We start from the raw sequence: 115343 nt of genomic DNA on the forward strand, positions 1-115343 counted from the left end.
GACCCGATTTCCTCGGTGCTTTCCAGGTTTCCGCTCTCGCGTTTCCCTTTCCGGCGGTTCCGACTTTATCAGAGGTTCTGAGTCGGAATTTCCACCCGGTCCGGGCTCCTGGATCCAGCGCATGAAGCACTGGGGTTCCCGGTTGGGCGGAGCCGTAAACGTACTGGAGCGGGGCTGCTCGATGCAAATCGAGGCGCCCCGCTCCGGGTTCACGCGTACGACGGGTCGTACGAACGCTGTACGCGCGTCAGACCTCCACGACGACCGGCAGGATCATCGGCCGGCGTCGGTACCTGTCCGAGACCCACTTGCCGAGGGTGCGACGGATCAGTTGCTGCAGCTGGTGCGGCTCCACGACGCCGTCCTGGGCCGAGCGTTCCAGGACCTCGGAGATCTTCGGGAGGACGTCCGCGAACGCGGAGTCGTCGATACCGGAGCCGCGGGCCTGGACATGGGGACCGCCGGTGATCTTGCCGGTGGACGAGTCGACGACGACGAAGACCGAGATGATGCCCTCGTCGCCGAGGATCTTGCGGTCCTTGAGAGCCGGCTCGCCGACGTCTCCGACCGAGAGGCCGTCGACGTACACGTAACCCGCCTGGACCTTGCCGGAGATCTTGGCCTTGCCTGCGACCAGGTCGACGACGACGCCGTCCTCGGCGATGACGATGCGGTCGTGCGGTACGCCGGTGAGTGCGCCGAGCTCGGCGTTGGCACGCAGGTGGCGCCATTCGCCGTGGACCGGCATCAGGTTCCTGGGCCGGCAGATGTTGTAGAAGTACAGCAGCTCGCCGGCGGACGCGTGGCCGGAGACGTGCACCTTGGCGTTGCCCTTGTGGACGACGTTGGCGCCCCAGCGGGTCAGGCCGTTGATGACGCGGTAGACCGCGTTCTCGTTGCCCGGGATGAGCGACGAGGCCAGGATGACCGTGTCGCCGTCGACGATGCGGATCTGGTGGTCGCGGTTGGCCATCCGGGACAGGGCGGCCATCGGTTCGCCCTGGGAGCCCGTGCAGACCAGGACCACCTCGTGGTCGGGGAGGTCGTCGAGCGTCTTGACGTCGACCACCAGGCCCGGCGGGACCTTCAGGTAGCCGAGGTCCCTCGCGATGCCCATGTTGCGGACCATGGAGCGGCCGACGAAGGCGACCCGGCGGCCGTACTCGTGGGCCGTGTCCAGAATCTGCTGGATGCGGTGGACATGGCTGGCGAAGCTCGCCACGATGATCCGCTTGCTCGCGCTGGCGAAGACCTGGCGCAGGACGTTGGAGATGTCCCGCTCGGGCGGGACGAAGCCCGGGACCTCGGCGTTCGTCGAGTCGGCGAGGAGCAGGTCGATGCCCTCCTCGCTCAGCCGTGCGAACGCGTGCAGGTCGGTCAGCCGGCCGTCCAGCGGGAGCTGGTCCATCTTGAAGTCGCCGGTGTGGACCACCATGCCGGCCGGGGTGCGGATGGCCACGGCCAGGGCGTCCGGGATGGAGTGGTTGACGGCGACGAACTCGCAGTCGAAGGGTCCGACGCGCTCACGCCGGCCTTCCGCCACTTCCAGGGTGTAGGGGCGGATGCGGTGCTCCTGGAGCTTCGCCTCGATGAGGGCGAGGGTCAGCTTGGAGCCGATCAGCGGGATGTCCGGCTTCTCGCGGAGAAGGAAGGGGACACCGCCGATGTGGTCCTCGTGGCCGTGCGTGAGGACGATGCCGTCGATGTCGTCGAGGCGGTCCCGGACGGACGAGAAGTCCGGCAGGATCAGGTCGATTCCGGGCTGCTCCTCCTCGGGGAAGAGCACTCCGCAGTCGACGATCAGTAGACGACCGCCGTACTCGAAGACGGTCATGTTTCGGCCGATCTCACCGAGCCCGCCCAGCGGGGTGACGCGGAGCGCGCCTTCGGGGAGCTGCGGCGGGGCGCCGAGTTCAGGATGCGGATGACTCAAAAGACTCTCCTCACCACACACGCCACGTACCGATCGGGCACGTGGCGTGCGTGACGTTCGTGCATAAGCAGTTGTCGTTGTCCTTACGGGGTGCGGGCACCGGTGGTCCCGCCTATTCAGTTGTGAAGCGTTGCCGCGCGGACGGCCGCGCGGAAGTCTGTTGTCAGAGTTGTACCCCGCCGGCGGCAAGATCGATCTTGAGCTGGGCAATCTCCTCGGCCGAGCACTCGACCATGGGTGCCCGCAGGGGTCCTGCGGGCAGTCCCTGGAGGGCGAGCGCGGCCTTGGTGGTCATGACGCCCTGGGTGCGGAACATGCCGGTGTAGACGGGGAGCAGCTTCTGGTGGATCTCGGTGGCCTTGACGACGTCACCGGAGGTGTACGCGTCGACGAGGGCCCGCAGGTCGGGGGTGACCAGGTGGCCGACGACCGAGACGAAACCGACCGCGCCCACGGAGAGCAGCGGCAGGTTCAGCATGTCGTCGCCGGAGTACCAGGCGAGGCCGGACTGCGAGATGGCCCAGCTCGCACGGCCGAGGTCGCCCTTGGCGTCCTTGTTGGCGACGATCCTCGGGTGCTCGGCGAGGCGGACGAGCGTCTCGGTGCTGATCGGGACGCCGCTGCGGCCGGGGATGTCGTAGACCATGACGGGCAGCCCGGCGGCGTCGGCGACGGCCGTGAAGTGCCGGTACAGGCCCTCCTGTGGGGGCTTGTTGTAGTACGGCGTGACGATCAGCAGGCCGTGGGCGCCGTCGCGCTCGGCCTGGCGGGCCAGTTCGACGCTGTGGTGGGTGTCGTTGGTGCCGACCCCGGCCACGACGTGGGCGCGGTCGCCGACCGCCTCCAGTACGGCTCGTACCAGGTCCGATTTCTCCGCGTCACTGGTGGTGGGGGACTCGCCGGTGGTCCCGTTGATGATCAGGCCGTCGTTGCCTGCGTCCACCAGGTGGGTGGCGAGCCGCTGTGCGCCGTCGAGGTCGAGTGCGCCGTCCGCCGTGAACGGCGTGACCATCGCGGTGAGGACCCGCCCGAAGGGGGTCTGCGGAGTGGAGATCGGAGCCATGGGTTACACGCTACTCGGTGCTCACGGCGCGGTCTGCCCTTGGGGTGTGCGGAAAGTCCGGACAAATGCGGAGCCCGGCACTGCCTGCTCGGGGGTTCAAGCAGTGCCGGGTCCGTTTGATCAGGCTAGATGAACTTCGCTAAATGCCGCAATACGGACACTTCGCGAGGCTGATCCGCACATCTGTGCCGAGCACGACAAAAAGCTCGACCGGCGGGCCGTGGGCGCCCTGCTACGGCGCGACCCGGCCGTTGGCGTTGAAGGCCGCATGGGTGAGCGGCATGAGCTTGGCCCACTCCGCCTCCATCTTCTCGCCGACCATCTCGATCTCCCGCTGCGGGAAGGACGGCACCTTGGCCAGCTCGTGCTGGGTGCGCAGCCCGAGGAAGTGCATCAGCGAGCGGGCGTTGCAGGTGGCGTACATCGACGAGAAGAGCCCGACGGGCAGCACCGCGCGGGCCACCTCACGGGCGACGCCGGCGGCGAGCATCTCCTGGTAGCGCTCGTACGCCTGGACGTACGACTCCTGCATCGAGCGTTCCACGATCTCCTGCTGTGCCTCGGTGCCCGGCACGAACTCGTACTTCCCCGGACGGCCCTGCTGCACCAGCTTGCGGTCCCCGCCGGGGACGTAGAAGACCGGCTCCAGTTCCCGGTAGCGGCCCGACTCCTCGTTGTACGAGTTGTGGACGACGAAACCGTTCGCGAGGAAGTTGTGCCAGGGGCCTTCCACAGAGAGGTCGTAGGTCATCTCCTCGCCATCGGCCTCGATGGCGAGGATCTGGTCCGGAACCGCCTCGGCGACCTTGCCGCCGCGCCGGGCCAGTGCCTGTTCCCCCGCGCTCTTGACGGCATGGCACGGCTCGCAGGCCGGGGCGAGGTTCTTCTCGTCGAGGGCCTGGAGCAGGTCACCGGCCACCGGGACGACGTGGTCCAGTGCGAGCTGCTCCCGCGGGAAGTCCTGACCGCACAGGTGGCAGGTGTCGGTGTCCTTGATGAGCCGTTCGCGCTGCATCGAGGTCCATACGCCGATACCCCGGCGCAGGCTCGGCGGGACCAGCCCCTGCGACGGGCGCGGCGCCGTGCCGGAGACCAGAACGGCATCCCCGACGGTGAGCTCTCCCGCCTTGCACCATCCCTCGGGCGTGAAGAGGGCGTGGTCAACCGTGCAGCGGAGAGTCTTGCCCGAGGCGGTGGTGATCTTGATGAGCGGCTTCACACCCGACTCGATCACGTCGACGATCCTGGCGCGCTGGGCGAGCAGGGTCTCCTCGTCGTAGCAGCGCACGTGGGTGCGGCGCACGGATTCAAGCTTGCGGATGCGGGTGCTGGGGTGCAGCTCCCGGAACTCCGCGACGGCAGACTCGGCCGCCTCGCGATTCTCGTACAGGCCGAGGTAGTGGTCGGTGTCGCCGCGGCGCACCTGGGCCATCCACTTGCCCGCCCGGCTGTTCCAGGTCACGCCCCCGGCCGAGTGCGGCAGCCGGTCCTCGACGCCCAGGTGCCAGAGCTTGTACAGCTCGGCGATGGTGCGCCGGCGCAGGTGACCGGCCTCGCTCTCCAGAGTGATCTCGGTGTCCCCGGCGATGCACCACCCCACCCGGTGCCGCATGAACTCGCGGAAGACGAAGATCGGTGCGCTGATGAAGAAGGTCATCGAGTTGTGTTCGAAGGGGCTGCCGTGGCGGTCCCGCATCAGGTAGTTGATGAGGCCCTTGGAGCGCTCCGGGTCCTTCTGCAGCTCGGCCAGGGACTGCTCGCCGGCGGTGGAGACCCGTGCGGCCCACAGCACGTCGGAGTCGGCCGCGCTGTGCTTGACCAGGTCGACGGTGACATCGCTGCGGAAGCTGGGCTTGAGGTCGTCGGCGGGGGTGTCGGTCACGGCTCGGAGGGTCCTTCCATCACTTCTCTCGGGCGGCGCCCACTCTACGGCCCGGTACCGACATCGGGGCGTTCGGTGCCGGGGCGCGGCATACACCGGCGAATTTCTGTGAATTCGGTGAAACCGGGCACCTTTCGGGTCACTCGCCCGTCTGTGTAGATGACAGACACCCGTTCGATCCCGAGAGGGGATGCACCGCCCATGTTCGGTCGGCGCGAACCGGTTCCGTTCGCCTTCCTCGCCGAAGCCGACAGGTTCCGGAGCAATGTGGCTCCACCGCCCCGTCAGCGGTCGTCCGCGAGTCAGATAGCCGGGCGGTGGCTGCTCGGGCTCACCATCGTGGCCGGGCTCGTGGGCTCGGTGGTGCTGGGCATGCCGGCGCTCTCCACGCCGTCCGACACACAGAACCAGCAGTCACAGGCCTCCCAGGGGCGCTGAACCCTTCCGGACCCCCGTGAGTGGTGGGCGGGGACACGGGCGGATAGCCTCACCGGGCACAGCCCACGCATGGATTGAGTGAGGACCAGCCGTGCCCCTGCCCTTCCTGACGGCCGACCGCACCTACGACGCGGCACTCGACAGCGCCCTTCCGCACGACGACCGGGAGCACTGGCGGCGCCCCTACCGGCCCGGTCCGTGGCGGGTCGGAGGAGCCGCCCTCTGGCTGCTGCTCGCCTCGTTCGTGCTGTTCGCGGCGGTGGCGCTGGCCGCGACCGGCTCGCTGTCCTCCGCCGGGGCGGTCCTCGGCATCGCGCTGCTGATCATCGCCGCCGCGCTGCGGATACTGCGTGTGGGCGTGTGGGTGAGCGCGCACGGGGTGCGTCAGGTGGGTCTGCTGTACACCCGGACGGTGCCCTGGAAGCGGATCGCCTCGGTACGTACGGCACAGCAGCCGGTGCGCTGGCTGGGTCTGCCGAGGACCGTCCAGGGTCAGGCGCTGACCCTCGTACGCACGGACCGTGCCGCGGCCGACACCGAGCCGCTGCTGACCACGCACGGGATGGACTTCGTGGGCCGGACGTCGGCCTTCGACCGTGCGGCCGACACGGTGGAGGCGTGGGCGGCGGAGTACCGGCGCGGGTAGCTCCGCCGGGAGTGCCGCGATGTGCCGAGTGTCGTCTGCGGCGCCGTCGTGGCTGATCGCGCAGTTCCCCGCGCCCCTACGGGGCGCTGCCGGTGCGTGGTGTTCAGGCTTCCAGCGGCCTGCCCTCGTGCAGGGCGATGGCGCGCTGCATCGCCTTGCGGGCGCGCGGGGTGTCGCGGGCGTCGTGGTAGGCGACGGCGAGGCGGAACCAGCTGCGCCAGTCGTCGGGGGCGGCCTCCGTCTCGGCCTTGCGTCTGGCGAAGACCTCGTCGGCGGAGTCCCGGTCGATCCGGCCGCCGGGTGTGCGCTTCAGCTCGTCCACGGGCAGGCCGCCCTCGGCGTCGAGCTGGGCGGCGAGGGCGTTGGCCCGGCGGACGAACTGGGTGTTCTTCCACAGGAACCACAGGCCGATGACCGGCAGGATCAGCACCGCCACCCCGAAGGTGACGGTGAGGACCGTGCCGGTCTGGATGAGCATCACGCCCCGGCTGCCGACCAGGACGAAGTAGAAGAGCAGGACGGCCGCCGTGACGGCATAGGAGATCTTCGCGCGCATGAGCAGGAACCTTCCGGGGCTCAGCCCAGGTCCAGGAAGTTCTCCAGGCCGAAGGTCAGGCCCGGAGTCGTGACCACGCGGCGGGCGCCGAGCAGGATGCCCGGCATGAAGCTGCTGTGGTGGAGGGAGTCGTGGCGGACGGTGAGGGTCTCGCCCTCGCCTCCCAGCAGCACCTCCTGGTGGGCCAGGAGGCCGCGGAGGCGGACCGCGTGGACGGGGATCCCGTCGACGTTCGCGCCGCGCGCGCCGTCCAGGGCCGTCACCGTGGCGTCCGGCGCCGCGGGGGTGCCGGCCGCGCGACGGGCCTCCGCGATGAGCTGCGCCGTGCGGGTGGCGGTGCCGGAGGGGGCGTCCACCTTGTTCGGGTGGTGGAGCTCGACGACCTCCACCGACTCGAAGTAGGGCGCGGCGATCTGGGCGAACTTCATCGTCAGCACGGCGCCGATGGAGAAGTTCGGGGCGATGAGCACGCCGGTCTCCGGGGACTGGGCGAGCCAGCCCCTGAGCTGCGCGAGACGCTCGTCGGTCCAGCCCGTCGTGCCGACGACGGCGTGGATGCCGCGGCGCACGCAGTAGTCGAGGTTGCCCATGACCGAGGCGGGGGTGGTGAGTTCGACCACGACCTGGGCGCCGGAGGCCTCCAGTGCCTCCAGCTTGTCGCCCCGGCCGAGGGCGGCGACCAGCTCCAGGTCCTCGGCGGCCTCGACCGCCCTGACCGCCTCGGAGCCGATCCGGCCCTTGGCGCCGAGGACCGCCACGCGCAGCTTGCTCATCTTCGTCTTCGTTCCTTACCGGTGGTGTGTCAGGCGACGGCGTCGTGCAGGCGTGCGGCCTGTTTGTCCTTGAGCGGGCCGATGACCGACAGCGACGGGCGCTGTCCCAGGATGTCGCGGGCGACCGAGCGGACCTCGTCCGGGGTCACCGCCGCTATCCGGGCCAGCATGTCGTCGACGGACATCTGCTCGCCCCAGCACAGTTCGCTCTTGCCGATACGGTTCATCAGCGCACCGGTGTCCTCCAGGCCGAGGACCGTGGAGCCCTGGAGCTGGCCGATGGCACGCCCGATCTCGTCCTCCGGCAGGCCGTACTCGGCCACCTGGTCGAGTTCGTCCCGGCAGATCTTGAGGACGTCGTGCACCTGCGAGGGGCGGCAGCCGGCGTAGACGCCGAACAGGCCGCAGTCGGCGAAGCCCGAGGTGTACGAGTACACGCTGTAGGCCAGGCCGCGCTTCTCGCGGACCTCCTGGAAGAGCCGGGAGGACATGCCGCCGCCGAGGGCCGTGTTGAGCACGCCGAGCGCCCAGCGGCGGTCGTCGGTGCGGGCGAGGCCGGGCATACCGAGGACGACGTGAGCCTGTTCGGTCTTGCGGCCGAGCAGTTCGACGCGGCCCGCGGTGCGGATCGTCCGGCTGCCGTCGCGCGGGGCGATGGGGGCGGCCGAGGCGTTCCTGAAGGCGCCGGCCTTCTCGAAGGCCGTGCGGACCTGTCGCACGACCTTGTTGTGGTCGATGTTGCCGGCGGCCGCGACCACCAGGTGGGTGGGGTCGTAGTGCTTCTTGTAGAAGCGGCGGATGCGGTCGGCGCTGAGGGCGTTGACCGTGTCGACGGTGCCGAGGACCGGGCGGCCCAGGGCGTTGTCGCCGAACATGGTGTGCGCGAACAGGTCGTGCACGCAGTCGCCCGGGTCGTCCTCGGTCATCGCGATCTCTTCGAGGATCGCGCCGCGCTCGACGTTGACGTCGTCCTCGAGGATCAGGGAGCCCGTCAGCATGTCGCAGACGACGTCGATGGCGAGCGGCAGGTCGGTGTCGAGCACGCGTGCGTAGTAGCACGTGTACTCCTTCGCCGTGAACGCGTTCATCTCGCCGCCGACCGCGTCGATGGCGGAAGAGATGTCCAGGGCGGAGCGGCGCGTGGTGCCCTTGAAGAGCAGGTGCTCCAGATAGTGGGTGGCGCCGTTCAGGGCGGGGGTCTCGTCGCGGGAGCCGACGTGGGCCCAGATGCCGAAGGTCGCGGAGCGGACCGAGGGCAGGGTCTCGGTGACGATGCGCAGGCCGCCCGGGAGGGTGGTCTTGCGGACCGTGCCGATGCCGTTCTCGCCCTTGATCAGGGTTTGGGTACGGGCAACGGCCCGCGCCTCCGAAGAGGTGCGGGCCGTTACCTGGGAGCCGTCGGACGTCACTGCTCGGCGTCGTCCTTCTGGTCGTCGGCGGACTCTTCGCCCTCGATCACGGGGATCAGGGAGAGCTTGCCGCGGGAGTCGATCTCGGCGATCTCGACCTGGACCTTCTGGCCCACGCCGAGGACGTCCTCGACGTTCTCCACGCGCTTGCCGCCGGCCAGCTTGCGGATCTGCGAGATGTGCAGCAGACCGTCCTTGCCGGGCAGCAGGGAGACGAACGCACCGAAGGTGGTCGTCTTCACGACCGTGCCCAGGTAGCGCTCGCCGACCTCGGGCATCGTCGGGTTGGCGATGCCGTTGATGGTCGTACGGGCGGCCTCGGCGGACGGGCCGTCGGCGGCACCGATGTAGATGGTGCCGTCGTCCTCGATGGTGATCTCGGCGCCGGTGTCCTCCTGGATCTGGTTGATCATCTTGCCCTTGGGGCCGATGACCTCGCCGATCTTGTCCACGGGGATCTTGACGGTGATGATCCGCGGGGCGTTGGGGGACATCTCGTCCGGGGTGTCGATCGCTTCCATCATCACGTCGAGGATGTGGAGGCGGGCGTCCCGGGCCTGCTTGAGGGCGGCGGCCAGGACGGAGGCCGGGATGCCGTCGAGCTTGGTGTCGAGCTGGAGCGCGGTCACGAACTCCTTGGTGCCGGCGACCTTGAAGTCCATGTCGCCGAAGGCGTCCTCCGCACCGAGGATGTCGGTGAGGGTGACGTAGTGCGTCTCGCCGTCGATGTCCTGGGAGATCAGGCCCATGGCGATACCGGCGACGGGGGCCTTCAGCGGCACACCGGCGTTCAGCAGCGACATGGTGGAGGCGCAGACCGAGCCCATGGACGTCGAGCCGTTGGAGCTCAGGGCCTCGGAGACCTGGCGGATCGCGTAGGGGAACTCCTCGCGCGTCGGCAGGACCGGCACGAGGGCGCGCTCGGCGAGGGCGCCGTGGCCGATCTCGCGGCGCTTCGGGGAGCCGACGCGGCCGGTCTCGCCGGTGGAGTACGGCGGGAAGTTGTAGTTGTGCATGTAGCGCTTGCGGGTCACCGGGGAGAGGGTGTCCAGCTGCTGCTCCATCCGGAGCATGTTGAGGGTGGTGACGCCCAGGATCTGGGTCTCGCCACGCTCGAACACCGCGGAACCGTGCACGCGCGGGATCGCCTCGACCTCGGCGGCGAGCGTACGGATGTCCGTGACGCCGCGGCCGTCGATGCGCTTCTTCTCCTTGATCACGCGCTCGCGGACCAGCTGCTTGGTGAGCGAGCGGTACGCGGCGGAGATCTCCTTCTCGCGGCCCTCGAACTCCGGGAGCAGCTTCTCGGCGGCCAGACCCTTGACGCGGTCCAGCTCGGCCTCGCGCTCCTGCTTGCCCGCGATGGTCAGCGCGGAGGCGAGCTCCGGGCGGACGGCGGCGGACAGCGCCTCCAGGACGTCGTCCTGGTAGTCGAGGAAGATCGGGAACTCGCCGGTCGGCTTGGCGGCCTTCGCGGCGAGGTCGGCCTGCGCCTTGCAGAGGACCTTGATGAAGGGCTTCGCGGCCTCCAGACCGGCGGCTACGACCTCCTCGGTGGGCGCCTCGGCGCCGCCCTTGACCAGCTGGATGGTCTTCTCGGTGGCCTCGGCCTCAACCATCATGATCGCGACGTCGCCGTCCTCAAGGGCGCGACCGGCGACCACCATGTCGAAGACGGCGTCCTCGAGCTCGGAGTGCGTCGGGAAGGCGACCCACTGGCCGTTGATCAGCGCGACGCGGACGCCGCCGATCGGGCCGGAGAAGGGCAGACCGGCCAGCTGGGTGGACGCGGACGCGGCGTTGATCGCGACGACGTCGTACAGGTGGTCGGGGTTGAGCGCCATGATGGTGGCGACGACCTGGATCTCGTTGCGCAGGCCCTTCTTGAAGGACGGGCGCAGCGGGCGGTCGATCAGACGGCAGGTGAGGATCGCGTCCTCGCTCGGCCGGCCCTCACGGCGGAAGAAGGAACCCGGGATCTTGCCGGCGGCGTACATCCGCTCCTCGACGTCCACCGTGAGGGGGAAGAAGTCGAGCTGGTCCTTGGGGTTCTTGGAGGCGGTGGTGGCCGACAGCACCATGGTGTCGTCGTCCAGGTACGCCACGGCGGAGCCGGCGGCCTGCTTGGCCAGGCGGCCCGTCTCGAAGCGGATGGTGCGGGTACCGAAGGCGCCGTTGTCGATGACGGCCTCGGCGTAGTGGGTCTCGTTCTCCACTAGCGTTTTCTCCTCGTCTTCGTCCCTCTCGCCCGTGTGGCGGGGGGACGGTTGCGGAGAAGCGCGCCCTGCGGTGCGGGCCGGTCTTCGATCGAAGCACCCGGGGCTCGCTTCCCCCCGGGGGCCACTACCGAGGACCGGCGGCGGCTTGGGTGCGCTTCTCCTCGTTCTGTGTCGTACGTCGTTATGTGTCGTGCGTATTGCGTTGTGCTACCACACTACAAAGCGTGAGTGACACTCCGCACGTTTCCGCACGTACGGCAAAGGGAGCGGCCCCGGTGTGCTCCGGGAACCGCTCCCCTTCACGTCGTCTTACTTGGCGCCCGCCGCACCACGGCGGATGCCCAGGCGGTCGACCAGCGCACGGAAGCGCTGGATGTCCTTCTTCGCCAGGTACTGCAGGAGGCGACGGCGCTGACCGACCAGGATCAGCAGACCCCGGCGGGAGTGGTGGTCGTGCTTGTGGACCTTGAGGTGCTCCGTCAGGTCCGAGATCCGGCGCGACAGCATGGCGACCTGGACCTCGGGGGAGCCGGTGTCGCCCTCCTTGGTACCGAACTCGGTGATGATCTGCTTCTTCGTAGCGGCGTCGAGCGACACGCGTACTCCTCGTAGTCTGTGAGTGGCCACCGAGTGCCCCCGGTCTTTGTCTCGGGGGAGCTTCCGTTACTCGGGAGGCGGGGTCCGCTGGGCGCGGCCTCCGGGGTCCGCAGAGGAATCCGGAGGTGCGTACACAAACGGCCGTCGTCCAGGGTACCAGTGCCGACGGGGGGCTCTGTCCCGGGGATCCGGAAGAGAGTACGGGCCCGGTACGACCGCCAGTAGTGTGACGGTCACAGCCCAGGTACGACGGGAAGGGGTCGCTGCGGGATGAGCGAGACGGCTGAGGAGATGAAGGCGCGCAAGGAGCGGGAACGGGACGAGCTCTACGCGCTCGACATCTCGGGCGTCGAGTGGCACTGCGCGCCGGGTACCGAGCAGGACGAGGAGCGGGTCGAGATCGCCTATCTGCCGGACGGCGCGGTGGCCATGCGGTCCTCGCTCGACCACGGCACCGTGCTGCGGTACACGGAGGCGGAGTGGCGGGCGTTCGTGCTGGGCGCGCGGGACGGGGAGTTCGACCTGGAGCCGAACGAGCGCAACGGCGGCCTGGCCGCCCAGTAGGCCCGGCGGACGGCAACCGGAAGGGGCGGCACGCGCGCGTGCCGCCCCTTCCGCGTCCCGTCGCGAGGCCGGCGCGGACCGCGCGCAATGTCCCGTCCTCCCGGGCCGGTTCACCTGGATCTCCTCCGTGCGCACGCGAGGACGGACCGGATGACGAACGCCAACTGGTAGCCGTACTGACGGTTCTTGCCCGTTTTGTTCATCGAGTGTTCGGCAACAGGAAGGTCCTGCACACCACTTCCGGGCAGGGTGTGACCAGGCGGACCTCTGACGAGAGGCGGACGGGCCTGCCGAGGTGCGGCTCGTGGTGATTAGGCTGGGAGGGGGGCGCGACGTCCGGACCGTGAACAGGACGTCGGTTTCCCGCGGGGGAGAGCCGGTGGATCGGACTACCTCACACGAATACGGATGCTGAGAACGACACGACATGGTCGTCGCGCCGGCACGGCATGAGGGTGCTCGACCACACCAGGAGGAACTGTGAGCAGCGATCGGGACGGGATCCGCGGGGGCTGGGCCACACCCGGCGATGACCAGCCCGACGCCGAGTCCCTCAACGAGATGACCGGCGAGTTCACGATCGACTACGCGCCGCCCGCCTGGTACACGCAGAACGCGGCCGACGGTCCGGGCACCGCCGAGGGTCCCGCGGGCACGTCCGGCGCGGAGAGCGGGCCGACGAGCGGGCCGACGGCGGGTGCGGGCGCCCCGGGCGCCGGTACGGGCCCGGCCGCGCCGCCTCGTTCGCCGTTCCCGCCGGGAGCGCCGATCCCCGGGCTGACTCCTCCTCCGCATGCCCAGCAGGGGGGTGCGAGGCCGGGTCCCGGGCTGTCCTTCACGCCGCCGTCTTCGCCTCCGTCCCCGCCCACGTCCGCGTCCGCATCCGCTCCGGGCGCGCCGTTCACACCGCCGCCCGCGTCGACGCCCGGCGCGCCCTTCACACCGCCGCCGGCATCGACGCCCGGGGCGCCCTTCACACCGCCGCCCGCCTCCACGCCCGGAGCGCCGTTCACGCCTCCGGCCGCCTCGGTGCCGGTCGTTCCCACCACGCCGCCGCCCGCGTCGACTCCCGGCGCGCCGTTCACACCGCCGCCCGCCTCCACGCCGGGGGCGCCCTTCACACCGCCGGCCGCTTCGACGCCCGGCGCGCCCTTCACGCCTCCGGCGGCTCCGGTACCGGCCGTTCAGACGTCGGACGCTCCGGTCACGCCGCCGCCTGCTCCGGCTCCGGGGGCGCCCTTCACTCCCCCGGCCGCGTCAACGCCCGGAGCCCCGTTCACTCCCACGCCCGCGTCAACGCCGGGGGCGCCCTTCACCCCTCCGCCTACCTCCACGGCGGGCGCGCAGTTGACGCCGCCGGCGCCTGCCGCCCCGCCCGCGGTTCCGTTCACCCCGGCCGCGCCGCCCGCCGACGGCCCCACGTCCGTGCCGAAGCTGCCGGTCGGTTTCGAACCGCAGTCGGCCACCGCCGAGGAACCGGCGGCGGAGCCCGAGCAGGACAACGGCGACCTGGAGAGCGGTGCGACGATGCGGTTCTCCGCCGTCGCGCTGAAGCGTGAGATCGCCGAGGCCGCGGCGCCCGGTGCCGCCGAGGAGGCGGACGGCGAAGCCGAGGCCGAACGGGAGGCCGAGGTCGTCGCGCTTCCGGTGAGCGCCGAAGGCCAGGAGAGCGAGGAGCCCCGGGAGACCGACGAGACGCCTGAGCCGTCCGTGTCGGCCGACGGGAGCGCCGAGGACGAGGAGAGCGAGGACGGGTACCCGCGCGACGAGTTCGCGGGCGCCGATACCGACCCCGACGCCGCAGCCGAGGCGGACGAAGACGGGTCTCCGGCCCAGGACGCGGTCGCCGTGGCCGCCCACAATGGCCACGATGACCACGACGGCAGCGACGACAGCGACGACAGCGACGGAGACGGGCCTCGCGCCGAGGCCGACGACGCCGTAGCCGCCGAGGACCCCGTCGCAGACCCGGTCGCGGGCACCGTCGCGGACCCCGTCGAGCCTCAGGACGCGCCCCCCGCCGTACCTCAGGCCGCCGTCCCCGCAGATCCGGCGCCGCCCGAGGAGGCACCCCCGGCTCCCGAGGACGCCGTACCCACCACCTGGGCTCCCCCGCAGACCCCGCCGATCCCGCCGACGCCTCCGGCCGTGGTCCCGCCGCTGCCGCCGTCGTACCAGCCCGCGGCCCCCGCGCCCGCCGCCGAGTGGCCGATCCAGCCGGCCGCGCCGGAGCCCGCTCCCGGCCAGCCGCAGCCCCAGCCCGCCGCCGCGCAGGGCACGCCTCCGTTCCAGCCGCAGGCCCCGCAGCCCGCGCCCGCCGCCTGGCACCAGCCCGTGCCCCCGCAGCCCGGCCAGCCGTACGTCCCGCAGCCCCCCGGGCCCGACGCGCAGGGCGGTTACGGCTTCCCGCAGCCCGGCGCCCCCGTCCAGCCGCCGCAGGGACCGGGCGGCTACGGGTTCCCCCAGCCCGGCGCGCAGCTCCCCGTGCCGCCGGTCCAGCCCGGCGGCTACGGCTTCCCGCAGCAGCCCCAGCCGCAACAGCCGCCGCAGACCGCCCCGCAGGACCCGCGTGCCGCACTGGCACCGCAGGCACCACAGGCACCTGAGCCGCAGACCGCACAGCCCCAGCCCCAGCCGCCCCAGCCGCCCGTCGACCCCCGGGCCGGTGCCGCCTGGCCGCAGCCCATCCAGCACGACCAGCGGCAGATGACCAACCCCGGTGCCGCGCCGCTGGGTTACACCGCCGCCGTGGAGCTGTCCTCCGACCGGCTGCTCAACAACAAGAAGCAGAAGGCGAAGAGCGGCCGGCCCGCCGCCGCGTCCTCCCGGTTCAAGATCGGCGGGAAGAAGGAGGAGGCCGAGCGGCAGCGGAAGCTGGAGCTGATCCGCACACCGGTGCTGTCCTGCTACCGGATAGCGGTGATCAGCCTCAAGGGCGGTGTCGGCAAGACCACCACGACCACCGCGCTCGGCTCCACCCTCGCCACCGAGCGGCAGGACAAGATCCTCGCCATCGACGCCAACCCGGACGCCGGCACGCTCGGCCGCCGCGTGCGCCGCGAGACCGGGGCCACCATCCGCGACCTGGTCCAGGCGATCCCGTACCTCAACTCCTACATGGACATCCGGCGGTTCACCTCGCAGGCCCCGTCCGGCCTGGAGATCATCGCCAACGACGTCGACCCGGCCGTCTCGACCGCGTTCAACGACGAGGACTACCGGCGCGCGATCGACGTGCTGGGCAGGCAGTACCCGATCATCCTCACCGACTCCGGCACCGGTCTGCTGTACAGCGCCATGCGCGGGGTGCTCGACCTCGCCGACCAGCTGATCATCATCTCGACGCCGTCGGTGGACGGTGCCAGCAGCGCGAGCACGACGCTGGACTGGCTGTCCGCGCACGGGTACGCCGACCTCGTGTCGCGCTCCATCACCGTGATCTCCGGGGTCCGCGAGACCGGCAAGATGATCAAGGTCGAGGACATCGTGCAGCACTTCGAGACGCGCTGCCGGGGTGTCGTGGTCGTGCCCTTCGACGAGCACCTGTCCGCCGGTGCCGAGGTCGACCTCGACATGATGCGGCCGAAGGTGCGGGAGGCGTACTTCAACCTCGCGGCGATGGTCGCCGAGGACTTCGTACGGCACCAGCAGATGCACGGCCTGTGGACCAGCGACGGCAACCCGCCGCCGGTCGCCGCCCCGCCGATGCCGGGCCAGCCCCTGCCGGGCCAGCAGTACTACGCACCCGGACAGCCGCAGCCGTACGCGCCGGGCCCGCAGCAGCCCTACGTGCCCGGACAGCCGTATCCGCAGCAGCAGCCGTACCCGCCGCAGCAGGAGCCGTACGGTCAGCCCCAGCCCGGCGCCCAGCCCTACCCGCAGCAGCCGGGACAGCCGCAGCCCCCACAGCCGCAGCCGCAGCCGCAGCCGCAGCCGGGATACGGCTACCCGCAGCAGCCCCCGCAGGGACCGCCGCCGCAGCAGTAGCCCGGCCGGAACGCCGAAGGGCGGTCGGTGCCCTGTCGCACCGGCCGCCCTTCCGCGTACAGGTTCCGCCGAGCCCGCCGGCGGATCAGGCGTTCTCGGCCGCCACCAGCTCCCGGCAGCGCTTGACGTCCTCGGCCATCTGCACCAGCAGCGCGTCGAGCGACTCGAACTTGGCCTGGCCGCGGACGTAGGCGAGGAAGTCGACGGCGACGTGCAGGCCGTACAGGTCGAGCCCCAGGCGGTCGATGGCGTACGCCTCGACCGTGCGCTCGGTGCCGTCGAACTGCGGGTTGGTGCCGACGGAGATGGCGGCCGGCATCACCTCGCCCTGGGCGTGCAGGTAGCCGGCGTAGACGCCGTCGGCGGGGATGGCGGTGTGCGGGAGCGTCTCCACGTTGGCGGTGGGGAAGCCCAGCTCGCGGCCGCGCTGGGCGCCGCGCACGACCACGCCCTCCACCCGGTGCGGGCGGCCCAGGATCTCGCGGGCGCCCGCCATGTCGCCCTCGGCGACCAGACGCCGGGTCAGGGTCGAGGAGAACGGCTCGCCGCCGCCCGCCTCGCCGCGCACGAACAGGTCGACGACCTCCACCTCGAAGTCGTACACCTTGCCCTGCTCGATGAGGAACTCGACGTTGCCCGCGGCCTTGTGGCCGAAGCGGAAGTTCGGGCCCTCGACGACGGCCCTGGCGTGCAACTTGTCGACCAGGACCTTCACCACGAAGTCGGCGGCCGACAGCTTCGAGAACTCGGTGGTGAAGGGCAGGATCAGCACCGCGTCCACACCCAGCTCGGCCATCAGCTCGGCGCGGGTGTGGTGCGGGGCGAGCAGCGGCGGGTGGCTGCCGGGGCGGACGACCTCGCTGGGGTGCGGGTCGAAGGTGACGACGACGGCCGGGATGCCCAGCTCACGGGCGCGGTCCACGGCATGCCGGATGATCAGCTGGTGACCGCGGTGCACCCCGTCGTAGGAACCGATGGTGACGACGCTGCGCCCCCAGTCCTCGGGGATGTCCTCCAAGCCACGCCAGCGCTGCACTGTGTCCGCTCCTCGAACCTGTGTCCGTTGTCCCTACTTACGCAGGTCTAAGGGTGCCATGTTCGGCGCAGTCGGCTCACACCGGCACGGTCGCTGTGACCGGGCGCACGTGTGCGCGGTCAGGCGGGGACCCGCACGCCCGCCAGATTCCCGAGCATCCGGCGGGTGCTCGGGCCGACCACCGCGGCCCATTCCTGCGGGGTGTCGCTGAGCCAGCGGGCCATCAGGGCGGCGAATCCGGGCACGTGCCGGCCCAGCTCGACCAGGCCGCGGTCGAACAGGGTCGCCCCCTCCGGGGTGCGGACGAGCAGCAGCCCGGTGCGCCTGACCAGCTCACGCATGCCGTCACCGGAGTCCTGGCGCCGCGCGGCGGCCGCGTGCAGGAGCGCGTCGAGGACGCCGGGGTCGCGTTCACGGTCCAGCAGGAACTCCAGGAGCTCCTGGCGCAGCGGTCGCGAGGCGGGGGTGCCGGCCGCGCCGAGTACGGTCGCGAGGGCCGCCCGGACCGGCTCGGGGCCGTCGGCGAGCAGCTCGGTGACCAGCGGCAGCAGGACGGTACGGGCCGCGGCGCCCTGGTCGAGGCGGCGCTCGACGAATCCGGCCACCTGCCCGGCGAGCTCCGGGCGCAGCTCCGCGGCCTCCAGGACCAGCTCGGTGACCCGCTGGGCGAGCGCGGGGGCGGTGATGTGCGCGAGCGTGCGCAGCACCTGCGCGGCGTCCGGTCCGCGCAGCCGGGCGCGGAAGGCCTCCAGGACCTCGTCGGGGTGGGTGACCAGGGCCGGGACCAGGGCGGCCGGCGTGAGCTGGTGGTCGCCGGTGGTGAAGTGGGTGAGCGCCTGCGGGAGATGACGGGCCCGGGTCATCGGGTCGCGGACCAGCAGCGCGAGGGCGCCGCCGTGCAGGGTGCAGTCGGCGGGGCGGGCCAGCAGGGCGAGCGCGGCGTAACGGAGCAGTTCGCGGTCGGGGGCGCTGCGGACGTGCGGGGCGGTGCGCAGCCCGTGCGCCACAGCGGCCACCCGGCGGGCCGGCCGCTCGTCGTGCGCCCAGCGGTCCACGGCCCGGCACACCGCCGACGGCTCGTCCTCGGCGAGTACGGCGAGCAGTTCGTCGCCGCGCCGGTGCGCCGCGTCCACCAGGACCTCGGTCAGGTCGTCCAGAGCCGGGTGCCGGTGGGTGTGCAGCAGCGCCTGGGCCGCGGTGGCCACGGTGGCGTGCGGCATCGCGGGCAACGGCCGTTCGTCGTCGAACCACCGCGTGAGATACGGCTGTACGGCGGTGGGGTCGGCGGCCAGCAGCCGGGCCACGGCGTCCAGGTAGCGCGGGGCCGTACCCACGGGCTCCGCCGCCGACGGCCGGGCCGACGGCGTGGCCGACAGCGTGGCCGACGGGCGAGTGGGCGGGCGGTTCGGCCGGGCTCCGAAGCTCCCGATGCCCGTGGTCTCCGGCAACGGCTCGTCGGCGAGCACCAGCCTGCGCAGCAGATCGAAGCGGTCGGCGGCCGGGAGGGCGAGCCCGGTCCAGAAGTCCGGCCCGAACTCCCTTGGTGCGGTGTGCTGTTGGCCCACCACCCGGTCGGCGAGCAGCCGCAGCACCCCGGTGTACGGGGTCGCGTCGGGCAGCCGCAGCAGGGTCTGGGCGAGCAGCCGCGCGGCCCACCAGTCGCCGGGGTCCAGGTCGAGGGCGTGCAGCAACTCGTCCAGCCTGGGCGCCAGTCGGGTCGGCCCGTACTCGCGGTCGAGCAGCAGCAGGGCCTGGACGACCGGTCCGGCCCGGTGGCGCGGAACGGGCAGGTGGTGGGCGTCCGGCGAGGTGCGGGGGCGGTGGACGAGGGCGAGCAGGGCCTCGTCCAGGTCCAGGTGCATGCCCTGGATCCAGTCGGCGAGTTCCTCGTGGGCGAAGCGGTAGCCGCCGCCGGCGGGCACCAGCAGGCCCTCGGTGAGCACGGCGGAGGCCCAGCCGGAGCCGCCGCCGAGGTGGGCGGGGACGGGACCCCAGGGGAACACCGCTTCGAACGACTCCCGGTCCAGCTCGCCCTGCCCGGGACCGAGACTGCGCCGGGCGGCCTCGTGCACCTGCCGGGAGACCCGGGCGGCGAGGCGTCGTACGGCCGTACCGCGCAGGCCGTTCTCGGCGGCCAGCCGGACCGCGATGCGCAGGCACATCAGGTCGAGGTGGGCGGCGAAGACGTCGTGCCGGTCGATCGGGTCCCCGTCGGCCGGGGCGTCCGGGAGAGCGGCGCGGATCTCCGCGAGCAGGCGCAGGGTGAGAGGGTGGCGGGCGTCCCGGTCGATGAGGGCGTCGTCCGGGATGCCGTAGCGGGAGCGGGCGCGGCGAGCCTCGTCGGGGGTGAGGTCGGCCAGCCGGACGCACGGGGGGCTGCCGCCGGTGCCGGGTCCGGGTGCGTCGTGCGGGTGTGCGTGGCCGTGGCGGATTCCGTGGCCGTGGCCGTTTCGGTGGCCGATTCCGTGGCCGATTCCGTGGCCGTTTCCGTGCAGGAGGTCGGGCGGGAACTCGGTGCCGGCGTGCTCCCAGTACTCCTCGCGGCAGGACAGGAGCAGGCGGGCGCCGGTGTCGCGCAGCCAGTCCGCGGTGCCCTCGGTCCAGGCGGAGAGCCGGTGGGCGAGGACCGGGGGCATCTCCTCGGGACCGTCCAGCAGGAGGAGGAGTGGACGGCCGGCGCCGGCGGCGAGGCGGGCCAGCCGTTCCACGGTCAGCTCGCCCAGGTCGCCGGGGAGCTGGGAGCGGGAGGCGGCGACGATCCGCACCGCGCGTTCCAGGGAGCGGCGGGCCGCGTCGGCGACGGAGTCGTCGGCGTCCTTGAGGTCGGCGCCACGGAGCCAGAGGGTGGGGGCGGGGTTCGCTTGGCGGGTGCGGCGGGCCGCGAGGGCGGCGAGTTCGGTGGTGCGGCCCGTTCCGGGGGCGCCGACGAGGGCCAGGACCGTGCCGGTGGGATTTCCGGTGCCGGTGCCGGTGCCGGTGCCTTCGGCGAAGGCCGACAGCTGCGCGGAGGTGGCCGAGCGTTCGACCGGTTGCACGAGGTCGGTGAGATCGCCGGGGAGTGCCATGAACGGCAGTGGGGCGGCTGCGGGCGAGTGGGGGCTGGTCGCGCAGTTCCCCGCGCCCCTTCGGGGCGCTCCCGGTGGGCCGTCCTGGTCCACGGATGTGGCCGTCAGTTCCAGTACGCCGGCCAGGTTGAGGTCGATGCCGTAGGCCGGGACCGTGGCCGCGTTGGTGGCGAGGAGCTCGGCCAGGGGGCCGCTGCCGGGGTGGTGGAGAGGGACGGCGAAGCCCACGTCGCGCTGGCCGGAACACAGGGCGGTGCCGAGGACCGCCAGGACCGCGCCGGTCTCCGCGTCGAGGACCGGGCCGCCGGCCGCCCCGCCGCCCCGCCGCAGGGCGTCCCGGCCCGCCGTGCCGATCGCCAGCTCCAGGGCGTCCTCCAGGAGATGGGAGCGGTCGGTGGCGGTGTACGTCACCCGGGTCGCGGCCAGGACCCGGGCCTCGCGCCAGCGGTCGGCGGCGATGCGCACGTAGGCGCCGGCCGGGATGCGTTCCCGTACGGTGATCGGGAGCGGGTCCACGGCGAGGCCCTCGGTGCGGACCAGGGCCAGGCCGAAGGCGGGCAGCGGGACGACGGCTTCCGAGCCGACCACGCAGGTGCGGTCACCGGCCGCGTGCAGCAGGATCCGGGCGAGGCCGTCGACCGCCTCGTGGCTGGTGACGAGCGTCCCGTGGTGATCGGCCAGGAAGCCGGTGCCGCGCGGGCGCCCGGCGAGGTCGCGGACCCGGACCAGCCGTGCGTCGAGCCCCGGCCCCGCCTCCCGCGGCGCCTCCCGCTCCACGTCCCGCGTCCAGTCCGCCGTCCGGCGACCGCTCCCGGTCCACGGGCCACATCCCGCCATGATCGAACCTCCCGCCCGTACACCCGTGCCTCAGGCCCTGCCCTGCGGACCGGGACCCAGCCGCGGGCCCTGCCGGCCACCGCTGACTTCCTGCGACCGGGTCCGCCGGACAGGCCCTTGCCCTCGACCGTAGGGGCGAAATGATCAGCCGGACAGAGCGGGTGTTGAACGCGCCCCCCTCTGCTCCCCCGGTTCACTCCGAGCGCCTGCTCGGTCGGGTGAATAGGCCGGGGCGGGTGGATACACCCTAGGGGTGGGGGAACCGAGGGGGGACCGTGGAGCGGCGGCGGCGCCAGACCCCGTGGTCGCCGCTCCACGGGCAGGGTTCAGACGAAGACGGCGAGGCTCTTCGCCTTGCCCTTCTGCTCCTCGACGAGCGCCAGGAAGCGACCCTCGGGATCGAACACGGCGACGGGACCGGTGCCCGCGTACTCGTCGGGCATCTCCAGGCGCACGCCGTTGACGAGCAGGCGGGCCCGCCTGGCGTCGACGTCCCAGCGGCGGAACGCGGCCCCGGCCGCCTCCGCGACCGGCATCACGGTCAGCTCCTGCTGGAGCTGGTCGAGGGTGCGCGCGGATTCCAGCTTGTACGGCCCGACGCGGGTGCGGCGCAGCGCGGTGAGGTGGCCGCCGACGCCCAGGTCGGCGCCCAGGTCGCGGGCGAGGGCGCGGATGTAGGTGCCGGAGGAGCAGACGACGGAGACGACCAGGTCGAGGACGGAGGTGCCGTCCTCGGCGACGGCGTCCCGGACGTCGTACACGGCGAACGACGAGACGGTCACCGGGCGGGCCGGGATGTCGAAGTCCTCGCCGTCCCGGGCGCGCTTGTAGGAGCGGACACCGTCGATCTTGATGGCGCTGACCTTCGACGGCACCTGCATGATGGCGCCGGTCAGCTTGGCGATGCCGGCGTCGACGGCCTCGCGGGTGACCTTGGAGGCGTCGGTGGACGAGGTGATCTCGCCCTCGGCGTCGTCCGTGACCGTGTTCTGCCCGAGGCGGATCGTCCCCAGGTACTCCTTCTCCGTCAGGGCGAGGTGCCCGAGGAGCTTGGTCGCCCGCTCGATACCGAGGACGAGGACACCCGTGGCCATGGGGTCGAGGGTGCCGGCGTGCCCGACGCGCCGGGTACGGGCGATGCCCCGCATCTTGGCGACGACGTCGTGCGAGGTGAAGCCCGACGGCTTGTCGACGATGACAAGGCCGTCGGGCGGGGTGGGCTTGCTGGTCATTCGGTGGCGTCGTCCGTCTCGTCGGCCTCGTCTTCGGAATCCGGCTTCTTGTACGGGTCTGCCTCACCGGCGTAGGCGGCGCCCGCGGAGGCCTCTCGGACCTTCGCGTCGGACTGGCGCGCCCGGTCGAGGAGGTCCTCGATGTTCCGGGCGGTGTCCGGGAGGGCGTCCGCGACGAAGGTGAGGGTCGGGGTGAACTTCACGCCGGCGGCCCGGCCGACCTCGGACCGGAGAATGCCCTTGGCGCTCTCCAGACCCGCGGCTGCCGCGTTCCGCTCCTCCTCGTCGCCGTACACCGTGTAGAAGACGGTCGCCTCCCTGAGGTCACCCGTGACCCGGGTGTCCGTGATGGTGACGTGGGTGCCGAGCCGCGGGTCCTTGATCCCGCGCTGCAGCTTCTGGGCCACCACCTCTCGGATGAGGTCCGCCAGCCTCTTAGCCCGCGCGTTGTCGGCCACTGGTCCGTCTCCCGTTCTTTCTTCTTGTCGTTCTCAGGTCTCAGGTCTAGTCGTCGTCGCCGTGGAAACGCCGTCGCACGGACAGCAGTTCCACCTCGGGGCGGCCGGCGACCAGCCGTTCGCACCGGTCGAGTACATCGGTCAGGTGCGCGGCGTCTCCGGAGACCACGGCGAGGCCGATACCGGCCCTGCGGTGAAGGTCCAGGTGGTCCACCTCGGCGGCACTCACGGCGTACTTCCGCTGGAGTTCGGCGACGATCGGGCGGACGACGGAGCGCTTCTCCTTGAGCGAGTGGATGTCGCCGAGGAGGAGGTCGAAGGACAGGGTCCCCACGTACATGTATGTATCCGGTTAACCCGCCGGTACGGGATCGATGGCCCTGTCAGGAACGGTACCCCGTCCCTGCCGGGGGCTCGACCGACTTTCCCCGCGCATGGGGGTCCGCCGCCTTCGCCCGCCCGCCCACCCGACTCGGTCGGCTGAGGGATGCCGCCACGGGGCTCCGCCCCGGATCCCGGACCTTCGCCCACCCACCACCCGACTCGGTCGGCCGGGACGGCACCGACCCGGTCGGCCGGGACGGCACCGTCTCGGTCCGCCGAACAGGCTCCGCCCCAGGGGGCACCTTCTCAGCTCGCCGAGTCGGGTGGTGGGTGGGCGAGGCCGGGGTCCGGGGCGGAGCCCCGTGGCGGTCGTGTCCCGACGGGAAAGTACCGGCCGACGGCACCGAAGTCCCGTCGGCCGGCCACCAACCGTAGGCGTTACGCCCGCGGCTTCTCGCGCATCTCGTACGTCGCGATGACGTCGTCGATCTTGATGTCGTTGAAGTTTCCGAGGTTGATACCACCCTCGTAGCCTTCGCGGATCTCGGTGACGTCGTCCTTGAAGCGGCGCAGACCCTCGATGTTGAGGTTCTCCGCGATGACCTTGCCGTCGCGGACGAGGCGGGCCTTCGTGTTGCGCTTGACCTCGCCCGAGCGGATGAGGACACCGGCGATGTTGCCCAGCTTGGACGACTTGAAGACCTCGCGGATCTCCGCCGTACCGAGCTCGACCTCCTCGAACTCCGGCTTCAGCATGCCCTTCAGGGCCGCCTCGATCTCCTCGATCGCCTGGTAGATGACCGAGTAGTACCGGACGTCCACACCCTCGCGCTCGGCCATCTGCGCCGCGCGGCCGGCCGCGCGGACGTTGAAGCCGATCACGATGGCGTCGGAGCCCATCGCCAGGTCGATGTCGGACTCCGTGACCGCACCGACACCGCGGTGCAGGACGCGGATGTCGACCTCTTCGCCGACGTCCAGCTGGAGCAGGGAGGACTCCAGGGCCTCGACGGAACCAGAAGCGTCACCCTTGATGATGAGGTTGAGCTGCTGGATCTCGCCGGCCTTGAGCACCTTGTCCAGGTCCTCGAGGGACACGCGGCGGGTGCGCTTGGCGAACGCGGCGTTGCGCTCACGGGCGGCGCGCTTCTCCGCGATCTGGCGGGCCGTACGGTCCTCCTCGACCACGAGGAAGTTGTCGCCGGCGCCCGGGACGTTGGTCAGACCCAGGACCTGGACCGGCGTGGACGGGCCGGCCTCGGCGACGTTGTTGCCGTTGTCGTCGAGCATGGCGCGCACACGGCCGTAGGCGTCGCCCACCACCATCGTGTCGCCGACCCGCAGGGTGCCTCGCTGGACGAGGACCGTCGCCACGGCACCGCGGCCGCGGTCGAGACGGGACTCGATCGAGATGCCCTGCGCGTCCTGGTGCGGGTTGGCCCGCAGGTCGAGCGAGGCGTCGGCCGTGAGGATCACGGCCTCCAGCAGCGAGTCGATGTGCAGACCCTGCTTGGCGGAGATGTCGACGAACATGGTGTCGCCGCCGTACTCCTCGGCCACCAGGCCGTACTCGGTCAGCTGACCGCGCACCTTGGTCGGGTCGGCGCCCTCGACGTCGATCTTGTTGACCGCGACGACGATCGGGACGTCGGCCGCCTTGGCGTGGTTGAGCGCCTCGACCGTCTGCGGCATGACGCCGTCGTTGGCCGCGACGACCAGGATCGCGATGTCCGTCGACCGGGCACCACGGGCACGCATGGCGGTGAACGCCTCGTGACCCGGGGTGTCGATGAAGGTGATCGCGCGGTCTTCGTCGTTGACCTGGGTCGAGACCTGGTAGGCACCGATGTGCTGGGTGATGCCGCCCGCCTCGCCCGCGATGACGTTCGTCTTGCGGATGGCGTCGAGGAGCCGGGTCTTACCGTGGTCGACGTGACCCATGACGGTGACGACCGGCGGGCGGACCACCAGGTCCTCCTCGTCGCCCTCGTCCTCGCCGAACTCGATGTCGAAGGACTCGAGCAGCTCGCGGTCCTCCTCCTCCGGGCTGACGATCTGAACCTGGTAGTTCATCTCGCCGGCGAGGAGCTGGAGCGTCTCGTCGGAGACGGACTGCGTGGCAGTGACCATCTCGCCGAGGTTCATCATGACCGCGACGAGGGACGCCGGGTTGGCGTTGATCTTCTCCGCGAAGTCGGTGAGCGACGCGCCGCGGGAGAGACGGATGGTCTCGCCGCTGCCGCGCGGCAGCATCACGCCGCCGACGCTCGGGGCCTGCATGGCCTCGTACTCCTGGCGACGCTGCCGCTTCGACTTGCGACCGCGACGCGCCGGACCGCCGGGACGGCCGAAGGCGCCCTGCGTGCCACCACGGCCACCGGGACCGCCGGGACGACCGCCGAAGCCGGGACGACCGCCGCCGCCACCACCGGGACCGCCACCGAAGCCGCCGCCACCGCCGCCGGGGCCACCGCCACCGGGACGACCGGCGAAGCCGCCGCCACCACCGGGACGGGCGCCGCCACCGGCACCGCCGGGACGACCGGCGAAGCCGCCGCCGCCACCGGGACGACCGGCGCCGCCGGGACGACCCGCACCGCCGGGACCGCGACCGCCGCCACCGGGGCCGGGACGCGGGCCGGCAGCGGGACGCTGCGGCATCATGCCGGGGTTCGGGCGCGGACCCGCGGACCCGCCGCCGGGACGCGGACCGCCCTGCGGACGGGGCATGCCGGACGGGCTCGGACGGGCACCGCCGGGAGCCTGCGGACGCGGACCGCCGCCCTGGGCGCCGGGCGCCTGCGGACGGGGACCGCCACCGGGGGCACCGGGGCCGCCCGGACGCGGACCGCCCTGCGGGCGCGGAGCCTGCGGGCGGGCCATGCCGGTGGAGCCACCGGACGTGAAGGGGTTGTTACCCGGACGCGGACCGGCCGGACGGGCACCGCCCGGACGCTGGCCCTGGCCACCGGGGCGCGGGGCACCCTGGCCCGGACGGGCCTGGCCCTGCCCCTGACCGGGGGCGGGACGGCCACCGGGACGCGGAGCGCCCTGGCGGTCGTCCCGACGGGGACCGGCACCCTGCGGACGCGGGCCCTGCGCGGCGGCCGGGCTCGGCGCCGCGGCGGCCGGAGGCGCCGGCGGAGCCGTGAACTCGGGCGCGGCCGGGGCCGGACGCGGGGCGGGACGGGGACCCGGACGCGGGCCGGACGCGGCCGGCGCGGGGGTGACCGGAGCCGGAGCGGCGGGTGCCGCGGCGGCGGGTGCCACCGGAGCCGCGGGCGCGGCCGGGGCGGCAGGCTGCGGGGCAGCCGGACGCGGGGCACCCGGCTTCGGGGCACCCGGACGGGCCGACTGCGCCGGAGAGGGCGCGCCGGGCTTGGGTGCCGCCTTGCGCGGGGCGGGCTTGCCGCTGCCGCCACCCTGGAGGGCGTCGGTCAGCTTGCGTACAACGGGCGCCTCGATCGTCGAGGACGCCGAACGGACGAATTCACCGAGTTCCTGGAGCTTGGCCATGACGACCTTGCTCTCAACCCCGAACTCCTTGGCGAGTTCGTATACCCGGACCTTAGCCACTTCGCTCCTTTTAGGTCCGGGTGCGTCCGGACCGTCGCTACTTCATGGGCGTACTCATCGCGTGCTCATCGAGTGCTCATCGCAATCTCGACCTACTTCCAACTCGCGGGGTACCAGAGCCGCACGGACGCTCCGTACGACGCTTCTTACGGTGTTACTCCTCGACGTGCCGGCGCAACGCCTTTACGTCGAGCGGACCCGGGACGCGGAGCGCCCTCGGAAGTGCCCGGCGGCGTACCGCCTGGTCCAGACAGACCTGGGCGGGGTGTACATATGCACCCCGGCCGGGCAGCGTACCGCGAGGATCGGGGACGCATTCGTCCCCGACCGCCACGATGCGCAGCAGTTCGGTCTTGGCCGCTCGCTGCCTGCACCCCACACAGGTGCGCTCAGGGCATGCGCGGGCTCGCGTCCGGCCAGACACTGCTAAGTCTACCTCCCCGCACCGACCTCACCCCTTCGGGGCAAAGATCGAACGGCTGTTGTCGTAATCCAAGCCACCTGCGGCTTGGAACTATTCCCCCCGTCCGGGTGAACCCCGGACGAGGAGAGGCGTCTCCCGCCGGGTGAGCTACTCGGTCACCTGTTCGGTATCCGGGCGGATGTCGATCCGCCAGCCGGTGAGCCGGGCGGCGAGCCGGGCGTTCTGTCCCTCTTTGCCGATCGCCAGCGACAGCTGGTAGTCCGGCACGGTCACCCGGGCGGACCGGGACGCCAGGTCCACGACCTCGACCTTGGAGACCCGGGCCGGGGACAGCGCGTTCGCCACCATCTCGGCCGGGTCGTCCGACCAGTCGACGATGTCGATCTTCTCGCCGTTCAGCTCGCCCATGACGTTGCGGACCCGGCCGCCCATGGGGCCGATACAGGCGCCCTTGGCGTTCAGGCCCGAACGGGTGGAACGGACCGCGATCTTCGTACGGTGACCGGCCTCGCGGGCGATGGCGGCGATCTCGACGGACCCGTCGGCGATCTCCGGCACCTCCAGCGCGAAGAGCTTCTTCACGAGGTTCGGGTGCGTGCGGGAGAGTGTGACGGAGGGACCGCGGACGCCCTTGGCCACCCGCACGACGTACGACCGCAGCCGCATCCCGTGCGGGTAGGTCTCGCCGGGCACCTGCTCCTGCACCGGCAGGATGGCCTCCAGCTTGCCGATGTCGACGAGCACGTTCTTCGGGTCGCGGCCCTGCTGGACCACTCCGGTGACGATGTCGCCCTCGCGGCCGGCGTACTCGCCGAGCGTGGCGTCGTCCTCGGCGTCGCGCAGCCGCTGCAGGATCACCTGCTTGGCGGTGGTGGCGGCGATCCGCCCGAAGTCCGACGGGGTGTCGTCGAACTCGCGCGCCTCCTGCCCCTCCTCCAGGTCCTCGGGGTCCTCCTTCGCCCACACGGTCACGTGCCCGGTGTTCCGGTCGAGCACCACGCGCGCGTGGCGGCGGCTTCCCTCGGTGCGGTGGTAGGCGATGAGGAGGGCCGACTCGATCGCCTCGACCAGCAGGTCGAAGGAGATCTCCTTCTCCCGAACCAAGCCCCGCAGGGCGCTCATGTCGATGTCCACGGCTACGCCTCCTCCTCTTCCGTCATGTCCTTCTTGTCCTTGCGGTTGAACTCGACCTGCACACGTGCCTTGTCGATCTCGGCGAAGCCCAGTCTGCGGGCGGTCGCCTTGCGTCCCTTGACCCCGGGGACTTCCAGGTCGAGGCCCTCGTCGTCGGCGTCCAGGATCCTGGCGACCAGTTCCCCGCCCTCGGCCAGCTGGAACCGCACCAGGCGGTCCACGGCGCGCAGGTAGTGCCGGTGCTCGGTGAGCGAGCGCTCCGCGCCGGGGGTGCCGACCTCCAGGGTGTACTCCCCCTCGCCCATCGCGTCCGTCTCGTCGAGCTTCGCCGAGAGCTCACGGCTCACATCGGCGACCTGGTCCAGGTCCGCCCCGGTGTCGGAGTCGACGACGACACGCAGCACTCGCTTGCGTCCGACGGAGTCCACGGCGATCTCTTCGAGATCCAGTCCCTGGGAGGTGACGAGCGGTTCCAGGAGCTCTCGCAGCCTCTCGCTCTGGGTGGTGCTCATCCGGGTGACTCCTCGGCCGCGTGTGCTGTTGTGGGATGGGTCGCGCGTCTGGTCAAAGGGTATCGGGTCGCGGGGGGTGTTGCGTGCGGGTGCCTCCGGCGGGGGGGGCCGAACGCCCACGGGGGGGGTGGGGCTGCGGTTCGGGGGCGGGTGCGGGCCGGTGGGGGCTTATCGCGCAGTTCCCCGCGCCCCTTGAGGGGGTTGCGGTCAGGGGCGTCGAGGCGGTGACGTCAGTTGTGGGGGAGCACGGGTAACGTGATCACGGTCGGGTGCATGTCCGGCCGTGTGTTCGTACGAGCCCCCTTGAGGACGTCTGCCGTGCCGTTCCCCTCGCTGTTGCGCAGAAGGAGCCTGTTCGTTTCGGTGGCCTCGGCCGCCGTGCTGGTGGGCTGCTCCGCCGATCCGAAGTCGGCCGGGAGCGGTGGGAGTACGTCGGTGTCCGCGCGGGCACGCGCGCGTGCGGCACGGGACAGCCGGGGGCTGCTGCGGCAGTACGACGCCGTGCTCGCCGCCCATCCGGCGCTCGCCGAGCGGTTGCGGCCGCTGCGGGCGGAGGTGGCGGCGCACGCGGCGGCGTTCGAGGAGGGCGCGACGGCCTCGCCCACGGCGACCGGTTCGCCGTCGGCCACGGCATCCCCGTCGGCCTCGCCGACCGTGCCCGCCGACGAGAAGTCCGCGCTCGCCGCACTGGCCGCCGCCGAACGCGGCCTCGCCGACCAGCGGGCCAGGGCACTGCTGGAGCTGCCGGGCGAACTGGCGCGACTGCTGGCCGGGGTGGCGGCCGCCGGGGCCGGACACGCGTACCTGCTGACGAAGGGCGACCGGTGAGCGACGAGGCGAAGGCGGGCGTGCTCAAGGCGCTCCAGGCGGCGCTGGCGGCCGAGCACGCGGCGGTGTACGGCTACGGCGTCGTCGGCGGCAGGATCGATCGGCAGCGGCTGGCCGAGGCCCGCTCGGCGTACGACGCGCACCGGGCCGGCCGGGACGCGCTGGTCCGTGAGGTACGGGACCTGGGCGGTACGCCCGTCGCCGCGAGCGCGGCGTACGCGCTGCCGTTCGCCGTCACGGACCCGGCGACGGCCGTACGACTCGCCGCCGAGCTGGAGGAGCGGGTCGCCGACGTCTACTCCGACCTGGTCCGGGCGTCCTCGGGCGGGCGGCGCGGCTCGGCGGCCGGGGCGCTGCGGGAGGCCGCGGTGCGGGCGGTGCGCTGGAGCGGGGAGAGCGTAGCCTTCCCTGGGCTCGCCGAGCGGGCGGGTACCGGGGCCGGTACCGGGGCTGCGGCCAGTGAGTCGGCCTCGCCCTCGGCCTCGGCTGCTCTCTAGAGGTGGAAAGGAACGACTCGCGTATGGCTTTCGAACCGCCGCGGCGCCTGGTGAGGGCGCTCGGTGAGACGGCGCCGGACGGTGACGAGTGGCTGGAGAAGCTGCCGGGCACGGTGGAACAGGCCGTCGCGCTACGCGAGTTGACCGTGGAACGGGTACAGGTGCCGGGCGGCCGCAGCAGTGTGGTGCTGCTGGTGCGGCGGGCGGACGACACGCCTGCCGTGCTGAAGCTGGCGCCGCGGCGGGCCCGGCCGGAGAGCGAGGCGGTGGCGCTGGCGCACTGGGGCGGGCTCGGTGCGGTGCAGGTGCTGGAGGCCGACGGGGCCGCCGGGGTGCTGCTGCTGGAGCGGCTGCATCCGGAGGTGTCGGTGCGGTCGCTGCCCGAGGCCAAGGCGCTGCTGGAGGCGGCGGGGACGCTTCGCCGGCTCTGGGTGCGGCCCCCCGAGGAGCACGTCTTCGAGACCGTGGCCGAGCGGACGGAGCGGCAGGCCACGGCGATGGCCTGGGCGGCCGGCGACACCGAGCTGGCGCCGCTGGTGACGGCGGCGGTCGCGGCCCGGGAGGAGTTGCTGGCCGCGCCGCCCGAGCAGCGGCTGCTGCACGGCACGTTCCGGCAGAGCAAGGTGCTGGCCGGGGAGCGGATGCCGTGGCTGGCGGTGGGGCCGGATCCGGTGGTCGGGGAGTGCGCGTTCGATCTGGCGCGGCTGGTGCGGGACCGGGTGGAGGACCTGATCGCGTCGCCCTCCGGGGCGTCCATCACCCGGCGGCGGATCAAGCGGCTCGCGGAGTCCCTGGAGGTCGACCAGGAACGGCTGCGGGGATGGACGCTGTTCCGGGCGGTGGAGTCGGGGGTGCGGGCGCTCCGGGTGGGGCGGCCGGGGGATGCGGAGCTGTTGCTCGAGTTCGCCGGGTGGGTTTGACGTTCCCGGCTGCGGGTGCGTTGTGGCTGGTCGCGCAGTTCCCCGCGCCCCTTTCGGGGCGTTCAGCCTTCCCTCAGTTTCAAGGCCAGGACCGGGCAGTCGGCCGCTGCTCTGCGGGCTCGCTTCCTCGTGCGGGGCGGGACGGGGCGGCCGTCGACCAGGGGGTAGCCCCACTCGTCCAGGGTGATGTGTTCCGGGAGGAGTTCCGCGCACAGGCCGTGGCCCTGGCAGGACGTCCAGTCGATGTCTATGTGCTGGTCCATGTCAGATCTCTTCGGTGGGTACGGGGAGCACCGGGGTGCGGTCGGTCGCGGTGCAGTGGCCGTGGGCGTGGGCGTCGAGCTCGGTCGTGAACGTGGTGAGGGCGCTGCGGACCAGGCGGATCGTGCCGTCGGGGTGGTGGCAGGCGCCGCGGCCCTCGACCAGACCCGCCCAGCGGGAGATGTCCGTGCGGGCGGTGCCCTGGGGGCCCGGCACGGCCAGGGTCTGGAAGGCCGCGGCCATCCGCGGGAGGCCGTTGAGGCAGGGGCCGCACTGGCCTGCCGACTGGAGCGCCAAGTAGCGCAGGACCCGGGCGGTCTCGGTGAGGCCGCAGCGGTCGGCGGGGAGGGCTGCCAGCACGCCCGCGCCCAGGTAGGAGCTGGCGAGGGGGACTTGGGCGGCCTCGGCGGCCGGGATCCAGGTGCCGTGGTAGCCGCCGACCAGGGCCGCGGACGCGCCCTCCAGAGGCAGGAGCCGGCCGACGGGCATGCCGAACGGGGCTTCCACGACCCGGACTTCGCGGCCCGGCACGTGCAGGGTGCACAGGGTGCTGCCGGGTTCGCCAGGGGTGCCTGCCGAACGGAACCAGTCGGCGCCGTAGCGGGCGACCAGGGCCAGATGGGCCAGGGTCTCGACGTTCTGGACCAGGGTGGGGGCGCGGCGCACCCCGCGTTCACGGACCGGCGGGACCGGGTGGGCGGGGCGGGCGGGGCCGCCGGAGAGGTACTGGACGAGGGCCGAGGCCTGGCCGGAGAGGAAGCGGGCGGGCAGGCGTACGACCTGTACCCGTACCGGGTCGCGGCGCTGGGCGAGGGCCGACTCCAGGTAGGAGGCGCCCTCCTCGACCGCGAGGTACGCCTCCGCCGCGCCGACCGCCTCGGCCGCCAACTGGAGCCCGTCCAGGACCAGATGGGGCGAGAGTCGGAGCAGGGTCCGGTCCTTCCGGCTGGCCGGCTCGCTCTCCGCGCCGTTGGCGACGACGATCGGCGCGCGCTCGGTACGGCGGGCCGAGTCGGTGACCGCGACGAACTTCCGGTAGGCCGGGAAGCCCGCGCCGCCGCGTCCGGTGAGGCCGGACTCGGCCAGGGTGCGCAGCAGGGCCGCCGGATCGCCGTACCCGAGCGGGCCGTAGCGCTGTTCGTGCGTGGTGAGGTCGGCCGGGGTGCCGCCCGGGGCCAGCAGGCGCGGGGACATGTAGACGTCGGTGAAGAGCGTGGTCATCAGTGGGCCCCTTCGGTGTGCAGCAGTGCGGCGGGGGTCTGGCGGGCGGCGCGGACGGCCTGCGCGGTGCGCAGGGCGAAGGCGGTGATCACCGTCGCCACGCAGGCCACGGTCAGCCAGGTCATCCAGTCGGTGCCGGCGTCCGTGCCGATGCCGATGCCGTGGACCAGGGCGACGGGCCAGGAGGCGTACGCCAGCCAGTGCACGGCCCGCCAGGTGCGGTGGCCGAGGCGGTCCCGCAGGAGGCTGGTGAGCAGGACCGCGAGCATCAGGTCCAGGGCGACCGTGCCGAGGCCGAGCCAGAGCGGCTGGTAGTCGGAGACGAAGGGGACCAGGGCGTCGAGCGGACCGATGTCCACATAGCCGTCGACGACCGCCGTGGTGATGTGCAGGGCCAGGAAGGCCGTGGCGGAGAGGGACAGGCTGCGGTGCAGGGCGACCGTGCCGAAGCGGGGCAGGCCGGGGAGCCGGGTGCGCAGCCGGACGGCGATGCCGAGGAGGACGACGACCGTGAAGAGGGCCAGGCAGACGGCGCCGGTGGCGCGGTTGGCGTACCAGAGGGTCTCCGAGGTCATGCCGCGGCCTCCAGCGGCACCGCGGGGGCCGGCCAGCCGGGCGTGGTGACGACCGTGCCGCGGTGGGTCACCAGGCGGGCGGGCAGGCCCAGACGGGTCAGCCAGCGTTCCGCGCCCGCACCCTTGACCAGGGCCGCCGTGGTCGCCGCGTTGGCGTCGGCGCAGGTACCGGCGGCGACCGAGACCGTACGCCACGGGGAGCGGACCGGCAGCCCGGTGCGCGGGTCGACGATGTGGTGGAGGTCGTAGCCGCCGCGCCGCCAGCGGCGGGCGCCGGTGCCGGAGGTGGCGAGACCGCCGGAACGCAGGCCGACGGTGTCGTACGACCCCTGCGCGGGCGCCTCGTCCACCGGTCCGGTGATGTCCTGGACGCGGATCTGCCAGCCGCCCGCCGGAGGCGCGCCGGCCACGGCGGTGTCGCCGCCGAGGCTCACCAGCACTCCGCAGCCGGCGGCCCGCGCCAGCATCGTCGCGGCCCGGTCGGCGGCCCAGGCCTTGGCGGTGGCGCCCAGGTCGAGGCGGACGCCCTCGGGAACGGTGACCGTGCCGGTCGCGCGGTCGAGGGTGACCCTGCGCCAGCCGGGGGCGCGGCGCACCCGCAGGGAGACCGGACGGTCGTCCTCGCGGACCAGGGTGAAGTCACGGTCGTAGCCGATCGCCTCCATCGCCGAGCCGACCGTGGGGTCCACCGCGCCGTCCGTCGCCTCGGCGGCGCGCAGGGCGACGCCGAGGGCTTCGGAGAGCAGCGGGCTGACCCGGACCGGGCGGCCGTGGGTGGTGTCGAGGGCGGCCAGTTCGGAGTCGGTGCGGAACCTGCTGCACGCCGCGTCGACCTCGGCGAGCTGCCGGGCGAGGAGCAGGTTGCAGGAGTCCAGCAGGGCCGGATCGGTGACGACCAGGCGGACGGTGGTGCCGAGGGCACGCCACTCGGCGGCGGCCGTCGGGCGCGGGGCGATGGTGGCGGTCATGACGCCCCCGAGGTGGAGTCGGTGGATCCGCTGCCGGAGGTGAGGCCGTCGGAGGACGACTGGAGGTCCGAGGAGGAGGAGCTGGACGAGCTCGACGAGCTGGACGAGCTGGACGTCGATGAACTTCCGCTGTCGGTACCGGACTTGGAGATGGAGCTGGAGTCGGAGCTGGCGCTCGACGTCGTACCGGTGCCGCTCGCCGCCGTCTCGGCGTCCGACTGCATCGTGCCGACCAGGGCGAACACTCCGGCCGCCGCGGCGAGCGTGACCGCCGCCGCCAGGGCCGCCGTACGCCGGGTCCCCCGGCGGACCGCCGCGACCGCGCCCCTCTCCCGCCGGTCCCCCGGCTCCCTGCCTTGCACTCTCTCGGTCATGACCGATCCCCTCCCACGTGACTCTCTGTCACGCATTACGTTCGGGTATCGGCCTGAGAGAAGTCTGTGAGGCTCCCATACGGAACGGAAGAACTGTCTGAGACCTTCCTGAAAAGCCGCGGCGGCCCCCGGTGTGTCACCGGGGGCCGCCGCGGCGGGAGTTGAGACTCAGTTCGCGCTCAGACGGGCGATCGCCTCGTCCACCGTGAGCTCCTCGCGCTCGCCCGACCTGCGGTCCTTGAGCTCCAGGACGCCCTCGGCGGAGCGGCGGCCCGCGACCAGGATCTGCGGTACGCCGATCAGCTCGGCGTCCGTGAACTTCACGCCCGGGGAGACCCCGGCCCGGTCGTCGACCAGGACCCGCAGCCCGGCCGCCCGCAGCTTCTCCGAGACGTCCAGGGCGAGTTCGGTCTGCAGGGCCTTGCCGGCCGCGACCACGTGCACGTCGGCCGGGGCGACCTCGCGCGACCAGACCAGGCCGTGCTCGTCGGCGGTCTGCTCGGCGAGGGCGGCGACGGCTCGGGAGACGCCGATGCCGTAGGAACCCATGGTGACGCGGACCGGCTTGCCGTTCTGGCCGAGGACGTCGAGCTTGAGGGCGTCGGCGTACTTGCGGCCCAGCTGGAAGATGTGGCCGATCTCGATGGCGCGGTCCAGCTTCAGGCCGGTGCCGCACTTCGGGCAGGGGTCGCCCTCCTGCACGACGACGACGTCGACGAACTCGTCCACCTCGAAGTCACGGCCGGACACCACGTTCCTGGCGTGCGTGCCCGCCTTGTTGGCGCCGGTGATCCAGGCGGTGCCGGGGGCCACCCGCGGGTCGGCGATGTACTTCACCTTCTCGCCCAGGCCCTGCGGGCCGACGTAGCCGCGGACCAGGTCGGGACGGCCCGCGAAGTCGGACTCGGTGACCAGCTCGACGGCGGCCGGGGCGAAGTGCGCCTCGACCTTGTCCAGGTCGACCTCGCGGTCACCCGGGACACCGACGGCCACGATCTCGCCGTCGACCTTCACCAGCAGGTTCTTCAGGGTGTCGGAGGCCTGGACACCGAGGTAGGCGGCGAGGGTCTCGATGGTCGGCGTGTCCGGGGTCGGGATCTCCTCCAGCGCGGGCACGCCGGTGGCGTCGACCGGCTTCAGCGTGTAGGTGATCGCCTCGGTGTTGGCCGCGAAGTCGCAGTTCGGGCAGTCGGCGAAGGTGTCCTCGCCGGCCTCGGCCGGGGCCAGGAACTCCTCCGACTTCGAGCCGCCCATGGCACCGGCGGTGGCGGCGCAGATGCGGTAGTCGAGGCCGAGGCGCTCGAAGATCCGCTGGTAGGCCTGGCGGTGCAGGGCGTAGGAGTGGGCGAGGCCGTCGTCGTCCAGGTCGAAGGAGTAGGAGTCCTTCATCAGGAACTCGCGGCCGCGCAGGATGCCGGCGCGCGGACGGGCCTCGTCCCGGTACTTGCTCTGGATCTGGTAGAGGATGACCGGCAGGTCCTTGTACGAGGACGCCTGGTCCTTCACCAGCAGGGTGAAGATCTCCTCGTGGGTGGGGCCGAGCAGGTAGTCGCCGCCCCTGCGGTCCTGGAGGCGGAACAGCTCGGCGCCGTACTCCTCCCAGCGGCCGGTCGCCTCGTACGGCTCCCGGGGCAGAAGGGCCGGGAGCAGCACCTCCTGGGCGCCGATCGCGTCCATCTCCTCGCGGACGATCCGCTCGATGTTGGACAGCACCTTCAGGCCGAGCGGCAGCCAGGACCAGATACCGGCCGCCGTGCGGCGGACGTAACCGGCGCGGACGAGGAGCTTGTGGCTGAGGACCTCGGCGTCCGCCGGGTCGTCACGCAGCGTCTTCGCCATCAACTGGGACATGCGTTGGACCGGTGCGTTCGCCATGGTTCTCGTACTCCTGCCGGAAAAGGTTGATGGCTAGGAGGTTAGCCGGGCTCGCTGTGCCGGTGGAAATCGGTTAACGACGACGGCCTACTTGCGGCGCAGCGGCAGCGGTGCGCCCATCACGGCGTACGGCTTCGGGGCGCTGGGGAAGAGCACCCGGCGGGCCAGGTCGGCGTAGCCGAGGGAGTGGTAGAGGCCGCGGGCCGGGCTGTCGGTGTCGATCGCGGAGAGGATCGAGCGCGGCTCGGCGGCGCCGTCGGTGATGAGCGTGATCAGGCGGCGGCCGATGCCACGGTTCTGGTGGTGCGGGTGCACGTGCAGTTCGGTGATCACGAAGGAGTCGTCGAGCCAGTCGGCGTTGCCCAGGGCGCTGAGGTAGGGCTCCACGACGGTGGACCACCAGTGCGTGCGGGAGTTCGGCATGCCGTAGACGAACCCGACGAGCAGGCCTTCGGACGTGGCGCCGAGCGCCCTGGCACCGGGGTACTGCATGTGGCGGAGGACGATCTGCCGGCGGACCGCCACCTCGTCGGGGCCGAGGCCGAATGCGATGGCCTGGACCGCGAGGGCCTCGTCTACGTGGGAAGGGAGGTCCAGGGGGCCGATCACGAGGTCCATGTGGGGAGGGTACAGCGGGCGGAGCGTCGTCGTCCGGGTGCAGGTGGGTTGCGGATGCCCGCGTGGTTCCCCGCGCCCCTGCCGGGGCGCCGCCCTGGCGCCTGTCGGCGGAAACCGTCGGCAGGAACCTCAGAACAGCACGCTCATGAAGGCGCCGACCTCCTGGAAGCCCACTCGCAGGTACGCCCGTCGCGCCGCCGTGTTGAAGTCGTTGACGTACAGGCTCACCACGGGGGCCACGTCGGCGAGCGCGTAGCGCAGGACCGCCGCCATTCCGGGGGCCGCCAGGCCCATGCCCCGGTACTCGGGGGCGACCCACACGCCCTGGATCTGGCAGGCCGAGGTCGTGGCCGCGCCGATCTCGGCCTTGAAGACGACCTTGCCGTCGTCGTCGAGCCGCGCGAACGAGCGGCCGGAGCCGACGAGTTCGGCGACCCTCGCCTGGTAGAGGAGGCCGCCGTCGCCGGCCAGCGGGGAGACGCCCACCTCCTCGGTGAACATCGCCACGCAGGCCGGCATGATCGCCTCCATCTCGTCCTTGCGGATGCGACGGACGTACGGATCCGGGGCGATGCCGGCGGGCATCCGGTCGGCCACCATCAGCGGCTGGTGGCCGCGCACCTCGCGGGCCGGGCCCCAGTGCGGTTCCAGGAGGCGCCACAGCTGGGCGGTGGCCTCGGCGGGGCCGACGATCGAGGAGCAGCGGCGGCCGGCCCGGCGGGCCCGGTCGGCGAAGGCGCGGACCGCGCGCGGGGTGGCGCAGATCGGGACGAGGTTGGCGCCGGCGTAGCAGAGGGACGTGAGCATGCCGTCCTCGTACCAGCCCCACATCTCGCCGCCGAGGCGCCAGGGGTCGAGGCCGGCGATCTGGACGCGGGAGGTCACGAAGGCGTTCGTGACCGGCTCGCGGTCGAGTACGGCGAGCGCGGCGTCCAGGTCACTCGGTTCGAGCACCCGTGAGGTGGTCTGCGTCAACACGTGCGGGGCCTCACGCTGGGGGTTGCTGATCTCCGCACTGTACCTGCGGAAGCCTGGCCGTGCCGCCCCGTGTGCGGTGAAGTGGCCGCGAGCTGGGGCTGCCGTCCCTGGGGGCTGCGCCCCCGGACCCCCGCTTCGGCCTCCGGCCTCGTCCTCAAAGGCCGGACGGGCTGAACTACTCAGCCCCTCCGGCCTTTGAGGAGCGGGGTCCAGGGGCGGAGCCCCTGGCGGGGTCGAAGGGGCGGCGCCCCTTCAGGACGGGACGGGTAGGGGCGGCGGGGGCGAGAAAACCTGCCCCCGAGCCGGTCTCAGCCCGCCACCGACACCGACGGCTCCCCCGACTCCATGCCCGCCGCCTCCATCTGCTCGGCCAGCTTCATGGCCTCCTCGATGAGGGTCTCGACGATCTTGGACTCGGGGACCGTCTTGATGACCTCGCCCTTGACGAAGATCTGGCCCTTGCCGTTGCCGGAGGCGACGCCGAGGTCGGCCTCGCGGGCCTCGCCGGGGCCGTTGACCACGCAGCCCATGACGGCGACGCGGAGGGGGACCTCCATCCCGGTGAGACCGGCGGTGACCTCTTCGGCGAGCTTGTAGACGTCGACCTGGGCACGGCCGCACGACGGGCAGGAGACGATCTCCAGGCCGCGCTGCTTGAGGTTCAGGGACTCCAGGATCTGGTTGCCGACCTTGACCTCCTCGACCGGAGGGGCCGACAGGGAGACGCGGATCGTGTCGCCGATGCCCTGGGAGAGGAGCGCGCCGAAGGCGACGGCCGACTTGATCGTGCCCTGGAACGCCGGGCCCGCCTCGGTGACGCCGAGGTGGAGCGGGTACTCGCACTGGGCGGCCAGCTGCCGGTACGCCTCGATCATCACGACCGGGTCGTTGTGCTTGACGGAGATCTTGATCTCGCGGAAGTCGTGCTCCTCGAAGAGGGACGCCTCCCACAGGGCCGACTCGACCAGGGCCTCGGGGGTCGCCTTGCCGTACTTCTGGAGCAGCCGGCGGTCCAGGGAACCGGCGTTGACGCCGATGCGGATCGGGGTGCCGTGGTCCTTGGCGGCCCGCGCGATCTCCTTGACCTTGTCGTCGAACTGCTTGATGTTGCCCGGGTTGACGCGGACGGCGGCGCAGCCGGCCTCGATCGCGGCGAAGACGTACTTCGGCTGGAAGTGGATGTCCGCGATGACCGGGATCTGCGACTTCTTCGCGATGACGGCGAGCGCGTCGGCGTCGTCCTGGGTGGGGCAGGCCACCCGCACGATCTGGCAGCCGGACGCGGTCAGCTCGGCGATCTGCTGGAGGGTGGCGCCGATGTCGGACGTACGGGTGGTGGTCATCGACTGGACCGAGACCGGGGCGTCTCCGCCGACCGCGACGGAGCCGACCTGGATCTGCCGGCTCTTCCGGCGCTCGGCGAGCTTGGTCGGAACGGACGGCATGCCGAGAGAAATCGCAGTCATCTGCTGTGCAACCCCAAGTCGTGGATCTAGGTCCAGGTCCCGTCCGAAGCGGGTTCCAGGCTTCGAGATTACGGCACCGGCACAGGACCGAGCACATCCCCCATCCGTAAACCCACTCGATGGAAGCGGCCCCGAACAGAGTGTTCCGAGCCGCGTCGAACATCTTGTGGCTACGAGGTTTTCCCGGAATGAACCACGTCAGGCGCGCCTTGGACGCTCGGGAGGACTTGGCCATCGAGGCTCGTGCGGATGGTCAGTGCGGGGCCCGCCTCGTAGCTCAGGACCGGCGTGCCCTTCCCCTCCTCGTCGAGGAGCTTGACGATGTCCGGCCACACACCATCGGCCAACCATGTCCGTTGCCTGCAACGCACCTTCTCGGGGTTGCCGAATCGCTCTGGAAGGTCACGCCCCTCTCTGTGCCGAAAATCCGGGTCCACGATGTCGACACGCACCTTGAGCGACTCCAGCAGGCCACGCTGCTCGGAGGACGAAAGGGACCGGATGTCCGGAGCGGCCGCTCCCAGTACTGACGTAAGCCGGGCGGCCCAGTCGACTCGGTCCTCCAGCTCCGCCAGCCAGTCCCGCGCATGGGCCAGGATCCGTTCGAAGGCCTCTTGCTCCGCTTCGAGCTGCCGCATCGCTGCAGCGATGGCACGGCTGTGCTGTTCCTGGCGCCCTGATCCGTCGATTTCTTCCGCGCACTGCGCAATAAGCAGTTCCAGCGACCTCACTCGCACAGGGTGTCGGATCAACTGCGTTTGCGCCTGGGAGGAGGCTGGCGGCATCGGCCGACTGTGCCGCGGCATCGAAGCCGGCAAGACGTTCACCTGCCGCGCCACCTGCTCCTCTGCGTGATCGGCTCGCAGGAAGGGGCAGCCGCAGCGCGAAGCCGCGTTCCACCCCGAACAGCGATACGTCCGGACCCCGTCTTCGCTCCGGAAGCAACCGACGTAAGGCCGTCCGCATGACCCATGGATTCGCCCGGTGAGCGGGATCAACACACTCTCACCATGCAAAGGTCGCCCGTCGTTGCCGAGGCGGGTGCAGTGGCCGCCCCACTGCTGATCAGGGCGCCGAAAGACGGCCTCCCCGACAAACGCCGCGCTCTGCAAGCGTCGGTGAAGGTTCACCCTTGTCCAGCGCTTGCCGCTTCGGGTGGGAATCGCGCGTCCGTTCAGTTCCTCGGCGATGTCCATCAGCGTGCGGCCACCCTCGATCACAAGATCGACCAGGAGCAGCACCACAGCCGCTTCGGCCGGGTCGACTTCGAGAGTCGACCCGAAAGCGCCCTTCCCGCTGATTCTGTAGCCGTAGGGGGCCGGGCCACCCGGCCAGCCGCCATCAAGCGCCTTGAGTTGCCGACCCGCCTGGGTGCGGGCGACGATCCGGCGGTAGTCCGCCTCTACTGCCTGCGCCAGCCGGTCGATGGTGAGCCATCTTTCGAGGCCGGCGTCTTCGATCTGCCAGATGCGGCGCCAGACGGCGGACTCCGTTCGGCCCAGACGGTCGAGACGATGCACGAGAACGAGGTCCACGCGGCCTTCGCCGATTTCCACGAGCAGTTCGTCGAGCCGAGGCCGAGAGTCCGTGCTCCGCCGTCGAGACCCGCATGTACGCGGCGACAGCGAGGGGCACGGCGTCTCCGGCCTTGTCTTCTGCGCACAGTCCCTTCGAGACTGGCCAGACCCCAGGGTGTTGGCGCACTGCCGGGGTCACCCATGAACAACAAGAACGTACGAAGTTCGCACATGCATCGTGAGCGCAATCCGCACCCTTCACCCGTACGGGCCACACGAGCGAGGGGCGCGGCATCACTGCACTATGACAAGAAATGACCATTTCTCAGCTGATCTTGACCGGGTTGACTACATCAGCGACTAGGACCAAGAGGGTAAAGCAGACGAAGATCCCCGCCACCACATAAGCCACCGGCATCAGCTTCGCCACGTCGAAGGGGCCGGGGTCCGGGCGGCGGAGCAGCTTGGCGAGGCTTCGGCGCAGCGACTCCCACAGGGCGCCCGCGATGTGGCCGCCGTCCAGCGGCAGCAGCGGGAGCATGTTGAAGAGGAACAGGGAGAGGTTGAAGCCGGCCACCAGCATCAGGGCCATGGCCAGCTGCTCGGTGGGCGGGATGTCCAGGGTGAAGATCTCGCCGCCGACCCGTGCCGCGCCGACCACGCCCATCGGGGAGTCCGGCTGGCGGGGGGCGCCGTCGAAGGCCGAGTCCCACAGGGCCGGGATCTTGCCGGGCAGGCCCGCGATGGAGTCGACGGCCTCGCCGAGGCGGTCGCCCATCCAGGTCACCGAGTCGCCGAAGTCCTGGCGGACGATGCCGGTGGCGGCGCTGAAGCCGAGGAAGCCCGCGGTGACGTACTGGCCCGTGACGATCTGGCCGCTGGAGTCCTTCTTGGCGACCTGGTTGGTGGCGATCTTCGCGTGCAGGGTGACGTCCTGCCCCTTGCGGTCGACGACGATCGCGACCTCCTTGCCGGGGGCGGACCGGATCAGGTCGGAGAGCTGGTTCCAGCTCGACGTCTGCACGCCGTTGAAGGAGAGGATCTTGTCGCCCGCCTTGAGGCCCGCCGCGGCGGCGGGCGAGGAGGCGTCGGTCTTCTTGCAGGTGTCGCGGTTCTCGCTCTGCGCGATCACGCACTGGGAGACCGAGCTGACCGTGGTGGTCTGCTGGCTGATGCCGAAGCCCATCAGGACCGTGAGGAACAGGGCCACCGCGAGGATCAGGTTCATGAAGGGGCCCGCGAACATCACGATCACGCGCTTCCAGGGGGCGCGCGTGTAGAAGAGGCGGGACTCGTCGCCGGGCTGGAGCTCCTCGAAGGCGGCCGAGCGGGCGTCCTCGATCATGCTGCGCCAGGGCGAGGTGGAGCGGGCGGTGACCCGGCCGTCGGCGCCCGGCGGGAACATGCCGATCATGCGGATGTAGCCGCCCAGCGGGACGGCCTTGATGCCGTACTCCGTGTCGCCCTTGTGCCGCGACCAGATGGTCGGGCCGAAGCCGACCATGTACTGCGGGACGCGGATGCCGAAGAGCTTGGCGGTGGAAAGATGCCCCAGCTCGTGCCAGGCGATCGAGACCAGCAGGCCGATCACGAAGACGACTATGCCGAGGATCATCATCAGGGCTGTCATGCACGCGCCTCCGCGGTCGCCTTCTGCGCTGTCAGTTCCCGGGCCCGGATCCGTGCCCAGGTCTCCGCTTCGAGTACGTCCGGCACGGTCAGTGAAGTTCCCGTACGAGGGGTGCCGTGTTCCTCGACCACTCGTGTCACGGTCTCCATGATGCCGTTGAAGGGCAGCAGACCGGCACGGAAGGCTTCGACGCACTCCTCGTTGGCCGCATTGAACACCGCCGGCGCCGTGCCCGCGAGCTCACCGACGTGCCTGGCCAGGTTCACCGACGGGAAGGCCTCGTTGTCCACCGGGAAGAACTCCCAGGTGGAGGCCTTGCTCCAGTCGAAGGCGGGCGCCGCGTCCGGAACCCGTTCGGGCCAGCCGAGACCGATGGCGATCGGCCCCCGCATGTCGGGGGGCGTCGCCTGCGCGATCGTGGATCCGTCCGTGAACTCGACCATCGAGTGGACATACGACTGCGGGTGCACGACCACCTCAATGCGGTCGAAGGGAATGTCGTAGAGGAGGTGCGCCTCGATGACTTCCAGCCCCTTGTTGACCAGGGTCGCGGAGTTGATCGTGATGACCGGCCCCATCGCCCAGGTGGGGTGGGCGAGCGCGTCCTCGACGGTGACGTGCGCCAGGTCGGCCTTCGTACGGCCGCGGAAGGGGCCGCCGGAGGCGGTCACGACCAGTTTCCGGACGTCGGCCCTCGTCCCCGCCGCCAGCGACTGGAAGAGCGCCGCGTGCTCGGAGTCGACCGGGATGATCTGGCCGGGCTTGGCCAGCGCCTTGACCAGCGGGCCGCCGACGATCAGCGACTCCTTGTTGGCGAGGGCGAGGGTGTGCCCCGCCTCCAGGGCGGCGAGGGTCGGCGCGAGGCCGATGGAGCCGGTGATGCCGTTGAGGACGGTGTGGCACTCCGCGGAGTCGGCGGCGGCGACCTGTGTGGCCGCGTCGGGGCCGGCGAGGATCTCCGGGAGCGGCTCACCGGGGCCGTAGTGCGCGATGAGCGCCTCGCGCAGCGCCGGTACGACGTCCTCGCGGGCGACCGCCACGGTGCGCACCCGCAGTCGGTGCGCCTGCTCGGCGAGGAGGGCGACCCGGCCGCCGTGGGCGGAGAGGGCGGTGACCCGGAAGCGGTCGGGGTTGCGCAGCACGAGGTCGATGGCCTGGGTGCCGATCGATCCGGTGGAGCCGAGGATCACCACGTCCTTCGGGCCGTCGCCCACGAGCGGGTCGTACACGAGGTGCGGGTCGGCGAGGGGTGCCGGACTGGCGGGACTGTCGGTCATCCCCCCATTGTTGCGGCAACCGGCGGCGCCGAGGACAGCGCGTCCCTCCCGCGGGTGCCTTATCAGCCCTTGGCGCCCTATGGAGCGGAATTCCCTTTGTGAGGTTCAGGTGAAGATCGTGTGATAACACTTCTGTCGGGCCGGCGGGGATGACCGGCCCGACCGGAAGACATCCTGGGGGGATCTCTCCATGCGTACTCCGCGCATACGCGCCGCCGTGCCCGCGCTCGCGGGCGCCGTTCTGCTCACCGGCACCCTGCTCAGCACCCCGGCCCAGGCGGCCGGCGGCGTGACCGTCTACCACGTCTGGTTCGACAGTCCGGGCAGCGACAACCGCTCCAACGCCAGTCTCAACGCCGAGTGGGTGCAGATCAAGAACACCGGCGGCTCGGCCGTCTCGCTCAAGGGGTGGGTCCTCAAGGACGTCTCCAACCACCGCTACGTCTTCAAGAGCGTCAAGATCGGCGCCCACAAGACGATGAAGGTGCACACCGGAAGCGGCACGGACACCGCGTCGAACAAGTACCAGAACCGCCGCGCGTACGTGTGGAACAACACCAGCGACACGGCGACGCTGACCAAGGCGAGCGGCGCCAAGGTCGACTCCTGCTCCTGGACGACGCGGGACCCGAGCGACAAGTACTGCTGAGTCGCCGCTTCAGCAGTACCTGCCCGAGCGGCCTCACCCAGGAGGCGTCACTTGAAGGGGCGCCGGACGTTGTCCCGCTGCGACGGTCCGGGGGTCGCGTCGGCGATCCACGGGCCCTCGCCCGAGGGGTCGACGATCCCCTGCTCCAGCCATGCGAAGGAACCGCCGAGCACGCCCTTGACGACCTTGCGGTCCAGGTCGTCGGTGTTCGACCAGAGGCGGTTGAACAGCTCGTCGACGCGGATGCGGGCCTGCCGGCAGAACGCGTCGGCGAGCAGGTAGGCCTCGCGTCCGTGGTCGCCCTGGCGGCGCAGCAGTTCGGCGCGCACGCAGGCCGCGCTCATCGCGAACAGCTCGGCGCCGATGTCCACGACCCGGCCCAGGAAGCCCTGCTTGGTCTCCATCCGGCCCTGCCAGCGGGACATGGCGTAGAAGGTGGACCGGGCCAGCTTGCGGGAGTGCCGCTCGACGTAGCGCAGGTGCGGGGCGAGATCCACGCCGTGCCTGAAGTCGCCGTACGACGTGGGGAGCTGGCCCGGTCCCGCGACCAGCTTCGGCAGCCACTTGGCGTAGAAGACGCCCGCGTTGGCGCCCGCCCGCGCCTTGTCCTGGAGGGACTTGTCGGGGTCGATGAGGTCGCCGGCGACCGAGAGGTGGGCGTCGACGGCCTCGCGGGCGATCAGCAGGTGCATGATCTCCGTGGAGCCCTCGAAGATGCGGTTGATGCGCAGGTCGCGCAGGAGCTGCTCGGCGGGGACGGCGCGTTCGCCGCGGGCGGCCAGCGACTCGGCCGTCTCGAAGCCGCGGCCGCCGCGGATCTGGACCAGCTCGTCCGCCATCAGGCAGGCCATCTCGGAGCCGTAGAGCTTGGCGAGGGCGGCCTCGATACGGATGTCGTTGCGGTTCTCGTCGGCCATCTGGGAGGACAGGTCGACGACCGCCTCCAGGGCGAAGGTGGTCGCCGCGATGAAACTGATCTTGGAGCCGACCGCCTCGTGCAGCGCGACCGGCTTGCCCCACTGCTCGCGGACCGACGACCACTCGCGGGCGATCTTCAGGCACCACTTGCCGGCGCCCACGCACATCGCAGGCAGGGAGAGGCGGCCGGTGTTGAGGGTGGTGAGGGCGATCTTGAGGCCCGCGCCCTCGGCGCCGATGCGGTTGGCGGCCGGGACCCGGACCTGGTGGAAGCGGGTGACGCCGTTCTCGATGCCGCGCAGGCCCATGAAGGCGTTGCGGTTCTCGACGGTGATGCCCGGCGAGTCCGCCTCGACGACGAAGGCGGTGATACCGCCCTTGTTGCCCTCGGTCTTCGGGACGCGGGCCATGACGACCAGGAGGTCGGCGACCACGCCGTTGGTGGTCCAGAGCTTCACCCCGTCGAGGACGTAGTCGTCCCCGTCCGGTACGGCGGTGGTGGCGAGGCGTGCCGGGTCCGAGCCGACGTCGGGCTCGGTGAGCAGGAACGCCGAGATGTCGGTGCGGGCGCAGCGGGGCAGGAAGGCGTCCTTCTGCTGCTGGGTGCCGAAGATCTTCAGCGGCTGCGGCACGCCGATCGACTGGTGGGCGGAGAGCAGTGCGCCGACCGCCGGGTTGGCGGAGCCGACCAGGGACAGGGCCCGGTTGTAGTAGACCTGGGTGAGGCCGAGGCCGCCGTACTTGGTGTCGATCTTCATGCCGAGGGCGCCGAGCTCCTTGAGGCCGGCGATCACCTCGTCCGGGATGCGCGCCTCGCGCTCGATGAGCGCCGAGTCGATCTTCGTCTCGCAGAACTCGTGGAGCCGGCCGAGGAACTCCTCGCCGCGCCGCACGTCCTCGTCCGCGGGGAGCGGATGGGGGTGGATGAGGTCGAGCCGGAAGCGCCCGAGGAACAGCTCCTTGGCGAAGCTCGGCTTGCGCCAGTCCTGTTCCCGGGCGGCCTCCGCCACCTGGCGGGCCTCCCGCTCGGTGACGGTGGGTTTCTTGGCGGTGGGGGCGGACATTGAGGCTCACCTCGCCACAAAAGGGGTTTTTGGGACCGTTCGTTACCGACCAGTGCTACTGGATCGTTGGTACCTGAAACGGGCCGCCCCCACCAGTCCTCGCGGTCCGATCGGCTGACGGGCCGGCCGGCGCGACACCCTTCTCAGCCGATCGTGACGCGCTTCTCAGCCGATGTCGACCGAGTACGACCTGGTGTCCAGCCGTCCCGAGCCCTTGAAGACCTCGGTGCCGGCCTCGATGCCGGAGAGGTACTTGTCGTTGCTCAGCAGCTTGCGGCGGACCAGGGCCTGGGTGAAGTCGTCGATGTTCAGCGTGGCGCCGGTGGTGTTGGCGCGGCGCACGAAGGAGTAGACGTTCCAGCCGATGTCTCCCCGGTAGATGTCCCACATCGCGCCGCCGAGGCTGACACTGCCGTACTTGGTGCCCAGCGGGCCGGCGCCGCCCTGGCGGTCGAGCCAGATCATGATCTCGTCGGTGGGCTGGTCCTGCCAGTCCGCGGTGCTCTTGGCGTGCAGCCAGAGGTCGTAGGCCACGTCCAGGGTCCCGGGGTCGGTGCTGAGCGAGAAGTTCCACCTGGTGGTGACCTTCCTGCGGTCGCCGACCCGGATCGGCAGGCCGGTGGCCGCCTTGTCGGCCTTCCAGCCCCAGTGCCAGCCGAGGACCGTGGCGGCGTACGACTTGACGTCCGCGTCCGTGCCCTTGCTGTTGTTCGCCCAGGTGTACGACGTCCCCCAGGAGATCGTCGAGCCCGTCGCGGAGTCGCCCCAGACGCACTGGGTGCCGGTGCCCTTGTCCTGACCCCAGAGGTTGTTGTTCAGGTAATACTTGCCGAGCGTGACGGTGTCGAAGGCGGCGCACTTCCTGCTCGGCTCGCCGGCCTGCGCCACGGTGACACCCGCGGCGACGGCGAGCGCGGCCGAGGCGGCCAGCAGCGTCTTCGCCGTCCTGGACAGGCGCGGTCTGCGGTGTTGCATCGAGGGGTCCTTCCGGGGGACGGTTCGTGGTACGACCCGTCGGACGGCCGTACGACCTCTTGGTGGCCGCCGCCCCCTGGAAAGGTTGCCGAGGCCGCCTCGGCAATTCGCTGTCGAAGCGCTTCGACAGACTATGGACACCCACCCCCACTGAAGCTACTGTCGAACCACCCTCACTCGCCCTTGTCAGCAATGCGCACTGTCGAAGCGCTTCACAAACTTGGAGAGCTGGATGGTCACCCTCGCCGAGGTCGCCCAGCACGCCGGAGTCTCGGCGAGCACGGTGAGCTATGTCCTCAGCGGCAAGCGGTCCATCTCCACCACCACCCGGCAGCGGGTCGAGCAGAGCATCCGGGAGCTGGGCTACCACCCGAACGCGGGCGCCCGCGCCCTGGCCAGCAGCCGGTCGAACATCATCGCGCTGATGATCCCGCTGCGTACGGACATGTACGTACCGGTGATGATGGAGATCGCGATCGCGGTGGCCACCACGGCCCGCCTGCACGGCTACGACGTGCTGCTGCTCACCGGCGAGGAAGGTCCGGACGCGGTGCGCCGGGTCACCGGCAGCGGGCTCGCCGACGCCATGATCCTGATGGACGTGGAGCTGGAGGACGAGCGGCTGCCGCTGCTCAGGCAGACCGACCAGCCCTCCGTGCTCATCGGTCTGCCCGCCACCACCTCCGGGCTGACCTGCGTCGATCTCGACTTCGGGGCGACCGGGGCGCTGTGTGTGGAGCACCTCGCGAAGCTCGGTCACCGTGACATCGCTGTCATCGGCGAGGCTCCGGCCGTCTACGAACGGCACACCGGCTTCGCCGAGCGCACCCTGGACGGACTCCGCTCCCGGGCCCGGGAGCTGGGCCTTCGGGTGCTGCACCGGCCGTGCGAGGGCGGGTACGACGCGATGACCGTCACGCTGGCCCGGATCTTCGACGAACGCCCGGGTACCACGGGCTTCGTCGTCCAGAACGAATCGGCGGTGGAGCCGCTGCTCGCGCTGCTGCGCCAGCAGGGCCGGGCCGTGCCGGAGGACGTGTCGGTGGTCGCGATCTGCCCGGACCAGGTCGCCGTCCAGGCCTCGGTACGGCTGACCTCGGTCGCCATCCCCGCACAGGAGATGGGCCGGTACGCCGTGGAACACCTGGTCGCCAAGCTGGACGGCCGGGGCGGCGACGACGTCGTACTGATCGCCCCCGAGCTGACGGTCCGGGCGAGCACGGGACCGGCGCCGGCCGGGTCCTGACCCCTCTGCGGTGCCCCGCCGTTCCGGGGCACCCCCATGTCTGCACTCATTCAGGAGCGCGCACGTGAATCAGCCTGCCGAAAACGCGTCTGCCGGGGCGCAGCCCAAGGTCAGTCTCGCGCAGTCCTCCCCCACCGTCGGGACGTTCCGTGAGCGGGACGGGGCTCTGGAGTGGAGCGGACGTCAGGAGACGTTGCGGATCGAGCCGTGGGGGCCGGACGCGGTCCGGGTGCGGGCCCGGCTCGGCGGACCGGTCCTCGACGGTCTGCCGGGGGCCCTGCTCGACGAGCCCCCGGCGACCGGATCGACCGTCAAGATCGAGGACGGCACGGGGCAGGTGACGGTCGGCGGGCTGACCGTCGAGGTGTCCGCCGAGGGCCTGGTCCGCTTCCTGCGCACCGACGACCGCTCGGAGGTGCTGGCCGAGGAGCGCGCCCACTTCTGGTGGCCCGGCTCGCGCCTGTACACCGCGGTCGGCAACGGCCACCACCGGCTGGAGCAGCGGTTCGCCGCCTACGAGGGCGAGCGGCTGTTCGGCCTGGGCCAGCACCAGCACGGGCGCCTCGACCAGAAGGGCCTGGTCCTGGACCTCGTCCAGCGCAACGCCGAGGTCTCGATCCCGGTGCTGGTCTCCAGCCGCGGCTACACGCTGCTCTGGAACAACCCGGCGATCGGCCGCGTGGAACTGGCCGGCAACGGCACCCGGTGGGTGGCCGACTCGGCCCGGCAGCTCGACTACTGGATCACCGTCGGCACCCCGGCCGACGGGCAGCGCAACTACAGCGCGGTGAGCGGCCGTTCGCCGATGCTGCCGGAATGGGCGGCGGGTTTCTGGCAGTGCAAGCTGCGCTACCGCACCCAGGACGAACTCCTCGCCGTGGCACGGGAGTACAAGCGCCGGGGCCTTCCCCTGTCGGCGATCGTCTGCGACTTCTTCCACTGGACCCACCTGGGCGACTGGAAGTTCGACCTGGCGGAGTGGCCCGACCCGGCCGCGATGGTCCGCGAACTGGACGAGCTGGGCGTCAAGCTGGTGGTGAGCGTCTGGCCGTCGGTGTCCCCGCTGAGCGAGAACCACCCGGTGATGGAGCAGCGCGGCTACTTCATCGGCACCCAGTACGGCCCGATGGCGCACGCCGACTGGCCGGACAAGGGGGTGGCGTCGACCGTGCAGGTGGCGTTCTACGACGCCACCAACCCGGAGGCCCGGGAGTTCGTGTGGTCGAAGGTCAAGGAGAACTACCTGGACCCGTACGGCATCACGGCCTTCTGGCTGGACGCCTGCGAGCCCGAGCTGAAGCCGGGCTTCCAGGAGAACCTGCGCTACTGGACGGGCCCCGGCCTGGAGGTCGGCAACAGCTACCCCGCGGAGAACTCCCGTACGTTCTACGAGGGGCTGCGCGCACACGGCGACGAGGAGATCGTCACCCTCAACCGCTCGGCGTGGGCGGGCAGTCAGCGTTACGGCGCCGCGGTGTGGTCCGGTGACGTCCCCACCGACTTCGCCGCCCTGCGCCGGCAGATCGCGGCCGGTCTCAACACCGCGCTGTCCGGCATCCCGTGGTGGAACACGGACATCGGCGGCTTCCACGGCGGCAACCCGGACGACCCGGCCTACCGCGAGGTGATGGTCCGCTGGTTCCAGTTCGGCGCGCTCTCCCCGCTGATGCGTCTGCACGGCTTCCGCGACCCGGGCATGCCGCTGGGCCCGGACATGACCGGCGGCCCGAACGAGGTGTGGTCGTACGGGACGGAGGCCGGCGCGATCCTGGAGCGGTACCTGCGGCTGCGCGAGCGCCTGAAGCCGTACGTCCTCAAGGTCATGCGGGAGGCCCACGAGCAGGGCCTGCCGGTGCTGCGGCCGCTGTTCCTGGAGTTCCCCGAGGACCAGGCGTCCTGGGCGGTCGACGACGCGTACCTCTTCGGCCGTGACCTCCTGGTGGCGCCGGTGCTGACGGCCGGCGCGACGGCCCGGACGGCGTATCTTCCGGCCGGCGCGTGGTGGACGGACGCCTGGACGGGTGAGTCGTACGAGGGCGGTACGGCGGTGACGGTGGACGCGCCGCTGGACCGTATCCCGCTGTTCCTGCGCGACGGGGCGCGGCTGCCGGTCAGGGAGTAGTCCGGCCGGATTGCGACGCCTCTCATTACCGGCCGGTAAATGTCTCAACTCGGCGGTGTGGGCCAGCAGTTGGAGGGGGTAGTCAGTATCCCCTCCGCTGTCCCCCCACGAAGGGTTCCGCCGCCGTGCCCATGGACCCGCTCCCCCTCACACTCGCCAACCTGCTCCTCGGCCCCGGCTTCCGCGCCCGGCGCGCCCCGGACCGGGCCTTCGACCGGCTGCTCGACGCGGCCGGGCCCACGGAGGACGACGAGCGGTTCACCGACGGCTTCCGTCATCTGCTGCGATGTTGGGCGGGCGCCGAACATCTCACCCCGGTCGGCTGGCTGTCCGCGCGCGGACACGTCGGCCGGCATCTCGCCAACCGGGCCCGGATCCGCCGGCTGCTCGCCGCGCACCCCGGGATCGAACGGGAGCCCGTCGAGCGACCGGTGTTCGTGGTGGGCCTGCCGCGCACCGCGACCACGCTCACCCACGGCATCCTCTCCCTCTCCGCGGACCACCGCTGCCCACTGCTCTGGGAGTTGCTCACCCCCGGCCTGGAACTCCCGCCGGAGGAGCGGGAGAAGGCGATCACGACCGCGCGACGGCTGGTCGGCGGCATCAACCTCCTCTCCCCGCGGTTCCGGCACATCCACAACCTGCGCCCGGAGGGCCCCGAGGAGTGCACCTTCGCGCTGCCGCACACGGTGATGCCGCTGTCCCAGGCGGTGATCCCCGAGTACCTGCCCTGGCACGAGACCCATGACTTCGGTGCCGACTACCGCTACCTCAAACAGATCTACCAGGTGCTCCAGTACGGCCGCCCGCGCCGCCGCTGGGTGCTGAAGTCGCCGCTGCACCTGGAGAACCTGGACGCGCTGCGCGCGGTCTTCCCGGACGCCACGATCGTGTGGACGCACCGCGATCCGGCCACCGCCGTGGCCTCGTTCTGCAGCCTGGTCGAGCACGGCATGGCGGTGAACACCCGCCCCCTCGACCTGAGTCGGATCGGTGCCACCTGGCTGGAGCTGCTGGCCCGGTCGGCCGCCCGCGGCCTCGCGTCCCGCGCCGGGATCCCCCGCGAATCCCTCGTCGACGTGCCGTACTCCTGGCTGGGTTCCGACCCGGCCGCGGGCGCCCCGAAGCTCTACGCGGCCGTCGGCGCCGCCTGGACCGAGGCCGACGCGGCCCGGCTCCCCACGGCCGTCGCCCGGCCCAGGGGCAGCCGCGTGCACAGCTACGACCTGGCCCGCTACGGCCTGAGCCGCGCGGACGTCGATGCGGCCTTCGCGGACTACAACGCGCTGCGCGCCGAGGTCGACCGGGCGTGACGACGCAAGGGGCGGCCCCGCTGGTGGCGGAGCCGCCCGGAGGCTCAACTGCTGGTGACGCTCTCGCTGTTGACGGTGAAGTCCAGACCGCCGGACGAGGACGTGATCTCGAAGCCGAACTGCAGGTCGCCGATGGTGACGTTGCCGAACCAGCCCTTGGTGTCCTTGATCCACTTCAGGATCGGCAGGATGTCGATCGTGCCGGAGGTCGAGTTGGAGCTGCGGACGAACGAGTACACGTTGTTCGAGCCGTTGTTGCCCTTGTAGACCGTCCAGGTGTTGCTGCCCAGGGTGAGGGTGCCCTGCGAGGTGCCGAGCGGCCCGACGGACCCGGTCTTGTTGACCCAGAGCATGATCTCGTTGGCGTACCCGGTGTCCCAGATGTCGTACGACGTGTTGTACGCGCCGGACGAGGGGACGGTCACGTTGTAGCTGCTGGTGAGCGACCCGAGCGAGGTGATCGTCTTGTTGATCACCTTCTTGGCGTTGGGGTAGGACTTGATGCCGCCGGTGTTGGGGTGGTTGGCGTTGACGCCCCAGTTGGTGCCGGAGTTGGCCCAGATGCACTGGCTGCCGGCGCCGGAGCCCCAGATGTTGTTGTAGAGGGTGTAGCCGTTCAGCGTGGTGTTGCCCCACTGGTCGCAGGAGCTCCAGACGGCGGCCGAGGCGGGCGCGGAGGCGAGGCCGACGGTGGCGCCGAGGGCGAGCGCGGGGGCGATCAGGGCCTTGGCGACCCTGCCGAGCGTGCGTGTTGCCATGGTGTCCCTTCCATGGGTGGGGGGAGGTGCGGGTGGCTACCACGTCCCCACGGTGAGGACGTGGTCTTCTCCGGCGACGAGGTCGAGCGGCCGACTGCCGGAGGAAGTCCACAGGTCGATGCGGAGCGACCGGTGTGGCGTGAGGACGGCCCGCGCGCCGTCGGGGGTCCAGGAGAGGTCGAGTCCGGCGCCGAAGCGGGTGCGGATGCCGGTCAGCCGGCCCCGGCTCAGGGCCGCCGGGAGCGCGGGGAGCAGGACGAGCCGGTCCGGGGCCGACTGGACGAGTGCCTCGACGAGCACGGCGGGCAGGGTGTGCGCGGCATCGGCGTTGTAGACGTCGCGGTGCGGGTAGTGGGCGCTCATCAGGGAGGCGTGGAAGAAGTCGCCCTCCAGTACCCGGGCGAGGGCGGCGGCGACCCGCTCGCCGTCGCGCAGGCGGGCGGCGACGAGGGCGTGGTGGAGGTGGCCGTGGGCCGAGTCGTTCTCGGCGCCGCGCAGTTCGAGCGCGCGGTGGGCGGCCGCCGCGAGTTCCGGGGTGTCGTACGGGGTGATCTCGTCGAGCGGCCAGACGCCGTAGAGGTGGCTGAGATGGCGGTGGTCGTAGCTGTCGTCGAGGCCGGGCCGGGCCCATTCGGCGAGCGCGCCGTCGGCGTTGACGCGGTGCGGGGGCAGCCGGTCGGCGAGGGCGCGCCAGCGGTCGGCGTCCGGGCCCGGGTGGTAGTCGGCCGCGGTGCGCAGGGCGTGCCGGGCGGCGGAGAGGTCCATCGCCGCGTTGACCGCGCCCCAGCCGGCGTTCGCGGGCCGGTTCTCGGGCGAGTAGGACGGCACGATCACGAGATGGCCGTCGGCGTCGGTGCGGGTGAGGAAGTCCTCGTAGAACCGGGCGACTTCGGCCAGTGCCGCGGCCGTACGGGGATCGCGGCCGCCGCGGGTGTCGTCGTGGTCGACGAGCGGCTTGAGCAGCCAGTCGGCGCCGGCCGTCCACAGGTGCAGGGGGTACTCACGGCTGAAGTGGTAGGACAGCCCGGACTCGCCGTCGCTGTGCGCGGGCGCGACCGCGCCGCGGGCGCCGAACACCGCGCGGGCGTTCTCCCGCCAGTCGCCGAGCTGGCGCTGGATCAGTGCGGCGCAGGCCTCGGTGACCTCGGGAAGGGCGGCGGCCGCGGCCGAGGCCGTCTGGAGGTTGACGTTGGCGTCGTTGGTGAAGGCACCGGACCAGGCGGTGTCCCAGTCACCGGTCCACAGGCCGGTCAGACGGGGCGGGTTGAGGCCCGAGGCGGAGAGCAGGTGGTAGCGGCCGGCGGCGAAGAGCCGTTCCAGGAGAGCCGGTTCGGCGGGCTTTCGCAGCAACTGGGATCCGGGAAGCGCGCGTTCGGCCGGGTCGGCGGCCAGGTCGAGGGTGACCCGGGTGTAGGCGGTGCGGTGCGGGCCGAGGTGGCGGGCGAGCAGCGCGTCGTACGAGGGCCGGCCGGTGAGCAGTTCGCCCAGTTCGCGGGCCTCGGCGGTCACGTCGAGTTCGCCGGTGTGGCGGCGGACCCGGGTGAGCAGCAGGACGGACTCGGCGCCGGTGACCCGGACGCCCGGCGGGACGAGTTCGGTGGTGCCGCCGGTGACGGCGACGAGGGTGATGCCGGTGTAGGCGCGGTCGCTGCCGGGGTAGCGGGCGCGGAGGCTGAGCAGGGCGCCCTCGGGGGTGCGCAGCGCGCCGTGGCCGACGCCCAGGCCGGGCGGGACGCCGGGGAGCCGGTGGTCGAGGGCGATGTCGAGGGCGGCGGTACCGGTGACCTGCTGCACGATCACGTCGTCGGCGCGGGAGACGAAGACCCGGCTGGTCCGGTCGGCGGTGGTGGCGGTGACCTCGCCGGTGGTGAAGTCGACGGAGCGGCGGTAGCCGTCGGGCCGGCCGTGCGGCCTGCGCAGCCGGAGCTGGAAGGCGGGGTGGAAGGGCTGGACCCACTGGAGCGGGCGGCCGTCGGTGAAGCTCTCGGCGGCGTCGGGCTCCCCGGCGAGCAGCCTGTCCTGCACGCCCGCGAGTTCGGCCGCCAGGCGGGGCGGGCGGGCGTGTTCGCCGCCGTTGGGACGGACGAGGGTGTGATGGGTGACGATGACACGGTCGTCGTCCGGATCACCGAACACGAGGACGCCGTGATGGCCGTTGCCGCTCAGGAAGGCGTCCTCCCAGCGGGCCGCGGGGGCGGGCTCCCAGGTGCCGTGGACCGGCCCGGTGGCGGTGCCGGAGGTCGCTTCGGTGGCGGTCACGGCTTGAGCACCGCCACTCCGTAGCGGCCGAGGACGGCCTCGTCCGTGACGGTCATGCCGGTCAGCAGGTCTCGATGTGTTCCCATGAAGGAGATCTTCACCTCTTCACGGCCGTGGTTGAAAAGGAACAGCAACTCGCCCCGGCGGACCGCCTCGACGCCGGCGGGCAGCCCGTCGAGCACCGGGCGCACCCCCGCGTCCGCCGCGATCCGGCCGAGCAGCTCGCGCAGCGCCTCCGGCTCCGGGAGCGTGGAGAGGTACCAGGCGCGTCCGGTGCGCAGTACGGCGGGCAGCCCGTCGAGTTCCCCGCCCCGGTAGCGCACGGTCTCCGTGACACCGGGCGCGGCCTCGATCTCCTCCGACCACAGGGTGCCGCAAAAGCCCTCGCAGGCGACGGTCTCCCCCGCGTCCAGCGGCCACCACTCGTGCAGGACGCGGATGCCGAACAGCTCGCGCAGCCGTGCGTCCATGCCGCCGGGGCGGATCCGGTCGTCCTCGTCGGCGATGCCGGTCAGGAAGCCGCTGACCAGGGTGCCGCCGCCGCGGACGTAGCCGAGGAGGTTGTCGATCGCGGTGTCGGTGAGGAGGTAGAGCTGCGGGACGACGACCAGCCGGTAGCCGGACAGGTCGTGTTCGGGGTGGGCGAAGTCGGTGGTGAGGTTCGACTCCCACAGGGCGCGGTGCCAGGCGTGCAGGACGTCGGGGAGGTCCACCTCGGTGGAGAGCCGGCCCTCGTGGGCACCGGCCCACCAGGAGTGCCAGTCATGGAGGACCGCGATGTCCGCCCTGACGTGACGTTCGGTCACCTCGGCGCCGATGGCGGCCAGTTCGGAGCCGAGCCGCTTGACCTCCTGGTAGGTACGGCCCTCCTCGCCCGCATGGCTGACCATCCCGGAGTGGAACTTCTCCGCGCCCTGTCTCGACTGCCGCCACTGGAAGTAGCAGACCGCGTCCGCGCCCCGGGCCACGGCCTGGAGGGACCACTGCCGGTTGAGGCCGCGGGGCTTGGGGTGGTTCACCCCGCGCCAGTTGACCGGTCCGGCGGCCTGCTCCATGAGCATCCAGGGGCCGTGTGCCTGGGAGCGGGTGAGGTCGTGGACGAGCGCGCCGTGCTGGGCGCCCAGCGGATCCCGTGGATCGGGATAGAGGTCGACGGAGACGACGTCCTCCTCGGCCGCCCAGCGCCAGGCGTCCTGGCCGGTCCAGAGCGGCATGAAGTTCGTGGTCACCGGGATGTGCGGGGTGTGCCGGGCGACGATGTCCCGTTCGGCGGCGTAACACTCCAGGAGCATGTCGGAGGTGAAGCGGCGGAAGTCCAGCACCTGGGTGGGGTTCTTCAGGTAGTGGGCGTCGCCCGGCGGCAGGATGCCGTCCCAGGTGTCGTAGCCCTGGCTCCAGAAGGCCGTGCCCCAGGCGGAGTTGAGGGCGTCGAGGGTGCGGTAGCGCTCGCGCAGCCAGCGGCGGAAGGCGGCGGCCGCCTCGTCGCCGTAGTCGAAGGTGCAGTACTCGTTGTTGATGTGCCACAGGGTGAGGGCGGGGTGGCCGGCGTAGCGGGCGGCGAGGTCCTCGGTGATGGCGGCGGCGTAGCGGCGGTAGGTGGCGCTGGAGTGCGAGAAGTGCTGGCGGCCGCCCCACCGCTCGGTGCGCCCGTCGGCGCCCCGGGGCAGGGTGTCCGGGTGCAGCCGCCCCAGCCACGGCGGTGGCGACGCGGTGGGGGTGGCGAGGACGACGCCGATGCCGTGCTCGTGCATCAGGTCCATGAGCCGGTCCAGCCAGCCGAAGTCCCGCTCCCCGGGGCGTGGTTCGAGTCGCGCCCAGGAGAAGACGCCCATGGTCACGGAGTTGACGCCGGCGGCCCCCATCAGCCGGACATCCTCCTGCCAGGTCTCCTCGGGCCACTGCTCGGGGTTGTAGTCGCCGCCGAAGAGGATCCGGCCGCGGGTGACGTCGCGGAGCCCCGGCGGCTTTCGTCCGGCGGTCATCGGACGGGGTCCCCGTACTGGATGCCGCGGCCGTTGGTGGCCAGGTAGACCCGGCCGTACACGCGCGGGTCCCCGGTGACGGCCTGCCCGGTCCAGCCCCACTGGTGCCGGTCGTCGTTGATCCGGGTCCAGGTCGCGGCCGCGTCGTCGGAGCGGTACACGGCGGTGTCGGCCGCCGTGGAGCCGACGAGGTAGACGGCCGGGTAACCGGCGCCGGGCGCCGCCCTGCCGAAGCCGAGGGTGTAGGCGGCCCGGCAGCTGGTGACCTCGGCGAAGGCGACGCCCCCGTCGGTGGACCGGTACAGCCCGTTCCACTTCACGCTCAGCCACAGGTCACCGGACCGGCCGGGCGCCGCGACCAGCTGGAACTGGCTGTCCCCGGCGGGCAGCCCGGTCGCACGCGGCGTGAACGTCCGGCCACTGTCAGTGCTGGCTTGTAGCGTTCCTGTGTCGGTGTCGTACGCGTAGAAGAGCGTCGGGTCGGCCGGGTCGGCGACCGGCGTGGCGCCCTTCGGGAAGGAGGGGATCTCGGTCCAGGTGGCGCCGTTGTCGTCCGACCGGTGGGTGGGGTACCTGGTCCCGTCCCAGTGCACGAAGGACCACAGCAGCACGCTGCCGTCGGCGTTGGCGGCGATCGGCCCCGGCGCGTCGTGGGCGAGGGAGGGCTGGGCCGAGAAGGGCGCCCAGGTCCGGCCCCCGTCGTCCGAGAAGGCGCCGTTGCCGTTGTCGCCCCAGCCGGTGCGGACCACGTACTCCGGCCTGCCCGCGGCCTGCGCGAGCCCCGTCGCCGACCCGAACACGGGGTTCGTCGCCATCCCGCGGGACGGGGACGCCGTGAGCCGCTCGTGGTACAGCACGCCGATGTCCCCCGAGCCGCTCAGCAGGTGCGCCTCCCCGACCGGGGGCGACACCAGCCGGACCACGGACGTCTCCTCCAGGCCGCGGATCCGCGGGGCCCAGTGGACGAGGTCGCGGGTGCCGTAGAGGGTGGCGCCGGTGCCGTAGACGATGTGCCGCGAGTCGTACGGATCCACCGCCACGGCCTGGATCCACCACCCGAACTTGGGCTGCTCGCCGCCCCACTTCAGGAAGGGGGTCTCCGACACGTCGAAGACGGCGGAGTCCTTGAGGGACGTCCACGTGCGGCCGCCGTCGGTGGTCCGGTAGAGGGTGTCCACGGCCGTCCACCGGTTGTTCGTCGAGACGACGACGGTGCCGGGCCGGCGGGCGTCGACGGCGACCCCGCCGTAGCCGAAGGTGTCGTCGCCGCCGGGCACGGCCGGGGTGACGTCCGTCCACCGCCCGGTGGCCACGGCGAGCTTGTGCACGCTGCCGTCCGACTGGCCGTTGGGGCCGGGGGCGTCGGCGTACGTCACGTACAGCTCACGGGCGTGGTGGTCGTAGGCGGCGCGGACCGGGACCTTGGCGGAGGTGCCGGTGGGAAGGCCGGGGACGGCCTCCCAGGTGGTCCCGTCGGCGGTGCGGTAGAGGCTGACGGCGGCCGCGCCGCCGTCCCCGTCCGCCCAGCCGGCGTACACGGCACGGCCGGCCGCGACGAGCAGGCTGACGCCCTGGCCGGTGGCGGACGGGGTGGCCGGGAAGCCGTCGGCGGCCGACCAGGTGGCGCCCCGGTCCGTCGACCTGAGCAGCCCGTCGTGTCTCGTCCCCAGCCACAGGGTGTCGCTGTCCCGCGGGTCGACGAGGAGACGCTCGCCCATGCCCCGGCCGTCCTCGTTGGCGCCGAGTTTCACGGTGAGGTCGGTGCGGGTCCAGGTCGCGCCGCGGTCGTCCGAGCGCAGGATGGCGCCGTTGCCGGCCCAGGACTGCGCGTAGGTACCGAGGGCGAGGTAGAGCCGGTCGGGGTGGGCGGGGTCGACGGCGAGCGCCTCCACACCGAGGAGGTTCCAGTCGTCCCAGCCGAGCTGGTCGGTGAGGGGGGTCCAGCGGGCGGTGCGGGCGTCCCAGCGGTAGGCGCCGCCGATGTCGGTACGGGCGTAGGCGAGACCGGGGACGGTGGGGTGGAAGAGGACCCCGGTGACGAATCCGGTGCCGCCGATGACCGCGTTGCGCCAGCGGTACGGATGCGCCTGCGGCTCAGGCTCGGCCGCGTGGGCGGTGGGGATCGGGAGGGCGGTGAGGGTGGCGGTTGCCGCAGTGGCGGCGAGAACGGTTCTGCGGCTCAGGGTGGGCATGGGGAACCTTCGGTGAGCGTGGGTTGGGTGGGTGGTCCGGGGTGGGGGCGGGGGGTTTCGCTCGCCCGCGCTTGCGGGGTGCCGCTGCGCCCACCCGTGCCGCCCTGCGGCACGCCTGCCCGCAGCTGGGTGGCTCGATGGGGCGCAGCTGGGCAGCGCCCCGGAAGGGGCGCGGGGAACTGCGCGGGCAACCCCCACGCACCCGCAGCCGCCGACGCACCGCAACCGCCCCCCAGAGGGCGAAGTCGGCTACCCCTTGACCGCCCCGGTCAGCATCCCCTTCTTGAAGTGCTTCTGGACGAACGGGGACAGGACCGCCACCGGCAGCAGCGCCATCACCATCACCGCCATCTGCACGGCGAGCCCGGACAGTTCGCCCGTCTTGATGGCCTGTGCCATTCCCACCGGGGCCTGCTGCTTCTGGACCAGTTGGATCATGACGTTCTGCAGCGGCATCTTGTCCTGGTCGTTGAGGTACAGGGACGCGTTGAACCACGCGCTCCAGTACCCGACCGCGTAGAAGAGGGTGATGACCGCGAGGACCGCCCGGGACAGCGGCATGACGATCTGCCACAGGATCCGGAAGTCGCCCGCGCCGTCGATCCGCGCGCTGTCGGTCAGTTCCTGCGAGATGCCCATGAAGAACCCGCGCAGGACGAGGATGTTGAAGACGCTCACCGCGCTCGGCAGGATCAGGGCGAGGTAGCTGTCGGTGAGGCCCAGGGACTGGACCAGCAGGTAGGTCGGGATCAGGCCGGCGCTGAAGAACATCGTGGCCATCAGCAGCATCAGGAACCAGCGGTGGCCGAGCGACCCGATGCGTGAGAGGCCGTACGCGCACAGCACCGACACGGTCATCGAGAACACCGTGCCGACGAGGGTGATCAGGACGCTGATGACCGTGGCCCGGGTGACCTGGCCGCCGCTGAGGAGTTCCCGGTAGGCGACGAAGGTGATGCCCTTGGGGATCATCACCAGCCCGCCGGCCTCGTCGATGGTTCTGCGGGAGGACAGGCTGGTGACGACCACGATCCAGAGCGGGAAGAGGACACCGAGGCAGGCCAGGGTCAGGACCAGTCCCTTTCCGGCGACGCCGGCCGCGCTCGGTTCCTCCTCCCACACCGGGCGGGGCGGCGCGGCCCACCGGGACGACGGCCGTTCCCGCAGCGGCGGTTTGCCGGTGACGGCGGTCATTTCTTGTACACCCCCTGCTCGCCCATGAGATGGGCCACCTTGTTCGCGGCGAGGACCAGTCCGAGGCTGACCACGCCCTTGATGAGCCCCGCGGCGGCCGCGTAGCCGAAGTCCTGGTTGCGCACGCCGTTCCACCACACGAAGGTGTCGAGGACCTCGGAGGCTCCGGGGCCCACGGCGTCGCGCTGGAGGAGGATCTGTTCGAAGCCGACGGTCAGCGCGTCGCCGACCCGGAGCACCAGCAGCAGGGCGATCACCGGGCGCAGCGCGGGCAGCGTGACGTGCCAGATGCGGCGCCAGCGGCCCGCGCCGTCCATCGCGGCGGCCTCGTAGAGGTCGGGGCTCACCGACGCCAGCGCCGCCAGGAAGACGATGATCCCCCAGCCCGCGTCCTTCCAGACGCCCTCCGCCGTGACCAGGAACTTGAAGGTCGACGGGTCGGTCATGATGTCGAGGCCGTCGTAGCCGTGCTGCCGCAGCAGCTGCGACAACAGGCCCGCGCCGCCGAAGATCTGCTGGAAGACGGAGATGACCAGCACCCAGGAGAAGAAGTGCGGGAGGTACAGGACCGCCTGGGCGAGCGCCCGCACCCGGGGCCGGAGCACGCTGTTGATGAGCAGCGCGAGGGCGATCGGGATCGGGAAGAACAGCACGAGCTGGAGGAAGAACAGCACCAGGGTGTTCTTCACCGCGTTCCAGAACGCGGAGTCGGCGAAGATCTGCTGGAAGTTCTCGACGCCCACCCACGCGCTGTGCAGCATGGAGACGATGCCGTTGTCGCTGACGTACGGGTCGTAGTCCTGGAAGGCGACGATGTTCCCGAGGATCGGCAGGTAGTTGAAGACCAGGAGCAGCAGGACCGCCGGCAGGGTCATCAGGATCAGGGCGCGGTCGCGTCTGAATCTGAGGCGCAGACCGAGCTTCCCGGTCCCCGCGTTCCTCGCGTCGCGCCCGGTTCCGGTGGCGCCGCCGGACGCCACCGGGGTCCGTCCCGTACCGTCGTCGTCTGCCTCGGCCCTGCTGCGAGGCACCGTGCTGTGGGACACGGCCGTTCTCCTTGCCTCGCTGCCGGTCAGCTCGCCGAACCGTTGTCGTCGAGCAGCTTCTGGTACCAGTCGCGGAGCTTGTCGCCGCCCTTGCTCTTCCATTCGGCGACGGCCTGCTGCATGTCGCTGATCTTCTTGCGGCCGCGGGTGATGTCGTCCTCCAGCGTCTCGAAGTCGTCCATGAGGTTGGTGTAGCGGGACGGCTCGGTGATCATCTGGCCGAAGAAGCTGGACTTCCTGGTGAAGGAGCCCATCCGCTGCTGCCACTCCACCTGGGCCTTGGCGACGTCGGGGAAGTCCGGGTGGGCGATGGTGGAGGCGGGGCTGGCGATCATGACGTAGGCGTTGATGACCTCGTTGTTGCCCTTGGTGGTCTTGGTGGGCACGCCGTTCTTGACGGTGTAATGGGTGCCCTCCACGCCGTAGTTGGTGGCCATGTACTCCTTGGTGCCGTACGGCGCGGCGGTGGTGTTGGCGACGGCCAGCACGTCGTGGATGACGGACTCCGAGGCCTTCTTGTTGACGAAGGCGAAGATGCCGGCCGGCTGTTCGGCCCAGACCTGCGGGTTTCCGCCGTCGTGGGCGTAGACGTCCATGCCCCAGATCTTGAAGTCCGGGTTCTGGGTGGCCTGTTCGGCGGTGCGGCTCCACCACTGGCTGATGTCGTTGGGGTAGATCAGGAACTCGCCGGCCGCGAACTTGGGGCCCGGGTCGGGGGCGTTCTTGCCGAGCATGGCGTCGGGGTGCACGACCCCGGCGGCGAAGAGCTTGCGGGCCCACTCCAGCGCTTCGAGGTACTCGTCGGTCTCGATGCGGTTGACGAGCTTGCCGTCGACGAGGTTCCAGCCCAGCGGCTTCTCGCTGCCGGACAGGACGCTGAACATCTGCCAGGCCGTCCACTTCATGTCCATGCAGGCCCAGCGCTTGGCCTTGGCGTTGGTGATCTCCTTGGCGAGGGACAGGAACTCGTCGGCGGAGCGCGGGACTTCGTAGCCCTCCTTGTCGAAGATGTCCTTGCGGTAGAGGGGCACGATGTTGGTGACGTACGAGGACGGCATCGGCAGTCCGCGCAGCTTGCCGCCGAAGATGCAGCGCCGCCAGGCGTCGGTCGGGATGGCGGCGAGGTTCGGGTAGTCCTTGACCTTGTCGCCCGAGAGGTAGGGGCCGAGGTCGGCGAACTTGCTGATGATGGCGGTGGGTATCTTGCCGCCCATGTTCCAGTTCGGGATGACCACGACGTCCGGTACGTCGCTGGAGGCGAGGACGGCGCCGAGCTTCTGGTCGTAGGTGTTGCCGTCCTGGTTCTGCCACTCGACGTCGACGCCGATCATGTCGTTCATCGCGTTGTAGTAGGGGTTGTCCTGCTTGGGCGGGGAGCCCCAGAACGGCGACATGACGGTGACCTTGCCGCCCTTGCCGAGCTTCTTCGGGACCGAGGTCTTCAGGGTCGCCAGGTCGAGCTTGCTGGTGAATCCGGTCGACGAGCCGTACTTCGAGGGGATGTCCGGGGTCACCACGTTGTTGGCGACGTAGGCCGGCAACAGCTTCTTCGCGTCCTTGCCCGAGGAGGAGCCTCCTCCCGAACCGCTGTCCGACGCCCCGCAGGCGGTGAGCAGCGGCATCCCGCCCGCCACCGCTGCGGTGGCGACTGCGGTGGCGGTGAGGAATCTTCTCCGGCTCGGCCCGGAGGGGGCGGAAGCGGCGTTCGGCGTCATTGCGTCAACCCTTCGTGGCGCACCAGGACACCCGGCGGTGGCCGTCGGCTGCGGTGTCTCGAGTGGAACTGGCTGAGCTGAAGCGATCCTCCGACCCGTGTCACGCGTCCCTGGCAGGAACCGGCTGACCGGCCTGCCCGCTGACCTGCTGACCGGTCATTCGACTAGTCGAAGCGCTTCGATGTTGCTGCGAGGTTAAGTGAACACCCGAGGGTGCACAAGGGTCGCTCCCAAGATTCCTCCGATGTACCGGGGGTGACCTGTTCTTATGCGCCACTTGAAATATCGGCGACCATCCCTTGACACCCACCCCTGCGTCGAATGAGCATCGAAGCGCTTCGAAAGGGCCTCGCCGCTCCACCGCAAGGGGAACCGCACGTGACCGCAAAAACGCCGCCCGCGCCGCCTTTCCGCGATCCGCGCCTGCCGTTCGCGAAGCGCATCGACGATCTGCTGGCGCAGCTCACCCTGGACGAGAAGGTCTCCTTCCTGCACCAGTTCACGCCCGCCGTGCCGCGCCTCGGCATCGCCGCCTTCCGCACCGGCCAGGAGGCCCTGCACGGGGTGGCCTGGATGGGCCCGGCGACGGTGTTCCCGCAGGCGGTGGGGCTCGGCGCGACCTGGAACACCGACCTCGTACGCCGGGTCGGGGAGGCCGTGTCCAAGGAGGTCCGGGCGATGCGCGCCCAGGACGACCGGGTCGGCCTCAACGTCTGGGCGCCGACCGTGAACCTGCTGCGCCACCCGCTGTGGGGCCGCAACGAGGAGGGCTACTCCGAGGACCCGAAGCTCACCTCCGCCATCGCCACCGCCTACACCCGCGGCCTGCGCGGCGACCATCCGGTGTACTGGCGCACGGCGCCCGTCCTGAAGCACTGGCTGGCCCACGACAACGAGACGGACCGGGCCACTTCCTCCTCCTCGGTGCGCCCGCGGGTGCTGCACGAGTACGACCTGCGCGCCTTCCGGGAGGCCGTGGAGGCGGGCGCGGTGGCCGGGGTGATGCCCGCGTACAACCTGGTCAACGGCCGCCCCAACCACGTCTCCCCGTACCTGCGCGAGCAGTTGCGCACCTGGACCGACGAGGACCTGCTGGTCTGCTCGGACGCCGGCGCGCCCAGCAACCTCGTCGACCACGAGCACTACTTCGCCACCCACGAGGAGGCCACGGCGGCCGCCCTGCTCGCCGGTGTGGACAGCTTCACCGACCATGGCACGGACAGCTCGCAGATCGTCGCGCGGCTCCAGGGGGCGCTGGCGCAGGGCCTGTTGACGGAGGCCGACATCGACACGGCGGTGCGCCGCCAGCTCTCGGTCCGCTTCCGCCTCGGCGAGTTCGACCCGCTCGACGACCCGCATCCGGGCACGGCGGCGTTCGACACCCCGGCGCACCGCGCCCTCGCCCAGGAGGCGGCCGAGCAGGCGGTCGTCCTGCTCAAGAACGACGGCGACCTGCTGCCGCTGGCGCCCGACGCCCGGATCGCCGTGGTCGGTCTGCTCGCCGACGAGTGCAAACTCGACTGGTACAGCGGCACGTTGATCCACCGCTCCACTCCGCTGGAGGGCCTGTACGAGCGGTTCGGCGCGCAGCGCGTGGAGTTCGCGGAGGGCGTGGACCGGGTCCGGCTGCGGCTCGCGGACGGCACCTTCCTGCACGTGCCGACCGCCCCCGAGGCCGCCGACGAGGTGCGCGGCGCGGCGGGTGCCCTGGATCCGGCGCTGCTGGCGGGCCGCACCGACCTCCCGCCGCTCACCACCGACCCCGCCGGCACCGAGTTCGCGCTGGCCGACTGGGGCGAGGGGGTCCTCACCCTCCGGGCCCCGGACGGCCGTTACCTCTCCGTCGCCGAGGACGGCTTCGTCCGCGCCGCCGCGGACCAGCCCGGCGGCTGGGTCGTCCAGGAGACGTTCCGCCTGGAACCCCACGAGAACGGTCACCTCCTCCGGCACCTCGGCACGGATCGCCACGTCTCTGTCGCCGCCGACGGGGTGAAGGTTGCCGCCGAGAACGCCTCGATCCTTGAGTTGATCATCGTCGAACGCGGTACGGACGCCGTCACCAGGGTCGCCGCCGCGGCCGACGCGGTCCTGGTGGTCGCGGGCAACGACCCGCACATCAACGGCCGCGAGACCGAGGACCGCACGACCCTGGCCCTGCCCCCGCACCAGGAGCGGCTGCTGCGGGCCGCGCGCGCCGCGAACCCGCGCACGGTGCTGGCGCTGGTGTCGTCGTACCCGTACGCGGTGGACACCGCCCGGCTGCCCGCCGTGCTCTGGACGGCGCACGGCGGCCAGGCGGCCGGCACCGCCCTGGCCCGCGTCCTCGCCGGGGACGCCTCCCCCGCGGGCCGCCTCCCGCAGACCTGGTACGCGGCCGACGGCGACCTTCCCGACCTGCTCGACTACGACGTGCTGGGCGCCCGCCAGACGTACCTCTACTTCGAGGGCGCCCCGCTCTTCCCGTTCGGCCACGGCCTGTCCTACGCGTCCTTCTCCTACGCGGACCTGACGGCCGAGGTGACGGACGGAACGCTCCGGGTCTCCTTCACGGTCGCCAACACGGGCGACGTGACGGCGGACGAGGTGGCCCAGCTCTACAGCCGGGCCGTCGAACCGTCGTCGGTACGCCCGCGCCGCGAACTCCTCGCCCACCGCCGACTCACCCTGCGCCCCGGCGAGCGGACCGCCCTCAGCTTCGAAGTCCCCCTCTCCGCCTTCGAGTTCTGGGACGTGGCACGCGGCGGACACCGCCTGGAGGCCGGCCCGTACGACGTGCTGGCCGGCGCGTCCAGCGAGGACATCCGGTTGCGTACGACCGTGGTCCTGGACGGCGAGCCGGCGGCACCCCGCCCCGTCGCCGAACACGGCCTGGCGGCGGCGGACTTCGACGAGCAGTCCGGCATCGCGATCGTGGACCGCACGAAGGCGCAGGGCGACGCGGTCACCGCCGCGGGCGACGGAGCGGGCGAACTCGTCTACCGGGGCTGCGACTTCGGCTCGGGGGTCACGGGGGTGACCGCGCGGGTGTCGGGCACGGGCACGCTGGAACTCGCCCTGGACGGCGGCCCATCGCTCGCGGTGCTGTCCCTCGCCGAGCCGACGCCGGACCGGTACACGTACACCTCGCTCACCGCCGACATCACCGCCGAGGGCGTCCACGACGTCCGCATCACACTGCGCGGCCCGCTGCGGCTCGCGCACGTCGGCTTCTCCGGTTGAGGGTCCGGAGCGGCCGGCACGGAGAAGGGGTCCGGCACCGGAAGGCACCGGTGCCGGACCCCTTCGAACCGCCCGGGAACCGGTACACGAACGGCCGCAGCCCCCGCACAGCGGGCTGCGGCCGTCCCGTCGCTCTCAGACCCGTCCGAGGCAGGTCAGAGGGCCAGGCCGGTCAGGACCAGGACGCGCTCGTAGGTGTAGTCGTCCATCGCGAACTTGACGCCCTCGCGGCCGACGCCGGACTGCTTCACGCCGCCGTACGGCATCTGGTCGGCGCGGTAGGAGGGGACGTCGCCGATCACGACGCCGCCGACTTCGAGGGCCCGGTGGGCGCGGAAGGCGAGCTGGAGGTCGTGGGTGAACACGCCTGCCTGGAGGCCGTACTTGGAGGCGTTGACGGCGGCGAAGGCCTCCGCCTCGCCGTTCACCTTCTGCACCGTGAGGACGGGGCCGAAGACCTCCTCGCAGGAGATCGTGGTGTCGGCCGGGACGTCGGTGAGGACGGTCGGCGCGTAGCTGGCGCCGTCCCGGTCGCCGCCGGTGAGCAGGGTGGCGCCGGCCTCGACGGCCTCCTTCACCCATGCCTCGACCCGCTCCGCCGCCGCCTCGCTGACCAGCGGGCCGACGTCGGTCTTGTCGTCGGCGGGGTCGCCGGTGACCTGGGCCTCGACGGCGGCGACGATGCGCGGGAGGAGCCGGTCGTAGACGGTGGCGTCCGCGATGACCCGCTGCACGGAGATGCAGGACTGGCCGCCCTGGTAGTTGGAGAAGGTCGCGATGCGGGTCGCGGCCCAGTCCAGGTCGGCGTCGGAGGCGTAGTCGCCGAGGACGACGGCCGCGCCGTTGCCGCCGAGCTCCAGGGTGCAGTGCTTGCGGGGCACCGAGTCCATGATCGCGTAGCCGACCTTCTCGGAACCGGTGAAGGAGATGACCGGGAGGCGCTCGTCCTGGACGAGGGCGGCCATCTTGTCGTTGGCGACCGGGAGGATCGACCAGGAACCGGCCGGGAGACCGTCCGTCTCGGCGAGCAGGTCGCCGATGATCAGGCCGGAGAGGGGGGTGGCGGGCGCCGGCTTGAGGATGATCGGCACGCCGGCGGCGATGGCCGGGGCGATCTTGTGGGCGCACAGGTTGAGCGGGAAGTTGAAGGGCGCGATGCCGAGCACGGCGCCCTTCGGGAAGCGGCGGGTCAGCGCCAGGCGGCCCTGGCCGCCGAGGTCGGTGTCCAGGCGCTGGGCCTCGCCGCTGTTGAAGCGGCGGGCCTCTTCGGCGGCGAACCGGAACACGGACACGGCGCGGCCGACCTCGCCCCGGGCCCACTTGATCGGCTTGCCGTTCTCGGCGGAGATGAGCCGGGCTATGTCCTCGGTGCGCTCGGCGAGGCGGCGGCTGACGTGGTCGAGGGCGGCGGCGCGTACGTGGGCCGGGGTGGCGGCGAACTCGTCCCGTACGGCGTACGCGGCGGCGACGGCTTCCTCGACCTGGGCGTCGGTGGGCACGCTGACCGTGCCGACGGGACGGGCGTCCCACGGACTGGTCACGTCGAAGGTGTCCTCGCCGGTGACCTGGCGGCCGGCGAGCCAGAAGGCGTGGGTGGAGGTCATGTGCGAGTCCCGGCCCTTCCGCGTAGGGGGTGGATGTGCTGGGTGTTCGCCTCCACGGTAGGTCGGCGGGGGCGGGGGTGCGTTTGTCCGGGGTGTAGTGGTGGGGGCGGGGGGCGCGCCGGTTTGGCACGGTACCGGTCCGGCGGTCAGTCCGCCGACGTCGCCTTCAGGGCCAGCCACAGCTCCATGCGTACGTCCGGGTCGTCCAGGGAGCGGCCCAGGATCTCCTCGACCCTGCGCATCCGGTAGCGGAGGGTGTGGCGGTGGACGCCCAGGTCCGCCGCCGCCGCGTCCCACTGGCCGTGCCGGGAGAGCCAGGCGCGCATGGAGGCCACCAGGTCTCCCCGGCCGGTGGCGTCGTGCTCGTACAGCGCCCTCAGCAGACCGTCGGCGAACGCCTTGACCGCGTCGTCGGCCAGGAGGGGCAGGACCGAGCCCGCTGCCAGCTGCTCGTGCTCGACCAGGATCCGGCCCCGGCGCCGGGCCACGGACAGCGCCTGTTCGGCCTGTTTGTAGGCGGCCGCCGCCGCGATCGGGCCGGAGGGAGCCGACAGGCCGATGACCGGTTCGTCGGTCTCCGCGGCCCCCTGCTCCGGCACCGCCCGCGCCGCCTCGCGGGCCGCCGCGTACTCCAGGCACGCGGCGACCGCCGCACCCCCGTCCGCGGCCAGCACCACCAGCCGCTCCCCCTCCGGCACCACCAGCACCGCCTCCCCGGAACGGGCCGCGGCCGACTCCACCGCCTCCGTGAGACCCGCCAGCAGCTCGGCCCCCGCGTCCGCGACGATCACCCGGAACGGGGCGTCGAGCAGCCCGCCGTAGAGGTCGCCGGCGACCCCTCGGGCGTGGTCCGGCTGCCCGGCGAGCAGCATCCGCAGCACCGCCGCCCCGACCCGCTGCTCGGCGGCGTGCAGCGAGCGGGAGCGTTCCGTCGTGAGGGTGAGGAGGGCGATCGCGGAGTGCACGGCGTAGCGCTCCGCCGTGCCCAGCGCCGAGGCCGTGCCGACCGCCAGGGCCGCTCGCGGGCGGCGGCCGGTGCCGAGGGAGTGCAGTTCCACCCGGTCCTCGTTGTCGGGGCCGCCGACCACCGAGGACGCCGGTGCCGGGCGTTCCCGGAGCCGCTCCACCTCCGCCGTCAGGCGCGCCGCCCGGCGCCCCGCCCACTCCGGCGCCGTCGCGACGACCGCGCCGGACGCGTCGTACAGCGCCGCCCAGCCGTCCACCTGTGCCGCGAGCGCGGCGAGCAGCCCCTCCGGGCCGGCCGTCAGCGCCTGCCTGGTCAGTTCGCGCTGGGCGGCGAAGCCCGCCGTCACCGCCCGGTACTGGTCGGCCGCGATCGCCGCCGAGACGGCCTTGCTGATGGCGAGGAAGGGGGTGCGGCGCGGTACCTCCAGCAGCGGCAGCCCCTCGTGCTCGGCCGCGTCGACCAGGGCCTTGGGGATCTCGTCGTAGTTGACCCCGACGGCGAAGCCGAGGCCCACCACACCGGCTCCGACCAGGCGTTTCACATACTTCCGCATCGCCTCCGGACTCTCCGCGTCCAGCTTCAGCGCGGTGATCAGGAGCAGTTCCCCGCCCTCCATGTAGGGCACGGGGTCGGCGAGTTCGCTGACATGGGCCCAGCGCACGGGCACGTCGAGGCGGTCCTCGCCCGCGCGCACGGTCAGTTTGAGCGCGGAGTGGTGGACGAGCGAGGCGAGCGTCGGTGGCATCAGGCCGTCAGGTCTTCTCTTCAGCGAGGGAAACGGTCTTGGCCGTCCCGTATGAACGGCCTCTGTCGATTCTGCCTCACTGTACGGTCGCGGGTGCCCCCGTGTTCAGAGCCGGCCGCCGTCCCTCAGGTCCACCAGCAGCGGGGGCGCGTGCTCGCCCTTGACCGTCGTGAGGGACAGCACCGCGTGGCCCGGCGGCACCCCGTGCGCCAGTTCCGACGCCGACCAGCGCTCGCGCTCAACCTGCCGGACGGTGACCGCCCGTGCGGTGGGCGCCTTCCCGGTGATCACCCGGCGTACCACGTGCAGCGCCTTGCCCGCCGGGGTCTCCGCGATGATCTGGCGGTCGGTGACGTCCCGGGCCTCGGTCCACTCCTTGCCCCAGACCTCGGCGAAGTCCTGCCCGTCCCAGGGGGTGAGTCCGGCGAAGGCCATCCGGCAGCCGGCGGCGCCGAGCAGCGGGCCGCGCAGCGGGCGGGGCACGTCGTCCAGGGTGCGCAGGGTCAGCACGACGCCCGCGTTCGCGGAGCGCAGCCGCTGGAGGGCACGGACCGCCTCCGGTGTCACCACACCCGTCGCGTCGTCCAGGAGCAGGCAGGAGAAGAGCGAGCGGTCGTCCCGTACCGTCACGCTCGCCGTGAACTGGGCGAGCACCAGCCGGGCCAGGATCCGGGAGGCGTCCGCGTGGCCGCGCTCGGGCAGGTCGATACGGACCCGGACCGGGTGGTCGAGGGCCCTGAGGGAGAAGGGGCGGGTCTGGCCGGAGGTGTCGAAGAAGCCGGCGAAGGCCGGGCGGTCCAGGAGCGCGATGCGGTCGGCCAGGACCGCGCCGACGTCCCCCGGGTGTCCCATCTGGCGTTCCCGCGCGTCCAGCTCCCGCAGCAGCGACTCGTGGCCGGTCGACGTCAGCGCCTTGCGGAGCGCGGCGAGCGGGCCGGGGGCGCCGTCGAGGAGCTGGCGGAGTTCGGGGACGGAGGGGAAGCGGCCGTGGACCGCCCGGAACGGGCCGAGCAGCTGGGCGAGGACGGTGGTGGAGCGGCGGCTGTCGCTGCCGGGGTGCGGGTCGGCGAGGTCGCCGGCGAGGGCCTCGGCGAGTATGGCGGCGGCCTCGTCGGGGTCGGTGGTGCCGCCGTACAGGTCGAGGTCGTAGACGGACTCGGGGCGGGCGATGCTGACGACGACGTCGTAGGCGTCGGCGGGTCCGAGGCCGGCGCCGGCCGCGCCGACGACGACCACGGAGGCGCGGCCGGCGAGCGCGTGCAGGCAGAGCGACTCGGCGAGCGGGCGGACCAGGGAGCCGGTCTTGCCGGAGCCGGCCGGGCCGACGGCGAGCAGCGAGGTGCCGAGCAGTTCGGGGCCGAGGGCGAGCCCGGCGGCCCGGTACTGGTAGGGGTTGCGGGGGTCGTCGGCCGTGGTGCCCAGCCGGACCTGGCCGGTGACCAGGTCGTGCCGGGCGTGCCGGGCGGGCAGGTCGCGTTCGCCGGAGGGGTGCAGACAGGCGGCGGCGCCGTCCCTGACCACGGCGGCGGTGAAGGTGGCCATGCTGTGCCGGCCGCTCTGTACGCCCTGCCAGGCGCGGGCGATCCTGGCCTGGTCCACGTCCCGCATCAGCCCGCTCCGGGCCTCCCCGGCGAGCCGGTCGGCGGCCTCGGACGCCCCCGCGGCGCGCAGGTGGGGCCACTGGGCGGGGTCCTCCTCGGGGGCCGGGGGTTCCTGGCGGGGCGCCGAAGCCCTGAACAGGGGCACCACGAACCGCCGCCACACCTCCCCCCAGCGGCCGAGCTTGCCCACCACGAGCATGATGGAGAGAGCGACCAGGTACGTGTACCCCTCATAGATGAAGCGGGTCGCGGTCGGTGCGATCGAGCCGTTCGCGCCCTGCCACGAGTCGGGGAGGAGGAGTTGGAGCGGCAGCCCCCACCAGGCCCCCAGGTACCCGTGCGTCAGCAGGGACCAGAGCAGCCAGCCCACCAGGAAGGCGATGAGGGCGCCGCTGAGCAGCTGCCGGGTGGGCAGTTCCTCGGGTTCCTTCGCCGCCCGGGGCCGGTACCCGAACCGCCACACCCCCGGCGCGGCCTCCGGCCTGGGCGCCCGCAGCCAGGCCAGGAAGGCGGAGCCGTCCGGCAGCGGGGGCATGGCCGGTGGTGCCGTCGGTCGTGGCGGCATCGCGGACGCCTCGGTCGGCGTGACCTCCGCGTCCTGTGGCCCCGCCGGTCGCGGCACAGGATTCGCATGCGTACGCCGCGTGTCCCGCGTCCCGTCGCTGTCCATCGCTCTCGCTCCCTGACCAGCCGTTCCGTCCACCGTCAGCGGCCAATCTAACGCCCTCACAAGGGGAGTTCACCGCTTACGCGGCCGAGGAGCCCTCCGGCCGGGCGCCCGGCCCCCCGGCCGCACTATGTCCACCACGGACAACGTCACTCTCCGACAACGCCCACATGGAGCATGCCCACCTCTCGCACCCGGCCCTAGCCTGCGAAGAAAGAAGGAAAGCGTCCGAAAACGCACCACCGGAGCAACCGGACGGGACGCGCCCGGCACGCATCGGTTCGCACCACTCATCAGGGAGCCCCCATGACCGCACTTCCGCAGGAGCGTCGCGTCGTCACCGCCATCCCCGGCCCGAAGTCGCAGGAGCTGCAGACCCGTCGCCTGGCCGCGGTGGCGCAGGGTGTGGGCTCGGTGCTGCCCGTCTTCACCGTGCGCGCGGGCGGCGGCATCATCGAGGACGTCGACGGCAACCGCCTCATCGACTTCGGTTCCGGCATCGCCGTGACCTCCGTCGGCGCCTCCGCCGAGGCCGTCGTACGCCGGGCGAGCGCCCAGCTGGCCGACTTCACCCACACCTGTTTCATGGTCACCCCGTACGAGGGCTACGTGGAGGTCGCCGAGGCCCTCGCCGAGCTCACCCCGGGTGACCACGCGAAGAAGTCCGCGCTGTTCAACTCCGGCGCCGAGGCCGTCGAGAACGCCGTGAAGATCGCGCGTGCCTACACCAAGCGCCAGGCCGTCGTCGTGTTCGACCACGGCTACCACGGGCGGACCAACCTCACCATGGCGCTCACCGCCAAGAACATGCCGTACAAGCACGGCTTCGGTCCGTTCGCGCCCGAGGTCTACCGGGTCCCGGTCGCCTACGCCTACCGCTGGCCGACCGGGCCGGAGAACGCCGGGCCGGAGGCCGCCAAGCAGGCCATCGACCAGATCAGCAAGCAGGTCGGCGCCGACAACGTCGCCGCGATCATCATCGAGCCGGTGCTCGGCGAGGGCGGCTTCATCGAGCCGGCCAAGGGCTTCCTGCCGGCGCTCAGCCAGTTCGCCAGGGACAACGGGATCGTCTTCGTCGCGGACGAGATCCAGTCCGGGTTCTGCCGTACGGGTCAGTGGTTCGCGTGCGAGGACGAGGGGATCGTCCCGGACCTGATCACCACCGCCAAGGGCATCGCGGGCGGTCTCCCGCTGGCCGCCGTGACCGGTCGCGCCGAGATCATGGACGCCGCGCACGCCGGTGGCCTGGGCGGCACCTACGGCGGCAACCCCGTCGCCTGTGCCGGTGCGCTCGGTGCCATCGAGACCATGAAGGAGCTCGACCTCAACGCCAGGGCGAAGAACATCGAGGCGGTCATGAAGCCGCGTCTCGCCGCCATGGCCGAGAAGTTCGACGTCATCGGCGACATCCGGGGCCGGGGCGCGATGATCGCCGTCGAGCTGGTCAAGGACCGCGCCACCAAGGAGCCGAACCCGGAGGCCACCGCGGCCCTCGCCAAGGCCTGCCACCAGGAGGGACTGCTGGTCCTGACCTGTGGCACGTACGGCAACGTGCTCCGTTTCCTGCCCCCGCTCGTCATCGGCGAGGACCTCCTCAACGAGGGCCTCGACATCATCGAGCAGGCCTTCGCACGGATCTGAGCCACAGGGTTCTCGCAGCGGGCCCACAGGGGCTCGAACCCCTGTGCCACAACCGCTCCACCCCTCCCACCTGGTGTGATGCGCGGGGCTGGAGCGGCCCCCGTCAGGCCGTGTGAAGAAGGTGTGCGAGGTGGATGGCGGGACGCGATTCCGCCTGTCGCCGCACCGGACCCTGCCGTAGGTTCTATCCAGATGAGAGATACACCCCGCCCACAGGGGACTGTGGGCGATTTCAGGCCGGGGCCTCCCCAGCTTCGACCTGGTCGTGCCCTCGCGCACACAACCGGGGCCTCCGGCTCCGGATCTCCTCACCGATCGGACGGTCGCCCGCCCCAAACCCCCCGGGGCGCGCGGCGTTCCGATCCGGACGGCCGCCTCGGAACTACCCCCCCTGTTCCGGGGCGGCCGACCTCCTTCCATCGCTCCCCCTTCGCGGGATTCGCGGGGCTCCTGGCACTTCTGGGCCTGCCGGCCCTTCTCTTCGCGCTGATCACCTGGCAGGTCGTGGCCCATGGCCCGCTGCTGCGCGTGGACAGCCGTCTGAGCGGCGCGCTCGTCCGTCCGGACCGGTTCTCCGAGCTCCTCTCCGACCTCGGGAACGTGCAGATCGCGGTCCCGGTCCTGGTGCTCGTCATCGGTTACGTCGCCCGCCGCGGCCGTGCCATTGGTACAGACCGCTGGTGGCTGCCCCCGACGGCCGCCGCCGTGCTGATGGCCCTGGTCCCGGCGGTCATCGTGCCGCTGAAGGACTGGACCGCCCGGCCGGGGACCCCGGCGGTGCCCCCGGCGGTCGGCTACTTCCCCTCCGGCCACACGGCGACCGCCGCCATCGCGTACGGCTCCGCCACCCTGATCCTCCTCCCCTGGCTCACGTCCGCGGCGGCCCGCCGGACCGCCGTCGGGATCTGCGCGGCCCTGGTCCTCGGTGTCTCCTACGGCCTGGTCCGGCGCGGCTGGCACTGGCCGCTGGACGTGGTGGCCAGCTGGTGCCTGGCCACCGTCCTGCTGACGTCGCTGAGGCTGCTGCTCAGCCGAAGTACGCGTCGAAGGTCTTCTGGAACTCCCAGTTCGAGTACCGGTCCCAGTTGACCGACCAGGTCATCAGGCCGCGCAGGGCCGGCCAGGTGCCGTGGGTGGCGTACGACCCGCAGTTCGTCTTCCTCGTCAGGCAGTCCAGGGCCTTGGTGACCTCGGCCGGGGCCACGTAGCCGTTGCCCGCGTTGACCGACGCCGGCATGCCGATCGCGATCTGGTCGGGGCGCAGCGGCGGGAAGACGTTGCCGGCGTCGCCCGCCACCGGAAAGCCGGTGAGCAGCATGTCGGTCATGGCAATGTGGAAGTCGGCGCCGCCCATCGAGTGGTACTGGTTGTCGAGGCCCATGATCGGGCCCGAGTTGTAGTCCTGGACGTGCAGCAGGGTCAGGTCGTCGCGAAGGGCGTAGACGACCGGGAGGTAGGCCCCGCAGCGCGGGTCCTGGCCGCCCCACTTGCCGGTGCCGTAGTACTGGTAGCCCATCTGCACGAAGAAGGTCTCCGGCGCCATGGAGAGGACGAACTTCGCACCGTACTTGGCCTTGAGGGTCTTCAGGGCGGAGATGAGATTGACGATCACCGGGGTCGTCGGGTTCTTGAAGTCCGTGTCGCTCGTGTCCAGGGAGAGCGAGTGGCCCTCGAAGTCGATGTCCAGGCCGTCGAGGCCGTAGGTGTCGATGATGTTCGAGACGGAGGAGACGAAGGCGTCCCGGGCGGCCGTCGTGGTGAGCTGGACCTGGCCGTTGGCGCCGCCGATGGAGATCAGCACCTTCTTGCCGGCCGCCTGCTTGGCCTTGATCGCCGCCTTGAAGTCGGCGTCGCTCTCGACGCCGGCGCACTCGGTGACCGGGCAGCGGTTGAAGCGGATGTCCCCGGAGGTGGCCGAGGTCGGTTCGCCGAAGGCCAGGTCGATGACGTCCCAGCTGTCGGGGACGTCGGCGAGCCGGGTGTAGCCGGAGCCGTTGGCGAAGGAGGCGTGCAGGTAGCCGACGAGGGCATGGGTGGGCAGGTCGGCGGAGCCGCCCCCCGGGGAGCCGGCGGACGTGGTGGCCGTGACCGCGGCCGACTTCGCGGACTCGCCCGCGGCGTTCACGGCGGTGACCTGGAAGCTGTACGCCGTGGCCGGGGACAGGCCGGTCACGGTCGCCGAAGTCCCGTTCGCCGTCTGGACTTCCGCCCCGTTCCGGTAGACCGCGTAGCTCGTGGCGCCGGTGACCGCGGTCCAGGACAGGGCCACGCCGGTGGAGGTGACGGTGCCGGCCTTCAGGCCCGTCGGCGCGGCCGGCGGCTGTCCCGCGTCCGCGCCCGGACCGACCAGCGACACGTCGTCGGCGTAGTAGGCGCCGGTGCCGTACCAGCCGTGGGTGTAGATGGTGACCTTGGTGGTCGAGGCACCCGTGGTGAACGTGGTCGTGAGCTTCTGCCAGTCGGGGGCGGACTGGGTCCAGGTGGAGACGTCGGTGGTCCCGGTGCCGCTCGCCCCGAGGTAGACGTAGGAGCCGCGGACGTAGCCGGACAGGGTGTACTGCGAGCCCGGCTTGACGGTCACGGTCTGCGCGCACTGGGCGTTGTCGCTGCCGGCCGGGGTCGCCTGGAGCGCGGAAGCCCCGCTGTGCACCGGTGAGTTGACCGTCGTACCGCTGCCCGCCGTGCAGGTCCAGCCGGACAGGCCGGACTCGAACCCGCCGTTGACGACGAGGTCGGCGTCGGCCGCACGGGCGGCCGACGAGAGCGCGGTGATACCGGGCACGGCCAGCAGCAGGGCCGTGAGCATGCCGAGGGCAGGTCTCGCGCGAACCACAAGTGCCTCCGGAGGTGGGGGATTTGGAGGTGGGGTGCGCACTCAACTTGGTCCAGACCAATTGGCTTGTCAAGACCCGCGCCCCCCTCGGCGCCGCCCACACGACAGCGCCCCGTCAGGGGCGCGGGGAACTGCGCGACCAGCCACGACACAGCCGCGGCCGGCCGACAACCGACACCCGCACGGCGCTCAGCCGTCGGCCAGGCCGGCGGCAGCCTCGTGCATCGCCAGTTCCAGCAGCGCCGGATCCGTCAGCGTCCCCGCCCCGTCCGGCATCACCAGCCACCGCACCCCCTGGGTCGACCGTCCGGGATACGGCACGACGATCCAGGTCCCGGCGCCTGCCGTACGGATCCCGGTGCCGAGCCACCGCGCGGCCGTTCCGGGCGGCACGAAGAAGCCCACCCGGTTGTCCCCGAAGTCGACCAGGACGGGTCCCGGTTGATCGAGGACGCGGGTGAGCACGTCGAGGGTCGGATAGCCGAGCTCGCCCGGCAGGATCAGCACGTCCCAGGCCCGGCCGGCGGGCAGCAGCGCGATCCCCAGCGGGTTGCGCTCCCATTCCCAGCGGCACGCCTCGGGATCCGGTGCGACGGATGCCAGCCACTCGACCGCTGTCTTCGCCCCAGTCATCAGAAGACCTCCCCATCTCGCTCGTCGACGCGGGCTTCGCGTCACGGGGAGAGAGGGAGGTCTTCGGGGGGCATTACGCGGGTTTCAGCACCCCGTTGGAGTGAACCGGATCACACCGGACGTTGACCGCCGACGGACTCAGCCGACGGACTCAGCTGTCGAAGCCCAGCCCCAGCCGGTCCATCGCCCTGAGCCACAGGTTCCGGCGTCCGCCGTGGGCGTCGGCACGGGCCAGCGACCACTTGGTGAGGGCGATGCCCGTCCAGGCGAACGGCTCGGGCGGGAACGGCAGCGGCTTCTTGCGGACCATCTCCAGGCGGGTGCGCTCGGTCTCCTCCCCCGCCAGCAGGTCCAGCATCACGTCGGCGCCGAACCGGGTGGCACCGACGCCGAGGCCGGTGTAGCCCGCCGCGTACGCCACCTTCCCCTGGTGCGCGGTGCCGAAGAACGCCGAGAAACGGGAGCAGGTGTCGATCGCGCCGCCCCAGGCGTGCGTGAAGCGGACGCCCTCCAGCTGCGGGAAGCAGGAGAAGAAGTGCCCGGCGAGCTTGGCGTAGGTCTCCGGGCGGTCGTCGTACTCGCGGCGCACCCGGCCGCCGTAGTGGTGGATGGCGTCGTAGCCGCCCCACAGGATGCGGTTGTCGGCGGAGAGCCGGAAGTAGTGGAACTGGTTGGCGGAGTCGCCGAGGCCCTGCCGGTTCTTCCAGCCGATCGCGCCGAGCTGCTCGGCGGTGAGCGGCTCGGTCATCAGGGCGTAGTCGTAGACCGGGACGGTGTAGGCGCGGACCCGCTTGAGCAGGTTCGGGAAGATGTTGGTGGCGAGCGCGACCTGCCGGGCGCGGACCGATCCGTACGGGGTGCGTACGGCCATGCCGGCGCCGTAGGCCTTCAGGGCCAGGGCGGGCGTGTGCTCGTACACCCGGACGCCGAGGGCCAGGCACGCCTGCTTCAGGCCCCAGGCGAGCTTGGCCGGGTTGAGCATGGCCACGCCCCGGCGGTCCCACAGGCCCGCCTCGAAGGTCGGCGAGTTCACCTGTGCGCGCACCGCGTCGGCGTCGAGGAACTCGATGTCGTCCGCGAGGCCCTGCCGTTCCAGGTCCTGGTGCCAGTCGCGCAGTTCCCACGCCTGGTAGGTCTCGGTCGCCACGTCGATCTCGCCGGTGCGTTCGAACTCGCAGTCGATGCCGTGCCGGTCGACGGCGGCCTCGATCTCGTCGAGGTTGCGTCGGCCCAGCTCCTGGAGCCGGTGGATCTCCTCGGGCCAGCGGGCGAGGCCGTTGGGCAGCCCGTGGGTGAGGGAGGCGGCGCAGAAGCCGCCGTTGCGGCCCGAGGCGGCCCAGCCCACCTCGTGGCCTTCCAGCAGGACCACATCGCGCCCGGGGTCGCGCTCCTTGGCGCACAGCGCGGTCCACAGTCCGCTGTACCCGCCGCCGACGACCAGCAGGTCGCAGGTGTCGGCGCCGGTCAGCGCGGGCTCGGGGTGGGGCTTGCCGGGGTCTTCCAGCCAGTACGGCACCGGCTGTGCTTCGGAAAGAGACCTGGTCCAGTCTGCCTGACGGCTCATGGCGCTTGGGGCCATGATTTCCAACTCCCTACAGAGTCAATTAAGGGCTATGCCTTTTGCCTGTTGCGGCGGTTGTTGACGAGCATCGACGCCAGCACGAACAGTACGGCGACCAGGAACATGGCCGTACCGATGACGTTGATCTGAACGGGCGTACCGCGCTGTGCCGAACCCCAGACGAACATGGGGAAGGTGACGGTGGAGCCGGCGTTGAAATTGGTGATGATGAAATCGTCGAAGGAGAGCGCGAAGGAGAGCAGCGCGCCCGCCGCGATCCCGGGGGCCGCGATGGGGAGGGTGACCCTGACGAACGTCTGCACCGGTCCGGCGTAGAGGTCCCGGGCCGCCTCCTCCAGGCGCGGGTCCATCGACATCACGCGCGCCTTGACCGCGGTGACGACGAAGCTGAGGCAGAACATGATGTGGGCGATCAGGATGGTGTAGAAGCCCAGCTGGGCGCCCATGTTGAGGAACAGGGTGAGCAGCGAGGCCGCCATGACGACCTCGGGCATCGCCATCGGCAGGAAGATCAGCGAGTTCACGGCGCCGCGGGCGCGGAAGCGGTAGCGGACCAGCGCGAAGGCGATCATCGTGCCGAGCACGGTGGCGCCGATCGTCGCCAGGGTGGCGATCCGGAGGCTGATCGAGAGCGAGCCGCACATGTCGGCGACGCCGCACGGCTGCTTCCAGGCGTCGAGCGAGAACTGCTGCCATTCGTAGTTGAAGCGCCCCTTCGGTTTGTTGAAGGAGAACACCGTGACGATGACGTTCGGAAGCAGCAGATATCCGAGGGTCAGCAGTCCCGCGATGACGACGAGACGTTTCTTGAACCAGTTGACGACGGGCATTTAGACCAGATCCTCCGTCCCGGACCGGCGAATGTAGATCGTGACCATGGCGAGGATCGCGGCCATGAGGATGAAGGACAGCGCGGCCGCCGTCGGATAGTCGAGAATCCGCAGGAACTGCGTCTGGATCACGTTTCCGATCATGCGGGTGTCGGTCGAGCCGAGGAGTTCGGCGTTGACGTAGTCACCGGCCGCCGGGATGAAGGTCAGCAGCGTGCCGGAGACCACGCCCGGCATCGACAGCGGGAAGGTGACCTTCCGGAACGTCGTCCACGGCTTGGCGTACAGGTCGCCGGCGGCCTCGTGCAGCCGTCCGTCGATCCGCTCCAGCGAGGTGTAGAGCGGCAGGATCATGAACGGCAGGAAGTTGTACGTCAGACCGCACACCACCGCCAGCGGGGTGGCGAGGACACGGTCGCCGGCCGTCCAGCCGAGGAAGTCGGTGACGCTCAGGATGTGCAGCGAGTTCAGGACGTGCACGACCGGGCCGTTGTCGGCGAGGATCGTCTTCCAGGCCAGGGTGCGGATCAGGAAGCTGGTGAAGAACGGCGCGATCACCAGGATCATGATCAGGTTGCGCCAGCGCCCGGCGCGGAAGGCGATCAGGTACGCCAGCGGGTAGCCGAGCAGCAGGCACAGGACGGTGGCCGCGGCGGCGTAGAAGACGGACCTGAGGAACTGCGGCCAGTACTCGCTCAGCGCGTCCCAGTAGGTCGCGAAGTGCCAGGTGACCTTGTAGCCCTCTTCCAGGGAGCCCGTCTGGATCGACGTGGACCCCTGGTAGATCATCGGCAGCGCGAAGAAGACGACCAGCCAGAGGATGCCGGGCAGCAGCAGCCAGTAGGGGGTCCACCTGCCGCGCCTGCGCGCGGGCTTCTTCGTCTCGGGTTCGGCGGGCGCCAGCGGCGGCGGCGCCTCGGAGAGCGTGGCCATCAGGCGGCCTCCTCCTCGGTGCCGGCGTCGATGTCCTGGTCGGCGTCGAGACCGAAGGTGTGGGCCGGGCTCCAGTGCAGGACGACGTCGGCACCGGGCACCAGTCGCCCGTCGCGCTCGACGTTCTGTACGTACACCGCGAACTCGGGGCAGACGGCGCTGTCGATGACGTACTGCGTGGAGACGCCGATGAAACTGGCGTCGGCGACCTTGCCGGTGATGCGGTTGCGGCCCTCGGGGATGGAGCCCGCGTCGTCGGCGTGGGTGAGGGAGATCTTCTCGGGGCGGACCCCTACCAGCACCTTGCCACCGGTCGTGGTCGGCGCCGAACATCGCGCCTCGGGCAGCACCAGCTTCCCGTCGCCGGCCTTGAGGATGATGTCGTCGCCGTTCTTCGTGTCGACCTCGGCCTCGATCAGGTTCGAGGTGCCGAGGAAGTTGGCGACGAACGTGGTGTTCGGGTTCTCGTAGAGGTCGGCCGGGGAGCCGAGCTGCTCGACGCGGCCCGCGTTCATCACGGCGACCGTGTCGGCCATGGTCATGGCCTCCTCCTGGTCGTGCGTGACGTGCACGAAGGTGATGCCGACCTCGGTCTGGATCCGCTTGAGCTCCAGCTGCATCTGGCGGCGCAGCTTGAGGTCGAGGGCGCCGAGCGGTTCGTCGAGGAGGAGCACCTTGGGGTGGTTGATGAGCGCGCGGGCCACCGCGACCCGCTGCTGCTGGCCGCCGGAGAGCTGGTGCGGCTTCTTGCGGGCCTGCTCGCCCAGCTGGACCAGCTCCAGCATGTCCTCGACCTGCTTCTTCACGCTCTTGATGCCGCGCCGGCGCAGGCCGAAGGCGACGTTCTCGAAGATGTCGAGGTGCGGGAAGAGGGCGTAGGACTGGAAGACCGTGTTCACCGGCCTCTTGTACGGCGGCAGATGGGTCACGTCCTGGTCGCCGAGGTGCACGGTGCCGCTGGTCGGCTCCTCCAGGCCCGCGATCATGCGCAGGGTGGTGGTCTTGCCGCAGCCGGAGGCGCCGAGGAGGGCGAAGAAGGAGCCCTGCGGCACGGTCAGGTCCATCGGCTGTACGGCGGTGAACCCGTTGTCGTAGGTCTTGCCGATACCGGTGAGGCGGACGTCGCCGCTGGTGTCTGTCGTCATGGTGTCGTCACGCCCCTGTGAGCTTCGCGAACTTCTGCTGGTAGGCCGTCTCTTCCTTCGAGCTCAGGGAGCGGAAGGCGCGGGACTTGGCCTGCATGGCCTTGTCGGGAACGATCAGCGGGTTGCTGGCCGCCGACTTGTCGATCTTGGCGAGGTACGGCTGCACGTCCGCGACCGGGCTGACGTAGTTGATGTAGGCGGCGAGTTCCGCGGCCTGCTGGGGCTCGTAGTAGTAGTCGATGAGCCGCTCGGCGTTCGTCTTGTGGCGCGCCTTGTTGGGGATCAGCATGTTGTCGGTCGACGTCATGTAGCCGCTGGCCGGGATGACGTAGTCGACGTCCGGGTTGTCGGCCTGGAGCTGCACGATGTCGCCGCCCCAGGCGACGCAGGCGGCCAGGTCGCCCTTGCTGAGGTCCGAGGTGTAGTCGTTGCCGGTGAAGCGGCGGATCTGCCCCTTGTCGACGGCCTTCTGGAGCCGGGCGATCACCGAGTCGTAGTTGTCGTCGGTGAAGGTCGCCGGGTCGATGCCCATGTCGAGCATGGTCATGCCGACGGTGTCGCGCATCTCCGTGAGCAGGCCGACGCGGCCCTTGAGCGCGGGGTTGTCGAGCAGGTCGGAGACCGACTTCACCTCGACGCCGTTCAGTGCCTTCTTGTTGAAGGCGACGACCGTCGAGATGCCCTGCCAGGGGTAGGAGTAGGCCCGGCCCGGGTCCCAGTCGGGGGCGCGGAACTGGTCCGACAGGTTGGCGAAGGCGTGCGGCAGGTTGGACGCGTCGAGTTTCTGGACGTAGCCGAGCCTGATCATGCGGGCGGCCAGCCAGTCGGTGAGGACGATCAGGTCCCGGCCGGTGTCCTGGCCGGCGGCGAGCTGCGGCTGGATCTTGCCGAAGAACTCGTCGTTGTCGTTGATGTCCTCGGTGTACTTCACCGTGATGCCGGTCCGCTTGCGGAACGCGTCAAGGGTCGGGTGCTTCTTCCCGCTGTCGTCGACGTCGATGTACTCGGGCCAGTTGGAGAAGTTGACGACCTTCTCCGTGGCCGAGTGGTCGTCGGCGGAGACCCCGCCCTGGGACTTGCCGGCCGCGGGGATGCCGCAGGCGCTCAGCGCCCCGACGCCGCCCACCGCGAGCGCGCCGCCCAGGAACGACCGGCGGGCCAGGGCGGCCCGGCCGGTGCGGAGGCTCTGCCGGATGGCGGCCAGTTCGACCGGGGTCGGGCGGTCGGGCTCGTACTGCCTCATGCGCTTGATGCCCTTTCGGGAAGGGGGCCGCCGTGACGAACGGCCGATGATCTGACTATCGGTCCCCGAAGATCGTGCGGTGCCAGTCCTTCCGCGCCACCGCCGTATTGTCGAACATTACGTGCTTGACCTGGGTGTACTCCTCGAACGAGTACGTCGACATGTCCTTGCCGAAGCCGGACGCCTTGTAGCCGCCGTGCGGCATCTCGCTGATGATCGGAATGTGGTCGTTGACCCACACGCACCCCGCCTTGATCTCGCGGGTCGCGCGGTTCGCCCGGTAGACGCCGCTGGTCCACGCGGAGGCGGCCAGACCGTACGGGGTGTCGTTGGCCAGCCGGATGCCCTCATCATCACTGTCGAACGGCAGAACGACCAGCACGGGGCCGAAGATCTCGGACTGGACGATCTCGCTGTCCTGCGGGGCGTCCGCGATCAGGGTGGGCCGGTAGTACGCGCCGCTCTTCAGCTCGTCCTGCGGCGGCTCGCCGCCGGTCACCACGCGCGCGTAGCCGCGCGCCCGCTCCACGAACCCGGCGACCCGGTCCCGCTGGGCGTGCGAGATCAGCGGCCCGAGATCGGTACCGGGAGCGAACGGGTCCCCCAGCCGCACCGTCTCCATCAGGGCGGCCGTCCCCTCCACGAACGCCTCGTAGAGCGGCCGCTGCACGTACGCGCGCGTGGCGGCGGTGCAGTCCTGCCCGGTGTTGATCAGTGCCCCGGCGACGGCCCCGTTGACGGCCGCCTCCAGATACGCGTCGTCGAAGACCACGAACGGCGCCTTGCCGCCGAGCTCCAGGTGGAGCCGCTTGACGGTCGCGGTGGCGACCTCGGCGACCCGCTTGCCGACACCGGTGGACCCGGTGAAGGAGGTCATGGCGACGTCGGGGTGCCCGACGAGGTGCTCACCGGCCTCCCGCCCCGTGCCGGTGACGATGTTGATGACACCGTCCGGGACACCGGCGAGCGTGGCGGCCTCGGCGAACAGCAGCGAGGTCAGCGGGGTCAGCTCGGCCGGCTTGAGCACGATGGTGTTGCCGGCGGCGATCGCCGGAAGGATCTTCCAGGCGGCCATCTGGAGGGGGTAGTTCCAGGGCGCGATGGAGCCGACGACGCCGATGGGCTCGCGGCGGACGTACGAGGTGTGGTCACCGGAGTACTCGGCGGCCGCCTGCCCCTGGAGGTGCCGGGCCGCCCCCGCGAAGAACGCGGTGTTGTCGATGGTCCCCGGTACGTCGAACTCGCGCGTGAGCTTCAGCGGCTTGCCGCACTGGAGGGACTCGGCGCGGGCGAACTCCTCGGCACGGTCGGCGAGCACGGCGGCGAACCGGTGCAGCACGTCCGACCGCTCGCCGGGGGTGGTCCCGGCCCAGCCCGGGAAGGCGTCCCGCGCGGCGGCCACGGCCCGGTCGACGTCCTCGGTGCCGGCCAGCTCGTACGTGTACACGTCCGCGCCGGTGGCCGGGTCGACGACGGCGTGCGTACGGCCCGACGTGCCCTTGGCGAACCGTCCCGCGATGTACTGCGCGCCGCCCGCGAGCCGCTCCTGCGCGGGGAAGGTCTCCGGGGTGGCGGTGCCCGGGTTGTCCATGTCGCTTCTCCTCCGCCGTCACCCCGCCCCGAGAGGCGGGTGGCGTAGCTCCAGCTCGATTTGACTGCCGATCCTGGCAGAGCAAGGGGCGACCAACAAGTGATTCCGTTGTTGCCTTTTGGTTACGCGACGGAATCTGTCGACCAGGTGTCGAGTCGGCAGGGAAAAGGCAGGACGGAGTGTCAGTGGTGGCTGCCAGACTGGCGTGCATGGCGAAGATCGATTCTGTGGAGGCCCTGATCAGGGCGGTCCAGGCGGGGGCCAGGATCAGGTACCTGCACTTCTGGGGACACCGGCCGCGGCCGGACGGGCAGGTCTCGGCGAGCTGCCTGAGCCAGTGGTGGCCGTCACGCTTCGTGGTCGACGGGGTGGAGTACGCGACCGCGGAGCACTGGATGATGGCGGGAAAGGCCCGGCTCTTCGGGGACGCGGAGGCGGAGCGCGCGGTCCTGGCCTCGGCACACCCCGCCGAGGCGAAGAAGGCGGGCCGCCTGGTCCGGGGCTTCGACGAGGCGATATGGGAGAGGGAGCGGCTGCGCATCGTCACCGAGGGCAGCGTGCACAAGTTCGCTGCCGACGCCGGGCTACGGACCTTCCTGCTGGCGACCGGCGACCGGGTCCTGGTGGAGGCGAGCCCGGTGGACCGGGTGTGGGGCATCGGCCTGGCGGCGACGGACGCGGGCGCGGAGGATCCGGCGCGGTGGAGGGGGCTGAACCTGCTGGGGTTCGCGTTGATGGAGGCGCGGGCCCGCTTGGCGGCAGGCGGAACTGGTCCCACCTGAAAAGGGGCGCGGGGCTGATTCGAAGTGCGGCTCCGCCGCGTGGGCGCGACCGGCCCCCGACCACCCGCACCCGAACGACGACCTTTATCGGCTCCCCCGGCTCCCCGCCACCACGATCAGCGTGATGAACGCCGCGGCGAGCACCAGCCCCGCCGACCCGCAGATGATCCCCGCGAGCGCCTGCCCACCGTTCGTCGCCGTCCCGCGCTTCACCCTGGCCCGCCCGATCGACCCGAACACGATGGCCAGCACCCCCATCACCAACGCGACCGGCGCCAGGCAGAACCCGATCGCACTGATGATCCCGGTCACCATGCTCGCCGTCCCCAGCCCGTTGTCGGGCGCCCGCTGCATGCCGGGCCAGCCGCCGTACCCCCCGGGCCCGGCCGCCGGATACGACGGCAGCGGCTGCCCGGGGTAGCCGTACCCCGGCACCGGGGCGCCGGGAGCGGGGGCGCCGGGGTAGCCGTACGGGACCGGCCCCGGCCCGTTCGGGGCGATCGGCGGTGGCGGCACCGCCGCAGTCCGCGGCTGCGTCGCGGCGGGCGGCGCGTAGGGGTTGGGCGCCGGCGCGGCCGGGTCCGGGGCCGCGAAGGGGTTCGCCGGCGGAGCCGGTGGCGTGTCGGACGGCGCGGCGAAGGGGTTGGCCCGGCTCTGTGCCGGTGCGTCCGCGGAGCCGTCCGGCCCCGGCGGCGCAGCGACCGTCCACCGGTCATGGACCGACGGCGGCACCACCGGCGCCGCCGCTCCGGCCCCCGCCCCCTCGGCGGCCTTGTCCAGCCGTACCTTCGGAGCCTCCGGCGTCTCGTCAGCCATCTCGCGATGTCCCCTCTCCCGACCGCATGCCGCCGTCATGCTACGGCCCGCCCCGCCGTCCACCTGCGGCCCGGCCTACGATGACCCGGAGTCACCGATCAGCCGATCACCGCGCAGGGCCCCACGGCCGTTCCCCGCCGTGGGCGGCCCGCGCCGTTCCGGGGAGGAACCCCTTGTCCGACCGCCACACCGAACCCGCCGCCCTGCGCGATGTGCACGCCTTCGTCGCCGGACTGCCCAAGGCCGAACTGCACGTCCACCACGTCGGCTCCGCCTCCCCCCGCATCGTGTCGGAACTGGCCGCCCGGCACCCCGACTCCAGGGTCCCGACCGACCCCGAGGCGCTGGCCGACTACTTCACGTTCACGGACTTCGCCCACTTCATCGAGGTCTACCTCTCGGTCGTCGACCTGATCCGCACGCCCGAGGACGTACGGCTGCTCACCTACGAGGTGGCCCGCGAGCTGGCCCGCCAGCAGGTGCGCTACGCCGAGCTGACCATCACCCCGTTCTCGTCCACCCGGCGCGGGATCGACGCGCGGGCCTTCATGGACGCCATCGAGGACGCGCGCAAGGCCGCGGAGGCGGAGTTCGGCACGGTGCTGCGCTGGTGCTTCGACATCCCCGGCGAGGCGGGGCTGGAGGCCGCCGAGGAGACGGCCCGGCTGGCGACCGACGACCGGCTCCGCCCGGAGGGCCTGGTCTCGTTCGGTCTCGGCGGCCCCGAGATCGGGGTGCCCCGGCCGCAGTTCAAGCCGTACTTCGACCGGGCGATCGCGGCCGGTCTGCGCTCCGTCCCGCACGCGGGCGAGACCACCGGACCGGGCACGGTCTGGGACGCGCTGACCTACCTGGGCGCCGAGCGCATCGGCCACGGCACCAGCTCCGCGCAGGACCCGAAGCTCCTCGCCCACCTCGCCGAGCACCGGATCGCGCTGGAGGTGTGCCCGACCTCCAACATCGCCACCCGTGCGGTCCGCACCCTCGCAGAGCACCCGATCAGGGACTTCGTCGACGCCGGTGTCCTGGTCACGGTCAACTCCGACGACCCGCCGATGTTCGGCACCGACCTGAACGGCGAGTACGCGGTCGCCGCCCGCCTGCTCGGTCTCGACGAGCGCGGCATCGCGGACCTCGCGAAGAACGCCGTGGAGGCGTCCTTCCTGGACATGCCGGGCAAGGCGAGGATCTCCGCCGAGATCGACGCTTACACGAAGGCATGGCTCGCCCCCTGACGAGCCCCTGCGGAACCGCCGCCGGGCCCTGAGACCATGGGCCCATGCAGACCGTGACCGCCGTGGCGCACCGCGGCGACCTCTACCGCTTCCGCGAGAACACGCTCGACTCCCTGCGTTCCGCGCTCCGCCGGGGCGCGGACGCGGTGGAGACCGACGTCCGCCTCACCCGTGACGGCGTTCCCGTGCTCCTGCACGACGAGACGCTCAAGCGGTTGTGGGGACACGACCGCCCGCTGCACGCCCTGTCCGCGGACGAGGTGCGCGGCCTGACCGCGGGCGGTGTGCCGACCCTCGCCGAGGCGCTGGCGGCGACGGAGGGCAGCCGGGTGATGCTCGACCTGCCCGGGGAGCCGAGCGAGCGGGCGGTGGCGAGGATCGTGGCCGTGGCCCGGGAGTGCGACGCGGCGGACCGCGTCTCCTACACGGGGGACGCCATGGCGATGCTGGCGGTCCGGGCGGCTGACCCGTCCGCCGAGATCGCCCTCACTCGCAAGACGCTGGCGCCGCCCCGCCCCGCGCTCCTGGACGCGATCCGCCCGCGCTACCTGAACCACCGCTTCAGCCTGCTCGACCCCGCCCTGGTCGAACACGTCCACCACACCGGCTACCTGGTCTCCTGCTGGACCCCGGACACCCGCCGCTCGATGCGCCGCCTGCTGGACATGAGCGTCGACTCGATCACCACCAACAGAGTGGACGTACTCAACGCCCTGCGCTGAACGCGCCCCCGAAGGGGCGCGGGGCTGTACTTGACGTGCGGCTCCGCCGCGTGGGCGCGAGCAACCCCCACCGGCCCGCGCTAGACCCGCGACCTCTGAACCACAGTCGCCGGATCACTCGGCACGGACCGCGTCACGTACTGCGGAACCGGCGCCGCATCGGTCCCGTCGTCCCGCACCAGCCCATACCGAGTCGCCCCCTCCGCAGGCCCGTACAGCACGTCCTTCTCCACCGCGTCCCACGACGAAGGAAACACGCTCACCCCGTAGTCGGCACCCCGCTCGTTCACCGTGAACGTCACGCTGCCGTCGACGTAGTAGTACTCGTTCTGCCACATCTGCTGGGCGCCGGAGGGCAACACGGCATACCCCACCGCCGAGTTGCCCATCCCGGTCGCGGAGCTGTCGGTCGTGCTCACCCGGTCGTCCATCCGCCGCCCGCCCCCGGACGCCACATGGAAGATCTTCCCCGTCAGCCCGGTCCAGGACGGCATGACCAGGCTCCCGGCCCGGTACTGCGGTGAGATCTGCCAGCGGACCAGCACATAGCCCTGTCCGCTGAGCGTCACGCTGTCCCCGCGGTGGTTCAGCACCGCGTGCGCCCCGCCGCTGCTGGTGATCCCGCTCTCCGGCCGGTGCGGCAGCGCCCCCGGCTTCGCGTCCGGGTCCGGCGCCGGGTCCACCGCGTCGACGACCGAGCCGTAGACCGCCGCGCTCACCGAGGCCGACGGGGACCGCGAGGCGGAAGGCGACAAGGACGGGGGCGGCGAGGGAGTGGTCACCGGCGCCCGCGGGACCGCACTCGTGACCGCCGCCGTCGGCGACACGGCGGTCCGCGGTGCCGGGTCGGGCGGCGTCCGTACGACGACGTACGCACCGCCCGCCACGATCGTCGCCCCGGCGGTCACCGCCACCGCCGGCTTGGTCAGCGCGCCCAGCACCTTCGCCGACCAGCCGACGGACGTCGCCGCGGCCCCCGTCTTGCCGCCGAGCGCCAGTGCCAGGGTGAAACCCACCGGCACCGGTACCAGGGCGATCCCGACCAGCAGCCGTTCCGCCGGTACGACGGAGTCCCGGGGGTCGCCGCAGTAGCCGCAGCCCCGGATGTGCCGGGCCAGCCGCTTGCGCCAGACGGAGTCGGGCCGCCCGTCCCAGCGGACGGTCAGCTCACGCAGTTCCGGACAGGCCCCGTCCAGCGCGCGCACGATGCCGCGCGAGGTCTCCAGCCGCTCCTTCATCCGCTGGACGCGGACCGCGGCGTGCTGCCTGCTGATGCCGACGGCCGCGGCCAGTTCACGCCGGGTGAGTTCGCCGGAGACCTCCAGCCACCACAGTGACACCAGCTGCCGGTCCTCGGCGTCCAGCCAGCGCACGGCCTCCGCGACCTCCCGCCGCTGGCCCGCCAACTGGAGCCGCAGCACGGTGAGTTCGGCGAAGTCGGCGGTGCCGTCCGGGACCGCCTCGTCCAGTTTCCGGTCCTGCCTGCGACGCGCCCGGTCCCGGATCTGCCGCATGGCGATGGCCACCAGCCAGGACCGGAAGCTGTCCGGGTCGCGCAGGGTGCCGAGGTTGTCGACGGCGCGCAGCATGGTCTCCTGGACGACGTCGTCCACGTCGGCATGGCCGTTGAGGGCGCGGCCGACCACGTTGTAGACCAACGGCAGCCAGCCCTCGGCCAGTTCGTCCAGCGCACGCCGGTCGCCCGCCTGCGCGGCCGCGACCGTGGCCCGCCAGTGCCGCGCCCCCTGCACGTCCGTCCTCATGACCGCACCTTCTCAGCCGGGGCGGCGTCCTTGGCAATGTCGGGGATCACAGTGCGGAGACGGAGTACGGAGTTCCGGGATAACACTTTTTTCGCCCCGAGTTCCCCGCCGACCCGTCACGCCCGTCGCCCCCGTCGCCCTCGTCGCCCCCGTCGCCCTCGTCGCCCCCGTCGCCCGTGGGGATGACCGGCCCTTGGTACCCCGGTACCAGTCCCCCTTCGAAGATTCCCCCGGGGTCCCAGGGACCGGGTCCCTCCCGCTCCTACCTTCGACAGCAGGCACCGCGACGAGACCCACCGACCGCGGCCGAGTGCGAGGCAGGAAGGCCCAGCTCCATGATCGAAGCGCGCGAACTGACAAAGCGGTACGGCGACAAGACCGTCGTCGACCGCCTGAGCTTCACCGTGAAACCCGGCGAGGTGACCGGCTTCCTCGGCCCCAACGGCGCGGGCAAGTCCACGACCATGCGGATGATCGTCGGCCTGGACGCGCCCACCCGCGGCTCGGTCACGGTCAACGGCCGGTCCTACGCCGGGCACCCCGCGCCCCTGCACGAGATCGGCACCCTCCTGGAGGCCAAGTCCGTGCACCCGGGGCGCAGCGCGCTCAACCACCTCATGGCGCTCGCGTACACACACGGCATTCCGCGCAGCCGGGTCGAGGAGGTCATCGAGCTGGCCGGGCTGACCAGCGTGGCCGGCAAACGGGTCGGCGCCTTCTCGCTCGGCATGGGCCAGCGGCTCGGCATCGCCTCGGCGCTGCTCGGCGACCCCGCGATCGTGATGCTCGACGAACCGGTCAACGGCCTCGACCCGGAGGGCGTGCTCTGGGTCCGCAACCTGCTGCGCGGGCTCGCCGACGAGGGGCGGGCCGTGATGCTCTCCTCGCACCTGATGAGCGAGACCGCGCTGATCGCCGACCACCTGGTGATCATCGGCCGGGGCAGGCTGCTCGCGGACACCACGGTCGAGGACTTCACCCGGGAGGCGGGCGGCGGTGGCGTGAAGGTCGTCACCGGCGAGCCCGTGAGGCTGCGCTCGCTGCTGGCCGGCCCCGACGTCACGATCACCTCCTCGTCCGCCGAGGAGCTGCTGGTCGCGGGCCGGGACGCCCGGGAGATCGGGACGATCGCCGCCCTGCACGGCGTACCGGTGTACGAGCTCACCCCGCAGGCCGTCTCCCTGGAGACGGCGTTCATGGACCTCACCCGGGACGTGGTCGAGTACCAGAGCGCCCCGGCCGGCACCGCACGAAAGGCCGCCTGATGACCGTCACCAGCATCGCCACCGCCCGCCCGGCGCCGTACCGGGTGACCGGCCGCCGGGTGCTGCGCTCGGAGTGGGCCAAGTTCTGGTCGTTGCGCTCCAGTTGGATCACCCTCGCGGTCGCCGTGTTCCTGCTGGTGCTGTTCGGGACGATCGCCAGCTACACCTACAGCGCGGGCGCCACGGCAGGCGGCCCGCCCGGCCGGAACAGCGGTGCGAGCGACGCGGTCAGTCTGGCCCTGACCGGGGTGACCTTCGCGTCGCTGGCCGTGGGCGTGCTCGGGGTGCTGCTGTCGGCGGGCGAGTACAGCACCGGCATGATCCGGTCCACGCTCACCGCCGTCCCGCGCCGCCTCCCGGTGCTGTGGGCGAAGGCCGCGGTGATCGGCCCGATCGCCCTGGTCCTCGCGACGGTCGGGGCGCTGGCCGCGTTCGGTCTCGGCTCGCCCGGTCTGGACGGCGAGAAGATCTCCCTGTCGCTGGGGGACGACGGGGTGCTGCGCAGTCTGGCCGGGGCGGGTCTCTACCTGGGTCTGGTCGCCGTCTTCGGCGTGGCCCTGGGTGTGCTGCTGCGCAACTCCGCCGGGGCCATCGCCTCCCTGGTCGGCGTCCTGCTCATCCTGCCGGGGCTGGCCTCGCTGCTGCCCGACTCCTGGTACGACACCCTCAGCCCCTACTTCCCGAGCAACGCGGGCCAGGCGGTGTACGCGCTGCACCAGTCCTCCGACGCCCTCTCGCCCGGCGCGGGCATCGCCGTCTTCGCCGGCTGGGTGGCGCTCACCCTGGCCGGGGCGGCGTACCGGCTGGCCAGGACCGACGTCTGAGCCGGGCCGGACGCACCGGACATCCCTGGAGCCGAGGACACCGGACACCCCTGGAGCCGAGGACAATGGCCGACATGAGTCCGCCGCACCGCGCGGCAGCCGCCGGGGACACCGACCGGGGGACGGCAGGCGTGCCGTCCCCCGGCTTCGACGCGGCCTGGGCACACCCGCTTCTGGGCCGGATGCTGCGCGACCGCAGCCGCCGCCGGGAGCTGGACCGGCGGCATCCGTGGCTGCTCGACACCGCGGTGGTGCTGTTCATGCTGCTGGTCAGCCTGCCCGACCTGCTGATGGTCGACCACGGTTCCCCCTTCGGGGACGAGGCCGCCCGCGCCGCGCTGCGGCCCGCTGTCCTGTACGCCTTCGTCGCCGCGCTGGTCGTTCCGCTGTGGTGGCGCCGCCGGGCCCCGGCCACCGTGTACTTCACGATCCTCGCGGTGAACATGGTCGAGTGGTCGACGGGGGTCTGGATGCGGGCGGGCACCGCCACCCTCGTCGGCCTCTACACCCTGGCCCGCAACGGCTCGCTGCGTGTGCTGGGCCGGGCGGTCGGACTGAGTGTCGGGGTGCTGGCCCTGGCCGTCTACGTCCTGGCGCCCATCGAGCATCCGCTGCTCGCCTCCTTCTTCCTGCTGGGCACGCTGACCGCGGCGGTCGCCGTCGGACTGACCGTGCGGATCCGGAGGCTGTACCTGGCGGCCCTGGAGGACCGCGCCCGGCGGCTGGAGGTCGAGCAGGAGCAGCGGGTACGGCTCACCGCGGCCGCCGAGCGCTCCCGGGTCGCCCGGGAGATGCACGACATCGTGGGCCACAACCTCTCGGTGATGGTCAGCGTCGCCGACGGCGCGGCGGTCCTGGCCGGCAACCGGGGCGAGCGGTCCGCGGAGGCCCTGCGGATCCTCGGCGACACCGGCCGGCAGGCGATGAGCGAACTGCGCCGGGTCCTCGGCGTGCTGCGCGAGGGCGCCGACGACGAACGGCCGCTCGCGCCGCAACCGGGCGTCAAGGACCTGGACCCGCTGCTGGCCCGGGTCCGGGCGGCGGGGCTGCCGGTGACGTACCGGACGGTGGGCGACCCGGACGGGCTGGGCGACGGTGTCCAGCTCACCGTCTACCGGATCGTCCAGGAATCGCTGACCAACACCCTCAGACACGCGGGACCGGGCACGTCCGCCGAGGTGACGGTGGCCGTCGCGGCGGGCGAGGTACGGGTGCGGGTCGCGGACACCGGCACGGCGCCGGAGCCGGAGCCGGAGCCGTCCGGCGGCACCGCCGGTCACGGCCTGGTCGGCATCCGGCAGCGGGCCGCGATGTACGGCGGCACGGTCGTCGCCGGGCCGCGCGAGGGCGGTCCCGGCTGGGTCGTCGACGTCGTCCTCGACATGCCCTCCGCGCCGCACGCACCACCGGCGCAACCCGCACCGCCCGCACCGCCCGCACCATCCGCCCCGTCGGCTCCGGGAGAGCAGCTGTGACGACCGTACTGATCGCCGACGACCAGCCGCTCCAGCGGATGGGCGTACGGATGCTGCTGGAGGGCACCCCCGGTCTGGAGCCGGTCGGTGAGGCGGAGCACGGCGCGGAGGCCGTCCGGCTCGCCGCCGAACTGCGGCCGGACGTCATCCTCATGGACATCCGGATGCCCGGCATGGACGGGCTGGAGGCGACCCGGCGGATCGTCGCCACCGGCGGCCGTACCCGCGTTCTCATCGTGACCACCTTCGACCTCGACGAGTACGCGTACGACGGGCTGCGCGCCGGGGCCAGCGGATTTCTGCTCAAGGACACCCGGCCGGAGGAGCTGGTCGCGGGCATCCACGCGGTGGCCGGCGGCGACGCGGTGGTGGCCCCCTCACTGACCCGGCGCCTCCTGGACGCCTACGCCCACCGGGTGCTGGCGCCCTCCGCCGCCGCCGTCGAGGATCCCCGGCTGCGCTCGCTGACCGACCGCGAGCGCGAGGTCCTGGTCGCCATCGGCCAGGGCTGGAACAACACCGAGATCGCCGAGCGCCTCGTGCTCACCGAGTCGACCGTCAAGAAGCACGTCGGCCGGGTCCTCGCCAAGATCGGGGCGCGCGACCGGATCCAGGCCGTGATCGCGGCGTACGACGCCGGACTGGTCCGGGCCAAGTAGCCGGAGCGCCGTCCCCGGACGCCGGTCGCGGGTCCCCGGACACCGGACACCGGTCGCCGGTCCCCGGACACCGGTCGCCGGTCGCCGGTCGCCGGTCAGTCGGACCCCCCTCTCCCGGCACGGCGGCTCCAGGCGTAGCATGTGAACGAAACTGTTTCGTTCACGGAACGGACCTCGCATGGAGAAGACAGGCATGGTCTCCGTACTCGTCGTCAACGACCAATCCCTCCAGCGCCTCGCCCTGGGTATGCTCCTCGCCGCCGAGCCGGGCCTGACGGTCGTCGGGGAGGCGGCGGACGGGGACGAGGCGATCCGTGCGAGCGCCGCGCTCCGCCCCGACGTCGTCCTGATGGACAGCCTGCCGTCCCGGGCGGACGCCATCGACACCATCCGGCACATCACCCGCCCCGCCGCCCGGACCGGCACCGCCGGGCTCACCGACGAGGCCGCCGCCGCCCGGGTCCTGGTGCTGACCGCGGCCGAGCGGGAGGCGGACGCCTGGGCGGCCCTGCGGGCGGGCGCCGGCGGCTTCCTGCTCAACGACGCCGACCCGGCCGAACTGACCGCGGCCATCCGGGTGGTGGCGGCCGGCGACGCCGTCATCACGCCCGGCCTGACCCGTGCCCTCATCGACGCCGTCCGCCAGCAGCACACCGTCCGTCCCCTCCCCCGCGCCTCGGGGCTCGGCGCCCTCACCGGGCGCGAGCGCGACGTCCTGATCGCCGTGGCCGCCGGGTGGACCAACGCCGAGATCGCACAGTGGCTGTCCATCGCCCCGACCACCGTGAAGACCCACGTCAGCAACGTCCTCGCGAAGATCGGCGCCCGCGCCCGGGTACAGGCCGTGACCTTCGCCTACGAGTCGGGCCTGATCCGTCCGGCGGCCTGAGGCGCGGCGGGCGGCGGGCCCGTACGCACACGGCCACCCGGCACACGCGGCGACGGCACATGCGGGATGCCCCCGGCCGTAGTCGCGAAGTGGCTGGGACCTGTGCCACAACGGGTCGCGGTCCGCCGTCGGGCCGCCGGGAAACACCCACGTCAGGCGCCTCCCATGCGCATGGTTCATGGATCACCTCCGTTCCAGGCATTGGACGCATGTGTGTCCGGCGGCCGAGGCTTGCGGGCGTCACGGGTTCCGGAAGCGACTCGGAGCGGCTCGGAGCGACTCGGAGCGACTCGGAGCGTTCCCGACGCGATCCTGGAAGCGATACGGAAACGGCAAGGAGCCGATCATGACCACCCAGTGGAACGCCGGCGAAGGGCGCATCGAGACCACCGACCGCGGCCGTGCCGTGCTCTCCCAGCCCCGCCTCAACCGCGGCACCGCCTTCACCCCGGACGAGCGGCGGATGCTGGGCCTGGTGGGCCTGGTGCCGCCGGCGGTGCTGACCCTGGAGCAGCAGGCCGAACGGGCGTACCGGCAGTACGCGGCGCAGCCGACCGATCTGGCCAAGAACGTCAACCTCACCGCGCTGCACGACCGCAACCAGGTGCTCTTCTACCGCCTGCTCTGCGACCACCTCGACGAGATGCTGCCCATCGTCTACACCCCGACCGTGGGCAAGGCGATCCAGCGCTACAGCAACGAGTACCGGCGGCCGGCCGGGGTGTACCTGTCGGTGCACGCCCCGGAGGAGATCGAGGGCGCGCTGACGGCCGCCGGCCTGGGCCCGGACGACGTCGACCTGATCGTCGCCACGGACGGCGAGGCGATCCTCGGCATCGGCGACTGGGGGGTGGGCGGCATCGACATCTCGGTGGGCAAGCTCGCCGTCTACACGGCCGCCGCCGGCATCGACCCCAACCGCACCCTGGCCGTGATGCTGGACGTCGGCACCAACCGCCAGGAACTCCTCGACAACCCGCTCTACCTCGGCAACCGGCACCCGCGCGTGGACCGGGAGACGTACGACGCCTTCATCGACGCCTACGTCACCACCGCCCGCCGGCTCTTCCCGAACGCCCTGCTGCACTGGGAGGACTTCGGTCCCGCCAACGCCCGCCGCATCCTGGAGCGTTACCGCCCGACCGAGTTCACCTTCAACGACGACGTCCAGGGCACCGGTGCCGTCAACCTCGCCGCCGTGCTCTCCGGGGTGAAGGCCAGCGGGGTGCCGCTGCGCGACCACCGGGTGGTGATCTTCGGTGCGGGCACCGCCGGTATCGGCATCGCCGACCAGCTGCGGGACGCCATGGTCGCCGACGGGCTGACCGCCGAGGAGGCCACCGCCCGTATCTTCGGCGTCGACCGCCACGGCCTGCTCACCGAGGACCAGCAGGACCTGCGCGACTTCCAGGTCGGCTACGCCCGCCCGGCCGCCGAGGTCGCCGGCTGGCGACGGGACGAGCAGGTCGGCGGCATCGCGCTGGCCGAGGTCGTCGGGCAGGTCCGGCCGACGGTCCTGATCGGCACCTCCGGGCAGGGCGGCTCCTTCACCGAGGAGATCGTCCGTACGATGGCCGCCCACGCCGAGCGCCCGATCATCCTGCCCATGTCCAACCCCACGGACCTGGCCGAGGCGGTCCCCGCCGACCTGCTGGCCTGGACCGACGGCCGGGCCCTGATCGCCACCGGCAGCCCGTTCCGCCCGGTCGAGCAGGACGGGGTCCGGTACCTGATCGGGCAGGCCAACAACGCGCTGGTCTTCCCCGGCCTCGGGCTGGGCGCGATCGTCGCCCGCGCCCACCGGATCACCGACGGCATGCTGGTCGCCGCCGCGCACGCGGTCGCCGGGCAGACCGACACCGACGGCCCCGGCGCGCCGATCCTGCCCCTCACCGACCAGCTGCGCGAGACCTCGGTGGCGGTCGCCGTGGCGGTGGCCCGCGCCGCGGCGACCGACGGGGTGGCCGGCACCGCCGTCGACGACTCCGTCGAGAAGCGGGTCAGGGCCGCCATGTGGCAGCCGGCGTACCCGCCGGTCAAGGCCGTCTGACCGACCGGGGCCGATAACCGCCCATGCCCCCCGCGCCTCGATACGGCCCGTCCGATGCGGCCCGAGAATAGGTGCAGCCCGAGAATGGTGGCATGGATCTCCAGGTACTGCGCTCCTTCCAGGCCGTGGCCGAGGGCGTGACGGTCACCGAGGCCGCGGCCGCCGCCCACATCACCCAGCCCGCCCTCTCCCGGGCCCTGAACCGGCTGGAGCGGGAAGTCGGCGCGGAACTCCTCCAGCGGGTCGGCCGCGTTCTGCAACTCACCCCGGCCGGGCGGGTGTTCAAGGAGCACGTCGACGCCGTGCTGGACAGTTACGACCGGGGGCGGCGGGCCGTGGCCGAGGTCGTCGACCCCGACGCGGGCGTGGTCTCGCTGGCCTTCCTGCACACCCTGGGCACCTGGCTGGTGCCCAGGCTGGTCACCGGGTTCCGGCAGCGCTTCGCCGCCGTCCGGTTCGAACTGCACCAGGCGGACGAGAACGGCCTCGCCGAGCATCTCCTGGACGCCACCGCGGACCTGATCATCACCGGCAAGGACCCGGGCCACCCGCTGATCACCTGGCGCCGGCTCCTGGTCGAGCCCCTCTGGCTCGCCGTCCCGGCCCGGCACCGCCTCGCCCAGCGCCGACGGGTCCGGCTGGCCGAGGTGTCCGGTGAGCAGTTCATCGTGCTCAAGCCCGGCTACGGCCTGCGCAGTGTCACCGAGACCCTGTGCCGCCAGGCCGGGTTCAGCCCTCTCGTCGGATTCGAGGGCGAGGAGGTGGAGACCCTGCGCGGTCTGGTCGCGTCCGGTCTGGGAGTCTCCCTGATCCCCGCCGCGCCGGACGCCGCCGCGGCCCCGGAGACCAACCCCGAGCTGCCCGTCCGCTACCTCAGGCTCACCGACGTGCAGGCCGTCCGCGACATCGGCATCGCGCGCCTGGCCTCCCGCACCCTGCCCCCGGCCACCCGCCGCTTCGTCGACCACGCCCTGAGCGCCACCGCGGCCCAGGTCTGAGGCAACCTCCGGGCCGAACTCCCCGGCACGACAGGGGAACCGGGGCGCCCGGGACGGCGCCCGGCCCTCAGCCGTGTCCGGCCGGAGCGGGGCGGGTGTGCGGGACGGGGCGGGTGCGCGTGGCGGCACTCGGAACGAGGGCGGCCTCCTCGGCGGAGTAGGACGAGGCGAAGGTGAACGCGCGCGCCGACGGCCCGTTCGTCCGCAGGTCCGCCAGCCTTTCCAGGGCCTCGCCGGTGGTCGGGAGGTGGCCGGCGGGGACCCACCAGAGCACCAGATGTGCCTCGACGTGCCGCTCGAACCACGAGCGCCGCTGCCGCAGCACGTCCAGGTGCTCGCTGCGGTAGGTGAAGCCCCACAGCGCGTCCTGGGTCTCCCACACCGTCAGGTTGACGATGACGTCCTCGCCCGCCGGACGCAGGGCGGTGGCGTCGGCGGCCCCTTCCTCCACCAGCCGCCACACGAAGCCGGGCGCGTCGTCGGCGGCGGCGTTGACCGTGTCGAGCATCTCGACGAACGGTGCCATGCGCGGGTCGGAGAGGGGGAAACGGAGCGTGGCGACGTTCAGTTGGGCGAGGTGGGCGGCGTCCACGGATGCGGTCATGACCTCATACCAGCACGCCCCCTTCTTCTATGTCAATCACCATTGTTTTTAGAAGCCTCCCCGGAAGCCTCCAGCACCACACAACACTCACCCGGCCGGGCGTCCATCCGGGCCCGGACCGGGCCGTCGGCGCCGAGCAGCCCCTCCAGCAGCGCGAGGTTCATGCCGCAGACGAGCGGCGGGAAGCGTTCGGCGACGGCGTGGAAGGGGCAGTTGCGCATCCGGACGGCGCCCGCGACCGCTCCGGCGCCTTCCTCCAGACGGGGTTCGTAACCGCGGGCCGCGAGGATCTCCATGGCCTCGCCGAGGTCGCCGCAGGGCGCCGCCGAGCCGCGCAGGGCCTCCCCGCGGCGGCGCGCGGCCGCACAGAGCCCGGCGTCCAGCCCGGCCTGTTCGGCGGCTTCGGCGAGCAGTTCGGCGGCGGTGCGGTAGTCGCGGGCGGGCAGCGACACGACCCGCTCGGCCCGCGCCCGCGTGTACACCTTGGCCGGCCGGCCCGCCCCCGGCCCCGAGCGCCCGGTCAGGCGACGGCTCCCGGTGTCGAGCAGTCCGGCCTCGGCCAGCCGGTCCAGATGGTGCGCGGCGAGCGTGCGCGCCACCCCGGTCGCCTCGGCGGCCTCGTTGCGGCCGACCTCGCGGCCCTGCGCCGCCACGTACTCGTACAGTCGGCGCCGCACCGGATCCTGCAGCGCCCCGATCGCATCGATGTCGTTCACCCGGCCATTCTAGGAACAACACGGGTTGGCGATAGAAGCCCCCGGGGCGCCCGCGCCGGGAAGGGCGCCGCACGGGAAAATGATGGTCCCGTTGACGGGAAATTGATGGATTCGGGGGCTTCACCAATTCCTCCCGCGAACCTAGCGTTGCGAGCATGTGAACGGCCTGGCCGTCGGCCGTACGAGACCGATCGGCGCGTCCGCCGCCCCCACCGGAACCATCGAAAGGCCACGGCATGACCACCCCGCAGCTGAACCGGATCGCCGGCGCGCCCATCTCCTGGGGCGTGTGCGAAGTGCCCGGATGGGGCTACCAGTTGACGCCCGAGCGGGTGCTGAAGGAGATGCGCGAGGTCGGCCTGGCCGCCACCGAGTTCGGCCCCGACGGCTTCCTGCCCGCCGCCCCCGAGGCGATGGCCCGCGTCCTCGCCGACCACGACCTGCACGCCGTCGGCGGCTTCACGCCGCTGCTGCTGCACGTGCCCGGCCACGACCCGCTGCCCGAGGCGGAACAGCTCCTGGCGGGCTACGCCGCCTCGAACGCCGAGGTCCTCGTGCTGTCCGCCATCACCGGCCAGGACGGCTACGACTCCCGGCCGGAGCTCGACGCGGACGGCTGGAAGCTGCTCCTCTCCAACCTCGACCGGCTCACCGCGCTGGCCGCCGAGCGCGGGGTGCGCGCGGTCCTGCACCCGCACGTCGGCACGATGGTCGAGAACGGCGACGAGGTCCGCCGGGTCCTGGAGCACTCGTCGATCTCCCTCTGCCTGGACACCGGCCACCTGCTGATCGGCGGCACGGACCCGGCGGAGCTGACCCGGCAGGCCCCCGAGCGGATCGCCCACACCCACATGAAGGACGTGGACGCCAGCCTCGCCGCCAAGGTCCAGTCCGGCCGCCTCACCTACACCGAGGCCGTCCGCGAGGGCATGTACCGCCCGCTGGGCGCCGGAGACGTCGACGTCGAGTCGATCGTCACCCACCTCACCGCCCGCGGCTACGACGGCTGGTACGTCCTGGAACAGGACACCATCCTCACCGCGGAGCCGAAGGAGAAGGGCCCGGTCGAGGACGTCTGGGCCAGCGCCGAACACCTGCGCGCGGTACTGCGAGGCGCCGCGTAACCGAGCCCCGCAAGGCCGCAAGGCCGCAAGGCCGCAAGGCCGCAAGGCCGCAAGGCCGCAAGGCCGCAAGGCCGCAAGGCCGCAAGGCCGCAAGGCCGCAAGGCCGCAAGGCCGCAAGGAAACGGGCCGGGGCGAATCGCCCCGGCCCGTTTCCTGTGCGCTCGGCTTCCGGCCTGCCGGAACCCCCGTCCCGGGCCGAGTTCCCCGGTGTGCCCTCGGCCGGCGGCCGTACGCGTCGGTGGCCGGTCGTGCGGGCCGGTCCCGGCCGTCCGGCTGCGGCCGCGGCCGCGGTGCTCGGGGGCTCGTGGGTCGGTCGTCGTGTGCCGTGGGGCGGTCGACGGTGGTCAGTCCTGGGCGCCGACGACGTTCTGGTCCCAGTCGATGACCGAGCCGGTCACCACCCCGCTGCGGTCGGACAGCAGGAAGACGACGAAGTCGGCGATCTCGTCGACCTGGCCTAGCTTGCCCATGGGCTGGGCCGCCGCGGCCCTCTCCCGCCAGTCGTCGCCCGCGTCGTGGAAGGCGCGCTGGACGGCGTCCTCGCCCTCGGTGTCCGTCCAGCCGATGTTGAGGCCGTTGATCCGGATGCGGTCCCAGCGGTGGGCGTGGGCCGCGTTGCGGGTCAGCCCGGCGAGGCCCGCCTTGGCCGCGGAGTACGGCGCCAGGAAGGGCGGCCCGCCGTGGGCGCAGTTGGAGATGATGTTGACGATGGTGCCGGGCGCCGTACGGGCCTTCATGTCGGCCACCGCCGCCTGCATCGAGAAGAACGGTGCCCGCAGGTTGATCGCCATGTGCTGGTCGAACAGCTCGGGTGTGGTGTCGAGCAGCGAACCGCGCGACGTCAGTCCGGCCGCGTTGACCAGGCAGTCGATCCGGCCGTGCGCCTCCAGCGTGCGTACGACGGAGCCGCGCGCCTGCGCCGGGTCGGCGAGGTCCGCCCGGACGAAGCGGGCCCCGGTGTCCGCGGCGAGCTTCTCGCCCACCTCGGCCCGGCGGCCGGTGAAGTCGACGCGTGCGCCCTCCCGTACGGCCGCCCGCACGATGCCGGCGCCGACGCCCTGGCTGCCGCCGTTGACGAGGACGACCTTGTCCTCCAGGAGTCCCATGAGTGCGGTGTTCCTTTCAGCCGTGGCGGCGCTCGGCGCCGGCCCGAAGTCCCTGGCGCAGCCGCCCGGGGGTCCAGCCCTCGGTCACGGCCTGCCAGACGGTGTCCGCCTGGGAGGGCGGGGCGAGACCGTCGACCGGCGGGTCGAGGTCCAGGTCGGTGGGGAAGGGGTAGCCCTCGGCGGTGGCGGCGACCACGCGGCGCAGCCAGTCCTCCGAGACCCCGTCGGCCCTGCGGCGCAGCAGCACCGGGAAGAGGGCGTTCGCCATCGCCTCCCGGTCCACCGTCTCCATGGCCCGCCCGAAGGCGGAGGAGATCTGCAGCAGGTTGGCCATCCGGCGGATGCCGGTGGAGCGGTTGTGCCCGGCGGCGTGGAAGAGCGCCGGGTTGAAGAAGACCGCGTCGCCCTTGTCCAGGGGGAGTTGGACGTGGTGGGCGTCGAAGTACCGGGCGAACTCGGGGAGTCGCCAGGCGAGGTAGCCGGGCTCGTACTTCTGCGAGTGCGGGAGGTAGAGCGTGGGGCCGGACTCGACGGGCATGTCGCAGTGGGCGACGGCGCCCTGGAGGGTCAGTACGGGTGACAGCCGGTGCACGTGCGCCGGGTAGGCGGCGGCCCGTTCCTGGGAGAGGAAGCCGAGGTGGTAGTCGCGGTGCACGCGCTGCGCGGCTCCGCCCGGGTTGACCACGTTGACCTGTGAGGTGACCTGGTAGGCGGGGCCCAGCCAGGCCTCGGCGATCAGCGCGACCATGTCGTTGGCGTAGTAGTCGGCGAACACCTCGGGCGCCCGTACGGCCATCTTGTCCAGGGCGTTCCAGACCCGGTCGTTGGCACCCGGCCTGGCGAAGTGGTCGCCGCGGGCGGTACCGCTCGCGCGCTCCTCCTCGATCAGTGCGGTGAAGGCGTCGGTGGCCCGGTCGACCACGTCCGGGTCGGCGAACGCGCCCTTCAGGACCACGATGCCGGGTCCGTCGAGCAGCGCCCGGACCAGTTCGTCCCGCACCTCGTGACGGCCGTCGGCGGTGGCCGTGAGGGCGCGGAGCCGGTCGCTGTCGTAGAGGGGCACGTTCTGTTCGACGCGCTCCGCCGTCGGGTGGTCGGCGGCGTCCGTCTCCTGCTCGACGAGCGTGCGGAACGCGTCGAGAGCGCAGTCGGCCTCGGTGAGCCGAGTCCGCCGGGCCGTGGTCTGGGAAGGCATCCGGGTCCTTTCGCCGTGCTTGCCTTTCTGCCAGTCTTGGGACCCCGAACCCATCATTCAATCCTCAGCAGCGCATCAAAAGTCCATCACCGTTCTCCGGGATCCGCCATGCCCCACCCGTACACGATCAGGGAAATCGCCCGCCAGGCCGGGCTGAGCACGGCCACCGTCGACCGCGTCCTGCATCAGCGCGGCAATGTGCGGGAGGGCACGGTCCGCGAGGTCCACCAGGCCATCAAGGACCTGGACCGGCAGCAGGCCCAGGTCCGCATCGGCGGCCGCACGTTCATGATCGACATCGTGATGCAGGCGCCGGAGCGGTTCTCCACCGCCGTACGCGAGGCGCTGGAGGCCGAACTGCCCTCCCTGCACCCGGCCGTCGTGCGCTCCCGCTTCCACTTCCGTGAGACCTGCCCGCCGGAGGATCTGGTCTCGGCCCTGGAGAAGATCGCCAGGCGCGGTACCCAGGGCGTGATCCTCAAGGCCCCGGACATACCGGAGGTCGCGGCCGCCGTCGGGCGACTGGTCGCGGCCGGCGTCCCCGTCGTCACCCTGGTGACCGACCTGCCGCACAGCGCCCGTCTCGCCTACGTCGGCATCGACAACCGGGCCGCCGGTGCCACCGCCGCCTATCTGCTCGAACAGTGGCTCGGCGAGCGGCCCGGCAATGTGCTCACCACCGTCAGCCGGGGCTCGTTCCGCGGTGAGGAGGAGCGCGAGATGGGCTTCCGCGGCGCGCTGCGTCTCGCCGCCCCCCGGCGCTCCCTGGTGGAGGTCACGGACAGCGACGGCCTGGACGCCACCCAGCGCGACCTGGTGCTGGCGGCCCTCGACCGCGACAAGGACATCGTGGCCGTCTACTCCATGGGCGGCGGCAACCTCGCCACGCTGGACGCCTTCGACACCCTGGGCCGGCGGTGCGCGGTCTTCGTCGCCCACGACCTCGACCACGACAACACCCGCCTGCTGCGCGAGCGCCGCCTGTCCGCGGTCCTCCACCACGACCTGCGCCAGGACGTACGACGCGCCTGCCAGACCGTCATGCGCGCGCACGGCGCCCTGCCGGACGACGGCCCGACGCTCCCCTCGGCGATCCAGGTGGTCACCCCCTTCAACCTGCCCCCCGACGTGCCGACCGCACCGGTGACCGGCTGAGGCACCCGCCGGGATCCGTCGCCGCCGGGATCCCTCGCCGCCGTCCGCCCACCCGTCGGTCACCCACCCGCCGACCACCCGCCCGCCGGCCACCCACCTGTCGGCGACCCGCTCGTCGGCCTGGGCGACGGCTCACGACAGGACGCGAGCCGCCGGAGACGGCACCGCGCCGACCCGCGTCGACCCGCGCCCCTCCGCGTCCCGCTCACCCACGTCCACCGCACCGACGCCCTTGGGCCCCACCACGCCCCACCGCACCCTCCGGTGACCTCCGGACCGCCGCCGCGTCCCCGATCCGCATGTAGCGAATGCCATCACGACATCCTATTGACATGACATTTAACCTGGCTGCATCGTACTGTCCCAGCGGACGCTGCTAAAGCGCTCGAAAACCGTCGCGGTCCCGTACCGCGCCGCCAGGCCGGGGTCTCCGGAGCGAAGGGAACCAGCGTGAAGCCGTACGAAGTGCTGACCATGGGCCGGGTCGGAGTGGACGTGTATCCGCTCCAGACGGGCGTGGGGCTGGCGGAGGTCACCTCGTTCGGCAAGTACCTGGGCGGCAGCCCCACCAACGTCGCGGTGGCCGCCGCCCGCTACGGCCGTACCGCCGCGGTGATCACCAAGACCGGCCGGGACCCCTTCGGCGACTTCGTCCGCACGGCCCTCGACGGCTACGGCGTGGACCCCCGCTTCGTCGGTACGTCGGACATCGCGCCGACCCCGGTGACGTTCTGCGAGATCTTCCCGCCGGACGACTTCCCGCTGTACTTCTACCGCCTTCCCAAGGCCCCCGACCTGGACATCCGGCCCGAGGAGCTGGACCTGGACGCGGTGCGCGAGGCGGCCGTGTTCTGGATCACCGGGACCGGGCTGAGCGAGGAGCCGAGCCGCTCGGCGACCCTGGCCGCCCTGCGGCACCGGGCCAAGGCCGGGACGACCGTCTTCGACCTGGACTGGCGGCCGATGTTCTGGACCGACCCGGCCACGGCCCGGTCGTACTACACGGAGGCCCTGCGGCACACCACGGTCGCGGTCGGCAACCTCGACGAGTGCGAGGTCGCCACCGGTGAACGCGACCCGCACGCCGCGGCCAAGGCGCTGCTGGCGGCCGGGGTGGAGCTGGCCGTGGTCAAACAGGGCCCCAAGGGCGTCCTGGCCATGGACCGGGACGGCTCGGTCACCGAGGTCCCGCCGGTGCCCGTGGACGTGGTCAACGGGCTCGGTGCCGGTGACGCCTTCGGCGGCGCCCTCTGCCACGGCCTGCTGTCCGGCTGGGACACCGGGCGCACCGTCGCCTTCGCCAACGCGGCCGGCGCCCTGGTGGCGGGCCGCCTGTCCTGCTCCGACGCCATGCCGACCCAGGCCGAGGTCGAGGCGAAGCTGCGCGGGACGACCGACAACTCCGAGCGAGAGGTGTGACGACGTGCTGTCCGACAACGTGAGCCGGATCGTGGCCGCCCGGGTGCACGACCCCGGCGCCGTCGCGGCGGCGGCCGCCCGCCGGGTGAAGGCGACCTCGCTGCTGGGCGAGCACGGCAAGGCGATGATCATCGCCGCCGACCACCCCGCCCGCGGCGCCAACGGCGTCGGCGCGGACCCGCATGCCATGGCGGACCGCTTCGAACTCCTCGACCGTCTCTGCACCGCCCTGGAACGCCCCGGGGTGACCGGGGTCCTCGGCACCGCGGACATCCTCGAAGACCTCCTGCTGCTCGGCGTCCTCGACGGCAAGAGCGTCTTCGGTTCCATGAACCGTGCCGGACTCGCCGGATCGGTCTTCGAGATCGACGACCGCTTCACCGGGTACGACGCCGAGACCATCGCCGACATGGGCTTCGACGGCGGCAAGATGCTCACCCGCATCGCCCTCACCGACCCCGCCACCCCGTCGGTCCTCCAGGACACCGCCCGCGCGGTCAACGAACTCAACGACCGGCGGCTCATCGCCATGGTCGAGCCGTTCCTCTCCGAGTGGCAGGACGGCCGGATCCGCAACGACCTCTCCACCGACGCCGTGATCAAGTCGGTCAGCATCGCGTCGGGGCTGGGCCGCCGCACCGCCTACACCTGGCTGAAGCTTCCGGTGGTCCAGGACATGGAGCGGGTGCTCGCCGCCTCCACCCTGCCCGCGCTGTTGCTGGGCGGTGAAGTGCGGGACGCGGAGGCGGCGTTCGTCTCGTGGGGCAAGGCCCTCAGGCAGCCGACCGCACAGGGTCTGGTCGTCGGCCGGTCGCTGCTCTACCCGGCGGGCGGCGACGTCGCCGGCGCCGTCGACAAGGCGGTGAGCCTGCTGTGAGCGGCACGTACCATCTCCCGGCCGGCACTTCGGCCGACGGACCCTATGACCTCCTGGTCACGCCCGAGTCGGCGGGCTGGGGATACTCCGGCCTCAGGATCCTGACCCTGCGGCCGGGCCAGACGCACGCCCTGTCCACCGGTGACTCCGAGTTCCTGGTACTGCCGCTGACGGGCTCGTGCACCGTCACCACGGACGGCAGCACCTTCGAACTCGCCGGCCGGACGGGCGTGTTCGCTTCGGCCACCGACTTCGCCTACCTCCCCCGCGAGTCGACGGCCGAGATCCGCAGCGCGACGGGAGGCCGGTTCGCACTGCCCTCCGCCCGTACCGAGCGCGGTTCGCTGCCCGCCCGGTACGGGCGCAAGGAGGACGTCCCCGTCGAGCTGCGCGGTGCCGGCGCCTGCTCCCGCCAGGTCAACAACTACTGCCTGCCCGGCACCTTCGACGCCGAACAGCTCCTGGTCTGCGAGGTCCTCACCCCGGGCGGCAACTGGTCCTCCTACCCGCCGCACAAGCACGACGAGGCCCGCACCGGCCCGGACGGCGGCCCGGTCGAGTCGGAGCTGGAGGAGATCTACTACTTCGAGGTCTCCGGCGGCGAGCAGGCCTTCGGCTACCAGCGGGTCTACGGCACCCCGGACCGCCCGATCGACGTGCTCGCCGAGGTCCGCTCCGGCGACACCGTGCTGATCCCGCACGGCTGGCACGGCCCCTCGATCGCCGCGCCCGGCTACGACCTCTACTACCTCAACGTCATGGCCGGTCCCGGCCAGGACCGCGCCTGGCTGATCTGCGACGACCCCGCCCACGGCTGGGTCCGGGCCACCTGGGACACCCAGGACGTGGACGACCGGCTGCCCTTCGGAGAGAACCGATGAAGACCGTACGACTGACCACCGCGCAGGCCCTGGTCCGTTTCCTCGCCCACCAGTACAGCGAGCGCGACGGCCAGGAACAGCGTCTGATCCCCGGCGTGTGGGGCATCTTCGGCCACGGCAACGTGGCCGGCATCGGACAGGCCCTTCTCCAGGCCGCCACCACGGGCGAGGCGGACCTGCCCTACTACCTGGCCCGCAACGAACAGGGCATGGTCCACGCCTCGGTCGCCTACGCGAAGATGCGCGACCGGCTGGCCGCCTTCGCCTGCACCGCCTCCACCGGCCCCGGCTCCACGAACATGATCACGGGTGCGGCCCTGGCCACCACCAACCGGCTGCCCGTGCTCCTGCTGCCCTCCGACATGTTCGCCACCCGGGCCGCCGACCCGGTCCTGCAGCAGCTGGAGGACACCCGCGGCGGTGACGTCACCGTCAACGACGCCTTCCGCGCCGTCTCCAAGTACTTCGACCGCGTCTCCCGCCCCGAGCAGCTGATCCCGGCCGCCCTCGCGGCGATGCGGGTGCTGACCGACCCGGTCGAGACCGGCGCCGTCACCCTCGCCCTGCCGCAGGACGTGCAGGCCGAGGCGTACGACTGGCCCGTCGAGTTCTTCCGCCGCCGGGTGTGGCACGTGGGCCGCCCGGTGCCGGAACCCGCCGCCGTGGAGCGGGCCGCGCGCCTGCTGAGGAACGCGAAGAGGCCGCTGATCGTCGCCGGCGGCGGTGCCGTCTACTCCGGCGCCGAGACCGCCCTGCGGGCCTTCGCCGAGGCCACCGGCATCCCCGTCGCCGACACCCACGCCGGCAAGGGCGCGGTGGCCTGGGACCACCCGTACGCGGTCGGCGGCATCGGCTCCACCGGCTCCTACGCGGCCAACGAGCTCGCCAAGGACGCCGACGTGGTGCTCGGCATCGGCACCCGGTACTCCGACTTCACCACCGCCAGCCACACCGTCTTCGGCAACCCGGACGTCGCCTTCGTCAACCTCAACGTGGCCCGCCTGGACGCCGTCAAGCACTCGGCGCAGCCCCTGGTGGCCGACGCCCGCCTGGGCATCCAGGCCCTCGCCGGGGCCCTGGACGGCTGGGAGGTCGCCGAGTCCTACCGCCGCCGTACCCGTGAACTCATCGCCCGCACCCGGGAGATCGAGGACGCGTGCTTCCGCGTCGGCAACAGCCCGCTCCCGGCGCAGACCGAGATCCTCGGCGCCCTCAACGAGGTGCTGGACGACCGCGCCGTGGTCATCAACGCGGCCGGCTCCATGCCGGGCGACCTCCAGCAGCTGTGGCGGGCCCGCGACCCGAAGGCCTACCACGTCGAGTACGCCTACTCCTGCATGGGCTACGAGGTGGCGGCGGGCGTCGGCGCGAAGATGGCCGACCCGTCCCGTGAGGTGGTCGTCCTCGTCGGCGACGGCTCGTACCTGATGATGGCCCAGGAGATCGTCACCATGGTCTCCGAAGGCCTGAAGGTCATCATCGTCCTCGTCCAGAACCACGGCTTCGCCTCGATCGGTTCGCTGTCGGAGTCGCTCGGTTCGCAGCGCTTCGGCACCAAGTACCGCTACCGCAACGGCGATTCGGGTCAGCTCGACGGCGATGTGCTGCCGGTCGACCTCGCCGCCAACGCCGCCTCGCTGGGCGCGGACGTCCTGCACGCCGCCTCCGTCGAGGAGTTCCGCTCCGCGATGGAGAAGGCGAAAGCCGCCACCCGCACCACCGTCGTGCACGTCGAGACCGACCTGCACGGCCCCAATCCGCCCGGCCACGCCTGGTGGGACGTCCCCGTCAGCGAGACCTCCGCCCTCGACACCACCCGCACGGCGTACGAGACCTACGCCGCCCACAAGCAGACCCAGCGCCACTACCTGTAAGGAAACCCCGCTGTGAACACCATCCCGCACTGGATCGACGGCGCCGAGGTCACCTCCGAGACCACCGCCCCCGTCTTCAACCCCGCCACCGGCGCCGAGCAGGCCCAGGTCGTCCTCGGCGGCAGCGCCGAGATCGACGCCGCCGTCCGGGCCGCGAGCGCCGCGTTCGAGACCTGGCAGGACTCCTCCCTCTCGCAGCGCGTCCAGGTCATGTTCAACTTCCGCCAGCTCCTCGTCGAGCACGAGGAGGAGCTCGGCCGGATCATCTCCGCCGAGCACGGCAAGACCGTCGACGACGCCCGCGGCGAGATAACCCGCGGCCGGGAGGTCGTCGAGTACGTCTGCGGCCTCGGCGACGTCCTCAAGGGCTCCTTCTCCGACCAGGTCTCCCGCGGCATCGACGTCCACAACTTCCGCCAGCCCCTCGGTGTCGTGGCCGGCATCACGCCGTTCAACTTCCCGGCGATGGTGCCCCTGTGGATGCACCCGGTCGCGATCGCCACCGGCAACACCTTCATCCTCAAGCCCAGCGAGCGCGACCCCTCCGCCGCGAACTTCGTCGCCGAGCTGTACCGGAAGGCCGGCCTGCCCGACGGCGTCTTCAACGTCGTGCACGGCGGCAAGGACGCCGTCGACGCGATCCTCGCCCACCCGGGCATCGAGGCCGTCTCCTTCGTCGGCTCCACCCCCATCGCCAGGTACGTCCACGAGCAGGCCACCGCCCACGGCAAGCGGGTCCAGGCCCTCGGTGGCGCCAAGAACCACGCCGTCGTCCTGCCCGACGCCGACCTGGAGTTCGCCGCCAACCACATCACCGCCGGTGCCTACGGCTCCGCCGGCGAGCGCTGCATGGCGGTGTCGGTGGCGGTCGCCGTCGGTGAGACGGCCGACGCCCTGGTGGCGATCCTGGAGCGCAAGGCGAACGAGGTGAAGGTCGGCCCCGGCGACCAGCCGGACGTGGAAATGGGCCCGCTGGTCACCAAGGCCGCCCAGGAGCGGGTGGAGAACGCGGTCGGCACCGCGGCCGCGCAGGGCGCCACCGTCGTCGTGGACGGCCGCGGCCTGAAGATCGACGACCCCGCGTACGCCGACGGCTTCTTCACCGGCCCCTCCCTCCTCGACCACGTCACCACCGACATGGACGCCTACCAGGAGGAGCTGTTCGGACCGGTCCTCGCGGTCGTCCGCGCTGACAGCCTCGACCAGGCCATCGAGCTGATCAACGCGAACCCCTACGGCAACGGCACCGCCCTGTTCACCGCCTCCGGCGAGGCCGCCCGCCGCTTCCAGCGCCGGATCAAGGTCGGCATGATCGGCATCAACGTGCCCGTCCCGGTCCCGATGTCGTACTACTCCTTCGGCGGCTGGAAGGACTCGCTCATCGGCGACTCCCCCATCCACGGCCCCGAGGGCGTCCGCTTCTACACCCGCCCCAAGGTCGTCACCACCCGCTGGCCCCAGCCCGCCCAGCAGGTCACCGCCGGCTTCAACTTCCCCACCTCCAGCTGACCCGCGGCCGGCTATGCCCGACGCCCCCACCGCACTCCGCTGATCTGCGCGGCGGGGGGCGTCGGGCATAGCCTGAAGGTGAGCGGCACCGGGACGGAACGGAGCCTCCCGATGCACTCCCTTCACCGAGGGGGACGCGGAAGCGGGAGGCGACGCGCCATGCCCTGGAGTCTGAGCGGCACGTATCTGGAGAGCTGCAACTGCGACGTGGTGTGCCCCTGCACCACCTCGGGCCTCACCGAACCGGCCGACCACGAGCGCTGCCAGGTGACGTTCGCGTTCCATGTGGACAGCGGGAACGTGGACGGCGTGGACGTCTCCGGCCGCAGCGTCGCCGTCTTCGTCGACGCGCCCCGGGTGATGGCCGAAGGCGGCTGGCAGGTGGCGCTGTACCTGGACGCCTCGGCCGACGACGGCCAGGCGGAGGCGCTGGGCAGGGTCTTCTCCGGTCAGGCCGGCGGGCCGATGGCGGCACTCACTCCGCTCATCGGCGAGGTCCTGGGCGTGGAGCGCGTTCCCATCGACTACCGCGACGACGGCCGCCGCCACGCCGCGCGGGTGGGCGACGCCATCGACGTCGAGATCCAGGACCAGGTCGCCCCGCAGTTCGGCGAGGACGGTCCGGTCATGACGCTGACCGGCATCTTCCACCCGGCGAACAGCACACTGACCGTCGCCCGGTCCACCCGGGCGACGGGCGCCGGCGTGTACGGCCGGTCCTGGGACTTCGCCGGCGGCAACGCACACTCGGCGCCCTTCACGTGGTCGGCGTGAGCGGTCGTCCGGTCACCGTCCGCCGCGGGACGAGTCCCGCCGCGCTGCTGCTGGTCGCGGCGGCGGCCGCCTGGGTCTGGCTGGTGACACGCTCGGACGGCATGCCTGCGATGCCGGGCACCATGGGCGTGGGCCTGCCCGCCTTCATCGCCGTCTGGACGCTGATGACGGCCGCGATGATGCTGCCCGCCACGGCGCCGGTCGCCGCGCTGTACGCACGTACCATCACCGTGCACCGGACACCGCGCATGGTCGTCTTCACGGTCGCCTACCTGCTCGTCTGGGCCGCGGCCGGACTGCCCGGGTACGCGCTGGCCGCGGGCCTGGGCCGGGCGGCGGGCCTCCCGGCCATGGCGGGGACCGTGGTGGCCTCGGCCGTGTTCGCGGTCAACGGCGTCTACCAGCTCACGCCCCTCAAGGACCGCTGCCTGGCGAAGTGCCGCTCACCGGTCGGCCACCTGCTGCGCTACGCCTCCTACCCGGGGCCCTCGCGCGATCTGCGCGCCGGGGCCCACCACGGGGCCTTCTGCCTGGGCTGCTGCTGGTCGCTGATGGTGCTGCTGGCGGCGTTCGGGGTGATGAACCTCTGGGCCATGGTCGTCCTGACCGCGGTGATCTCCGCCGAGAAGCTGGCTCCGGCCGGCCGCCTGGTGGCCCGCGCCGTCGGAGCCGCCTCGATCGCCCTGGCCGGCGCCGTCTTCTGGCTCCCGGCCCTGGCCCCGGGCCTCACCGGCGGCGGCATGCCGGGCTGACCGGCCGACGACGGCGAACGTGTCCAGCGCAGCCTCCGGGACACGCTTGCATGCGCCGGGCGTACGTCTACGTGTTGCGGGTGCGAGGCGGGGCGCGACATCGCCGGCCTGGAGATGATCGGCGGCACCCAGGCGGTCTTCCCCGACGACAGCTCGCCGGCCGATCTCGGGGCGGCCCTCGCCACCGTCCCCCGAGCAGGTGGAGAGCGGATTCACGACCTTCTGCGTCAAGCCGAACCAGTTCATCGACGACCCGGACGGCGTCGGGGCGTTCTGCCGCGAGGTGATGCGACGGGTGGAGGCACTGACCTCCTGACGGCGCAGGCGCTGCCGGACCGCGGACGCCTCAGCGTTCCACGAAGCGGACCACCTGGTCCGCGGCCGGGCGCAGCAGGCCGTCGCGGACCGCCAGCGCCGTCGCCTCCGCCCGGGAGGCGGCACCGGTCTTGCGCAGCAGGTGCTCCACGTGGGTGTGCACGGTCCGCGGCGACAGGTACAGCGCCTGCGCGATGGCCTGGTTGGTCTGTCCGGTGGCCGCCCTCGTGAGCACCTCGATCTCCCGCGGGCTCAGCCCGTACGGCAGCTCGACGGGCGTCTCCATCACCAGCACGGCGTCCGTGACCGGCCCCGGTCCCGGCCGGCGCCGGCACAGTACGACCCGATGCCAGGCCCCGTCCGCCGGCCACAGCAGGCGCAGCCGCCGCCCGCCGGTGTCGGTGAAGGCACGCAGCAGCTCCTGGAACGCCTCGTTGCGCAGGGCCCGTACGCGCTCCCGGCCCGGTACGTCGATCACGCCGCCGTCCGCCACCAGGCTCGCCGCGCTCTCCTCCGCGAGGCCCTCCAGGTCGTCGGCGCGGGGCAGCGGATCGGCCAGGGCCGCCAGGGCCGGTATGACGGAGGCGAGCAGGTGTCGCGCGTCCGTGTCGTACGTGTTCGCGCCCGAGGTGGACAAGTGCACCAGGCCCACGAGCCGGCCGTGCCGGCGCAGCGCACCGGTCACCCCGTCGCGGAAGCCGGAGGGGCGGACCCGCTCGGCGTAGAACCAGCCGTCCCGGAAGCGGGTGCCGTCGTCCTCGGAGATCGACGGCGGCAACTCCTGCCGTACGACGTTCTCGTACCACGGGGTGTCGACGAACTCGGCGGCCAGGGCCTCGGAGTTCTCGGCAGTGTAGCCGATGCCCGCCACCTGGACATGGGCGCCGCCGAGCGGGGCGATGGCGAGCAGGGTCGCCGCGTCGAGGGGGAGGGCATGCGCGAGTTCCCGCAGCGCTTCGGCCCGTGCTGACGCACTGTCCCGTTCACGGGTGAGCATGCCGATGCGCGTGGCCGCCGCGATCTGGTGGTGGTTGAGCATGCGAGCCTCCGGGGCCCGGGACCTCGACAGGTCGTTTGGGGCCTAACGGTAGGGCGGGGGGCCTCTCGGGGCAAGGCGTTCACGGGCCTGTGACCGAATCGACCCCGCGCGGTGAGGCGACCGTACCCGGTCGGTATTTCTACGGATGGCGGCGCGACGGCGGTGGGCCTTTCCTGTTCGGCACACCACTTGGTTCACCGGACGCCCGCCGCTCGCGGGCCCGCCCCTCGGAGATCCCGCCATGATCACTCCTGCGTCCAGCAGCCGGCCGACGGCCTCCCGCAGACGGTTCCTGACCCTGACCGCCGGCGCCCTCGCCACCACGGCGCTGACCGCCACCGCCTGTTCGGCGCCCGCGAAGGCGACCGCCTCGGCCAAGCCGTCCGCCTCGGGCGGCAAGGACCTCACGAAGATCGGGCTGGACTATCCCTTCACCCAGCTCCCGCTGTACTCCACGCTCGTCAGGCTCTCGACGGCCGCGGCCAAGAAGCACGGCATCTCCCTGATCACGACCAGCGACAACGCCGGCGCCGACACCCAGGCCACCAACCTCAGGACCTGGGTCACCCAGAAGGTCCCGGCGATCGTGTCCTTCCCGATGGTCTTCGAGGCCGCCGAACCGATCGCCCGACAGGCCCTGGACGCGGGCCTGATCTGGGTGACCTACGGCGGCTCCCTGGACCACCAGAGCGCCGACATCAAGTTCAGCTTCAGCAAGGGCGGAACCCTGCTCGGCGAGGCGGCGGCGAAGTGGGCCCAGCAGAAACTGGGTGGCAAGGGCAAGATCGCCTTCCTCACCGACAGCACCATCGAGCTGGGCCGGGAGCGCACCAAGGGCATGATCGACGCGTTCACCAAAGCCGCTCCCGGCGTCGACGTCGTGGCGCAGGAGCAGGCCATCGACCCCGACACCGGCCTGTCGAAGACCAAGGCCATCCTCGCCAGGCATCCCGACCTCAACCTCGTCCTCGGCGTCACCGACGCCGCCGCGTACGGCGCGTTCAAGGCCCTCCAGCAGGCCGGCCGGTCCACGGACGACGCGAAGACCTTCGTCGGCGGACAGGACGGCGCCGCCCCCTCCCTGCTCGCCATCAGGCAGGGCACCTTCTACCGGGCCTCGGCCGCCCTCGCACCGGACGACATCGCGGCCGCCATCGTCGACGTCCCGCGGGCGGTCGCCGCGGGCAAGTCCCACCCCAGCGTCGAGGTGCCCATCGCCCTGGTCGGCCCCGGCGACACGGCCAGGATCAACCAGCTGCTCGCGCAGAACGCCTAGGGCCCGCGATGACGCCCCCCAACCTCCGCGTCCACGGACTCACCAAGTCCTTCGGCGGGGTCACAGCCCTGGCCGGCGTGGACCTCACGGTGCCCGCGGGCCAGGTCCATGCCCTGCTCGGCCACAACGGCGCCGGCAAGTCGACCCTCATCAAGTGCCTGGGCGGCGCCTTCCCACCCGACTCCGGCACGATCGAGATCGGCGGAACACCGTATGCGCGGCTCACTCCGCGCGAGTCGATCGCGGCAGGCGTGGCGATCATCTACCAGACGCTGAGCGTGGTCGACGCGCTCACCGTCGCCGAGAACATCTTCCTCGGCCAGGAGTGGACCCGGTACGGCCGCATCGACCGAGGCGCGCAGGAGGAAGCGGCCGCCGGGCTGCTGAAGCGGGTCGCCGCCACCTGCTCCCCGCGCGACCGCGTGGGCGACCTGCCGACGGGCCAGCGCCAGCTGGTGGAGATCGCCAAGGCACTCAGCCGCAGCGCGTCCGTGCTGGTCCTGGACGAACCCACCGCCGCGCTGTCCGGTGCCGAGAGCGACGCCCTGGCCAGGCGGGTCGAGGACCTGCGCACGGAGGGGCTGGCCATCGTCTACGTCACCCACCTGTTGTCCGAGGTGGAGCGGCTCGCGGACGCGGTGACCGTGATGCGCGACGGCCGCGTCACCCACCAGTCGTCGGTGACGGGGCTCTCGCGCGGCGAACTCGTCACGGCCATCGCGGGCCGCCCCCACGAGCAGACCGTGCGCCCCGCCCCGAACTCCGCGCGCCAGGCCACCGCGCCCCGCCTCGTCGTCGAGGGCCTGCACGGCCCCGGCTTCGGCCCCGTCGACCTCTCCGTGGGCGAGGGCGAGCGGGTCGGTCTCTTCGGGCTCATCGGCTCCGGCCGTACCCGCCTGCTGGAGACCCTGT

Annotated in this window: 91 protein-coding genes and 4 pseudogenes (1 of these 95 running past the window's edge); 37 read left to right on the forward strand and 58 right to left on the reverse strand. The window is 71.9% G+C overall.

Annotated elements, in window-relative coordinates; translation table 11 throughout:
- Positions 1–247: 247 nt before the first annotated feature.
- From IEZ11_RS18685 to IEZ11_RS50945, 4 genes and pseudogenes are all read right to left on the reverse strand, one after another.
- On the reverse strand, positions 248–1933 hold the full coding sequence (locus IEZ11_RS18685) for a ribonuclease J (RefSeq protein ID WP_189263939.1): 1686 nt from the start codon (positions 1931–1933) through the stop codon (positions 248–250).
- Positions 1934–2096: 163 nt separating this feature from the next.
- Positions 2097–2996, reverse strand: a complete 900-nt coding sequence (gene dapA, locus IEZ11_RS18690; RefSeq protein WP_189263940.1) for a 4-hydroxy-tetrahydrodipicolinate synthase — start codon at positions 2994–2996, stop codon at positions 2097–2099.
- A 232-nt stretch (positions 2997–3228) separates the two neighbouring features.
- A complete protein-coding gene (gene thyX, locus IEZ11_RS50940; RefSeq protein ID WP_373294945.1) occupies positions 3229–4608 on the reverse strand; it encodes an FAD-dependent thymidylate synthase in 1380 nt (459 codons plus the stop codon).
- Positions 4588–4878, reverse strand: a pseudogene (locus IEZ11_RS50945) (FAD-dependent thymidylate synthase); the annotation flags it as partial. The pseudogene IEZ11_RS50945 and the gene thyX, both read right to left, overlap by 21 nt.
- Positions 4879–5079: 201 nt before the next feature.
- Here IEZ11_RS50945 and IEZ11_RS18700 point away from each other — a divergent pair.
- Together IEZ11_RS18700 and IEZ11_RS18705 are read left to right on the forward strand one after the other, a co-directional pair.
- On the forward strand, positions 5080–5316 hold the full coding sequence (locus IEZ11_RS18700; RefSeq protein WP_189263942.1) for a hypothetical protein: 237 nt from the start codon (positions 5080–5082) through the stop codon (positions 5314–5316).
- A 91-nt stretch (positions 5317–5407) separates the two neighbouring features.
- Positions 5408–5962, forward strand: coding sequence for an SCO5741 family PH domain-containing membrane protein (locus tag IEZ11_RS18705; protein ID WP_189263943.1), 555 nt, complete (start codon positions 5408–5410; stop codon positions 5960–5962).
- A gap of 103 nt (positions 5963–6065) precedes the next feature.
- On the opposite strand, the gene IEZ11_RS18710 is transcribed toward IEZ11_RS18705, so the two are convergent.
- The 5 genes from IEZ11_RS18710 to rpsO form a co-directional block, all read right to left on the reverse strand.
- Positions 6066–6518 (reverse strand): tetratricopeptide repeat protein, encoded by a 453-nt coding sequence (locus tag IEZ11_RS18710; RefSeq protein ID WP_189263944.1) that lies wholly within the window; start codon positions 6516–6518, stop codon positions 6066–6068.
- A gap of 20 nt (positions 6519–6538) precedes the next feature.
- Entirely contained in the window at positions 6539–7291 is a 753-nt protein-coding gene (gene dapB / locus IEZ11_RS18715; protein ID WP_189263945.1) for a 4-hydroxy-tetrahydrodipicolinate reductase, read from the reverse strand.
- 29 nt (positions 7292–7320) lie between these two features.
- Complete coding sequence (locus tag IEZ11_RS18720; protein WP_189263946.1) at positions 7321–8700, reverse strand: M16 family metallopeptidase; 1380 nt, start codon at positions 8698–8700, stop codon at positions 7321–7323.
- Positions 8697–10916: a polyribonucleotide nucleotidyltransferase gene (locus tag IEZ11_RS18725; RefSeq protein WP_189263947.1), complete on the reverse strand. Its 2220-nt coding sequence runs from the start codon at positions 10914–10916 to the stop codon at positions 8697–8699. The genes IEZ11_RS18720 and IEZ11_RS18725 overlap by 4 nt, the downstream gene beginning before the upstream one ends.
- Positions 10917–11228: 312 nt before the next feature.
- Positions 11229–11516: a 30S ribosomal protein S15 gene (rpsO, locus tag IEZ11_RS18730; protein ID WP_089098391.1), complete on the reverse strand. Its 288-nt coding sequence runs from the start codon at positions 11514–11516 to the stop codon at positions 11229–11231.
- Between the two features lie 270 nt (positions 11517–11786).
- On the opposite strand from rpsO, the gene IEZ11_RS18735 reads away from it, so the two are divergent.
- A complete protein-coding gene (locus tag IEZ11_RS18735) occupies positions 11787–12080 on the forward strand; it encodes a DUF397 domain-containing protein (protein ID WP_189263948.1) in 294 nt (97 codons plus the stop codon).
- 480 nt (positions 12081–12560) lie between these two features.
- A pseudogene (locus IEZ11_RS52745) lies at positions 12561–12641 on the forward strand (SCO5717 family growth-regulating ATPase); the annotation flags it as partial.
- A gap of 23 nt (positions 12642–12664) precedes the next feature.
- Here the strand turns inward: IEZ11_RS52745 and IEZ11_RS52750 are convergent.
- The gene (locus IEZ11_RS52750; protein ID WP_444544934.1) at positions 12665–13237 is read right to left on the reverse strand and encodes a hypothetical protein; all 573 of its coding nucleotides are present in this window, start codon (positions 13235–13237) and stop codon (positions 12665–12667) included.
- Between the two features lie 190 nt (positions 13238–13427).
- Between IEZ11_RS52750 and IEZ11_RS18740 the strand changes: the two genes are divergently transcribed.
- Positions 13428–16067, forward strand: a complete 2640-nt coding sequence (locus IEZ11_RS18740; protein ID WP_444544933.1) for a MinD/ParA family ATP-binding protein — start codon at positions 13428–13430, stop codon at positions 16065–16067.
- 85 nt (positions 16068–16152) lie between these two features.
- Here the strand turns inward: IEZ11_RS18740 and IEZ11_RS18745 are convergent, their stop codons facing one another.
- From IEZ11_RS18745 to rimP, 9 genes are all read right to left on the reverse strand, one after another.
- The gene (locus tag IEZ11_RS18745) at positions 16153–17103 is read right to left on the reverse strand and encodes a bifunctional riboflavin kinase/FAD synthetase (protein WP_189263949.1); all 951 of its coding nucleotides are present in this window, start codon (positions 17101–17103) and stop codon (positions 16153–16155) included.
- Between the two features lie 119 nt (positions 17104–17222).
- Positions 17223–21005: a trypsin-like peptidase domain-containing protein gene (locus IEZ11_RS18750; protein WP_229713159.1), complete on the reverse strand. Its 3783-nt coding sequence runs from the start codon at positions 21003–21005 to the stop codon at positions 17223–17225.
- 326 nt (positions 21006–21331) lie between these two features.
- Complete coding sequence (truB, locus tag IEZ11_RS18755; RefSeq protein ID WP_189263950.1) at positions 21332–22237, reverse strand: tRNA pseudouridine(55) synthase TruB; 906 nt, start codon at positions 22235–22237, stop codon at positions 21332–21334.
- Complete coding sequence (gene rbfA, locus IEZ11_RS18760) at positions 22234–22695, reverse strand: 30S ribosome-binding factor RbfA (RefSeq protein ID WP_189263951.1); 462 nt, start codon at positions 22693–22695, stop codon at positions 22234–22236. The genes truB and rbfA overlap by 4 nt, the downstream gene beginning before the upstream one ends.
- 46 nt (positions 22696–22741) lie before the next feature.
- Entirely contained in the window at positions 22742–23035 is a 294-nt protein-coding gene (locus IEZ11_RS18765; protein WP_189263952.1) for a DUF503 domain-containing protein, read from the reverse strand.
- A gap of 422 nt (positions 23036–23457) precedes the next feature.
- Positions 23458–26595, reverse strand: a complete 3138-nt coding sequence (gene infB, locus IEZ11_RS18770) for a translation initiation factor IF-2 (protein ID WP_189263953.1) — start codon at positions 26593–26595, stop codon at positions 23458–23460.
- A 154-nt stretch (positions 26596–26749) separates the two neighbouring features.
- Positions 26750–27019, reverse strand: a complete 270-nt coding sequence (locus IEZ11_RS18775) for a YlxR family protein (RefSeq protein WP_189263954.1) — start codon at positions 27017–27019, stop codon at positions 26750–26752.
- Between the two features lie 147 nt (positions 27020–27166).
- Positions 27167–28153, reverse strand: a complete 987-nt coding sequence (nusA, locus tag IEZ11_RS18780; RefSeq protein WP_189263955.1) for a transcription termination factor NusA — start codon at positions 28151–28153, stop codon at positions 27167–27169.
- Between the two features lie 2 nt (positions 28154–28155).
- Positions 28156–28665 carry a ribosome maturation factor RimP gene (rimP, locus tag IEZ11_RS18785; RefSeq protein WP_189263956.1) on the reverse strand — a complete coding sequence of 170 codons (510 nt, stop codon included), beginning with the start codon at positions 28663–28665 and terminating at the stop codon, positions 28156–28158.
- A 273-nt stretch (positions 28666–28938) separates the two neighbouring features.
- Here rimP and IEZ11_RS18790 point away from each other — a divergent pair, with 273 nt between their 5' ends.
- From IEZ11_RS18790 to IEZ11_RS18800, 3 genes are read left to right on the forward strand one after another with little or no spacing between them, the layout of a single operon-like run.
- Complete coding sequence (locus IEZ11_RS18790; protein WP_189263957.1) at positions 28939–29493, forward strand: hypothetical protein; 555 nt, start codon at positions 28939–28941, stop codon at positions 29491–29493.
- Positions 29490–29990 carry a ferritin-like domain-containing protein gene (locus tag IEZ11_RS18795; protein WP_189263958.1) on the forward strand — a complete coding sequence of 167 codons (501 nt, stop codon included), beginning with the start codon at positions 29490–29492 and terminating at the stop codon, positions 29988–29990. Before IEZ11_RS18790 ends, IEZ11_RS18795 begins: the two co-directional genes overlap by 4 nt.
- Positions 29991–30013: 23 nt before the next feature.
- Positions 30014–30910: an aminoglycoside phosphotransferase family protein gene (locus IEZ11_RS18800; RefSeq protein WP_189263959.1), complete on the forward strand. Its 897-nt coding sequence runs from the start codon at positions 30014–30016 to the stop codon at positions 30908–30910.
- Positions 30911–30972: 62 nt separating this feature from the next.
- On the opposite strand, the gene IEZ11_RS18805 is transcribed toward IEZ11_RS18800, so the two are convergent.
- From IEZ11_RS18805 to dxr, 12 genes are all read right to left on the reverse strand, one after another.
- The gene (locus tag IEZ11_RS18805) at positions 30973–31173 is read right to left on the reverse strand and encodes a ferredoxin (RefSeq protein ID WP_189263960.1); all 201 of its coding nucleotides are present in this window, start codon (positions 31171–31173) and stop codon (positions 30973–30975) included.
- Position 31174: 1 nt separating this feature from the next.
- Positions 31175–32392, reverse strand: coding sequence for an NADH-ubiquinone oxidoreductase-F iron-sulfur binding region domain-containing protein (locus IEZ11_RS18810; protein ID WP_189263961.1), 1218 nt, complete (start codon positions 32390–32392; stop codon positions 31175–31177).
- Complete coding sequence (locus IEZ11_RS18815) at positions 32392–32967, reverse strand: ferric reductase-like transmembrane domain-containing protein (RefSeq protein ID WP_189263962.1); 576 nt, start codon at positions 32965–32967, stop codon at positions 32392–32394. The genes IEZ11_RS18810 and IEZ11_RS18815 overlap by 1 nt, the downstream gene beginning before the upstream one ends.
- Complete coding sequence (locus IEZ11_RS18820; protein ID WP_189263963.1) at positions 32964–33935, reverse strand: FAD:protein FMN transferase; 972 nt, start codon at positions 33933–33935, stop codon at positions 32964–32966. The genes IEZ11_RS18815 and IEZ11_RS18820 overlap by 4 nt, the downstream gene beginning before the upstream one ends.
- Positions 33932–34309 (reverse strand): hypothetical protein, encoded by a 378-nt coding sequence (locus IEZ11_RS18825; protein ID WP_189263964.1) that lies wholly within the window; start codon positions 34307–34309, stop codon positions 33932–33934. The genes IEZ11_RS18820 and IEZ11_RS18825 overlap by 4 nt, the downstream gene beginning before the upstream one ends.
- 168 nt (positions 34310–34477) lie before the next feature.
- Positions 34478–36184, reverse strand: coding sequence for a proline--tRNA ligase (locus tag IEZ11_RS18830; protein WP_189263965.1), 1707 nt, complete (start codon positions 36182–36184; stop codon positions 34478–34480).
- Positions 36185–36271: 87 nt separating this feature from the next.
- Positions 36272–36802, reverse strand: coding sequence for a GNAT family N-acetyltransferase (locus IEZ11_RS18835; protein WP_189263966.1), 531 nt, complete (start codon positions 36800–36802; stop codon positions 36272–36274).
- Positions 36803–36931: 129 nt separating this feature from the next.
- Entirely contained in the window at positions 36932–37780 is an 849-nt protein-coding gene (locus IEZ11_RS18840; RefSeq protein ID WP_189263967.1) for a GNAT family N-acetyltransferase, read from the reverse strand.
- Between the two features lie 308 nt (positions 37781–38088).
- Positions 38089–39246, reverse strand: coding sequence for a flavodoxin-dependent (E)-4-hydroxy-3-methylbut-2-enyl-diphosphate synthase (gene ispG, locus IEZ11_RS18845; RefSeq protein ID WP_189263968.1), 1158 nt, complete (start codon positions 39244–39246; stop codon positions 38089–38091).
- A gap of 170 nt (positions 39247–39416) precedes the next feature.
- Positions 39417–40937 carry a recombinase family protein gene (locus IEZ11_RS18850; RefSeq protein WP_308426483.1) on the reverse strand — a complete coding sequence of 507 codons (1521 nt, stop codon included), beginning with the start codon at positions 40935–40937 and terminating at the stop codon, positions 39417–39419.
- Between the two features lie 151 nt (positions 40938–41088).
- Positions 41089–42393 carry a M50 family metallopeptidase gene (locus tag IEZ11_RS18855; RefSeq protein WP_505996279.1) on the reverse strand — a complete coding sequence of 435 codons (1305 nt, stop codon included), beginning with the start codon at positions 42391–42393 and terminating at the stop codon, positions 41089–41091.
- Positions 42390–43670 carry a 1-deoxy-D-xylulose-5-phosphate reductoisomerase gene (dxr, locus tag IEZ11_RS18860; protein WP_189263969.1) on the reverse strand — a complete coding sequence of 427 codons (1281 nt, stop codon included), beginning with the start codon at positions 43668–43670 and terminating at the stop codon, positions 42390–42392. The genes IEZ11_RS18855 and dxr overlap by 4 nt, the downstream gene beginning before the upstream one ends.
- Positions 43671–43860: 190 nt before the next feature.
- On the opposite strand from dxr, the gene IEZ11_RS18865 reads away from it, so the two are divergent.
- Entirely contained in the window at positions 43861–44319 is a 459-nt protein-coding gene (locus tag IEZ11_RS18865) for a lamin tail domain-containing protein (RefSeq protein WP_189263970.1), read from the forward strand.
- Between the two features lie 47 nt (positions 44320–44366).
- Here the strand turns inward: IEZ11_RS18865 and IEZ11_RS18870 are convergent, their stop codons facing one another.
- Together IEZ11_RS18870 and IEZ11_RS18875 are read right to left on the reverse strand one after the other, a co-directional pair.
- Entirely contained in the window at positions 44367–46301 is a 1935-nt protein-coding gene (locus IEZ11_RS18870) for an acyl-CoA dehydrogenase family protein (protein WP_189263971.1), read from the reverse strand.
- A gap of 165 nt (positions 46302–46466) precedes the next feature.
- Entirely contained in the window at positions 46467–47276 is an 810-nt protein-coding gene (locus tag IEZ11_RS18875) for a GH12 family glycosyl hydrolase domain-containing protein (RefSeq protein WP_189263972.1), read from the reverse strand.
- Positions 47277–47508: 232 nt separating this feature from the next.
- Here IEZ11_RS18875 and IEZ11_RS18880 point away from each other — a divergent pair, with 232 nt between their 5' ends.
- The 3 genes from IEZ11_RS18880 to IEZ11_RS18890 all read left to right on the forward strand — a co-directional run bounded on the left by IEZ11_RS18880 (position 47509) and on the right by IEZ11_RS18890 (position 51957).
- Positions 47509–48522, forward strand: a complete 1014-nt coding sequence (locus IEZ11_RS18880; protein WP_189263973.1) for a LacI family DNA-binding transcriptional regulator — start codon at positions 47509–47511, stop codon at positions 48520–48522.
- A gap of 64 nt (positions 48523–48586) precedes the next feature.
- Positions 48587–50644 carry a glycoside hydrolase family 31 protein gene (locus IEZ11_RS18885; protein ID WP_189263974.1) on the forward strand — a complete coding sequence of 686 codons (2058 nt, stop codon included), beginning with the start codon at positions 48587–48589 and terminating at the stop codon, positions 50642–50644.
- A 131-nt stretch (positions 50645–50775) separates the two neighbouring features.
- Positions 50776–51957, forward strand: a complete 1182-nt coding sequence (locus IEZ11_RS18890; RefSeq protein ID WP_373294938.1) for a sulfotransferase family protein — start codon at positions 50776–50778, stop codon at positions 51955–51957.
- A 44-nt stretch (positions 51958–52001) separates the two neighbouring features.
- On the opposite strand, the gene IEZ11_RS18895 is transcribed toward IEZ11_RS18890, so the two are convergent.
- The 7 genes from IEZ11_RS18895 to IEZ11_RS18925 all read right to left on the reverse strand — a co-directional run bounded on the left by IEZ11_RS18895 (position 52002) and on the right by IEZ11_RS18925 (position 63103).
- On the reverse strand, positions 52002–52715 hold the full coding sequence (locus IEZ11_RS18895; RefSeq protein WP_189263976.1) for a glycoside hydrolase family 12 protein: 714 nt from the start codon (positions 52713–52715) through the stop codon (positions 52002–52004).
- A 36-nt stretch (positions 52716–52751) separates the two neighbouring features.
- On the reverse strand, positions 52752–54974 hold the full coding sequence (locus IEZ11_RS18900; protein ID WP_189263977.1) for a glycosyl hydrolase family 95 catalytic domain-containing protein: 2223 nt from the start codon (positions 54972–54974) through the stop codon (positions 52752–52754).
- Complete coding sequence (locus IEZ11_RS18905; RefSeq protein ID WP_189263978.1) at positions 54971–56956, reverse strand: beta-galactosidase; 1986 nt, start codon at positions 56954–56956, stop codon at positions 54971–54973. The genes IEZ11_RS18900 and IEZ11_RS18905 overlap by 4 nt, the downstream gene beginning before the upstream one ends.
- Complete coding sequence (locus IEZ11_RS18910) at positions 56953–59148, reverse strand: sialidase family protein (RefSeq protein ID WP_189263979.1); 2196 nt, start codon at positions 59146–59148, stop codon at positions 56953–56955. The genes IEZ11_RS18905 and IEZ11_RS18910 overlap by 4 nt, the downstream gene beginning before the upstream one ends.
- Positions 59149–59397: 249 nt before the next feature.
- Positions 59398–60342, reverse strand: coding sequence for a carbohydrate ABC transporter permease (locus tag IEZ11_RS18915; protein ID WP_189263980.1), 945 nt, complete (start codon positions 60340–60342; stop codon positions 59398–59400).
- The gene (locus tag IEZ11_RS18920; RefSeq protein WP_189263981.1) at positions 60339–61388 is read right to left on the reverse strand and encodes an ABC transporter permease; all 1050 of its coding nucleotides are present in this window, start codon (positions 61386–61388) and stop codon (positions 60339–60341) included. The genes IEZ11_RS18915 and IEZ11_RS18920 overlap by 4 nt, the downstream gene beginning before the upstream one ends.
- 26 nt (positions 61389–61414) lie before the next feature.
- Positions 61415–63103 (reverse strand): extracellular solute-binding protein, encoded by a 1689-nt coding sequence (locus IEZ11_RS18925; RefSeq protein WP_189263982.1) that lies wholly within the window; start codon positions 63101–63103, stop codon positions 61415–61417.
- Positions 63104–63481: 378 nt separating this feature from the next.
- On the opposite strand from IEZ11_RS18925, the gene IEZ11_RS18930 reads away from it, so the two are divergent.
- Positions 63482–66322, forward strand: coding sequence for a glycoside hydrolase family 3 protein (locus tag IEZ11_RS18930; RefSeq protein WP_189263983.1), 2841 nt, complete (start codon positions 63482–63484; stop codon positions 66320–66322).
- Between the two features lie 155 nt (positions 66323–66477).
- Here the strand turns inward: IEZ11_RS18930 and IEZ11_RS18935 are convergent, their stop codons facing one another.
- The 3 genes from IEZ11_RS18935 to IEZ11_RS18945 all read right to left on the reverse strand — a co-directional run bounded on the left by IEZ11_RS18935 (position 66478) and on the right by IEZ11_RS18945 (position 71909).
- The gene (locus IEZ11_RS18935; RefSeq protein ID WP_189263984.1) at positions 66478–67926 is read right to left on the reverse strand and encodes an aldehyde dehydrogenase family protein; all 1449 of its coding nucleotides are present in this window, start codon (positions 67924–67926) and stop codon (positions 66478–66480) included.
- Positions 67927–68072: 146 nt separating this feature from the next.
- Complete coding sequence (locus IEZ11_RS18940; RefSeq protein WP_189263985.1) at positions 68073–69638, reverse strand: PucR family transcriptional regulator; 1566 nt, start codon at positions 69636–69638, stop codon at positions 68073–68075.
- 105 nt (positions 69639–69743) lie between these two features.
- Positions 69744–71909: a type IV secretory system conjugative DNA transfer family protein gene (locus IEZ11_RS18945; RefSeq protein WP_189263986.1), complete on the reverse strand. Its 2166-nt coding sequence runs from the start codon at positions 71907–71909 to the stop codon at positions 69744–69746.
- 303 nt (positions 71910–72212) lie between these two features.
- Here IEZ11_RS18945 and gabT point away from each other — a divergent pair, with 303 nt between their 5' ends.
- Together gabT and IEZ11_RS18955 are read left to right on the forward strand one after the other, a co-directional pair.
- Entirely contained in the window at positions 72213–73547 is a 1335-nt protein-coding gene (gene gabT, locus IEZ11_RS18950) for a 4-aminobutyrate--2-oxoglutarate transaminase (RefSeq protein WP_189263987.1), read from the forward strand.
- Between the two features lie 222 nt (positions 73548–73769).
- On the forward strand, positions 73770–74636 hold the full coding sequence (locus tag IEZ11_RS18955) for a phosphatase PAP2 family protein (protein WP_229713162.1): 867 nt from the start codon (positions 73770–73772) through the stop codon (positions 74634–74636).
- Here IEZ11_RS18955 and IEZ11_RS18960 read toward each other — a convergent pair.
- From IEZ11_RS18960 to IEZ11_RS18995, 8 genes are all read right to left on the reverse strand, one after another.
- Positions 74575–76353, reverse strand: a complete 1779-nt coding sequence (locus IEZ11_RS18960) for a chitinase (RefSeq protein ID WP_189264243.1) — start codon at positions 76351–76353, stop codon at positions 74575–74577. The genes IEZ11_RS18955 and IEZ11_RS18960 overlap by 62 nt on opposite strands.
- Before the next feature lie 216 nt (positions 76354–76569).
- Positions 76570–77013 carry a hypothetical protein gene (locus IEZ11_RS18965; protein WP_189263989.1) on the reverse strand — a complete coding sequence of 148 codons (444 nt, stop codon included), beginning with the start codon at positions 77011–77013 and terminating at the stop codon, positions 76570–76572.
- A gap of 151 nt (positions 77014–77164) precedes the next feature.
- On the reverse strand, positions 77165–78592 hold the full coding sequence (locus IEZ11_RS18970) for an NAD(P)/FAD-dependent oxidoreductase (RefSeq protein WP_189263990.1): 1428 nt from the start codon (positions 78590–78592) through the stop codon (positions 77165–77167).
- A 32-nt stretch (positions 78593–78624) separates the two neighbouring features.
- On the reverse strand, positions 78625–79425 hold the full coding sequence (locus IEZ11_RS18975) for an ABC transporter permease (protein ID WP_189263991.1): 801 nt from the start codon (positions 79423–79425) through the stop codon (positions 78625–78627).
- Entirely contained in the window at positions 79426–80358 is a 933-nt protein-coding gene (locus tag IEZ11_RS18980) for an ABC transporter permease (protein ID WP_189263992.1), read from the reverse strand.
- Positions 80358–81503, reverse strand: coding sequence for an ABC transporter ATP-binding protein (locus tag IEZ11_RS18985; RefSeq protein ID WP_189263993.1), 1146 nt, complete (start codon positions 81501–81503; stop codon positions 80358–80360). The genes IEZ11_RS18980 and IEZ11_RS18985 overlap by 1 nt, the downstream gene beginning before the upstream one ends.
- 7 nt (positions 81504–81510) lie before the next feature.
- The gene (locus IEZ11_RS18990; RefSeq protein ID WP_189263994.1) at positions 81511–82746 is read right to left on the reverse strand and encodes a polyamine ABC transporter substrate-binding protein; all 1236 of its coding nucleotides are present in this window, start codon (positions 82744–82746) and stop codon (positions 81511–81513) included.
- A 55-nt stretch (positions 82747–82801) separates the two neighbouring features.
- Positions 82802–84337, reverse strand: coding sequence for a gamma-aminobutyraldehyde dehydrogenase (locus IEZ11_RS18995; RefSeq protein WP_189263995.1), 1536 nt, complete (start codon positions 84335–84337; stop codon positions 82802–82804).
- 209 nt (positions 84338–84546) lie between these two features.
- On the opposite strand from IEZ11_RS18995, the gene ybiA reads away from it, so the two are divergent.
- Positions 84547–85119, forward strand: a complete 573-nt coding sequence (ybiA, locus tag IEZ11_RS19000; RefSeq protein WP_189263996.1) for a riboflavin biosynthesis intermediates N-glycosidase — start codon at positions 84547–84549, stop codon at positions 85117–85119.
- 84 nt (positions 85120–85203) lie between these two features.
- On the opposite strand, the gene IEZ11_RS50950 is transcribed toward ybiA, so the two are convergent.
- The gene (locus tag IEZ11_RS50950; RefSeq protein WP_229713164.1) at positions 85204–85935 is read right to left on the reverse strand and encodes a DUF4190 domain-containing protein; all 732 of its coding nucleotides are present in this window, start codon (positions 85933–85935) and stop codon (positions 85204–85206) included.
- A gap of 37 nt (positions 85936–85972) precedes the next feature.
- Between IEZ11_RS50950 and IEZ11_RS19010 the strand changes: the two are divergent.
- Together IEZ11_RS19010 and IEZ11_RS19015 are read left to right on the forward strand one after the other, a co-directional pair.
- Positions 85973–87170, forward strand: a pseudogene (locus IEZ11_RS19010) (adenosine deaminase).
- 44 nt (positions 87171–87214) lie between these two features.
- Complete coding sequence (locus IEZ11_RS19015) at positions 87215–87892, forward strand: glycerophosphodiester phosphodiesterase (protein WP_189263998.1); 678 nt, start codon at positions 87215–87217, stop codon at positions 87890–87892.
- 80 nt (positions 87893–87972) lie between these two features.
- Here IEZ11_RS19015 and IEZ11_RS19020 read toward each other — a convergent pair whose 3' ends face one another.
- A complete protein-coding gene (locus IEZ11_RS19020; protein ID WP_189263999.1) occupies positions 87973–89655 on the reverse strand; it encodes an RNA polymerase sigma factor in 1683 nt (560 codons plus the stop codon).
- Between the two features lie 335 nt (positions 89656–89990).
- Here IEZ11_RS19020 and IEZ11_RS19025 point away from each other — a divergent pair, with 335 nt between their 5' ends.
- From IEZ11_RS19025 to IEZ11_RS19055, 7 genes are all read left to right on the forward strand, one after another.
- Entirely contained in the window at positions 89991–90920 is a 930-nt protein-coding gene (locus tag IEZ11_RS19025; RefSeq protein WP_189264000.1) for an ABC transporter ATP-binding protein, read from the forward strand.
- Positions 90920–91744, forward strand: coding sequence for an ABC transporter permease (locus tag IEZ11_RS19030; protein WP_189264001.1), 825 nt, complete (start codon positions 90920–90922; stop codon positions 91742–91744). Before IEZ11_RS19025 ends, IEZ11_RS19030 begins: the two co-directional genes overlap by 1 nt.
- A 74-nt stretch (positions 91745–91818) precedes the next feature.
- Positions 91819–93219 carry a sensor histidine kinase gene (locus IEZ11_RS19035; RefSeq protein ID WP_189264002.1) on the forward strand — a complete coding sequence of 467 codons (1401 nt, stop codon included), beginning with the start codon at positions 91819–91821 and terminating at the stop codon, positions 93217–93219.
- Positions 93216–93878, forward strand: a complete 663-nt coding sequence (locus tag IEZ11_RS19040; protein WP_189264003.1) for a response regulator — start codon at positions 93216–93218, stop codon at positions 93876–93878. Before IEZ11_RS19035 ends, IEZ11_RS19040 begins: the two co-directional genes overlap by 4 nt.
- 193 nt (positions 93879–94071) lie before the next feature.
- Complete coding sequence (locus IEZ11_RS19045; protein ID WP_189264245.1) at positions 94072–94767, forward strand: LuxR C-terminal-related transcriptional regulator; 696 nt, start codon at positions 94072–94074, stop codon at positions 94765–94767.
- A gap of 346 nt (positions 94768–95113) precedes the next feature.
- On the forward strand, positions 95114–96817 hold the full coding sequence (locus IEZ11_RS19050; RefSeq protein ID WP_189264004.1) for an NAD-dependent malic enzyme: 1704 nt from the start codon (positions 95114–95116) through the stop codon (positions 96815–96817).
- Positions 96818–96909: 92 nt separating this feature from the next.
- On the forward strand, positions 96910–97815 hold the full coding sequence (locus IEZ11_RS19055) for a LysR family transcriptional regulator (RefSeq protein WP_189264005.1): 906 nt from the start codon (positions 96910–96912) through the stop codon (positions 97813–97815).
- 67 nt (positions 97816–97882) lie between these two features.
- Here the strand turns inward: IEZ11_RS19055 and IEZ11_RS19060 are convergent, their stop codons facing one another.
- Both IEZ11_RS19060 and IEZ11_RS19065 read right to left on the reverse strand, forming a co-directional pair.
- Complete coding sequence (locus IEZ11_RS19060) at positions 97883–98419, reverse strand: DUF3291 domain-containing protein (protein ID WP_189264006.1); 537 nt, start codon at positions 98417–98419, stop codon at positions 97883–97885.
- 32 nt (positions 98420–98451) lie between these two features.
- On the reverse strand, positions 98452–99135 hold the full coding sequence (locus IEZ11_RS19065) for a helix-turn-helix transcriptional regulator (RefSeq protein ID WP_189264007.1): 684 nt from the start codon (positions 99133–99135) through the stop codon (positions 98452–98454).
- A 236-nt stretch (positions 99136–99371) separates the two neighbouring features.
- On the opposite strand from IEZ11_RS19065, the gene IEZ11_RS19070 reads away from it, so the two are divergent.
- Positions 99372–100259 (forward strand): sugar phosphate isomerase/epimerase family protein, encoded by an 888-nt coding sequence (locus IEZ11_RS19070; RefSeq protein WP_189264008.1) that lies wholly within the window; start codon positions 99372–99374, stop codon positions 100257–100259.
- A 344-nt stretch (positions 100260–100603) separates the two neighbouring features.
- On the opposite strand, the gene IEZ11_RS19075 is transcribed toward IEZ11_RS19070, so the two are convergent.
- Both IEZ11_RS19075 and IEZ11_RS19080 read right to left on the reverse strand, forming a co-directional pair.
- Positions 100604–101365: an SDR family oxidoreductase gene (locus IEZ11_RS19075; protein ID WP_189264009.1), complete on the reverse strand. Its 762-nt coding sequence runs from the start codon at positions 101363–101365 to the stop codon at positions 100604–100606.
- Between the two features lie 16 nt (positions 101366–101381).
- Complete coding sequence (locus IEZ11_RS19080; protein WP_189264010.1) at positions 101382–102560, reverse strand: phytanoyl-CoA dioxygenase family protein; 1179 nt, start codon at positions 102558–102560, stop codon at positions 101382–101384.
- A 108-nt stretch (positions 102561–102668) separates the two neighbouring features.
- Between IEZ11_RS19080 and IEZ11_RS19085 the strand changes: the two genes are divergently transcribed.
- The 9 genes and pseudogenes from IEZ11_RS19085 to IEZ11_RS19125 form a co-directional block, all read left to right on the forward strand.
- Positions 102669–103715, forward strand: coding sequence for a LacI family DNA-binding transcriptional regulator (locus IEZ11_RS19085; protein ID WP_189264011.1), 1047 nt, complete (start codon positions 102669–102671; stop codon positions 103713–103715).
- Between the two features lie 474 nt (positions 103716–104189).
- Positions 104190–105134: a 5-dehydro-2-deoxygluconokinase gene (iolC, locus tag IEZ11_RS19090; protein WP_189264246.1), complete on the forward strand. Its 945-nt coding sequence runs from the start codon at positions 104190–104192 to the stop codon at positions 105132–105134.
- Between the two features lie 4 nt (positions 105135–105138).
- A complete protein-coding gene (locus IEZ11_RS19095) occupies positions 105139–106011 on the forward strand; it encodes a Cgl0159 family (beta/alpha)8-fold protein (RefSeq protein WP_189264012.1) in 873 nt (290 codons plus the stop codon).
- The gene (gene iolB, locus IEZ11_RS19100; RefSeq protein ID WP_189264013.1) at positions 106008–106892 is read left to right on the forward strand and encodes a 5-deoxy-glucuronate isomerase; all 885 of its coding nucleotides are present in this window, start codon (positions 106008–106010) and stop codon (positions 106890–106892) included. The genes IEZ11_RS19095 and iolB overlap by 4 nt, the downstream gene beginning before the upstream one ends.
- A complete protein-coding gene (iolD, locus tag IEZ11_RS19105) occupies positions 106889–108766 on the forward strand; it encodes a 3D-(3,5/4)-trihydroxycyclohexane-1,2-dione acylhydrolase (decyclizing) (RefSeq protein WP_189264014.1) in 1878 nt (625 codons plus the stop codon). The genes iolB and iolD overlap by 4 nt, the downstream gene beginning before the upstream one ends.
- 12 nt (positions 108767–108778) lie before the next feature.
- Complete coding sequence (locus IEZ11_RS19110) at positions 108779–110275, forward strand: CoA-acylating methylmalonate-semialdehyde dehydrogenase (RefSeq protein ID WP_189264015.1); 1497 nt, start codon at positions 108779–108781, stop codon at positions 110273–110275.
- A gap of 159 nt (positions 110276–110434) precedes the next feature.
- Complete coding sequence (locus tag IEZ11_RS19115; protein WP_189264016.1) at positions 110435–111049, forward strand: DUF1326 domain-containing protein; 615 nt, start codon at positions 110435–110437, stop codon at positions 111047–111049.
- Positions 111046–111801 (forward strand): DUF2182 domain-containing protein, encoded by a 756-nt coding sequence (locus tag IEZ11_RS19120; protein ID WP_189264017.1) that lies wholly within the window; start codon positions 111046–111048, stop codon positions 111799–111801. Before IEZ11_RS19115 ends, IEZ11_RS19120 begins: the two co-directional genes overlap by 4 nt.
- Before the next feature lie 87 nt (positions 111802–111888).
- Positions 111889–112117, forward strand: a pseudogene (locus tag IEZ11_RS19125) (F420-dependent oxidoreductase); the annotation flags it as partial.
- 30 nt (positions 112118–112147) lie between these two features.
- On the opposite strand, the gene IEZ11_RS19130 reads toward IEZ11_RS19125, so the two are convergent.
- Positions 112148–113155 carry a helix-turn-helix transcriptional regulator gene (locus IEZ11_RS19130; protein ID WP_189264018.1) on the reverse strand — a complete coding sequence of 336 codons (1008 nt, stop codon included), beginning with the start codon at positions 113153–113155 and terminating at the stop codon, positions 112148–112150.
- A gap of 241 nt (positions 113156–113396) precedes the next feature.
- Between IEZ11_RS19130 and IEZ11_RS19135 the strand changes: the two genes are divergently transcribed.
- Together IEZ11_RS19135 and IEZ11_RS19140 are read left to right on the forward strand one after the other, a co-directional pair.
- A complete protein-coding gene (locus IEZ11_RS19135) occupies positions 113397–114431 on the forward strand; it encodes a sugar ABC transporter substrate-binding protein (RefSeq protein ID WP_229713166.1) in 1035 nt (344 codons plus the stop codon).
- 8 nt (positions 114432–114439) lie between these two features.
- A protein-coding gene (locus tag IEZ11_RS19140; RefSeq protein WP_189264020.1) for a sugar ABC transporter ATP-binding protein crosses the window boundary here: on the forward strand, positions 114440–115343 show its 5' portion. Its footprint extends 734 nt past the window's final position; the window shows 904 of its 1638 coding nt (coding positions 1–904); it begins with the start codon at positions 114440–114442; its stop codon lies off the right edge, out of view.

The organism is Streptomyces fuscichromogenes, from assembly GCF_014645815.1.
Classification (GTDB): Bacteria; Actinomycetota; Actinomycetes; order Streptomycetales; family Streptomycetaceae; genus Streptomyces; species Streptomyces fuscichromogenes.

Excerpts from the sequence above, each read along its gene's own strand:
- dapA (WP_189263940.1), bottom strand. The coding sequence starts at position 2,996 with ATGGCTCCGATCTCCACTCCGCAGACCCCCTTCGGGCGGGTCCTCACC.
- thyX (WP_373294945.1), bottom strand. The coding sequence starts at position 4,608 with ATGCGGCACCGGGTGGGGTGGTGCATCGCCGGGGACACCGAGATCACT.
- IEZ11_RS18700 (WP_189263942.1), top strand. The coding sequence starts at position 5,080 with ATGTTCGGTCGGCGCGAACCGGTTCCGTTCGCCTTCCTCGCCGAAGCC.
- IEZ11_RS18710 (WP_189263944.1), bottom strand. The coding sequence starts at position 6,518 with ATGCGCGCGAAGATCTCCTATGCCGTCACGGCGGCCGTCCTGCTCTTC.
- dapB (WP_189263945.1), bottom strand. The coding sequence starts at position 7,291 with ATGAGCAAGCTGCGCGTGGCGGTCCTCGGCGCCAAGGGCCGGATCGGC.
- IEZ11_RS18735 (WP_189263948.1), top strand. The coding sequence starts at position 11,787 with ATGAGCGAGACGGCTGAGGAGATGAAGGCGCGCAAGGAGCGGGAACGG.
- IEZ11_RS18750 (WP_229713159.1), bottom strand. The coding sequence starts at position 21,005 with ATGGCGGGATGTGGCCCGTGGACCGGGAGCGGTCGCCGGACGGCGGAC.
- truB (WP_189263950.1), bottom strand. The coding sequence starts at position 22,237 with ATGACCAGCAAGCCCACCCCGCCCGACGGCCTTGTCATCGTCGACAAG.
- IEZ11_RS18765 (WP_189263952.1), bottom strand. The coding sequence starts at position 23,035 with ATGTACGTGGGGACCCTGTCCTTCGACCTCCTCCTCGGCGACATCCAC.
- rimP (WP_189263956.1), bottom strand. The coding sequence starts at position 28,665 with ATGAGCACCACCCAGAGCGAGAGGCTGCGAGAGCTCCTGGAACCGCTC.
- IEZ11_RS18790 (WP_189263957.1), top strand. The coding sequence starts at position 28,939 with ATGTCCGGCCGTGTGTTCGTACGAGCCCCCTTGAGGACGTCTGCCGTG.
- IEZ11_RS18800 (WP_189263959.1), top strand. The coding sequence starts at position 30,014 with ATGGCTTTCGAACCGCCGCGGCGCCTGGTGAGGGCGCTCGGTGAGACG.
- IEZ11_RS18805 (WP_189263960.1), bottom strand. The coding sequence starts at position 31,173 with ATGGACCAGCACATAGACATCGACTGGACGTCCTGCCAGGGCCACGGC.
- IEZ11_RS18810 (WP_189263961.1), bottom strand. The coding sequence starts at position 32,392 with ATGACCACGCTCTTCACCGACGTCTACATGTCCCCGCGCCTGCTGGCC.
- IEZ11_RS18815 (WP_189263962.1), bottom strand. The coding sequence starts at position 32,967 with ATGACCTCGGAGACCCTCTGGTACGCCAACCGCGCCACCGGCGCCGTC.
- IEZ11_RS18820 (WP_189263963.1), bottom strand. The coding sequence starts at position 33,935 with ATGACCGCCACCATCGCCCCGCGCCCGACGGCCGCCGCCGAGTGGCGT.
- IEZ11_RS18825 (WP_189263964.1), bottom strand. The coding sequence starts at position 34,309 with ATGACCGAGAGAGTGCAAGGCAGGGAGCCGGGGGACCGGCGGGAGAGG.
- IEZ11_RS18830 (WP_189263965.1), bottom strand. The coding sequence starts at position 36,184 with ATGGCGAACGCACCGGTCCAACGCATGTCCCAGTTGATGGCGAAGACG.
- IEZ11_RS18835 (WP_189263966.1), bottom strand. The coding sequence starts at position 36,802 with ATGGACCTCGTGATCGGCCCCCTGGACCTCCCTTCCCACGTAGACGAG.
- ispG (WP_189263968.1), bottom strand. The coding sequence starts at position 39,246 with ATGACTGCGATTTCTCTCGGCATGCCGTCCGTTCCGACCAAGCTCGCC.
- IEZ11_RS18855 (WP_505996279.1), bottom strand. The coding sequence starts at position 42,393 with ATGACAGCCCTGATGATGATCCTCGGCATAGTCGTCTTCGTGATCGGC.
- dxr (WP_189263969.1), bottom strand. The coding sequence starts at position 43,670 with ATGACCGACAGTCCCGCCAGTCCGGCACCCCTCGCCGACCCGCACCTC.
- IEZ11_RS18865 (WP_189263970.1), top strand. The coding sequence starts at position 43,861 with ATGCGTACTCCGCGCATACGCGCCGCCGTGCCCGCGCTCGCGGGCGCC.
- IEZ11_RS18870 (WP_189263971.1), bottom strand. The coding sequence starts at position 46,301 with ATGTCCGCCCCCACCGCCAAGAAACCCACCGTCACCGAGCGGGAGGCC.
- IEZ11_RS18875 (WP_189263972.1), bottom strand. The coding sequence starts at position 47,276 with ATGCAACACCGCAGACCGCGCCTGTCCAGGACGGCGAAGACGCTGCTG.
- IEZ11_RS18880 (WP_189263973.1), top strand. The coding sequence starts at position 47,509 with ATGGTCACCCTCGCCGAGGTCGCCCAGCACGCCGGAGTCTCGGCGAGC.
- IEZ11_RS18890 (WP_373294938.1), top strand. The coding sequence starts at position 50,776 with ATGGACCCGCTCCCCCTCACACTCGCCAACCTGCTCCTCGGCCCCGGC.
- IEZ11_RS18895 (WP_189263976.1), bottom strand. The coding sequence starts at position 52,715 with ATGGCAACACGCACGCTCGGCAGGGTCGCCAAGGCCCTGATCGCCCCC.
- IEZ11_RS18905 (WP_189263978.1), bottom strand. The coding sequence starts at position 56,956 with ATGACCGCCGGACGAAAGCCGCCGGGGCTCCGCGACGTCACCCGCGGC.
- IEZ11_RS18910 (WP_189263979.1), bottom strand. The coding sequence starts at position 59,148 with ATGCCCACCCTGAGCCGCAGAACCGTTCTCGCCGCCACTGCGGCAACC.
- IEZ11_RS18915 (WP_189263980.1), bottom strand. The coding sequence starts at position 60,342 with ATGACCGCCGTCACCGGCAAACCGCCGCTGCGGGAACGGCCGTCGTCC.
- IEZ11_RS18925 (WP_189263982.1), bottom strand. The coding sequence starts at position 63,103 with ATGACGCCGAACGCCGCTTCCGCCCCCTCCGGGCCGAGCCGGAGAAGA.
- IEZ11_RS18935 (WP_189263984.1), bottom strand. The coding sequence starts at position 67,926 with ATGACCTCCACCCACGCCTTCTGGCTCGCCGGCCGCCAGGTCACCGGC.
- IEZ11_RS18940 (WP_189263985.1), bottom strand. The coding sequence starts at position 69,638 with ATGCCACCGACGCTCGCCTCGCTCGTCCACCACTCCGCGCTCAAACTG.
- IEZ11_RS18945 (WP_189263986.1), bottom strand. The coding sequence starts at position 71,909 with ATGGACAGCGACGGGACGCGGGACACGCGGCGTACGCATGCGAATCCT.
- gabT (WP_189263987.1), top strand. The coding sequence starts at position 72,213 with ATGACCGCACTTCCGCAGGAGCGTCGCGTCGTCACCGCCATCCCCGGC.
- IEZ11_RS18960 (WP_189264243.1), bottom strand. The coding sequence starts at position 76,353 with ATGCTCACGGCCCTGCTGCTGGCCGTGCCCGGTATCACCGCGCTCTCG.
- IEZ11_RS18965 (WP_189263989.1), bottom strand. The coding sequence starts at position 77,013 with ATGACTGGGGCGAAGACAGCGGTCGAGTGGCTGGCATCCGTCGCACCG.
- IEZ11_RS18970 (WP_189263990.1), bottom strand. The coding sequence starts at position 78,592 with ATGGCCCCAAGCGCCATGAGCCGTCAGGCAGACTGGACCAGGTCTCTT.
- IEZ11_RS18975 (WP_189263991.1), bottom strand. The coding sequence starts at position 79,425 with ATGCCCGTCGTCAACTGGTTCAAGAAACGTCTCGTCGTCATCGCGGGA.
- IEZ11_RS18980 (WP_189263992.1), bottom strand. The coding sequence starts at position 80,358 with ATGGCCACGCTCTCCGAGGCGCCGCCGCCGCTGGCGCCCGCCGAACCC.
- IEZ11_RS18985 (WP_189263993.1), bottom strand. The coding sequence starts at position 81,503 with ATGACGACAGACACCAGCGGCGACGTCCGCCTCACCGGTATCGGCAAG.
- IEZ11_RS18990 (WP_189263994.1), bottom strand. The coding sequence starts at position 82,746 with ATGAGGCAGTACGAGCCCGACCGCCCGACCCCGGTCGAACTGGCCGCC.
- IEZ11_RS18995 (WP_189263995.1), bottom strand. The coding sequence starts at position 84,337 with ATGGACAACCCGGGCACCGCCACCCCGGAGACCTTCCCCGCGCAGGAG.
- ybiA (WP_189263996.1), top strand. The coding sequence starts at position 84,547 with ATGGCGAAGATCGATTCTGTGGAGGCCCTGATCAGGGCGGTCCAGGCG.
- IEZ11_RS50950 (WP_229713164.1), bottom strand. The coding sequence starts at position 85,935 with ATGGCTGACGAGACGCCGGAGGCTCCGAAGGTACGGCTGGACAAGGCC.
- IEZ11_RS19015 (WP_189263998.1), top strand. The coding sequence starts at position 87,215 with ATGCAGACCGTGACCGCCGTGGCGCACCGCGGCGACCTCTACCGCTTC.
- IEZ11_RS19020 (WP_189263999.1), bottom strand. The coding sequence starts at position 89,655 with ATGAGGACGGACGTGCAGGGGGCGCGGCACTGGCGGGCCACGGTCGCG.
- IEZ11_RS19025 (WP_189264000.1), top strand. The coding sequence starts at position 89,991 with ATGATCGAAGCGCGCGAACTGACAAAGCGGTACGGCGACAAGACCGTC.
- IEZ11_RS19030 (WP_189264001.1), top strand. The coding sequence starts at position 90,920 with ATGACCGTCACCAGCATCGCCACCGCCCGCCCGGCGCCGTACCGGGTG.
- IEZ11_RS19035 (WP_189264002.1), top strand. The coding sequence starts at position 91,819 with ATGAGTCCGCCGCACCGCGCGGCAGCCGCCGGGGACACCGACCGGGGG.
- IEZ11_RS19045 (WP_189264245.1), top strand. The coding sequence starts at position 94,072 with ATGGTCTCCGTACTCGTCGTCAACGACCAATCCCTCCAGCGCCTCGCC.
- IEZ11_RS19050 (WP_189264004.1), top strand. The coding sequence starts at position 95,114 with ATGACCACCCAGTGGAACGCCGGCGAAGGGCGCATCGAGACCACCGAC.
- IEZ11_RS19055 (WP_189264005.1), top strand. The coding sequence starts at position 96,910 with ATGGATCTCCAGGTACTGCGCTCCTTCCAGGCCGTGGCCGAGGGCGTG.
- IEZ11_RS19060 (WP_189264006.1), bottom strand. The coding sequence starts at position 98,419 with ATGACCGCATCCGTGGACGCCGCCCACCTCGCCCAACTGAACGTCGCC.
- IEZ11_RS19070 (WP_189264008.1), top strand. The coding sequence starts at position 99,372 with ATGACCACCCCGCAGCTGAACCGGATCGCCGGCGCGCCCATCTCCTGG.
- IEZ11_RS19075 (WP_189264009.1), bottom strand. The coding sequence starts at position 101,365 with ATGGGACTCCTGGAGGACAAGGTCGTCCTCGTCAACGGCGGCAGCCAG.
- IEZ11_RS19080 (WP_189264010.1), bottom strand. The coding sequence starts at position 102,560 with ATGCCTTCCCAGACCACGGCCCGGCGGACTCGGCTCACCGAGGCCGAC.
- IEZ11_RS19085 (WP_189264011.1), top strand. The coding sequence starts at position 102,669 with ATGCCCCACCCGTACACGATCAGGGAAATCGCCCGCCAGGCCGGGCTG.
- iolC (WP_189264246.1), top strand. The coding sequence starts at position 104,190 with ATGGGCCGGGTCGGAGTGGACGTGTATCCGCTCCAGACGGGCGTGGGG.
- iolD (WP_189264014.1), top strand. The coding sequence starts at position 106,889 with ATGAAGACCGTACGACTGACCACCGCGCAGGCCCTGGTCCGTTTCCTC.
- IEZ11_RS19115 (WP_189264016.1), top strand. The coding sequence starts at position 110,435 with ATGCCCTGGAGTCTGAGCGGCACGTATCTGGAGAGCTGCAACTGCGAC.
- IEZ11_RS19130 (WP_189264018.1), bottom strand. The coding sequence starts at position 113,155 with ATGCTCAACCACCACCAGATCGCGGCGGCCACGCGCATCGGCATGCTC.
- IEZ11_RS19135 (WP_229713166.1), top strand. The coding sequence starts at position 113,397 with ATGATCACTCCTGCGTCCAGCAGCCGGCCGACGGCCTCCCGCAGACGG.